Below are 112,701 nucleotides of genomic sequence, written 5' to 3'. Positions count from 1 at the left end.
CCAACAAACCCACTCATGCAGGAAGCGGATATTCAAAAGGTTGCGAAAATCGCAAAAGAACACGGTGCATTGGTCATTGTGGATAACACCTTTTATACGCCCGTCTTGCAAAAACCGATTACACTCGGAGCAGACATTGTCATTCATAGTGCAACCAAATATTTAGGCGGACATAACGATGTTCTTGCCGGACTTGTCGTCACAAATGGGGAGCAGCTATCGGAAGACATGTTCCAGCATCAAAACGCCATCGGAGCGGTTTTATCTCCATTTGACTCATGGCTTTTAATGAGAGGAATGAAAACATTGGCGCTGAGAATGCGCCAGCACGAAGCTAATGCGAAGGAATTAGCTGACTTTCTAAAGCAGCAGCCGGAAATTCAAGATGTGCTTTACCCAGGAAAGGGAGGCATGCTGTCATTCCGAGTAGCCAAAGAGGACTGGGTCAATCCATTTTTAAAGAAGCTGAAAACGATTTGTTTTGCTGAAAGCCTTGGCGGAGTCGAAAGCTTCATTACGTATCCTGCAACGCAAACCCATATGGACATCCCAGAAGAGATTCGTATTGCAAACGGTGTGTGTAACAAATTGCTACGTTTCTCAGTCGGGATTGAGCATGTGGAGGACCTAAAAGCAGACCTGAAACAGGCACTATCAAATGTGAAAGAGGAGGTACACACGAAATGACCACACATGATTGGACACTAGAAACACAACTCGTTCATAATGCGTTTAAAACAGACCGCTCAACAGGTGCAGTCAGTGTACCGATTCAACATGCATCGACGTTTCACCAAAGCAGCTTCGATGACTTTGGTCAATATGACTACTCCCGATCAGGCACCCCTACACGTCAGGCATTAGAGGATACCATTGCAGCGCTAGAAGGAGGAACGAGAGGGCTTGCCTTTGCGTCAGGTATGGCAGCCATTTCAACCGCTTTTCTTCTATTATCAAAAGGAGATCATGTTCTTGTCACAAGAGATGTGTACGGCGGGACTTTCCGAATGATCACCCAAGTTCTTTCAAGATTTGGGATTGAGCATACCTTTGTGGACATGACCAATTTGAATGAAGTGAAACAAGGCATTCAATCAAATACAAAAGTCATTTACATGGAAACACCGTCAAACCCTACACTCGGTATTACGGATATTGAAGGTGTCGTACAGATTGCGAAAGAACATGACTGTCTGACTTTCTTAGATAATACGTTTTTAACGCCTGCGCTTCAGCGTCCGCTGGACCTTGGTGTAGACGTTGTGCTGCACAGCGCAACGAAATTTTTAAGCGGCCACAGTGATGTACTCTCAGGCTTAGCCGTGGTGAAAGATGAGAAGCTAGGAGACGAACTTTATTCGCTGCAAAACTCCTTCGGGGCGGTACTTGGCGTACAGGATTGCTGGCTTGTGCTTAGAGGATTAAAGACCCTTCAAGTCAGATTAGAAAAAGCCAGTCAAACCGCATTAGAACTGGCTACATTCCTAAAAGAACATCCTGCGGTCAAAAAAGTATATTACCCAGGATTAGATGATCACCCAGGGGCAGACATTCAGCGGAAACAGGCGAGCGGTGCAGGTGCTGTTCTTTCATTTGAACTAGAAAACCAAGCGGCTGTCAAAGAATTGGTCGATGGCGTCACATTACCTGTATTCGCCGTCAGCCTCGGAGCAGTCGAATCCATTCTTTCCTATCCGGCTAAAATGTCCCATGCCGCTATGCCAAAAGAAGAAAGAGAAAAAAGAGGTATTTCGGATGGTTTACTTCGATTAAGTGTGGGCGTAGAAAACGGAGAAGATCTCAAAAGGGACTTCAAACAAGCACTAGATCAACTAAAGCCAGCTCTTGTGAACCAGTCATAAAAGTTAGTGAAAAGCCGGTGCGGATACCGGCTTTTCGCCTTTTTTGAACAAAACCATTGACGACTGATCATGATGGTTATATAATAGAGACTGTCAGTAACAGAAAGCCCAGAACTGATACATAACCCGATTCCGTAGCTCAGCTGGGAGAGCGCTACCTTGACAGGGTAGAGGTCGCTGGTTCGAGCCCAGTCGGAATCATATGAAAAGACGTTGATACAGAGCCATTCTTGAGATAATCGAGAATGGCTTTTGTATTTCTATAAACAAAAAGGTAACATTAACAAATTAAAAGCCACACTGTATTTTTCAGTGTGGTTAATTTAATATGTGATCAATTTGATCGGCTCTCTGTTGGAAAGAGGCTTCAAATGCTCTTGGTGTTGTCGTTAAGGGTAATACTACTTGACAAAAAATCGATCGTTTTAAGTATTTGAAGTGTCAGTGACTAGAATTTTACCAACAATTATTCAGTGAATATGAACGTTGATAAAATGGTTGCTAATGAAAAAGGGGGCTAATAATGAAACGGAAGAATTTTATAGAAATTAAAGCGAATGAAAGGTAAGGTCTAATAGGTGTATAGACTGTATTCTATATACCTGTTTTTTGTTTGTTTTTTCCAAGGTTTTGAGAGATAATTGAAATTGAAAGTTTTTGTTTTCATCGAGAGTTAATGAAGATATAGGAATTTTATAAAATCATTCTTTTAAGGAGAGTGAAAATTGAAAGAATATGTAAAAAATATTAGATTCGACAATGAGGGATTTTATTGTAAGCCTTATAACTCACCGGTTTATTACCATTCGTTGAAATTTATAAATTATGAGGTAACCAATCTTGAAGCAACTGATGTTTATGTAAAAAAAACTGACTTTATAAGACCTGAAAATAATTATGGGTGGAATGGATGTTTTGTTTTTTTAGAGATATATGACAAAAAGCTATTGTTAAAAGACGGTGCTCTTGCTATGAAGAGATTTGATAAAAAGAACATTGCTTATCTAAAAAATGAGGGTCAAACAATATGGGTTAGAAATAATGCTCATATTGGAAATTTTGCACATTATTATTGGGTGAAAATGAAAATTGACTTAGCTTTACAGAGAATAAAATTAGGTGAACGACATTTGGGGTACGTACCTGAATGGCTTTCAGAATGCTATATACTGGAGCATCAAGTAAGACAATTTGAATTTATAGATACTGAGAAGGAAACAAGCGAGATATAAGGTAAACCTGTGAGATAATGAGGGGGAGTCGTATGCCTGTGAAAATGATCACTTTATGGTACAAATACACTGATAAAGGGAACAAAGTTGCTGTTTTTAATCATATTGAAAATGGACATGTAGATGGAGAATTTCCAAAACCAAAAGATAAATCTTACACTAATCAAAAGGCATGGGAAAAGAGTGAGTGGAAGAAACAGTTTGCTTATATTGATCAGCAATATCAGGTTTGGAACACTCCGCCTGCATTTTGGACTGAATAAAAGAAGTATTTGAAGAAAGTAGGGGAGGGATTAATATGAAAGTATCTTTAAATGATGTTAGACCAGGAATGTGAGAAAAAGAACCCTATAATTTTGGGGTTCTTTTTCATTTTTAAAATTTTTTATATTTGTACATTAGGTGTGAGGCGTTGAGGCGAAATCATATAACTTTTTGTAGCCATACCCTCTTTAAAGAATTTTTCCACTTCTGGTGTTACCTGTGTAGTGATTCTATAGTTCGCGATTGCTTCTTTTCTCTTCTTTGGCTTGTTTTTTTGCTGTTCGCTCATATTCATCACCCTCATTATATTTAGATTCCATAAGTGCTTCTTTTATAATTATGTTTGCTAATTCTTGATAGAATTCTTCTTCTGTCAGTGTTCCATAAACTTGGGGGAATATTGCTATGGAGTAGGGTTTTCCTGGGAATGTTAATGTCTCTGTCATATTCTTCTTGGCATGTTCAAAAATTTTCTTCCAATTTCCTCTATTAGTTTTGGCCACAATATAACTCCTATAATTGAATTTATTAAATTAATAATAAGGAGAATGGAGGAGGGGGTCTATATTATATGTAAATGATGGTATTAAAAAAGACCTTCAAATGAAGGCCATTAATTGAATTTCTTTTTTAATCCATCCATCATATCTGCATCATAAAAAGATTGTAAAAGCTCGTCCACATTAATTTTTTTATCCTTCTTGCTTAGAAATTGATTGATAATCTCTTCATATTCTTCTCTAGTATTTCCTTCAATATCTGAAAGGTTTAATTCTTCACCAAAGTGTCTAATGAACGCTGTCCTTGTTATATCATATGCCTTTTTGTTTTCTTCTTCACAGGTGCAAAATGCTCCTGAGAGAGTAATGAGGAATTGAACGTCTTCATCGTCTAAACCATTGGCTTTTTGGAACTGAATGAATTGATTTTGTGACATATATATGTACCATCCTTTTATCTAAAGTATAAGTAAATCAGCAGTGAGAACGATGTATTCAACAACAAGTCCGATTGTATCAGCTACACCTGAGTCTATATGTTTTTTAAGCTCTGCAGAAACAACCTTTCGAGCCCTACCAGCTGCATTTTTTGGAGTATCAATAATTTTTTCTAATTCTTTAATGATCTTGTTTGCATTTTTGACAGTACCATTTACAGCTTCCTTTCCAAAACGTTGCTGTAAAACCCATTTTGCCCAGTCGTTATTCACTAAGCCTTTAATTACTTTGATTGCTACCTTAATAGCCGCACCCTTAGGGCCATTTGTAGTAGCAAGTGGATCATTGTTAGCATTCTCAATAGCTTTAAATGCTTGAAGCAAGGCTTCTTGTTTTTCTAATGGTACATCTCTTAAAGCAAGTTGTTTTTGTAGCTCAGTAGGATTGAAAGTTACTGCCAAATTTTCTTTCTGTTCAATCTTTTCTGCTGCATATGTAGCTGTTGTGGGAATGAAAACTGCTGCTGATATGAGAACTAGCAACATCTTAACAAAAAACTTTTTCATTGGAATACTTCCTTTCTAATCATTTTTCAATAGTGAGGATATCACAGAAAGGAAAAAATTTTACATAAATTAGAATAAATGGGCTTTAAATCACATGCTGTTTGTCTTTGTTTAATTAGATGTGTTACTAATTTCTTGCATCTTGAAAAGGGCATATTTACGCATGAAAAAACCATCTACACATCAATGTAAGTGGCTACTTGTCTATCTAATTTTTTATTTATTTGATTGAATTCATTCTTTACATCATCAATGAATTCAATAATATTGTATTCAATTTCTTTTTAGATGTAAGGTTAATAGATGAGTTACTATTTGTAACAATCATGAGCACATTAGGGCTATTCCTACTGCTCATGATCGTCATTTCTAGCTGATTAGAAAAGTGTTGGCGCACTATCTAATCTGATGGGTTGGTACGCGCCCATGATACCAGCCCATTCTAACTTAATTTAGTTTGTATTCAATAGGTCGTGCATTTTACGAGGCAAGTAAAGTTTACCTCACCTAACTAAATAGGATCAGTCTATACTCCTGGATCAAGGTGTTGTCTTTAGTGATGCCATTTTTAAGGATAAGACTGTCGTGGAATGTGCTAACACTTTAAACTTAAAAGGGTAGTGACTCAGCCGATGCGATAAATGAGGATAGGATACCACTGTGCTTCACTATTTGCACATGTATCTGAAAGGCGAAAGCTGCCATTAAGTGCTGTACGAAGGATGGGTGTATCGTTTCTGACGATGCAGGACAAGCCACAAGTATCAAAACTCAAACTTGAGGGTTGAGAAACTGTTCGGGACACTTGACACAGTAGTGCAGTATTACAAAGGGAGTAGTTTTAACCTACAGTGGGGATTTCATAAATACCTACCGTCATTTAAAATGACATCAGCTTATGTCAAAACGCATATTTGCGTTCAGTCGTTTAAAACTATGATATTCTTTCCATTCAATCTAAATCCCCTGTATAATTAAGGAAAATTAATAAGGAGGATTAAAAGTGAAGGTTCTTAGATTTGAATATGAGAATAATAGATTTGAATTACACACAATGTTTATAGACGATATTTCAAACATGAAAGATAATGATATTCAAAGAGATATGTTGTTTAAGAGTAAAAATATAGTTAAAGCTGCTTTGGGCTTTGAAGGATATTTGAAAGTAGAAAGCTTTTCGACTTATGAAGAAACCAACTCTGTATATTGCTCATATACGTTTTGAAAGGATAACAAGATAAGAAGCGATTAGAACGTGAGTTAGATGAAGCTAAGAATATGGATCACGATGAATTGATTGAAGATTAATTATTAACTCATGTTATCATAGAAGAAAATGGATTATGGGGGATTGTCAATAAATGCTCAAATCAAAATTAATTGTTTGGACTTTTATCATTGCGACTGGATTCTATATGCTCATAAGTATATGGAACATTGCTGTATTTCCAGATAAGACATGGACAGATTACGCAGGACAGATTTTGATTGTAGTTTTTGGAAGTATGGTGAATGGTTTAATCGCTGCATTCTTTATGTACGCAGCAGCTATGTTAGTGAAATATATTAATGGTGATAAAGCTTAAAACAGGTGTATAAAAAGGTAACATTTTTTTCGGTTTTTAAAAAATACTAAGGAACACCAGAGGATATTGGTGATACTCACAGTATGCCATATATCTACCTTGACAGGATAGAGGTCGCTGGTTTGAGCCCAGTCGGAATCATCGTTGAAACCCTTGCCTAGCAAGGGTTTTTTGATTGTCGGTAACAAATGTTTGTTCTGTTTCTTTTGATTGGGGGCGAATTGGGGACGAACTTTATCCACCAGATTGTTTCTCAGTATTTTTAGAATCAAAAAATTCCTTTTCCATACCAATCACACATTTTTTAATAGTATCAGCATATCCAGTTTAAGAGGTTACTTACAAAATATTTAGAACTTTTTAGTAAGAATCCTCAGAAATGTAATACGGTTTTAAATATTTTCATTTATAATTCTCTATTTGTCTATACTTTTCATATCGCTGTTGTATAAGCTCTTCCGAGGATAATCGTATCAATTTTTTAAGAGATGATTCGATTGCAGATTCAATCAATTTTGCCTGTGAGTTGATATCATTTTGTGCTCCACCCTTAATTTCAGGAATGATTTCATCAATAATTCCTAAATGCTTTAAATCTTTTGCTGAAATTTTCATATGTTTAGCAGCTTCTGGAGCATACTTAGCGTCCTTCCATAGGATAGATGCTGCTCCTTCTGGCGAAATGACCGAGTACCATGAATACTCTAACATATGGATATGGTTACCGACACTAATGCCAAGAGCTCCACCACTTGATGCCTCTCCAATTACAATACAAACAATTGGCACTTTAAGTGTAGCCATTTCCAATAGATTTCGAGCTATCGCTTCAGAAATTCCACGTTCTTCAGATCCTTTGCCTGGATAGGCGCCAATTGTATCAATAAATGTAATAATAGGGCGATTAAATTTATCAGCTTGTTTCATCAGTCTTAGCGCTTTTCTATATCCTTCTGGGTGTGACATTCCAAAATTTCTTTCTATATTTTCCTTTGTACTTCTCCCTCTTTGATGACCAATAACCGTAACGGGCATCCCTTTAAATGTTGCAATACCACCTATCATTGCTTGATCATCACCATATAATCGATCACCATGAAGTTCAAAAAAGTTTGTAAACAATAAAGGTATATAATCCAATGTCGTGGGCCGGTTACGTAGCCTTGCAATTTGAACTCGTTGAAAAGGTGTAAGATTAGAATAAATTTCATCTTGCATTTTATTTAAACGTTTTTCTAATTCTTGAATTTCTGATGATAAATCTACATTATGTTCTTTCATCATTTTCTTTAATTCATCAAATTTCTCTTTTAGTTCAATCAAAGGACGTTCAAAATCCAAACTCATTTTATCCTCCAAAGGGTATGATTTACCTCACTCTAATCAAAAGACTTAGAAATAGAATCAATAAATAATTCAAAACCATCCACAACTATTTTTTGTTCTGATTCTGATAAATTATTAAGGATACGTTGATAAAATGTAAGGGATTGTTCTCTTAAGCGATTAACAGTAATGTGACCTTTTTCTGTGAGGTGCAGAAAAAGTTCTCTTCTGTTTTTTTCATTTACTTCACGATAAATAAGTCCCTTTTTTACTAACTTATCTACCAATCTACTTACAGTTGAAGTCTCTAATCTAAGTTTATTGGATAGTTGCCAAACAGTTAATTTTTCTATCTCTAGTTCCTCTAACGCCATCATTTGAGAGGTTGGTAGAGGTTTTTCAAATGGTCCATTGGGCAAATTTTGAGATTCAAAAACCCCAGTTATTATAATCATTTTCTTAATATCTGATCTTAGTTTTAAGGCATCTTCTCTTTTCAAAAAAGGTCACCCTCCTAAAATTCATGTAGTATACATCAATTGTATTATACATGAATATGTTTTTTTCACAAGTTTAACGTCAGCCCATATGACAACATGGACAAGAGATTTCTTCTTGTTAAAATGGTTTAAGTGGATTGATCATAGTCGATCCACCTGATTGATAGATGCATCAGGATCTTACCCTAAGTAATTACTGTTTACTGTTCTTTCAACAAAATATGAAAAATGAAGAGAGGGGGAGAAAAATATGAAGTCATTTTTACTAATTGGACAATCAAATATGGCGGGGCGAGGCTTCAAGCGAAGTGCCACCAATTTATAATGAAAGAATCATGATGTTGCGAAATGGTAGATGGCAAATGATGACTGAACCCATCCATTTTGATAGACCGGTAGCTGGCGTAGGACTAGCGGCTTCTTTTGCGGAGGCTTGGTGTAAAGAGCATGAGAGAGAGAAGGTTGGTCTTATCCCATGTGCCGAAGGTGGCAGTTCCATTGATGAGTGGTCACGAGATGGGGCATTATTTCGTCATGCAATAAATGAAGCTACATTTGCAAGGGAAGATAGCGAATTGGCCGGAATATTATGGCATCAAGGAGAAAGTGACAGCCAAGATGGGAAATACAAAGAATACGATGAAAAAATACGAAGATTATTTCATGAACTGAGAACCGAATTATCTGTACCTAACATTCCGCTTGTGATAGGTGGTTTGGGCGATTTCTTAGGAAAGACAGCATTTGGCGCAGGATGTGTGGAACATCAACTGATCAATGAGATACTACAAAAATATGCAAATCATCATGAAAATTGTTATTATGTTACTGCGAAAAGCCTTATACCTAATCCGGACGGAATTCACATCAATGCGATGTCCCAAAGAATATTTGGTATAAGATACTATGAAGCATTTCGAAAAACAGAACATATACATGAACCATTACCAAATGAACATGAGCTAGTGAATGACTGTCATAATAGAATGAATACCTCAGCGGAGAATACATATATAGCACTAGAAAAATTCACGTTGGGCAAGATGACTTATGAAGAGTTGCTGGAGGCTTTAACGTAGGCAAAGCTCATAGTAGTCTTTGAATAAACAGAAACATGATATATCTTTTGAAAAGATGATTGTGGTGGTAAAAACAGATAAAGCTTCCTCCTGAATACAGTAAATCACATTCAGGAGGAGATAGAAAATGTTTAAACAAATAGTCGAAAGTTATCCATGAAAAGAGTACTTTCATCATTATATGACGGTAGCCTGATGCTCATATAGCTAGGTGATCGATCTAGACATCACGAAATTGTATGCAATATTAAAAGAAAAAAGGCTAAAAGTATATCCTGTGCAAATTTATTTGTTAGCAAGAGCTGTGCAAAAAATACCGGAATTTCGGATGGATCAAGTGAACGATGCACTTGGTTACTGGGAGATTCTCCATCCAAGTTATACGATTTTAAATAAAGAAACAAAGACGTTTTCAAGTATTTGGACGCCTTATGACGAAAACTTTGCTCGGTTTTATAAAAGCTGTGTAGCGGACATGGACACTTACAGCAAAAGTAACAACCTATTTCCGAAACCTCATATGCCAGAAAACATATTCAATATTTCAAGTCTGCCATGGATTGATTTTACTTCTTTTAACCTTAATGTATCTACAGATATAACTTATTTACTGCCAATATTTACGTTAGGTCAATTTAAGATGAAAGAAGGAAAAATCACCTTGCCAGTCGCCATTCAAGTCCATCATGCTGTTTGTGACGGCTATCATGCCGGCCAATATGTGGAATATTTGAGGTGGCTTATAGAACATTGTGAAGAGTGGTTAAGCGAGTCATTGTATAATTAATTTTCAAAAGGTGTAGTCATTTGATTTTTAGAAAAAGGCAGACTTTGCAGAGTCTGCTTTTTCTGTTGTGAGAAGAAATGTGTAAAATCGCGGTTACTCAATTGTTTTTTTTGCGGTTTCTTTTCGGTGCCTTGTAAACTCATACATGTGATAATAAATGTAATATAAGGGAAATTAGTGGAAGGGGAATAAGGGATGGAGAAAGTTCTTTCTTCACATGTTGGTGTGAAAATAAATGAATGGTATAAAATGATTCGGCAATTCAGTGTACCCGATGCAGAAATTTTGAAAGCGGAAGTTGAATGGGAAATAGATAGGATGGAAGAAGATCAGGATCTTCTTATCTATTATCAATTAATGTGTTTTCGACATCAACTTATGCTTGATTATATAAAACCTTCATTCGATCAATCAATTTCCGCGCTAGTCGATAAAATAGAGAATTCTAACCATCAACTGTCTGGAATGTTGCAATACTATAATGCCTTTTTTAGAGGCATGCATGAATTCAGTAAGAAAGAGTATGTACAAGCCATTCAATATTATAAGATTGCTGAGAGGCAGCTGGCACTTGTTGTAGATGAAATTGAACAAGCAGAATTCCATTTTAAAGTTGCTGAAGCATATTACATCATGAAACAAACCCATGTTTCTATGCACCATATTATAAAAGCCCTAGAGATTTATGATCGTTATGATCTTTATAAGGTGAGAAAAATTCAAAGTTTATTTGTGATCGCAGGAAATTATGATGATTTTAAACGATATGAGAAGTCGCTCCCCCACTTACATAAAGCACTAGATCTTGCTGAAGAAATAAATGATCAAAGATTAATCGCTAAAACTTATTTGAATCTTGGAAATACGTATGACAGGCAACAGGATTATATTAAAGCTGCTTCCTTCTATAAAAAAGGGTTGGATAAGATGACTGAAAACAATGAAGATATTAAACCAAGATTATTTTTTAGTTTAAGTTGGACTTTGTTTAAAAGTGATAAAACAAAAGAAGCACTTGAATATATTGCTAAAGGAATAAAAAGTGCAACAGCAGAAAATAATCTGTTTTATAAAACATTGCTCAATTCATTAAAGACAATTTATGTAGATGAAGGTATTGAAAATGTACGAAAAATGTTTAAAGGGTTAGAGGAAAAGAAGTTGTATCCTTATATTGAAGAGTTTGCTTTAAGCCTTGCAAATCTTTATGAAAAAAGGAATGATTCGGAGAGGGTAGCAGATTATTATAGAACTGCCATAAAAGCTCAAACCGAAATCCAAAAAGGGGAGTGTTTATATGAATATTAAAATGAAGATATTGATTAGCGCCACTTTATTGGTAGGTGCTGCTTTCCTAGGTTCTTTTAATTTCTCACAAGAATCAACTGATCGAAATACCACTGTATTTCCTCAAAAAACTGATCGAAACACGACGATGATCGATCCAAATTCAACATCTGAAAACTAATAGGCAAAATTAAAACAGACCCTGTATGGTCTGTTTTTTAAAATGAGGACGAACGGGGTTAGAACTTTTTATCCTCCAGGTAGTTTTTGAGTATTTTTAGAATTCTAATTATTATGGTGTTTTGCAGTGTTATGTTCTAATTTGTTTGTGGCATGAACTTAAATATCTTATGTTGTTTTAGCACTCTTTTCTAAGTAGCGTTAATGCTCTCATAAGTTTATATAAGGAGTGCGACCTTAAAAAGTAACTGAATCTGACTCTTCACGTTGGATTAAACTGGTTATTGGATGCAATTTTTATGAAAATCTAATTAAGAAAAAACGGGGGAGAATTTATGGACTTATTTTTGAAATTTTTTGCAGGACCATTGATTGCTGCTGCACTTACAACCTTCTTTGTTATGTTTAAGGAGAATAAGAGTGAAAAGAAAAAACACTTACAAAATATAACTTTTGAGCAACTTACTAAGGTATATAATAAATTGTTTATTCTTTATTACAAATATGATCATGTATTAGAGATAACAGAGGTTGAGGAAGTTTATGACGTTACTCCGGATGGGAAGGAACATACATATATTGTTCCTTCAATTGATAATTTTGATACTTGGGATAAAGTCATTAAAGAAGTGGAAGATATTGTTTATCCCAATATACACTTATTAATGAGAAAAGACGTACATTTATGGAACGAGTTTCTTGATTATAGCTTAAAAGAGCCCGAAAGAGATTATGAAATAATAGAACCGTATCTTAAGTTCAAAAAATTCTTCAAAGAAATCACCTTAAGTTACATTAAGTTGTACAATGTTTATCATATGGAAATCAAAAGTGTAAAAAGAGCAAGACATAAAGAATACAAAAAGAAGCTAAAAGACATAAAAAAGAACCTATTTTTATCTAAGAAACAAAAAAAATCCAAATTAAAAAAATTAAAAAATAAAGAAAAAGAAACACTAGAAAAAATAATTTAATTTAGTAAGAGAGGAAGTTTTTTGTGAAAGACATTCTGATCACGATTTTGACAAGTGGTTTTACAACCACAATTATTTTGGCATTATACAGGCACTTTTTAAATAGAAATATTGAGGCATTCAAGAATAATTTGTTATTTGACTCACAAAGGAAAGTTCATGACTTCCAACTATTTACTGAAAAGAAACATGAAACTTATCCTAAGTTATATGGCTTGTTTTACAAAGCTACAGATTCAATTTTCGCTGTTACAAATTGGTATCAACAATTTCCTAATTTTATGGAACACACAAAGACAGATTTAGAAAACTATCTAAGTAATCACGATCTATTAGAAAAAGATAAAGGTAGGATTTTTTACTTGTGGGAAACGGATAAAAGAGAAATGCAAAAAGAATTACATAATCTTATTCAGCACAAAAAGTTTTTTGAAGCAGATACTTTAAGATTAGAGGTTTACCAACTGTTTAGTGAAACATTATTATATCAATCGGAGATAGTGGCTGAACTCTGCGAGAAAATAGTTGGAGAACAAAGACAGTTGTTATTAGAACATGATTGGTACAAAGAAGTTGAACCAGCAGAGAAAAAAGAAATTAGAGAGAAAATAAAATTTCATAGAGAAATGCTTGAATCATTGAGAAAAGAATTGTTGGAGATAATGAAGAAAGAATTGACTGTTGGATACTATAAAAAATCGTGAAAGGAAATAGTCGTAACAAGCAAGGAGGAACCTTATCTGGCTCCTCTTTTTTATTTGGCTACTTCTTTAATTGGTAAGTGTTTTTCAAGCACCTCAAATGTGGCCTCAATACTTTTCAGTAATCCAATCATTGCTGCTTTAATTTCACTTGAAGTTGTGTACTTTCCCACACCAACAGTAACCATTCCATGTAATTTTCTTATTCCAGAATCTATACGGTAAGGAGGGTGATTGTGAGCAATATCATGCCTCATTTGCACACCAATTTGGAAATCATTGGAGTATTTTACTTTGTTTAAGTCTTTGTACAATGGACGGTTCACATTTTTTAATCTGTAAATTGCAGAATTAAAACTTACTAAGTCATCTTCTTTGATTTCAAAGTTATAAAGTTTGAACAACAAATGTCCAATCGTTTCATACAATGTGTAAGCCTTTAGAAAGAATGTGTCTACAAAGTATGTGAAATTGTAAAAGTTGCTGTAATGTTGTTCTTCAAAGTGAGGATAATATTGAACTGACTGACCGTTTTTCCCAGGAGACATATACCACTCATCATCTGGAATGCCTTTGTAATAGTAAAACATTGTGTAACCAAAATTTCGATTCACTGAGAGCAATCTATTCTCCAAAATAGCTTCCCAATGTTGTGTGTCCCAATTACCTATGTTCATAAAATGATCGTCTTTTTTTTGAAACATTCCCTTGGGGAGTTCAAATTCTTTCAACGGACTTTCTTTTGTACATTCATTTATATTTACTTCTGTAATTTCTTCAAATGGATTGATATTGATTTTTCTCTCCATCTTTTTCCCCGCTTCTTTTAAATTTATTAATTTAATGATAAGGGAACAAATTAATTTATTCCATGAGAAGTTACACAATCTCAAAATGTTTTTATCCCAAATATGAAGGAACCTTCGATAATGACAGGAGGATTTACGTAAAGCAATCTGAATTAAACTATCGGATACTCTGAGAAGTTAAAAGATAAAGCAGGATTAAAATATGGAAAAAGAATAATTTAATTAGACAGTGTGAATAGTGATATTAATGAAACCTTTTATAAAGCAAGTAATCAATGTGTCTTGCTTTCTTAATTTGAATTGTTCACTTCCAAATGTCTCATTTGGGATGCGTAATGAAATTTACTGTCCAATCCTTAATATTATGTTTTCATTCTCTCAAATGTGTTCCAGATTTATGAATATTCTCAAATGACAATTTAATTAACTCATCTAGTTGCTCAACATTCGTTCTCACTAGGAGATTATTGATCAAGTTTTTTAAGGCTCAAAATGATATTCAAAAAGGAGAATGTCTATATGATTATTAAAAGCTTACTATTCATAGTAAGCTTTGTATTATTGAGTGTATCAACTGTAGAAACGAGGGAGTTCATTGAAACAAAATCGATTCGAAATACTACAATGGAAGAACAACAAAAACTGACCGAAACACGACTTTAATTGACCGAAATGCAATATCACAAAACGTATAGATAAAAAGAAAACAGACCTTAAGGGGGTCTGTTTTTTCATTGCGAAGGATTTATAGTTGTCAATTTGTATTCATTATTAAAGTTCATGTACAGTGGTCAATGATATACTGATCTCATTAGAAACTAGGAGGTCCCCACTTTGAAACCATTTTGGGAGAAAGAAGAAGAGAGTCCTTTCACGTTAGAAAAGATAGATGAGGAAAAAATTATTGAGGCAGAGGGAAGACTTGGTGTCACTTTACCTGATACATATAAAAAGCTCATTTTAGAATGGAACGGTGGTTTTACAGTTCGTAATGCTTTTCCAACGGAACAGCCGAATTCATGGGCAGAGGATCATGTTCAATTTGACCATCTAAGAGGAATCGCCAAAGGTGATGGAATTATGACTAGCCCTCAGTTAAGTGATGAATTGGAGCTGCCTGAAGGACTTATTTTCATCAGCGGAGAAGAAGATACATGGATCGCAATGGATTATCGACAAACGAAAGAGCACCCTCCTATTCACTATTTTGATTTAGAGATGGGAGTCGATTTTAAGCTGGCGGATACTTTCGATGATTTTATTGAGCAGTTATATACAGCTGAAGATGCGATGATCGAGGTAGTAGAAATTGATGAGGAATGCTCGGATTTGTATATCAGTAAAGAAGAGCTTGAACAAATTTTTGAGAGACAAGACCTTCGTCAGCAGAATCTCTTTAAAATGGCACATTATCCGATGGAAGAAATTGAAGAGATTGAATGGTTTTTCGATCGTATGAAACAATGCATCAAACAGATAAAAGATCAACATGTTTTGTATGAAGCAGCGACAACGATTCACTCCATCCTTCTGTTAAACCCGGATATGCAAAGAAATGACCTTATCAATCAAGAGCTGAAAGAAATAGCGGAGTTTCTAGAAAATAGTGGTGAGCCTAATACCGCTTTTTTGGGAGAAGATATTCATCCAGGGAATAAACGATGGTGAAAGACGAAAAGCCCCTGAAAAGGGCTTCTTTTTGTCATCTTATTGAAAGTCATATTTAAATAAAGTATAGTAAATTTATATGATAAAGAGGAGGATGGTTAAAAATGATGCATGCAGGAAGATTACGCCAGAAAACTTTGAACAATCAGTAATTTCATATGTTCAAAGGCTCTGTTTTCATCAAACGGAGTAAACGGGGTAGTCTGCACATTTTTAATGATCTTCAGCGGGAAAGTATGCAATTTCACTAGAAAAGAGGCAGCTAATCGATCTGTCTTTTTTTTGTATGTTTTTTATGATGCAAAGAAAGGCATATGTCTAGCTTTGTTTACTCTGACCACATAAAGTAGCCTGTTTGTGGGTTTTGTGATGATATCCTTGATGCCTATTGATCATGACTAAATGAACAATTGGAGGAATGGATATGAATAGACTGGAATTAAAGCAGTTAGTCAAACATCACGGATTAGAGATTTTAGAGAGTACCATCAAAATAAATGAATCAGGTGTGGATTTCCGTGTCGCACACGTCGAAGATATACATGGTGATCAATGGATATTAAGAATGCATCGCAGACCTGAATCAATGAAACATACTTTACAAGAAAAAAAGACATTAGATCATATGAGTAAGCAGGTTCACTTTCAGGATCCTAATTGGTCTATCTTTACAGAAAATCTGATTGCTTATAAACAATTAGAGGGGGTACCGGCAGCTAGTATTGATGTGGAACAGCAATCTTATGTGTGGAGTTTTGACCAAACGAATGTACCGCAAGCTTATTATGAATCATTAGGAAGAGTTTTAGCGAATGTACATTCCTTAGATCAACAGCCTTTTAAAACGATCGGTGTGGAGATGATCAGTGCACATGAATTAAGAGGATCAATGAAACAGCGAATGGAACGTGTCAAATCGCAATACACCATTAACAGCCGTTTATGGGAGCGTTGGCAAGAATGGCTAGCTAAAGATTCTTTATGGCCGCCTTTTGTGGGAGTGAAGCATGGAGATTTGCATCCTGGCCACATTCTGATTGATGAAAATCAATGTGTTACCGGTGTGATTGATTGGTCTGAAGTGGGGATTGGTGATGTATCTGCCGACTTTTTGTCGCATCAACTTCTGTTTGGGAAAGAAGGATTAACGAAACTTATCCATGCGTATGAAAAAGCAGGCGGGAGAACTTGGTCAGGAATGGATGAACATATAATAGAACTTTTGACGACAAGTGCGATCACTGTGGCCGAGTACGCACAGAGATCAGGATTGAAAGATATGCATGAATCTGCCGCATACATGTTGGCAAACGAAAGCTAATCAATCAGAACGAATCCAAAAAAGCCCCCAAAAAGGGCTTTTTTTAATCTAATTCATGAAAAAATTGTTTGAGTTGATCAATGAAAACGGATTTGGATTTTCCCTTTTTATAGATAAACTCAATATTGATGTTGAAATTGATAGATGGATCGATAGAAATTTGTTTTAATGTTCCTTGTTTTACTTCATTTCTAACACAATGATGAGGAAGAAACGATAGTCCCATTCCTTGCAGTACCAAATTTTTTGCAGTTTCCATATGATCAACCTCAATGGAAATGTTCGGTGTAATGTTGTTTTTTTGAAATAATCGGTGAAGCATCAACCAATCAAATGACCCATAGTCAAAGAAAATAAACGGTTGTTCTTCTAGTTCATTCATATTGATGTTGCCTAGGCTGGCGAGCGGGTGATGAGTTGGGACGAACAGCCCGATTGGATCGCTGAAAATCGGGATTGATTCAATTTGAGGATGTGTTTCAGTCCTGACAATGCCAAAGTCTACTTGGTTGTTAATCACTTTTTGGACAACATCCTTTGAATGTCCTGTTACAATTTTCACTTTCAGGTTTTCGTATTTTTCTTTTAGGGCGGGCAATATGTTAGGCAATAGATTATTGGAAATAGAGGATGCGCATCCAATCGTCAATTCATAAGGGATCATCGTTTGTTTGAGACTATGCTTTGCTTCTTGATAAGAATGGAGAATCTTTTTGGCATGCGGGTAAAACTGTTCACCTTTTTCCGTCAGAGATAGTTTATTTCTCTGTCTATCAAATAATTTCAGGTCTAATTCTTTTTCTAACGATTGAATACGTGCCGAAACAGAAGGCTGGGTTAAATACAGTGCTTCTGCAGCTTTATTGATACTGCCTAGCTGGCATACATAAATAAACGCTTCTATATTCTCAATATTCATGTTATCCCCTTATATGACGTTCTTTAAATGTTTAGCTTTTCAAGCTCATACACTAATTTTACAGCTTCTTTCGCCAAAATGACAGTAGGGTCAATCACTTTCACAGCTTTGGTTGACCTTAGAACTAAAGGAATTTCTGTACAGCCGGCAATGATGGCTTCTGCTCCTTGATTGATTAAAATTTCTGCAGCTAACGCAAGTTCACTTTCGCCTTTACTCAATTTCCCTGCTTTCACGGCATAAATCCCATTCATCACGTTTTTCTGAAGATTTTCACTAGGAGTCATGACATCAATCTTGTGATGGGCACAAGCCTTTTGATAGAGCTGTGTTTTTAATGTGCCATCAGTACATAGTAAGCCCACAGACGTATAGTGATGTTTGTTCAGGTGCTTTGCGGTTTCTAATGGCATATTCATGATAGGGATATGAGTGGATTGTTGTACGTTTTCTAAAAAGAAGTGAGCGGTATTGCATGCAATCAGAATAAAGTCCGCTCCAGCGCGTTCTAATCTTTTAGCTGATGCAATCATATATTCTGTAGGATCTTCGCCTTTCCCAAATATGGCATTGGTTCTATCAGGGATTTGCGGATCATTATCAGCAATTACATGTAAATGATCCTGATCTTTAATAGCTGGTGTATGAGAAATGATTTTTTTCATCAGATCAATCGTCGCTAAAGGGCCCATACCACCCATAATCCCAATCGTTGTAGACATCAATATCACCACATTTCATTTTTTTCTATTATAAAAAAAGAAAGGATGGTGAGTGTTATAGAAAAGTTCTATTTGTATATAGAAGGTTGATCAAAAGCACCTTTTATTTTCTTCTTTATCTGTTTTGCAGTATGAGTTGCAATCTAATCAAAAAACATTAGAATAAAGAAAAATTGATAAAGGAGCTACCATATGAATTTCAATTTGGATGAAGCTTTAGATATGTTGAGTCGAACTCCTCGTACATTAGAAAGTCTTTTGTCAGGTTTATCGAAGGATTGGCTTCACAGTCGTGAAGGGGAGGGAACGTGGAATCCCGTTGAAGTCATTGAACATTTGATTGAAGCAGAGAAATTCAACTGGATTCCACGATTAAATGTCATTCTTGCTGATGGAGAGAATACCCCATTTCCTGCATTTGACCGCTACGCCCATTTGAATCAAACTGAAAGACAGATAGAACAAGCACTAGCAGAGTTTCATCATGTGCGGATGGAGAATGTGGCATACATTCAGCGTATGACACATTCAAGTCTTGATCTAGAGAAAAAGGGCGTCCATCCAGAATTCGGCGTCGTGCAAGTGAGCGAATTACTTTCTACGTGGGTTGTCCATGATTTCACCCATATCTCCCAAATTGTTCGGGTCATGGCGGAACGATATCGAACCGATGTAGGACCGTGGAGCGCCTATTTAGGGATTTTAAATAGGAAATAAATGATTAATGACGCTTCGCGGCCCACTCGGATTGAAGAATAGCATATTGATACTCATCGACCCAATGTCCTTTTGACATATAATTTTGTAGCAAATGTCCTTCGCGTCTCATGTCTAAACGTTCCAGCACTCGAATAGATTTTTCGTTTCGTACATCTGTAAAGGCAATGATTTTATGCTTGTTCAATGTAGTGAAAATATATTCGATCATTGAATTCAAGGCTTCATGAATATAGCCCTTTCCTTGAAATTCAGGCGCGAGTGTAAATCCAATTTCAACGATTCTAGGCTCGCTGCCGAGTGTATGAATGGCGCAATCTCCTATCAGCTGATTGGATTCAGATAAGGCAATCGCATATTGAAACCACGTCCCTGGTTGATTAGGTTGTTGCGTCATTTGGTGTTGTACAAATGATTCAGCGTCTTCGTGCGTGTAGTTTTCCCAGGATTGAAATGTGGCAATAGAGGGATTTGATCGGTATTGATAAAATGCTTCAATATCCTGCTGATCAAACTGGCGAATCACAACCCGGTTTGTTCTTGTAAATATGCTGTTTGCATTCTTCATGTGTTACCCTCACTTTTTAGTTTGTTCTTGATTTAAAAAAGTCTATTAGCCATTCAGATAGCTGTTTTTGCGCTTTGGTCACAAATCGATCGGCATAATACGTTAATTCAAGATGCCGAACAGGAGCAGGGGCAGAAATAGGGATAGAGACAATATTAGGCCATGCTGAATGTTGCTTTAACAGCCCTCTTGGCTGGATGGTGGCGCCGATCCCGGCTTCAACCAACTGCAATAGTGAAGTGGCAGACCCAACATCCATGACCGTGTCCAATTCAAAACCGTGTTCTTTACATACGTCATCGACCAAATCTCTTCCTAGATAGCCTTTTGGATACATGACCAGTGCATGCTTTGTCAGCTCTTTTAGCGTCACTTCACGCCTTTTTGCCAGTTCACTGTCTGAATGAACAAACAATTCGTAGGGCTCATCGCCAAGTGGTATTTGAATCAGTCGTTTATCCGCAGGCCCGCGCAGCCCAATTCCGATATCGACTTTATGTGAGAGCACCTCGTCACGAACAAAGATGGTCGAAAAAGCCTTTAGGTTGATCTCTGGATACAGCGTTTTAAATTCTACAAAAAGCGGAACAAGCTGAAAGTCAAGATCAGAGGGAAGGACGGCAAGCCGAACGGTACCCCGCTGTTCAGATAACAGTTCTTTCATGGCATTTTTTGCATCTCGTTCAGCCTGAAGCATTTTCATGCCATATTGATAAAGAAGCGTACCAGCTTCAGTTGCAACTACTTTTTTACCGATTCGGTCAAAGAGCGGCATCCCAACTTCAGCCTCAAGCAGCTGAATCTGTTGGCTTAATGTAGGCTGTGATATACCTAGTTGCTCTGCAGCCTTTGTGAAATGTAAATGATCGAATACAGCCATAAAATAGGTAATGTGACGAGTATCCATATGCCATCCTTTCATTAATGATAGTATTTTCCTATCATCATAATACGAATTATTGTATTGATCAATGAATGAAGCGGATTTATACTCATAGTAACCTCAACAAGATAAGAGAGGAAGAAGAGTATTGATAAAAAAAATATTTTATTTAGCTGCTTTATTTTTAGCTGCCTTAAACTTGCGCCCAATCATTACATCCGTGGCTTCTATGATGAGCATGATTCAATCAGACCTTGGCGTTAGTGCACTCACGGCAAGTCTTTTAACCACTTTGCCGGTCTTGTGCATGGGAGTGTTTGCCCCTGTAGCAACGAAACTAAGCCGCCGGTTTGGATTAGAGAGAACCCTTTTTTTCTCGATTTTTCTTATCACAATTGCGACTGGACTACGTGGTACAAGTCAAACGGTTACCATCCTTCTTACGACTGCTTTTGCAGGAGGAGTTGGAATTAGTTTTGCCGGACCATTGTTGTCTAGTTTTATTAAAAAGTATTTCCCGAAAAGTCCTGGGATTGTCAGTGTGTACTCTATATCAATGACAGTTGGAGCTGCACTTGCTTCGGGCTTGACCATTCCGATTTACCTTCGCAGTGAGCATAACCTTCCACTTGCGTTATCTTGCTGGGCGGTTTTAGGCGTTATTGCACTGATTTTATGGCTCGGTCTAGCTCGTCAAAACCAACAAGCGGATCTTGCACACGTGCCGCTGAGATTACCGCTGCGAAACAAAAAAGCCATTCAATTCACCTTGTTCTTTGGCTTTATGTCTAGCATGTTCTATTCGTTAACAGCGTGGATTTCACCCATTGCGCTTGATTTTGGGAATAGTCCGCAGTATGCCGCCATGCTGCTTACGATATTTACGCTCATTCAGATTCCGGTGGCATTACTCGTTCCAAACATCGTCAATCGTCTAGGAAAGCCGAAATTATTTCTGATCTTATGCAGTTTGTCAGAGCTGATTGGCCTCATATTCCTTCTATTGCCAATGCCGATCCTGCCAGCTGTTATTTTTCTAGGGATTGGAGCAGGTGGATTATTTCCTTTGGCGCTTATGTTGCCTATTATTGAAACGCGTACGCCAGAAGAAGCCGGTACATGGTCAGCGATGTCACAGATGGGCGGGTACATCATGGGAGGATTTGGTCCATTTTTAATCGGTTTGATTTTCGATATCAGCGGACATTTTCAAGCTGCTATTGTCGCAATGCTCGCCATCGTGATGCTGATGATTGGCGTGCAGTTATCTATGAAGTTAGGGAAATAACGTGATGAGGTATCCAATTAAAGATCAATATACCGCTGCTTTTATATCATGACTCAGTTGAAATCGCCATAGCCTATTCCTAAGTAGGCTATGGCGATTATTTTACTCAATTTTTAAAAGATGCACCTGAATGAATTATCGTGCCAGATTTTTTTCAACTTTACGAGTGGCCATTTCTGCAGCCTCCATGATCATTTCACCTAATGTTGGGTGAGGATGAATCGTCATGGCTAAATCTTCTACTGTAGCACCAATTTCAATAGAGAGAGAAAGTTCTGATATAAGAGTAGATGCCTCTGCACCTACGATCTGTGCTCCTAAAATAAGGCCAGATTCAGCATGGGCCACAATCTTCACAAATCCTTCTGGTTCTTTTAATGCCAGTGCTCGACCATTAATAGAGAACATTGTTTTTCCAGTAACAGTCGGAATGGATTGTTGCTTGCAATCCGTTTCGCTCAGTCCAACACTCGTCAATTCTGGGCTAGAAAACACAACAAGTGGGATCGCTTTATAATCGATCATCGAAGGTTTCCCGGCGATTGCCTCTGCTGCCACCTTCGCTTCATAGGAAGCTTTATGAGCCAGAGCAGGACCCTCGGTGATATCACCAATTGCATAAATGTGCGGAATGGAAGTTCTGCATTGTTCATCAATTTTAACTAGTCCGTTAGGGGTAATGGACAAACCGATAGAATGGAGACCTAATGTTCCATCTGTATTCGGTTTTCTTCCGACAGTAATCAGTGCATATTCCGCTTGCACCGTGTAACTTTCTTTCTGTTTCTCATAATGAAGATCAATTCCGCTCATATGCTGCTCGGCACCTATGACGTTTGCTCCTGTAATCACGGTGATGTTATCTTCTTTCAATTGTCGAACAACAGGTGAGACAAGTTCACTTTCAAAACCAGGCAATACTTGATTGCCGCCTTCTAGAATGGTGACTTTTGATCCAAACCTTGCAAACATCTGTCCGAGTTCAACACCAATATATCCACCCCCAACTACGACAAGGCTTTTAGGGATTTCGGGAAGGGATAGTGCTTCAGTGGAAGACAATATACGACCTCCGAAAGGGAGTGATTTAATTTCAATTGGACGAGAGCCGGTTGCTAATATAAGGTGTTTGAAGTTGATTCGTTTTTCACCTTTTTCGGCATGTTGAATCACCGCTGTATGCTGATCGAACAAGCTTGCATCGCCTTCCAAAATGGTAACTCCAGCTGACTTTAACAAAAATTGGACGCCTCCAGCTTGTTTTTCCACAACAGCTTTTTTGAACGCTTGAGCTTCATTGAAAGAACCGCTTTCTTGAAAACCACCCCATTGTGTGCGGAGTTTGAACCGCTCTGCTTCTGCTATTAGCGCTTTAGAAGGGATACAGCCTACATGGGTGCATACGCCACCTAACTGATCACGTTCTACAATCGCAGTCTTCATGCCGAGATGAGCTGAACGTAACGCCGCCACGTAGCCTCCCGGACCTGATCCAATCACCAATGTATCTACTGTTTCTAAATGAATCATTTCTTACACCTCCAATTTCAAAATATGATGATCATAATATATTATAGTCATCATATTCTGGCGAAGTCAATCCCATCTGAGTGAGGAAAGATGGATTTTAGTCAATTGACACAAGATAATATGATAATTATAATATTTTAATAAATACACTTAGATGAGTTAAAAGGAAGGAGAAAAGAGGATGCCTTATCCGAAAGGTCATAAGTCAAAAGTGAGAGAGCAGATCATCGCTAGTGCTGCACGAGCATTTCGAACAAATGGCGTCCGTAGTATCAGTTTGCCATACATTATGAAAGGGGCAGGTCTAACTCATGGAGGGTTTTACGCTCACTTTAAGAACAAGGATCAGTTGGTGATAGAGACTTTTCATTTTGCTATTACTGATACGATCAAGCTGCTGCAAAGTGTTGCAGACAAGAAAACAGACCAGCCTCGAATTCAGACGATCATTGACTTTTATTTAAGTTCCGTTCACCGTGATCAGACGGAGATCGGCTGTATATTGCCTGCACTGGCAGGGGAGATTGCTCAATTATCGCAAGAGGTACGTAAAACCTATACAGATGAATTGAAACGGTTTATGGCGTTTACAGCTGATACGGGAAACATAGATCTCTCTACCAGTTACGCACTAGTAAGCAGCATGATTGGTACAATTGCTCTTGCACGAGCTGTCAATGATTCGCAGTTCAGTGATCAATTGTTAATGGCAGGTAGAACACAGGCAAAACACATTTTAAATTCAAATTAAAAAACATAGGGGATGTTGCGATGTTGATTAGAGAAGCAAGCATAGAAGATTATCCACAATTAAGACAAATCTATTTAGAATCCCGACGTCAGAGCTTTCACTGGCTCAATACAGAAGAAATCAAACTGCAAGATTTTGATCAAGATACGCAGGAAGAGCAAATTTTCTTAACTGAGGAGAACAATAAAATCCTTGGATTCATCTCATTATATGTACCAGATCGTTTTATTCATCTCTTGTTTGTACATCCAGAAGCTGCTGGTCAAGGGGCTGGCGATCTGTTGCTGAAACATGCGATCAAAGTGCTCGGAACACCAGTCACCCTCAAATGTGTATCCGAAAATCACAAAGCTTTGTCTTTTTATCAAAAAAGAGGATGGAAGGCTGTTGTAGAGGAGGGGGAGCCTGGGGCGAAGTACTGGGTGCTTATTTATGAATAGAAATCATTTTATCTAATCATTCACACGGCCCTTTATAGTGCTTTTTTGCGGTTTATTTTCGGTGTCGAGTGATTCGTAAAATGATAATATATGTCATTATAGGGAAAATAGAGGGAGGGGCAAGAGCTGATGGAGAAAGTGCTTTCTTCTCACGTCGGTTTGAAAATCAATGAATGGTATTATCATATTCAACGATTTAATGTACCGGACGCCGAAGCATATAAAGAAGAAATCAAATCGATGATTGTGATCGGAGGAAGAAAATCAAGATGTATTATTGTATTTCTCACTCTTGGGGCTCAGACATAAATGAATGTTTGATTACTTGAATCCTTAAGAAAATAGGAAAGAGCGGGCGAACTTTAGGGAACTCGCACTGAAGATCAAAAGGGATCAAGAGAAATTAACAGGATTGCTCGAGTATTATTTCAATTTTTTCTATGGCATGTATGAATTTGAAAACTATAAATACCTAAATGCGATTATTTTCTATAATAGTTAAAAAGAATTGATTTTAGTATAATACAAAAGTAACCTTAATTAATAAAAAAGTGTTGACCAAGAATAATTTACCACTTATAATCATTATGAACCATAATTTGAGATATTAGGAGATGAAGAAAAAGATGAAAAAAATTCTAGCAGGAGTTTTAGCGCTCAGCTTAATAGTTGGTATTGGTGGAATAGCACAAGCAAAGAATTATAATTTTTCAAAAAAGTTGCCTAAACTTCAAAATTGGGGTGATATAGCATCAGGTGTAAAAAACACCAGTAAGAAAGCTAGTATTAACTTCTCTGTAATTGGAAGTGATTATAAGGTTAATGTAGGACATTGGAAAGGTGATACACAAGTTTCAGCAAAAGCATATGATCTTAAGAAAAATGATAGACGCTATTTCACTGTTGATAACAGTGCAGAAAAAAAGACTATTAAAGCAGGAGCACAAACGTCTAATTGGACAGTAGTTGGTGTGAATGTTTCAGGTTCATGGAATCCAGATTATAAATAATTTTTTAAAAAACAATACGACTTTAGTCGTATTGTTTTTCATAATTAAAAGGGAGAAAACTTATGTGTGAGATAAGAAAACTTATAAAAAGTAAATTGTTATATTTTGTATTATTGGTCTCGTTTTTAATCGCTTTAGCTAATGCAATTATGGGTTCCATACAATATCATACGGATTCCGCACTTTATAATAGATTATATAGTGAATTTCCAGACGCTATTGCAATGGTATCTGCCCATCAATATTGGATGGGCTTATCAGATTCATTTTTTTCTTCATTTTTTTATTTCATATTTCCTTTACTTATTGGAATACCAATTGTCGATTCCATCTTTAGAGAAAAGAGTTCAGGGAATGTAGAATATATCTTAGTAAAAGAAAGTAGATTAAGCTATTATAGCAGGAAATTTATATTTACATATTTTTCAGGAGTTATTTTATTTGCACTCCCCTTATTATTCGGGATTTTAATATCTAATTTGTTTAGCGGACAATGGGATTTTGCAGCATATACGGAAGTGTATAAGAAAATGATTAACGGTACGGCTTCTTTTGCTGATAATGTATTTGACGGACAAAAGAAAGAAATGTTCTCTGATTTACTAGCTAAATCTCCTTATCTATATATTTTTATATATTACTTAATAGCTTCACTATATGCAGGGATGTATGTTTGTTTTGGTTTAGCAATTTCTTTATTTTTAAAAAGTAGGTATCTTGTTATTCTTTCTCCTTTAATTCTCTATTTAGGATTTTGGCTTCTTTGTAGTTTAATAGGAAAAGTATCTATTGATCCATTTAATTTCTTAGATCCAAGACAACCAGTAAATAATCTATCATATTCTTCTTTTTATATTCATTTTATTGTTGGAATGTTGACAATAGTGATCATTTATATAATAGGAGTGAAAAAAAATTCTGACACAATTTAAGTATGTTTTTACAGATTTAAAAAAGGATCTAATAAAGTTATTAATTTTTATGAGTTTATTTCTTGTCATATTAAGTATATCTGTAACTCCAATATCCTCATACAGCATTGGAGAATTTTCTGATTTTGTGGAAATAATCACTTTTTTTAGATACGATTTTATATTTGGACCGTTTTTTCTTTTCTTACTGGCAATGTCTAAATCATATCAATTGAACGCTTGGATAATATTAAGAAGGTTTTCTTCTAGGAAAGAAATTGTTTCTTTTAAGATTACAACAGTTATTGTCTATTCGTTTTTATATACTCTGTTAATCAGTACATGGGCAATTATTATTACTAAGTTGGCTAGTTATATACACTTCAAAGGAATAACTTACACAGCTTTGTTAAATTATATTCCTTCAGTAGAAAGTGATAATATCTTTTGTGGGTTTTTCTTCTTCGTTATATTTTTTCTTATTACACAATTAATGGGATTGGTGTATGTTCTTTTTCAAGAGTTAATTAATAATAAGTCACTAGTTACACTGTTTTGTATTTTTTTAATGATAATAGATAGAACACTAACTGGCTTTGTTTCATTTTATCTGGTGTATGGTTATAAACAAATTCCTTTTCAATCTGTATTAGAGCTTTCAGTCCTCATATTTATATTTTTCTTATTAACAAAATGGGTGTCTATTTCATCGGACTTTGGGAGTCTTAATTAAATGAGAATACTAAAGCTTGAATATTTCAGACTGAAAAATACCATACTTAAAAGTTTAGTCATTGTACTAGTGTTACATGCTATAAATACAATGATTTTCATTAAAAACATTAAAGGTTTGGAAAGCTCTGAAGATTTCTTCACTTTGCTTTTTAGTTCTTCAAATGGAACTTTTATTAGTTGGATGTATTGGTTGTCATTTTCTGTAGGATATATTGTTTTTCTTCAAATTCTTTGGAAGACTCCTATATATATGTTTGAAATGCAAATGATTCTAAGGTTACGTCAGTGGAGAATTCTGTGGATAGCTAGATTTATTATTGGTATAATATTTACTTTTTATTATGTGATAACTGCACTCAGTATTGCTATAATTTTATTTAGCTTTCTTCATGTAAGCATTCAATTTAATTTGGGCTGGGTTTTTATTTTTATCTATATCACTATAAATCTATTCTTGCATGGAACAATATGGTTAGTATTGAAAAATCACTTAACTGTTGAAGTGGCTAACATTTGTGTGCTGGGTATGTTTTTTGCTGGTATTAAAATAGAAAATAAATATATCCCCCTATACTATGGTATGTATGAACATGTACAAGGACAATTGCTTTTTATTCTTCTTGAACTTATCATCATTGCATGTCTCATGACATATGTTGTATATCATTCTAACAAAACCGATTATTTATAAAAGGAGCTTTATCATGTCTATAATTGAATTGAATGCAGTTACGAAAGTAATTAGAAAGCAAACTGTATTGGAAGATATAAATTTGTCATTAGCAAAAGGAAAAATCATTGGCTTTGTTGGTCATAATGGATCTGGAAAAACGATGCTTTTTCGAGTGATAGCTGGTTTGGTGAAACCAAGTGCTGGTGAGGTAATAGTATCTAATCAAATTTTGCATAAACAAATTTCTTTTCCTAAAAGTATTAGCGTACTTTTAGAGAAACCTGCTTTTTTAGAGCAATACAGTGGTTTTGATAATCTCAAGTTTCTCGCTGATATACAAAAGAGAATAGATGATCAACAAATTAGACAGGTAATTGACAGTGTTGGGCTGAATCCTGATGATAAAAGAAGTGTTAAAACATATTCTTTAGGTATGAAACAAAAATTAGCAATTGCTCAAGCTATTATGGAAAAGCCAGACATTATCTTATTAGATGAACCAATGAACGGATTGGATGAAGATGCAGTGGAAAATGTTTATCATTTAATTAGAGCAGAAAATGAAAGAGGTGCCACTGTTTTATTAACATCACATCATAAACAAGATATTGAGAAATTATGCGATGTAGTATATAAAATGAATTCAGGAAAAATAGAAACTACAGATTAATTTTGAAAAAATAAGTAAGGGAATCACGTTTTATGTGGTTCTCTTTTTTGGTTAGTATTTATGAAGATTGAATGATTCTATACCATACAGAATAAACATTAAGGTATGGTATTCAGTGAATACAAGAGAATAGACATTTAAATGAGTTAAGGGGGTCATTCGATTGAAAAAACTTTGCCGGGAAGTCTGGATTGAAGTCAATCTTGATGCGATTAAAAGAAATATCGAAGCCATTCAAGCGCATATTCCAAAGAAGAGTAAGATCATGGCTGTCGTGAAGGCGAATGCTTATGGACACGGTTCAGTGGAGGTAGCGCGGCAGGCACTAGAAAGCGGTGCGACAGAACTTGCAGTTGCTAGCTTAGAAGAAGGGATTGTATTGCGAAGAGCAAAAATAGAAGCACCTATTCTTGTGCTTGGATTTACACCGCTCGATTGTGTGAAAAGGGCCGCAGCCTGGAGAATCGATCTCTCCGGCCTTCGAGAAGACTGGATTGCTCAAGCAAATGAGATCTTAGCGGAAGAAGAAAGCCAGCGCCAGCTTGGGATTCATGTCAATGTTGACACAGGGATGGGGCGATTAGGTGTACGGACAAAGGAAGAGCTGTTAGCGGTTGTGAAGGCGCTTGAAAAGAGTGAAAACCTGAGGTGGGATGGAATATTTACGCATTTCTCTACTGCGGATGAGCCTGATCCTGATTTTACGTTGCTGCAGCACAGCATCTTCATTGATTTTCTTCGGTTTTTGAAAGAAGAAGGGATCAAACTGCCGACCGTACATATGAACAATACAGCTGCTTCGATTGCGTTTCCTGAATTTAGTGCCGATATGATCCGGCTTGGTATCGGACTGTATGGATTGTATCCCTCGCAATACATTGAAAGCTTAGACGCTGTTCAGCTAGAGCCCGCTCTCAGTTTAAAAGCAAGAATTGCGTTCGTGAAGAAAATGGTGACAAAGCCAAGAACCGTCAGCTATGGGGCAACCTATGTAGCAAAGCCTGACGAAGTCATTGCGACCATACCGATTGGCTATGCAGATGGGTACTCACGTGCTTTATCCAATCGAGGGTTTATGCTTTTCCGCGGAGAAAGAATGCCGATTGCGGGCCGAGTCACAATGGATATGACCATGATCAGCTTAGGAGAGATGAAAGCAAAGCAAGGCGAGGAAGTCGTCATTTATGGCCGTCAAAAGGGCGGAGAAATTTCTGTTGATGAAATTGCTGAAATGCTCAATACGATTAACTATGAAGTCATTGCAACATTAAGCCGCCGTGTTCCAAGGTTTTATCGTCGAGGCGGGAAGATTATTAAAATATCGACGCCGGTGATGTATGTGTGAAGGTAAGGACGGCATGAAATTGCAAAAAGCCCCTTTATATGGCAAGGGGGCTTTTGAGTTTCATATCTTATTTCGGCTTAAGCTCGATACTCTTTATCTAAAATAAGAATTGGTTTAATCGTAGATCCATTTTTAGAATCTTCAAAGGCTTGTTCAATCTCTTCTAATTCGTAGAATTTTGCTAGTTTCTCAACTGGGAATTGTCCATTTTTAAAGAACTTGACTAGTTTAGGAATGAATAGTTGAGGAACGGCATCTCCTTCTATCACACCTTTTAACGTGAGCGCATTGAGCATGAGATCATTTGTCACATTAAACGTTAAATCGCGCTTTCCTACTGCTACTGTTGCACAAGTTCCTTTGACACGCAGGCAGTGAAGAGCAGCTAACGTGACTTCTGGTACTCCAGTTGTTTCAAATGAGTAATGTGCTCCTTTTCCTTCTGTGATTTCCTTAACTTTTTCAGCTGGATTCTCATGTTTACTGTTGATGACATGTGTTGCACCTAATTCTTTTGCTAGCTCAAGGCGGCTATCATGGATATCAACGGCAATAATCGGATCACAGCCTGCAATTTTTGCTGCCATTAACCCACTTAAACCAACAGCGCCTGTACCGAACACAACAAAGCTTGTACCTGGAGCTGGAGCAAGTGAATTTAAGACAGTACCGCTCCCAGTCATTAAGCCGCAGCCAAATGGTCCTAAATAACGTAAATCAGTTTCTTTGTCTACTTTCACCACATTTTTCTCATCAACCGTTGCATATGTACCAAATGACGATTGACCAAAAAATTGTGATACATCTTGATGCTCATGTGTATGGATAGGCGTTTCATTATGTTTATTACGACCAGAAAAATTTAGTGGAATCATGTTTTCACATCCACCAGCGTTCCCGTCAAGACAATTATGGCAATGACCGCAATAAGCGAAACCAAGTACAACGTGGTCTCCTTCTTGAACGGTTGTGACATTAGAACCTGCTTTCACGACTATGCCAGAGCCTTCATGTCCTAATAAAGCAGGACGTGGAACAGGGAGCGTGCCATCTAATACAGTGGCATCCGTATGACAAACGCCAGATGCAACGATTTTGACAAGCACTTCATCTGCTTTTGGATCATCTAGTAATAGTGTTTGTTTCTCGAAATCTTTTTCATTTGTTGTGACCATCGCTTGAATTTCCATATCATGTGCCCTCACTTTTTGTATAGTATGATATTCTGAAGAAAGATTAGATCAAATGTCACAAAAAATTCATTTCTTTATGACTAAGTTGATTGTAGGACGAAAGATTTTCCGTTTCAATCAGCAAAAAATCTTTTTTGTATAGGTTTTCAACACAAATGAATTTATGTATCTCTAATCAACATTTTTTAAAAAGTGTCTAAAGGAGGGGCCCATGATCAAAAAAGAGGATCGCCGTGTTGAGCGAACAAAAGAAACACTTCGTCAAACATTCAAAATACTAGTAAAAGAAAAAGGATATTCGCATGTAAAAGTGAAGGATATTGTGGAAAAGGCAAACTATAATCGGACGACGTTTTATGTACATTATGAAAGTAAAGATGAATTAGCAGCAGATGTTATTCACCGGGAAATGGTCGATTTCGAATATGAATTTTGTAAGCCGACTCGTGAAAATCCACTGTTGGATTTAACTCGCATGAAACCAGAAGGCACTGATGTATTTCAATATATCGTTGAAAATCGCGACTATTATGATTTATTAGTGATGGAAGACCGAATTCCCCACATACAAGAACAATTGCTGAAGAAAATACAATATATCTTCAAAAATAGAATGTCATTTGTGAGTGATCAGTATGAAGAAATCAACGACAGTTATTTTGTCCAGTATCGTTCATACGGGATCTTTGGTTTTATCATTGAATGGATCAGAAATGACTACAATGCATCTCCCTCAGAAATGGCACGCCGCATTATCAATTTATTATATATTCAGTCCTCACTTATGATTCAGTTGAAAGATGAAGAAGCGATTATGAAAAGGTGATGCTTAGGCCGCATCTCTAGCGCACAACATTTTGAATGTATATAAAGTTTTGTTTAAAACTTCTTTAAATTGTAAACTTTGTAAAAAACAGCACGATAAAAGGAGGGAACATAACGAGTTGGAGGAATAGAAAATGAAAAAAAGGTTTTTATTATTTATCACGGTACTCCTATTAATGAGTACTCTTAGTCCATTTAAAGCAAATGCAGAAAATTCAATTGGATGGACGAAACGAGCTGATTTACCAGAAGAACGTATTAATGCTGGTGTGGGAGTCGTTGATGGGAAGATTTATGTATTTGGTGGAGCAAGTGAAATAAATAAGTTGAATAACCAAACATTTATGTATGATCCAAAAAAAGATGTTTGGGAAGAGAAAGCCAGTATGCCAAGAAATAGAACAGGCGGTACTTACGCTACTGTAGGTAAAAAAATCTATCTAATAGGTGGAATTAATGAAGAGACAGAAGTAGCTTATAACACTATAGATATTTATGATGCAGAACTTGATCAGTGGGCTGAAGAGCCGATTCGAATTCCAAGAGAGCCGGTTTTTTCAGCTTATAGTAAAGGAACTTTACAAGCAGTTGCAGTGAAAGAGAAGATATATATTGTATCTTCAAAAAACTCATATAAAAATAATGTCTATGAATACAATACAACCTCTGGTGAATGGAAGAGCTTGGACTCCTCAGGCTTACCATCTCGAAATGGGAGAGCCATTTCTGCAATTGACGGAAAAATATATGTTGCAGGTGGCGAAAATTCGATAGGGCATAGTAGAGAAAAGTATTTGTTTCAGTATGATATTGCAACAGATACTTGGAAGAGACTTATTGATGTTCAGTTAACAACTTATACATATGAACCCTCCTATGAAACTTACAACGGCAAGTTCTTTATTATTGGTGGGCAATTATATGGTGATAGTTCGAAAAATATGGTAAACAAAGTTCAGATTTTCAATCCAAAAGATGGCCAATTTAAAAATTCAGCATATGATTTACCAGAAGGTAGAGTATCAGCTGTCGCAGCAATTGTTGATGACCAATTGTATGTCATTGGCGGACGTAACTATTCGGAATCTATGAGACATCTTTCTGTAAAAAGTGATTACAGATCCGTGATTTCTATTTCATTAAAAGACTTACAAGTGACTGAGGATGAAAAAAAACCGGATGATGGGATAGCAGAAGACCCAAAGGATCAAGATGGGACAAAGCCTGGTGATGGAACAACAGAAGAGCCGAAAGATCAGGACGGGACAAAGCCAGGTGATGATACAACCGAAGAACCGAAAGATCAGGACGGAACAAAGCCAGGTGATGGTACAACAGAAGAGCCAAAAGATCAGGACGGAACAAAACCTGGTGATGGATCAACCGAAGAACCGAAAGATCAGGATGGAACAAAGCCAGGGAAAGAATCAACAAAAGGTATACTTTCAATTACTATGATAAACGGACTGCAAAAGGATTATCTGCTCTCAATGAAAGAAATCAACAATTTTCTTAACTGGTACAAAGAAAGAAGCTTTGGAATTGGGATGAACTTCTATGAAATCAATGATGAGCATAATAAAGGGCCTTTTACAAGTAAGAAGGATTATGTGGTGTACCAAAATATCCTAATGTTTGATATCAAACAATACTGATATTCATATAATGGAAAAACTGCTGGTGAAAGATCAGTAGTTTTTGTTTTTGTGAAATTGTTAAAATTAGGACTAATGTCATTAAAAATGCGTTATTTTTTAAAAAATCTGTTAAACATCCTATAACCATATCCGATATTAAAATTGTCAGGGTTGATAAGCCCTAGAACGAAGGACTTTTTTCAGACAAGGACGTCTGTCAGGTCCCACATACATGGAGGTAATAGGAAATGAGAATTAACCACAATATCGCAGCACTTAACACATTAAACCGTTTATCTGCAAACAACGGTGCGAGCCAAAAGAACATGGAGAAACTTTCTTCTGGTCTTAAAATCAACCGTGCAGGAGATGACGCAGCAGGTCTAGCGATTTCTGAAAAAATGCGTGGACAAATCCGCGGATTAGAAATGGCTTCAAAAAACGCACAAGATGGTATCTCACTTATCCAAACAGCTGAAGGTGCATTGACTGAAACTCATTCAATCCTTCAACGTGTACGTGAGCTTGTTGTTCAAGCTGGAAACACGGGTACACAAGACGATACAGATCTTGGTGCAATTCAAGAAGAAATCAAGAACCTTGTCCAAGAAATTGGTAATGGTTCTGAGAAAAATGGTATCTCTGATCGTACTGAGTTCAACGGTAAAAAATTGTTGAATGGTGCTTTCGCTAATGGTACAGCTACTTTAACTTTCCAAATCGGTGCAAATAAAGCACAAAAATTAGATGTAAATATCGAAGCAATGTCTTCTGATAAAATTGGTGCTACTCAACCAGATGGAACTCTTGTAACTGGTCAAGCGGTCTCTAACATTGATGTTACACAATTCGCTGCTGCTACACCAACACTTACATTTGATCAGCAACTAGACATCGTAGATGGTGCAATCAAACAAGTTTCAAATCAACGTTCTAAACTAGGTGCGGTTCAAAACCGTCTAGAGCACACGATCAACAACCTTGGTGCTTCTGGTGAAAACTTAACAGCTGCTGAGTCTCGTATTCGCGACGTTGACATGGCGAAAGAAATGAGTGAGTTCACTAAGAACAACATTCTTTCTCAAGCTTCACAAGCAATGCTTGCACAAGCGAACCAACAGCCACAAAACGTACTTCAATTACTTCGTTAATGACAGGCCCCTTTATGGGGCTTTTTTGTTTTGTTCCTATTCAATTTAATACAGGTTATGTGCTCATCACTTGAACGAAGAGAATAATAGAAATCTATTTAAAACTAAATGGTGAATAAAGATATGTAAAATCGATCAATATATATTAAAAAATGTTAAACTTCCTATGAAATAATCCGATAAAAGAATTGTCAGGGTTGATAAGCCCTAGAATAAAGGACTTTTTTCAGACAAGGATGTCTGTCAGGTCCCACATACATGGAGGTAATAGGAAATGAGAATTAACCACAATATCGCAGCACTTAACACACTGAACCGTTTATCTGCAAACAACGGTGCGAGCCAAAAGAACATGGAGAAACTTTCTTCTGGTCTTAAAATCAACCGTGCAGGAGATGACGCAGCAGGTCTAGCAATCTCTGAAAAAATGCGTGGGCAAATCCGCGGATTAGAAATGGCTACTAAGAACGCACAAGACGGTATCTCTCTTATCCAAACGGCTGAGGGTGCATTGACTGAAACTCACTCAATCCTTCAACGTGTTCGTGAACTAGTGGTTCAAGCTGGAAACACGGGTACACAAGACGATACAGATCTTGGTGCAATTCAAGAGGAAATCAAGAACCTTGTCCAAGAAATTGGAAATGGTACTGATAAAAACGGTATCTCTGATCGTACAGAATTTAACGGAAAGAAATTACTTGACGGTACGTTCAGCGCAGCTGGTGCTACACCAAAATCATTAACTTTCCAAATTGGTGCAAATAAAGCACAAAAATTAGAAGTTAATATTGAAGCAATGTCTTCTACAGCACTTGGTGCGGTTGATCCCGGTACTGGTGCTCTTATTGCAGACCACGCAGTAGCTGACATCGATGTAACACAATTCGCTGATCCGACTGCTACTGGCGCACTTTCTTTTGATGATCAATTAGATATCGTTGATGGAGCGATCAAACAAGTATCTGACCAACGTTCTAAACTCGGTGCAGTTCAAAACCGTCTAGAGCACACAATCAACAACCTTGGTGCTTCTGGTGAAAACTTAACAGCTGCTGAGTCTCGTATCCGCGACGTTGACATGGCGAAAGAAATGAGTGAGTTCACAAAGAACAACATTCTTTCTCAAGCTTCACAAGCAATGCTTGCACAAGCAAACCAACAACCGCAAAACGTACTTCAATTACTACGTTAATGAAGAGCCCTATATGGGGCTTTTTTTGTTTCCTAACTTCATACAGTTCATAAAACTGAATATGTTAAAATGCGATAAAAAATATTAAAGAATGTTAAACTTCCTATAAAATAAACCGATAATACACTTGTCAGGGTATATAGACCCTAGAAAAAAGGACTTTTTTCAGACAAGGACGTCTGTCAGGTCCCGCATACATGGAGGTAATAGGAAATGAGAATTAACCACAATATCGCAGCACTTAACACATTAAACCGTTTGTCTGCAAACAACGGTGCAAGCCAAAAGAACATGGAGAAACTTTCTTCTGGTCTTAAAATTAACCGTGCAGGAGATGACGCAGCAGGTCTAGCAATCTCTGAAAAAATGCGTGGACAAATCCGCGGACTAGAAATGGCTTCTAAAAACGCACAAGACGGTATCTCTCTTATCCAAACAGCTGAAGGTGCATTGACTGAAACTCACTCAATCCTTCAACGTGTTCGTGAACTAGTGGTTCAAGCTGGAAACACGGGTACACAAGACGATACAGATCTTGGTGCAATTCAAGAGGAAATCAACAACCTTATCAAAGAAATCGGTGGCGGAACGGATGGAAATGGAATTTCTGATCGTACTGAATTCAACGGTAAAAAATTGTTGAATGGCGACTTTGAAACAGATACATTAACATTCCAAATTGGTGCAAACAAAGCTCAAAAATTAGATGTGAACATCAAAGCGATGTCTGCTGATAAAATTGGAACAGATCCAACTGACGCTACTAAAACAGTATCTGCTATTAAAGTAACTGATTTTGCAACAACTAGTTTCGATGATCAACTAGATATCGTTGACAATGCAATTAAACAAGTTTCAGATCAACGTTCTAAACTTGGTGCAGTTCAAAACCGTCTAGAGCACACAATCAACAACCTTGGTGCTTCTGGTGAAAACTTAACAGCTGCTGAGTCTCGTATCCGTGACGTTGACATGGCGAAAGAAATGAGTGAGTTCACAAAGAACAACATTCTTTCTCAAGCTTCTCAAGCAATGCTTGCACAAGCGAACCAACAGCCACAAAACGTACTTCAATTACTACGTTAATGAAAGGCCCCTTGATGGGGCTTTTTTTTTATGCTGTTTTTTCCTTCACATTTTCTCCAGTCTTATGATTCTTAAATCCCTCTGATAAATCATGAAAAATGACCTTTAAATTTGGCATACTCTAGCGAAACAATCATAATGAATAAGACTTTTTCCTTATTTATTCCTTTTTTGTTAAACATATTCCATTAAAGTTCGATAAATGGATTGTAAGGCTTACAAAAAAATTCTAATTTAGAACTTTTAGACATGGATGTCTAATTGGTTCAAACACATGGAGGTCATTTAATATGAGAATTAACCACAATATCGCAGCACTTAACACACTGAACCGTTTGTCTGCAAATAATGGAGCAGGGCAAAAGAACATGGAGAAGCTTTCTTCTGGTCTTCGTATCAACCGTGCAGGAGATGACGCAGCAGGTCTTGCGATTTCTGAAAAAATGCGTGGACAAATCCGGGGGTTAGAAATGGCGTCTAAAAACGCACAAGATGGTATTTCTCTTATTCAAACAGCTGAAGGTGCATTAACTGAAACACATGCGATTCTTCAACGTATGCGTGAGTTGACAGTTCAAGCGGGTAACGTAGGTACACAGCAGACTGAGGATTTAACGGCGATTCAAGATGAGATTAAAGCACTTGTTGAAGAGATTGATGGTATCTCAAGCCGCACAGCATTTAACGGAAAGAACCTTTTAAATGGAGATGTTACAGACGGATTCCAATTCCAAATTGGTGCGAACAAGGAACAACATATTATTGTTGAAATTGGTAAAATGGATGCAGAAACATTAACAGTTAAAGATATTGATGTAAGTGTTGATGGCTTCAATTTCGATACTGAAATTGAAAAAATCGATGCGGCAATCGGCGCTGTATCTAAACAACGTTCATCACTTGGGGCGGTCCAAAACCGTCTAGAGCACACAATCAACAACCTTGGTGCTTCTGCTGAAAACTTAACAGCTGCTGAGTCTCGTATTCGCGACGTTGACATGGCGAAAGAAATGAGTGAGTTCACTAAGAACAACATTCTTTCTCAAGCTTCACAAGCAATGCTTGCACAAGCGAACCAACAGCCACAAAACGTACTTCAATTATTACGTTAATTAAAAGCCCCCGTTGAGGGGCTTTTTTTATGTTGATTTTAGCAATTGATGTAATTGAAAGTCTGGAACGGCTTCATAGAAGAAAGCTCGATTTAATTCATCATTCTTTTGATCCCACCTATGCCACCAGTGGCCGACCTCACCAGTGGAGTCAGCTTGAATCATGTCTTGCAGCTGCTCTAGGTTGATGATTTTTCTCGGTTCTATTAAGAATGAATGCATACGATGATATGCCTCAAGGTATTTAGTTTGTTTTGTTTGAACGGCATATTGTACATAATAATTGAAAAATTCTTGTACAAATGTCAGATGCGGAATGGGGGTTCCTTTTAATTCGACGCCTTCCCAAGCCATATCCGCAATTGCACAAAGCCACCAGCCAAGCTCATTGGCGTGCTGCATTTGTTGTAAGGTATGCCGTTCAAAAGAAATAAGCCCATCTTCTTGTGCTTGTTTGAGCATACGCTCAAGTGTCTGTGCCTCAAGAGCTGCCTTTGTCATTCCCTGACCATGTATTGGATCTAATGTGCATAAGGCATCACCCATGACCAATAAGCCGCTTGGCCAATCTTCCATTTGTTCATAGTGGTTTCTGACACAAGCCGGAACTCTAAATCCTTTTGGTTCCGTATAGGGAATTAAATGAGTGATGGCTTCTGCTATCGAGGGATTGGTCAGCGTAGTGGTCTCTTCATCAAACTGATCAGCGTCCGTTGTTGGATAATGAGAGCCGCCAGCTGCTGAGAGAAGAACCGCTGCTAAATCATGATCTACTCGTTCAAACAGTCCTGTTGGAATTTTCTTATTTGGCTGTCCAACGATGACCATTGGTTCCAGATTCGGTGCCTCAGGTGGTATTTGGTAGTATCTTGTGCTATAGCCAAGAGACAAGATTAGCTCATCTGTCTGCGGCAAGGTTCGTCCTGCGCTTTTCAGCCATTTTGGCAATTTAGACATTCTTCCAGACGTATCAATGACTAAGTCCGCACTTATTTTGTTGATGATTCCAGGCTTTATCCTCCGATCTTTGACCTGTAATCCACTCACTTTAGTCGTTTCTTCTTCAAAAAGAAGAGCGATCGCTTCATGTTTTTCTAAAAATTGAACACGTTCCTCGCATAACATTCTTTGCATCAGCACCCACTCTAGCATGGCACGTCGTGTGACAGCTGTTTCTTCAGTATCGGTGAGTACTAACTCGCCATCTTTTGTCATAAATCGAGATGTCTGATGCCATGTGTTGTACCCGCCCAATTCGAGTAATTCTTTTGTATAACCAGGAAATAGACGTTCCACTATTTTTTTGCCTAGTGGCAGCATTCTATGTGGATGAAAAGCTTGAGGCGTGCCAAGACGATTCTCAGGAGCGTCTGGCAATTCGTCCTTTTCAATAATCAATACTTCAAGGTAAAAACTTGATAAAACCTTTGCAGCGAGCATTCCCGTTATTCCGCCTCCGATGACGATCGCCCGCTCATACTTCATGGGTTGTGTCACAACATGCGCCTCCAGTGAATATATAAAATGGTTACATGACCATTTCATCATATGTTGATTTTCTAAGTATAGCAAATTCTCGTTTTTTTGAATATAGAAAGGAATTGGCATACTTTTTACTCGTAAATATGAAAAAAACTTCAATCTTGATCATTATTTTTAAAAAATAATGATCAAATTTAAGAGGAATGACCGATAAATATATTAAGGGGGTAGAGAGAATGGATATACTACAGAGTATTGTAACCGCAGTACCTTATATGATGAAGATTTTAAAAGATGAAGTGACGATGGGGGTCATTGATCGAGAAAAATTCTTGCTGTATTTGCCATCAAAAGATGTGGATTTTCAAATACGGACAGGAGATCCTATTAAACCAGATGATCAGAATATGAAAAATGCGCTTAGAGGAGAAACATCAACTACATTCGTACCTGAATCGGTGTATGGGACGCCTTTAAATGCAATGGGATTGCCGATTTTCGATGAAAATCAACAAGTCATTGGTGCAATCGCTTTAGGTTTTCCGCTTAAAAATCAAATAGAGCTTGAGGCGTATATGGAGTCATTGAACGACATCATTCAAAGTATTCAAGAAAAAGTACATGTGGTGGCGGCTCATTCAGAAGAGCTCTCTGCGACAAGTGAGGAAATGACATTCCAAACACAGCAAACACTTGAAAGTTCGAAAAAAACTTCAGATATTACAAAAATGATCAAAGGTATCTCTAAGCAAACGAGTTTGCTAGGATTGAATGCTTCAATTGAAGCGGCCAGGGCAGGGAAAGAGGGAGCGGGTTTTAGTGTGGTAGCGAGCGAGGTTCAAAAGCTCTCAAGCGAAACCTCACGTGCAACGGAAAATATAGAAAGCTCATTGCAAGGGATTTCCTCTAATATACATACATTACTTGAGAGTATGGGCCATATGAAAGGGTCATCTTCAGAACAAGCTTTATTAGTGACGGAGTTTAGTGAAATTGTAGATAGGTTGACGACGGTTAGTAAAGAAATGAAAGAATTTATGCAAAAGGTGATGTCAACGTAAAAAACGAATCCAAAAAGGGTTCGTTTTTTTTGCTGGCACGTTATTTTCTATTTTTCTGATCAAAGCGATAATCGTATGTTTCACCTTTGACCACATTTAAAAACTCATGTCCAATTTGTACGAGCTGTGCATTTTCCCATTTGATCAGAGGATCTTTATCAGGGTACTTCCAGTAGATTGTTTTCTTATGATGGGTGAGTTTGTTTTCAATTTCGGCTCTGACCGCATTCTCTTTTAGCTTTCCTCCGCTATGTCGATACGTGTTAATGGTATAGGTTCCATCAGGTGATGATATCGAGCGGATGAATGTGCCGTGAGACACGCCTTGAAGAGAGAAGCATTTCCAGTAAATAATTCCGGCGAAGCTAAGACATAAGATGGCAAGGATGATGGTGGTTTTCTTTTTAAACATGAATTCCTCCAGGTGTAGATCGCAATATTCTAATATATGAGAGAGATTACAAAAAGATTCATATAGTCCAAAAGTTCTATTCATTTCAATTATCGGTCATTTTTTCTCAACATTCAACAGTTAGCCCGTAAAGATAAGGAAAATTTAAGGATGCATTCAGATCACACTGGTTATTCGAAAACACTTTACAAAAGAATTTGCGATCAGTAGACTTATGCTCATATAGAGAAATGGGGCAGATGGAATGAATCAAATCATAGATACGTATCAAAATTATGAAGAGCTTTCCGCTCATGAAAGAAAAGGGATCGACTATCAAATTCTTCATCAGCGGAAAGGGGATCAGCTTCTCGTCCTGTCACCTCATGCGGGAGGAATTGAATCTGGTGTGAGCGAGCTGGTCCATGAAGTAGCAACCGATTATTCTATGTATTTATTCGAGGGCCTTAAAGTGAAAGGCAATCATGTTCTTCATATTACGAGCACACGTTTTGATGAGCCGATTTGTCTTTCTCAAGTGCATACACATCATTATACGTTTGCACTCCACGGCTATGGAGAAACAGACATCCTACAAACTTTAGTTGGCGGTACTGACAGGGAAAAAGCTGCTGAAACAGTGAAGTGTCTCACACAAAATGGCTTCCATGCCTTACTTCTATCTGAATCGGATCAATTTGCTGGAACACATCCTCAAAATATTAATAATCAATGCCTCACAGGAAAAAGTGTTCAAATTGAAATTAGCCAAGCTCAGAGAAGAGCTTTCTTTCAAGACTTTAGGCGGAGCCGTAGACGTGATACACAAACCGAACAATTTTATCAATACACAAATGTACTGAAACAAGTGTTAAGCCTTTATGAATAAACTTCTGACGTCACGTGTGCTGACGCTTTTGTTTGATACGCAGCTTCATTTTCTGCGACCTTGCCGGCTCTCATTAAATAAGAAGTAAATTCTTTTTGAAATTGAATGCCGGCTCTTCGCTGTTCAAATAGAGCAAGCCGTTTTTCAGCAAAAGCCCGAGTGACATGAAATGTTTGAGCAATATGCAAAATGGCTTGCTGCCTAAGGTTTGGGAGCGTCATTTGCAGCAGCATAAAAGTCGGAACACAAAAGTGATACATGAATTGTTTTGCTTGAAACTCTTGCAGTTCTCGAAAGAGCTTGTGCATGTTAAAGTGGTTGCCTGTATGCTTTAGCACATGACAAAGCTCGTGGGCGAAATCCTGCCACTGTTCTTCTGACGATAAGGCTCTGTTTAAAATAATACTGTAAAGACCTTGATGTTTGATCATCATGCTGCCAGTATCCTCGTAGTGTACCCATACATGAAATTCAGCGGCGATCCTATGCATGTCTACATAGGCAGGACCGCTTATTTGCAGTTGAGTGTATAACCGTTTAATATCTTCTTCTAAATGGGTTAAAAAATAAGTCATGTCAAAACCTCCATACAAACGTATGTTCTATTTTTGCCGTAAAAGAAAAGTCCATATAGGACTAAATGGCTAATAAAGCTATCGCTTACTTTTTATATCGGCTTGTTTTTAACAATTTTAACATAAAATCAAAGAAAATTGGAAGTTTTTCCTGTTTTTATTCTGTTTTTTTATAAAGATAAAATGGCGATTGAATTCAAATTTTACCATAGTCTTATGACGAAAACAAACAAATTTGTCTTACGTTTGCCACCGATTGATGAGCAAGATCAAACATCAATTTAGCAAAAAGGAGTGCAAAACATGGTACAAATTTATCAAGATTTTATTCCAGTTGGAAACGGAAATCGGCCAGGATATGCTATGACGCCGCTTTATGTAACTGTGCATAACACAGCCAATACATCTAAGGGAGCTGACGCAAAAAGTCATGCGGCATATGTCAAACGCTCAACAACAGAGGTAAGCTGGCACTTCACAGTGGATGACAGAGAAATTTTTCAGCATCTCCCTTTAAATGAAAATGGGTGGCATGCTGGGGATGGACATGGAGATGGCAACCGAAAATCGATTGGCATTGAAATTTGTGAAAACGAAGATGGAAACTTTCAACAAGCTGTCAAACATGCCCAGTGGCTTATTCAAAAGCTTTTAAAAGAACATGGCATTCCATTAGCAAATGTGGTGACGCATCAGCATTGGTCAGGAAAAACATGTCCACGTCTGCTGCTAGCTACATGGGATGAATTTAAAAGAGGAATTGAGACTGCAGGTGATCCGGAAACGGTGATCACATATGTGGTGAAAAGCGGGGATACGCTAACGAGTATTGCCAAAGCCCATGGTGTCACAGTGAGTGATTTACAGACATGGAATCAGATTAGTGACCCGAACATGATTCGAGTTGGACAAGTTCTCAAGATTTATCATGCAGAAGAAAAGCTCAGTTATGAACTGCCGGATGGGGTGTTAAAGGTGACATCACCTCTGACAAAAGGGGAGCATGTACGTCTCGTCCAAAAAGCGCTTGCTGCTGTGTATTTTTATCCTGACAAAACAGCTGCAGATAAGGGCATTGATGGCGTTTATGGGGAAAAAACAGCCAATGCCGTCGCGCGATTTCAACTGATGAATGGTCTAACAAGTGATGGAGTATACGGTCCTAAAACAAAAGTGAAGTTGCTTCAACTATTAAATCAGTGAGTCTTTCTTTTTGGCCGCTTGAATGACGGCTTCACTTTTTTCATGTAATCGGCAGATATAAGGGGATGGCTTAAATTCAGCAAACTGAACATACCTCAATTGTTTAAGTTTCTTTTTCATATTGGCACCTCAATCGTTGCAGCAGTTGGTTTTATTGTATGCAAGTAGATGTGAAAACGGAAGTAGGACGCGGATGATGTTCCGCGTCCTTTAGTGTAATCAAGCTTTTTTATTTTTATACTCATCTAGGAGCTGTTCATTCTTTTTGAAAATACGCTCCGTATGGGGACTTACTTTGTAATCAGCCATACTAATATGGCGCTTTTTCTTTAAAATCTTAAATGGGTTTTTCTTGCGATTGTTATTATCCCCTTGAAGTGCGTGTTCCATCTTCATCACCTTCCTCTTCGTCAGGCAAGATTAGGTCATAAATCGTTGTAAGTGAAGTCATTAATAAATAGTCGAATTCAGTGACAATATCCTCAGAGGTCAGCTTAATCACAAAGTGTGCATCCGCTACTGAAAACGGGATGAGAACCAATTTGCCGTAATCATCGTAATACACTTCCTGCCTGTCAAGCTTTGCTTGAATGAGCGCTCTCTGATCAAGTGTCCGCAGCAGGTCATCTTTTTGCTCCTGCGTATCATAAGGACAAAGAACTGCTTGAATATTCATTTTTTCTGCAAAAGAATAGATCAGTCGTTCAATTCCCTCTATATAAGCTTCTATACTTCCATAATATACATGGATCGGTTCGTTTTTCAATAGGTATTGGTACGTTTTTAGTTTATTGAGGTAAGAATGAAGCAGGTCGTTATTTTGTTCTAGGAGTTGATGGGTGTCGGTTTCAAGTTCATGATTACCGAGTTTTTTAATATAGGAGCTGAGGAAAATAAAGGCATCAGTTAATGCGAAAAAAACAGCAATAATCAGGTAGTGCATCCAATCGGTGAAGATTGAAGCAGGGTCATATGTCCAGTACACAACAGCACCCGCTACATAAATCCAATACCACGTTTTACGAATCGCAAACATCTTTTCTTTTACTTTTTGTTCAAAGCGCCATACCGCAAATACATATACAGCAAGAGCACCTAGCAATAACCAAACAGTCAATTGAAAAAATAATAGCATGTTCTTCTCTCCCATAGACAGATGGATACTTATTTATTTCTATGGATATGATTGGAAACCCTGCTTCATGAAAAAATGGCTTGCAGAAAAAGAGCATTTAAGAATGCAAACAAATAAAAAAAGACCTGTTAGACAGGTCTTTGATATTAGAGAATCGCATTTAACACAAAGTATATAAGTGCCCCTAGAGTTCCCGAAATCGGTAATGTGATCACCCAAGTGACAAGCATACGTTTTGCCGTACCCCAGTTGACTCCTTTTACTCTATGTGCAGAACCTACACCTAGAATAGAAGATGAGATCACGTGAGTGGTACTAACCGGTAAGTGAATAAATGTTGCACCGAAGATAATAGCTGCACCCGTTAAGTCTGCAGATACTCCGTTTACTGGACGAATCTTCATGATTTTACCGCCGACTGTTTTAATAATCTTCCAGCCGCCAATAGACGTACCAAGTCCCATTGCAAGCGCACAAGAGAATTGTACCCAGAAAGGAATGTCGTCTGTTGTATGCAAATTACCTGCAATTAAAGCCATCGTAATAATTCCCATCGCTTTTTGCGCATCGTTTGTTCCGTGAGTATACGATTGCAGTGCAGCCGTTAAAATTTGAACACGTCGGAATTGTTTATTTGTTTTTGCGAGATTGTTGTTTCGGAATATAATTTTGATAATGGTATACACGATATATCCCAAAACAAAAGCCAGGATAGGTGAAAGCAATAGTGCTTGAATGATTTTAATGAATCCCGAATAGTTTAAAGCGCCAAAACCAGCAGAGGCAATAACAGCTCCTGCAATTGACCCGATCAGTGCGTGTGAAGAACTACTCGGAATCCCGTAATACCAAGTAAGCAAGTTCCAAGTAATCGCTGCAATTAAAGCAGCCAAAATGACGACAGATCCGTTTTGAAGTGTAAAAGGATCTGCGATGTCTTTTGTAATGGACTTTGCCACACCTGTAAATGTCATTGCTCCTAAGAAGTTCATAAACGCTGCCATAATAATAGCATGTCTAGGCTTTAACGCCTTTGTTGAAACAGAAGTAGCAATGGCATTTGCTGTATCGTGGAATCCGTTAATGAAATCAAAAGCAAGTGCACAAATGACAATAAGTATGGTAAGGATGAGTAATGTATCCATGTTTAACTAACCCCGTTACGCATTCTTCATAATGATTGTTTCTAGATTGTTGGCAACACTTTGACAGGAATCTGCGATTTCTTCAAGTGTTTCGTAAATTTCTTTGTATTGAATGACCTTAATTGGATCTGTTTCTTTTCCAAACAAGTTCTTTAGTGATTTGCGGTGAAGATTGTCACAATTATGCTCAATCTCTTTAATTTTGATTGCGTGCGGATGAATATCTTTTAAGCGATTATCAGCCAGTAATTCAATAGTCGTTAAAATTTCTTTCGCACATTCTCTGATGTAGTGGCTGAATTTGTCGATATGTTCGTCAGAGCTTGTAATTGAATAAATTTCTAAAGTTGCTGAAAAATGCTCAATGCCGTCTAAAACATCGTCGAGGCTATTCGTCAATTGAAGAATGTCTTCACGTTCAATCGGTGTAATAAAGGCTTTATTCAGCTCTTTAATCATGGTATGAACATGATTATCACCTTTTGTCTCATATTCCTTCAATGTGTCAGAAAATTCTTTCAGAGTGGTTTGATTTGTTACTTTATAGCTAACAAAATACTCAGCAGTTTCATCTAAATTTTTAGCAATTTCCGTTAACAAGACGGAAAACTTGTCTTTTTTCCTTTTTAACATGTAAAAACCCTCCATTGTATAAATGAGACAATGCACACATCAAATAATTATATATTCTTTTGTCGAAAAAAAACAGGTGTAGTCGAAAATTTCTTCACTTTTTCTATTTGATCTTATTCTGACCTAAAGATGTGATCTCAACTCACCTTTTTCAGAAAGGGGAAAAGAAAGCAAAAAAGCGGACCATTTTTGGCACCGCTTAAACGTTAAGAAGCTGAATAAACAAGCTTAAACCGCTCACAAACAAGAAGCATATCTTCCTTAAATGTTAATCCGTACGGCTTAAGGGCTTCTGTGAAAAATTCTTCATGTTCTTTGTACCAATAGTCATATGAAAGGTCGCCTTCACCTTCTGCTTTTGCAAATGATTCAGGAACCTCATTCATTGGCATGATATCTACTTGCGTGATCTCTATGATGGCTTTTGGTTCCTCCCTGCTGTCCAAAATGACCGCATATTGACCGGGTTTTGGAAGAGGCTCTTGTTCTTTTTCGTAAAAAAGGTATCCAGAACAAGTGGCTGTTTTTTTTCCTTGTTGTACAAGGTCAAGCAAGTGATCTGGATCTGCGCCAAATGCCCAAGCAGAAACAGAGGTGTGATCAGGAGTTTTTTCTGATTTTTCTTCCCAATAAGATTCCCAAAATAAAGTGCTTTTGTGGTTCATCCTTTTTCCCCCTTTGTTATGAGTTTATTATATCGTGAAGTTTCCTACTTGGAAATCGTATGTCTTTATTACTACAAACTGTGCATGTCATATGTTTTGAAAACATGCGTTTTGTTTGGCAGATATAGGATGATAGAATGAAAAATTTTGAAATTTTAGAATAATCTATTGTATTCTGGTCAAGAAGTCGGTAAGGTCAAAGTAAGAATATGGAAGGGGTGTTGTTCATGAAACGCATTTCTCTAACTGTTTTGTCCATATGTCTGTTTGTTTTCTCGTTTTTCCTGCCGGTCAGCCAAGTCACTGCAAACGAAACTCATGGGAATAAAGTAGCTGTTGGCAAAGATGGTATGGTGGCTACTGCACATCCGCTTGCATCGGAGATTGGTGCTGATGTATTGAAAAAAGGTGGGAACGCAGTGGATGCTGCTGTTGCCATTCAATACGCACTTAACGTAACAGAGCCAATGATGTCTGGAATTGGCGGTGGCGGATTTATGATGGTTTATGATGGGAAGACAAAGGAAACATCCATCATCAATAGCAGAGAGCGAGCACCACAGGGCGCAACACCTGACATGTTTTTAACAGATGATGGAAAAGTGATTCCATTTACTGAGCGATCTACACATGGAAATGCGGTAGGTGTTCCAGGGACTGTAAAAGGTCTTGAAGCTGCATTAGATAAGTGGGGTACTCGTTCTATGAAGGAATTGATTGAGCCCTCCATTCAACTTGCAGAAGATGGTTTTGAAATTGACTCTGTCTTGGCAAAAGCGATTGATGATCATCAAGGAAAATTGAAAAAAACGGCCGCAGCGCCAATTTTTCTTCCAAATGATCAGCCGCTCGAAGAAGGAGATCTGCTTGTCCAGCCAGGTCTTGCAAAAACATTTAAACTCATTGCGAAAAAAGGAAGCAAAGCGTTTTATGAAGGAAAAGTAGCAAAGGCACTTGCAAATACAGTTCAAGATTTTGGCGGGACGATGACTTCAAAAGATATCAAACGTTATGAAGTCAAGACTGACAAGCCAATCTGGGGAGACTATAAAGGATATCAGCTTGCAAGCATGCCTCCACCAAGCTCAGGCGGGGTGTTTATGCTACAAATTCTCAAAATACTTGACCATTTTAACCTGTCTCAGTATGACCCCAAATCATTCGAAAAATATCAGCTGCTTGCTGAAACAATGCACCTCTCCTATGCTGACAGAGCCGCATATGCCGGCGACCCCGAATTCGTAGATGTTCCACTAAAAGGACTACTAGACGATGATTACATTTCAGAAAGAGCCTCTCTCATTCAACTAGATCAAATGAATCGCAGCCCGAAAGAAGGAGATCCTTGGGCATATGAGGATGAAAAAAATCCATCCCCAATTGTTCCTCAGCCAGAAGATAAAACCATTGGTGAGACGACCCATTTTACTGTTGCAGATCAGTGGGGAAATGTTGTGTCATTTACAACAACCATTGAACAATTATTTGGTACAGGGATACTTGTTCCAGAGTATGGATTTTTCTTAAATAATGAACTGACTGATTTTGATGCAAGACCTGGCGGGGCAAATGAAGTCCAGCCCAATAAACGTCCGTTATCAAGCATGACTCCGACAATCATTTTTAAAGATGGAGAGCCTGTTATGACTGTTGGGTCTCCTGGCGGAACGACGATCATTGCTTCTGTCTCACAGACGATTCTCAATTTACTTGAATATGACATGGAGCTTCAGGATGCGGTAGAAGAGCCAAGAATCTACACAAACAGCTTAACTTCGTATCGTTATGAAGTAGGTGTCCCTCTAGATGTAAGAACAAAGTTAAATGATATGGGTCACCAGTTTGGCAGTTCACCTATTGATATAGGGAATGTGCAAGCTTTACTGATTGATCGAAAAGCAGGGACATTTACTGGAGTAGCTGATTCAACGAGAAATGGAACTGCTGTTGGTGTCAATCTAAAGGTAGCTGCAGATCAATAGCATTTCCCGGGAAAAGAAGCGCCTCATCAAGAAGGCGTTTCTTTTTTCATTAAAATAAAAACACAGTTGACACCTGTGAATAGTTTGAATAATATATAGACTAACATCAATCATACATAGCTGATCGGACAACCGAAGGCTCTTGGCATTGACGTACAGGACTTTTTTGTACTTCAATCGCTGAGGGCCTTTTTTGCGTATAGAACTGAAAACGGCAAGGTTGGTGTCACTATTCAATGTGAAAGGGAGCGGATAACGTGAAAAAATGGATATGGATTTCTATTGCGATCACACTTTTCATCATCACAAGTGCTGCATGCTCAAATGCGAATGAAGCCTCAAATCAAAAGGGAAAGGTTGAGCTGTTGAATGTGTCATACGATCCTACACGTGAATTGTATCAGGAATACAATCAAGCCTTCCAGACTTATTGGAAAGACAAAACCGGTGAAGATGTGACGATACAGCAGTCTCATGGAGGGTCGGGTAAGCAGGGGAGATCGATTATTGATGGACTCGAAGCAGACGTGGCTACACTTGCTCTTGGATACGACATTGATGCCATTGCAGATCGAGGGCTACTTTCAAAGGATTGGCAAAAAGAATTTCCAAATCAGTCCACACCTTATACGTCTACTATTGTGTTTCTTGTGAAGAAAGGGAACCCCAAAAATATTAAAGACTGGGATGACTTGCTTCAGCCAGGTGTATCTATCATCACACCAAATCCAAAAACGTCAGGCGGTGCAAGATGGAATTATTTAGCCGCATGGGCATATGCCGATAAAACCTTTCATGGGGATGAAGAAAAAACGAAGGATTTTGTGAAAAAGTTATATGAACATGTCGAGGTGCTCGATTCAGGTGCTCGCGGCGCCACAACAACTTTTGTCGAGCGCGGTCTTGGTGACGTGTTAATTGCTTGGGAAAATGAAGCCTATTTGACACTGCATGAATTAGGTAAAGACAAATTTGAGATTGTCAGTCCCTCCATTAGTATTCTAGCAGAGCCGCCCGTTGCCGTTGTCGACCAAAATGTGAAACGAAAAGGAACAGAGAAAGTGGCAAAGGCTTATTTAGATTATTTGTATTCTAAAAAAGGACAGGAAATTGCGGCGAAAAACTATTATCGACCAAGAAATCAAGAAGTGCTAAACAAATATAAAGATCAATTTAAAGAGATTGATATGGTGACCATTGATCAGGCATTTGGCGGATGGCGAAAGGCGCAGAAAAGATTTTTTGATGATGGCGGATTATTTGATCAAATATATAGCGGACAAAAATAGGGGGCGACGTGATGAAGAAAGGCTATGCTGCCGCCAATAAAAGAAAACGTGTATTGCCTGGATTCGGGCTGAGCCTCGGAGTGACACTTGTTTATGTCAGTGCGATTGTCGTGATTCCTTTATCTATGGTATTTATTTGGACGGCTTCATTAGGAGCAGAAGGAATTTGGAATGTCTTTAGTGATGCGCGGGTGCTAAAGTCGCTGCAGCTTACGGTTACGACTTCTTTTGCAGCTGCACTCATCAATGCAGGTTTCGGTGTACTGATCGCATGGGTTCTCACGCGGTACTCGTTTCCAGGAAAGAACATCCTGGATGCCCTCATCGATTTGCCGTTTGCTCTTCCAACGGCAGTGGCTGGCATCGCTTTGACGACTCTTTATTCTCCGAATGGGTGGATTGGGCAATTTTTGCATGTGAAGGTGGCATACACCCCGCTCGGGATTATTTTGGCACTGATTTTTATTGGCATTCCATTTGTCATAAGAACGGTTCAACCGGTCATTGAGGGGCTTGAGCAGGAAGTGGAAGAGGCCGCAGCCATACTTGGTGCTACAAGAAAACAGACCTTTTTTCATGTACTGCTGCCTGCCTTGTTTCCAGCGGTAATGACTGGATTTTCTCTGGCATTTGCAAGAGCACTCGGTGAATATGGCTCCGTTGTGTTTATAGCGGGAAATATTCCGTTTAAAACAGAGATTACACCACTGATGATCATGTCTAAGCTTGAGCAGTATGATTATCAAGGTGCCGCAGCCATTGCCTGTTTCATGCTGCTCTTATCATTTGTCATTTTGTTATTGATTCACGGATTGCAGTGGTTTGTCGAGCGGAAAAAACAAGTGGAAGTGAGGTGAGACGATTGGAAAGGGAGCTTCTTAAAGAGCACCGCATCAAGTACAGGAGTCCTGTGACGGAATCAAAAGCGGTGAAGCGTATGTTGATTAGTGTGGTGTATGCTTTTTTGATTTTGTTTTTACTCATGCCGTTGATTGCTGTGTTTTCAAAGGCTTTTGAGAAAGGATGGAGTTCTTATCTTCTTGCCATCTCACATCCAGACACGCTTGCGGCAATTAAATTGACTGTTTTCATTGTGATGATCACATTGCCGCTTCAAATGATTTTTGGGATCAGTGCTGCTTGGCTCATCACAAAATTTCATTTCCCGGGAAAACGTTTGTTAACAACTGTCATTGATCTTCCGTTTGCGGTGTCACCTGTCATTGCAGGACTTGTATTTGTACTTTTATTTGGTTCAAATGGACTTTTAGGACCGTGGCTATTAGCAAATGGATGGAAAGTGATTTACTCTGTACCGGGGATGATTCTTGCGACCATCTTTGTGACATTTCCTTTTGTTGCGAGAGAATTAATTCCGTTTATGCAAAATGAAGGCATTCATGAGGAAGAAGCATCGCTTACGCTTGGTGCCAGTGGGTGGAAGACCTTTTTCCTTGTGACACTTCCAAATATAAAATGGGCCCTTTTTTACGGCGCCATTTTAGCAGGGGCTAGGGCAATTGGTGAATTTGGTGCAGTGTCGGTTGTATCTGGTCATATACGCGGAATGACGAATACGATGCCGCTTCATATAGAAATTCTATACAACGAGTATCAATTCCAAGCGGCTTTTGCTGTGGCCTCTCTCATGGCGTTTGTAGCGGTCATTACATTAATCATCAAGCAGATCATTCAGCAGAGAGATCACAGGCTTGGCAAGCGTTCAAAATGAATGGAGGGATCAGCCTTGGGGATTACAGCGAAACAAATATCAAAGCAATTTGGGCAGACGAAGGTTTTGCAAAACGTGGATTTGACGATCGAAAATGGGGAATTGATTTCCTTACTTGGACCGTCTGGGTCAGGTAAGACGACTTTATTAAGAATTATTGCAGGGCTTGATGATGCGAATACAGGGCAGATCTTATTTGGAGAACAGGATTATACTTATATTCCAGTGCGAAAACGGCAAATTGGTTTTGTCTTTCAGCAATATGCGCTTTTTCAAAATATGACGGTATTTGATAATGTGGCTTTTGGATTGAAGATGAAACCTAGAGGAGAAAGGCTGCCTAAAAAAGACATTAAAGAGCGGGTGCATGAGCTGCTGAAAGTCGTTCAATTAACGCAGTATGCACACCGTTATCCAGAGCAGCTGTCAGGTGGACAAAAGCAGCGTGTAGCACTTGCGCGTGCTCTAGCCGTTAAACCGAAAGCTCTTCTCTTAGATGAGCCTTTTGGTGCACTAGATTCAAAGGTGAGAAAAGAATTAAGACATTGGCTGAAAAAAGTTCATCAAGAATTTCAAATGACGACCATCTTTGTGACGCATGATCAAGAAGAAGCGTTTGATATCGCTGATCGTGTTGTGGTGATGAATGAGGGCAGAATCGAAAAAATCGGCACAAAAAAAGAAATGACAGAGCAGACAGACAACCTTTTTGTAGCTGAATTTTTAGATATAGGAAGCCATATTTAACAAGAAGTTGATGTGATGTAATGAAAGAGATGCGGCAAAAAGCTGCATCTTTTTTTATAAAAATTTTCCTAGGAACATTGACTTATAATTTTGAATATTATAATATCTTTACAAAGGTAACAGTATTGAACATTTTATAAAACATCTATTTGTAAGCGCTTTACAAAAGGTTCTATTTTAAAATGTTCATTCTTTTTGTTACATGTGTTCATATTTATACCAAATGAAAGGGGTGGTTGTTTGAACAGTTTGTTTGAGTTAGATCAACAGCTGATTGAGCTGCAATACGAAGCATCTTCAAGTGAGGAGGTGACTGCCTATTTAGCAGAAAGGTTAGAAACTGGAGGATATATTAAATCGAGCTTTTTACCAGCAGTGCTTGAAAGAGAAAAAACATATCCGACCGGTCTTCCTCTTGCGACCTTTGGGGTGGCCATTCCCCATACAGATCCTGAACATGTAAACAAACCGGCGATCAGTGTAGCGACATTAAAGGAACCTGTTATTTTTCATAAGATGGGAAGCCCTCATGAGACAGTTCAAGCCAAAATTGTGTTCGTTCTTGCAATCTCTGAACCTAGTAAGCAGCTCGTGATGTTAGAGAAACTGATGACGCTTTTCAGAAAAGAAGAAGTAATGACAAGTTTATCTCAGATGACATCGTATGAAGAAGCCGTTGATGTACTTCAAAAAGAATTAAACCAATAGTTATTCACGACATAATGTAAGCGCTTTATCTAAAATCAGGAGGTGGATGTATGATCAAGCAAGCCGTCGATTTCATCTTAGACTTAGGGCCAACAATTATGCTCCCAATTATTATGACGTTATTCGGTATGATTTTAAGGCAAGGATTTAAAAAATCCTTCCGTGCAGGTATTACGATCGGAATTGGATTTGTCGGGGTCAATCTTGTCATTAATTTACTCGTAAGCGGTCTTGGACCAGCAGCCAAAGCCATGGTCAATTCTCTTGGATTAAAGCTTGATATTTTAGATGTCGGCTGGCCGATTGGAGCCGCTATTTCATTTGGTACACCTGTTGCCCCTTTAATGATTCCTCTTGTGCTCTTGTTAAATGTTATTTTGCTGTCTGTTAACTTTACGAAAACATTGAATGTGGATATTTGGAATTTCTGGCATTTGATTTTCGCTGCTTCTGTTACTTACTACGCTTATCATAATATGTTCTTAGCCCTTGCCGTTGGTTTAATCGTTTCTGCGATTACACTAAAACTCGCCGATTGGACGGCACCGACGATTGAACACCATTTCGGATTAAAAGGCGTATCGATGGCTCATGCTGAAACGGTCAACTTCGCTCCGCTGATGTATGCGTCAAACCGCGTGATTGATAAAATCCCTGGTTTAAACAAAATTCATGCGGATCCAGAAACTTTGAAAAAACGTTTTGGCATCTTTGGTGAACCGCTTGTGATGGGTCTTATACTTGGTATCATTATTGGTCTTCTTGGCGGCTATGATGCAAAAGGTGTCATGACCCTTGGAATTCAAATGGCTGCAGTGCTTGTGTTAATGCCAAGAATGGTTGCTTTATTAATGGAAGGACTTATTCCAATCTCTGAGGGTGCTCGTTCTTATATTCAAAAGCGTTTCCCTGGAAAAAATGTCTATATTGGTTTGGATACAGCGATTGTCATTGGTCATCCAGCGAATATGGCTGTAGCCCTTTTGATGGTGCCAATCACCATTTTGCTCGCTGTCGTCCTTCCTTACAATGGCATGCTGCCGTTTGCAGACTTATCGGTTCTGCCATTTACAGTCGTATGGGCAGTAGCAGCCGCTCGTGGGAATATTATTCGCGGCCTCATTAACAGTATTTTTACCTTAATGATTGTTTTCTTCATTGCAACGAACCTTGCACCACTCGCCACAACAATGGGGAAAGCAGTTGGTTTCGACTTCCCAGAAGGGGCAAATATGATCTCTGGTATCGATCTTGGTTCACACGTCATTCCTTGGATCATGGTGAGACTTCTTGATCCGAGCAACCCTTACTTCATTGCAGCGATTGTCTGTGCACTGGCATATGCGCTTCTTTGGTACTGGGTGCGAAATGATATTAAAAAGCAGTATGCAAAAGAAATGGGCTTAGATCAGAAAGATCAATAAATGAGCTGGAGGGATTCTCATGGCAAAAAAAATATTAGTATCTTGCGGAACGGCAGTTGCTACGTCAACGGTTGTGGCAAAAAAGGTAGAAGAGACATTAAAGGAAAAAGGATACGATGTCATCGTTGAACAGTGTAAGGCATCTGAGGTTCCGCAGAAAGCGGAGGGTGCTGATTTAATTGTGACGACAACGCCTGTTAGTGATACAAAAGGAACGCCTGTGATTCAAACGTTATCTTTTTTAACGGGATTTGGCATTGAAGAAGATATTGAAAAAATTATCGATCATATTAAGTGAACGATGATTGCGTGGAGGAGCTGCGAAAGCTCCTTCCATGTCATTTGAAAGGAGGAGCTCTCATGCAGCAGCATGCTTATAGCCGAACGTCTGCCATGTTTTCTATTTTCCTTCCGGCCTTGTTAATATGTGTGTTTTTTCTCTGGTCTCTTTATACGTTGATGTCGGCAGGACCTGAGCCATTAGCTGTGTTAGGTGTCTATACGCTGCCTATCCTTATGCTTTCTAGCATCACTGGCCTGAATCAGCCAACGAATATCATGATTAGTGAAGATGAGCTGAAAATAGGTGCTTTTGGCAGGTGGCACACATATGCCGTGTCCGATATTAAAGGAAAGTTGTTTTTAAAACCATATCCTCATATCGGGAAAGTATATGTCAGAGTGGGACCTGCGCGAATATTTGGCGGACGCTACTGGATTTCAAGTGAGATGAGTGAGTACAAGCAGCTCGTTCAATCCTTGCAGAGTCTTGCGACATGTGATGAAAAGGAGGATGCGGCTAAATGAAATCAGCTGTCTTTTATTCTTCAGAGGACATTCGTTACGAGGAGCGGAAGCGGCCAGCCATTGGTGATGATGAAGTATTATTAAAAATGCGTGCCTGCGGGTTATGCGGGACGGATATTTATAAAGCGACACATGAGACGGTACCTCCTGGCACAGTGCTAGGGCATGAAATCGCTGGTGACATTATCGAAACAGGCCGTCACGTCACACATGTTCAAACGGGAGACAGGGTGTATGTAGCGCATCATGTCCCTTGTTTTACTTGTGACTTTTGTCAAAGAGGATTTTATACAATGTGCCCGCAATTTGCAGCCACAAATGTAGAGCCGGGCGGTTTTTCGGAATATATTCGTGTTCCTGCTTTACATGTGAAGCATACAATGGGCAAACTCCCACATGACGTCTCATATGAACAAGGAGCGATGGTCGAACCGGTTGCCTGCTGTCTTCACGGCTTTGAAAGGGCGCCCGTTCATCCTGGAGATTCGGTGTTGATTCTTGGAGCGGGGCAAATTGGCTGCATTCAATTACAGCTTGCCAAATATTATTTGGCTGGAAAAGTGATGATCACAGACGTAAATGAGAACAGGCTCCTTCAAGCAAGAAATCTTGGGGCGGACGTCGCTTTTCATCCAGCATCTGAGCCAGTAGAAAACCGCGTCATGAAAGAAACAGATGGAAAGGGAGCGGACCTTGTCATTATTTCTGTGGGGAGCAGTGCGCTTTTAAAAGAAGCATTTCAAGCTGTTGCAAGAGGCGGAACGATTTTGGTCTTTGCTCACTTTCCAAAAGGGGATGTCTCCATTCCAGCAGAACGTTTTTTCCATGATGAAGTGAAAGTAGTCGGAGCTTATTCGTCGCATCCATACCATTATCGTGAAGCGCTAGAGCTCTTAAAAGCAAAGGTCGTTCATACAGAAAAAATGGTGACGCATCGATATCCATTAAGTCAGCTTCGTCAGGCGATAGAATGCGCTAGGCATCCAGAAGGTGAAAGCGTCAAAATCATGATGTATCCAGATGAATGAGAATGTACGAGATGGAGAGAAAGAGAAGGTCTTTGGAAAAGGGCTTTGCCTTTCTCTTTTTTTCTGAAAAAAGATGAAAACGCTTAAAAAATAAACGGAAATACTTGACTTCAATGAGAGTTAAACGTATGATAATTACAAATGTAACATATAAGAACAAATGTAAAGGGGAGAGAAGAAATGCAAAAACAAATCACTTTGCCTGAACAGATTAGTCATGAGAAATTAGCAGATTTATATAAACAAATGTGGTTAGTAAGATATTTTGATGAAAAGGTCGATCAATTCTTTGCTAAAGGATTAATCCATGGAACGACCCATTTATGTGTTGGACAGGAAGCATCGGCTGTTGGGTCTATTGCTGTGTTAAAGGATGAAGATAAGATTGTCAGTACACACCGCGGACATGGTCACTGTATTGCAAAAGGTGCAGAGGTCAATAAAATGATGGCTGAACTATTCGGACGTGAAACAGGTTACTGCAAAGGAAAAGGCGGTTCCATGCATATTGCCGACTTAGAAAAAGGAAACCTTGGGGCAAATGGAATTGTTGGCGGCGGTATTCCGCTTGCAACTGGTGCGGCGCTCACGTCCAAGATGAAAAAGGAAGGCTTTGTGGTCCTTTGTTTCTTCGGAGACGGCGCTACAAATGAAGGCAGCTTCCATGAAGCGCTGAATCTTGCTTCCATTTGGGATTTACCTGTTGTGTTTATTTGTGAAAACAACCAATACGGCATGTCTGGTCCTGTGAAAGAAATGATCAACATTGAAGACATCTCAACAAGAGCCAAAAGCTACGGAATGCCAGGGAAAACAGTTGATGGAAATGACATGGTTGAAATCATGAATACAGTAGATGAAGCGGTAAGCCGTGCAAGAGCTGGAGAAGGGCCATCACTCATTGAAATGAAAACGTATCGCTGGAAGGGTCACTCAAAGAGTGATGCGAAAAAATACCGTACACGTGAAGAAGAGACAGAATGGAGACAAAAAGACGGAATTAAACGCTTTAAGTCACTCTTAATGGAGCTAGATGTTCTGACAGAAGAACAGGCTGCTCGTTTACAAGAAGAAGCGAAGCAAGAGATCGAGGCATCTGTTGAATTTGCGAAAAATAGTAAAGAACCATCAATTGACACACTATTAGAGGATGTATACGCCTAATTAGGAGGGGAATCACGTGACAAACACGACAGTGAGAGAGATTTCATATTTAGAAGCCGTTCGAGAAGCAATGAGTCAGGAAATGAGAAAAAATCAAGATGTCTTCATTTTAGGTGAAGATATCGGCGTATACGGTGGCGCATTTGGTGTCACGCGCGGGATGATCGAGGAATTCGGTCCAGAACGCGTCCGCAATACGCCGATTTCAGAGGCTGCCATCGCAGGAGGCGCAGTCGGAGCGGCTTTGACAGGGATGCGTCCGATTTTAGAACTACAATTCTCTGACTTTATTACAATTGCAATGGATCAGCTTGTAAACCAAGCAGCGAAAACACGTTACATGTTTGGCGGAAAAGGGAAAGTGCCGCTTGTTGTCAGAACACCAGCAGGTTCCGGGACAGGTGCCGCAGCGCAGCACTCCCAAAGCTTAGAAGCGTGGATGGCTCATATTCCTGGACTAAAGGTGGTTCAGCCTTCAACAGCTTATGATGCAAAAGGACTTTTAAAAGCAGCAATGGATGATGACAACCCTGTCATTTTCTATGAACACAAGCTTTTATATAAAACAATTGGTGAAGTACCAGAAGAGCAGTACTCGATTCCTTTAGGGAAAGCGGATGTGAAGAGAAGCGGAAAGGACGTCACAATTGTCGCAACAGCCATTATGGTGCACAAAGCGCTCGAAGCAGCGAAGGAACTAGAAGCGGAAGGAATCGATGTCGAGATCATTGATCCGAGAACGCTCGTCCCATTAGATGAAGAAACCATTATTGAATCTGTGAAAAAAACAGGCAAATGTATCGTTGTGCATGAGGCAGTGAAACGAGGCGGCTACGGCGGAGAGATTGCGAGTATGATAGCGGAAAGTGAAGCCTTCGACTATTTAGATGCACCTATTAAACGACTTGGCGGTCTTGCCGTTCCAATACCGTACAACCCAACGCTGGAAAAAGCAGTCATTCCACAAGTGCCAGATATTATTGAAGCAGCAAAAGAGCTCGTGCGCTCTTAAGTAAAGGGGGAGAAGATCATGCCAAAAGAGATATTTATGCCGAAGCTAAGCAGTACGATGGAGATCGGTACCTTGCTTCAATGGTTTAAAGAAGAAGGAGATTCGGTTGAAATCGGTGAGCCTCTATTTGAGATTATGACAGACAAAATCAATATCGAGGTTGAAGCCTATGATGATGGCGTTTTTCTAAAGAAATATTACGAAGCAGATGATCAGATTCCAGTCAATGCTGTCATTGGATATATCGGAGAGGCAAATGAGCAGGTACCGAGCGAGCCGCCAGCGCAGTCAGATGAAGCATCTTCTGAAGACAGCGGAACGTCATCACCATCTGAACCATCTGTTTCGACTGAAGTTGAACCAACGGTGGGTGAGAAAGTACGCGCAACACCTGCAGCGAGAAAAACGGCAAAAGATCACCAAGTAGCCATTCACGAAGTATCTGGTACAGGACCAAAAGGCAGAATTCAAAAACGGGATGTCGAAGCGTCCCTTCATACGAACGAGGAAGGCCAGCGCATATCACCACTTGCAGGAAAAGTGGCTGCTCGTGAAGGGATCGACTTAGCGAATGTTGCTGGTTCTGGCGTCCACGGAAAAATCATGAAGAGTGACGTAAAAGCAGCAGGCGCACAAAAGGCAGAGGCTGCTCCAGTGAGAACACAAAAACTAGCCGGGATGAGAAAAGTGATCGCAGATCGCATGTCACAAAGTGCCTTTACAGCACCGCACGTCACATTAACAAGTGAAATTGATATGACAAAAGCAAAAGAAGTGCGCAAACAGCTGCTCCCAGCGATTGAAAAAGAGACAGGCTACAGATTGTCGTTTACAGAAATCATCATCCATGCGGTCAGCAGTGTCCTCACGCGCCATCCGCAAATCAATATGACGTTTGAACAAAATGAGCTCCATTTCCATGAGGATGTGCACATTGGTCTTGCGGTTGCTGTGAAAGACGGCTTAATGGTTCCGGTCATCTCTCATGCAAATCAAAAAGGGCTGAAACAGCTCACAAAAGAAGCAAAAGAAATTGGTCGAAATGCTCGCGATCAAAAGCTGCTACCAGACCAGTTGAAAGGGTCTACATTTACCATTAGTAACTTAGGGATGTATGCCATTGACACGTTTACCCCAATTATTAATCAGCCGGAAGTGGCGATTTTAGGTGTTGGACGCATTCAAGAAAAACCTGTAGTGATCGATGGAGAAATTCAGGTGCGGCCAATGATGGGCGTCAGTTTATCATTTGATCATCGAGTGGTAGATGGTGCACCAGCAGCAGCCTTTTTAACAGACCTTAAAAAAGTGCTTGAACAACCATTTGAATTGCTAATGTAGGAGATGAATCGGATGACAAAAACGTATGATCTGACAGTCATTGGCGGAGGGCCTGGCGGATATACTGCCGCCCTTCAAGCCGCTGAACGTGGACACAAGGTTGCATTGATTGAAGAGGATTTTCTAGGGGGGACTTGTTTAAATCGAGGCTGTATCCCTTCAAAGACACTGCTCAAACATGCAGAAGTCATTGAATCCATTGAGAAAGCAAAAAGCTGGGGAATCGAAACAGGTGAGATGGTTCTTTCTTTCGATAAAATGAGAAAACGTAAAGATGATGTCATCGAAAAACTCAGGGGCGGAATCGCCTTTTTATTAAAGCAAGGAAAGATTGATGTATATAACGGCAGAGGGACAGCTGTGACAAAAAATCGCATTGACATTGAAAAACAAGATGGGTCAGAAACGATTGAAACAAAAGAGCTGATCATTGCCACTGGCTCATCACCTGCTATTCCGCCTATTCCAGGGCTCAAAGAGATTCAATTTGACACAAGTGATACGATCTTTGACATCCCAGATATTCCTGCATCTGTCGTCATCATTGGTGGAGGTGTAATTGGTCTTGAGCTGGCCTGTATCTTCCAGAGTCTCCAATCAAAAGTCACCATTATAGAAGCCGCTCCGTCGATTATTCCGCAGGAAGATGAAGAAGCGTCGAAATTACTAGAAAAAGAATTGAAGAAAAAAGGCATCCATATCGCAAAGAAAACGACGGTGACAGAGGTAACAGAAAGCGAAGGAGTCAAAGCGATTCATGCGACAGACGATAAAGGAGAGACGCACATCTTTACGGCTGAAAGACTGTTAGTTTGTGTCGGAAGAAGACCAAATGTATCTGCTGTCAGTCAGCTCGATCTTCAGCTGGATGGCCCTTTTATTAAAGTAAACGACGAGATGAAGACAAGTGCTGAAGGTGTATATGCAATTGGCGATGTAGCCGGCGGCTATCAGCTCGCTCATGCGGCGATGGCAGAGGCAGCCGTTGCAGTTAGCAATATATGCGGCGAGCCTGAAAGAATGAATCACGACATCGTTCCTAGATGTATTTATACATTGCCAGAGGTAGCGAGTGTTGGGCTGACTGAGAAAGAGGCGAAAGCGAAAGGGCTGAACGTGCGGGCAGAGCGATTTGATTTAGCTGCAAGCGGAAAAGCGTTGGCAGCAGGTGTTCAAACAGGTTTTATTAAACTCGTGTACGATACCGTTTATGGTGAAGTCATTGGCGCTACAATGGTTGGTCCGCATGTAACGGAGATGATATCAGAGGCTTCCTCATTTATGTATTTAGAAGGAACAGCTGAAGAGATGGCCAAAATGATTCACCCGCATCCTACCATCTCAGAAGGCTTTTATGAAGCAGCTCTTGATATTGTGAGTAAGCTGAGAAAATAAATGCCAAACAAGGGATAGGGAGGAGATCCGTGTGCACGTCCAGCTTCATCAGAAAGTGGCACTTGTGACAGATAGCACAGATGGATTTGGAGAAGCCATCTGCCTGGCTTTGGCCCGGGCAGGTGCACATGTTTTCATACACGCTTTTCGTGATGAATCAAAAGCAAAGTCGATTAGCAAAGACATTGAAAAATTAGGCGGCCAATCAACTGTTGTCATCAATCCGCTTGAGACACCGCGTGATGCTACGCTTATGCTAAGACAAGTCATCGATACATGCGGCAAGCTTGATATTTTAGTCAATCAAGCCGAGCAAAAAGCAGATGGGGGGATTGATGACGTAAGTCCTGAGATATGGGTCGATGAAGTGGAAAGATCCGTAAATACAGTCTTTCTTTCCAGTCAAGCCGCTGTGTGGCATATGGTGGATCAGAAGCAGGGCTGCATTATTAATATTTCCTCATCAGGGAGCATAACAGGTGACGGTGGGATCTCACATGCTACATCAAATAGTATGTTGAATGCCATGACAAAAGGATTAGCGCGCGAATTTAAAGACAAAGGCATTCGGGTATTGGCTCTACTTCCGCCGCCTCTCCATTTGCTTCCTGACAAAGAGCAAATCAAGGAGACGGTGGCTCATATGACGGTTTTCTTAAGTACATCGTACGGTGCATTTACAGATGGAGCAGCGATTATGCTTGATGGGGGTGAGAGCGCTGGCTAATCAACAAAAACCAGTTCTCATCGTAGGTGGTGCCCAAGGGATCGGCAAAGAAATTGCTCAGCGTTTTTTAAAAGAAGGGCATCGTGTAGCTGTGTCAGATATAGATGAACAGGGACTTTCGCTTTTAAAACAACAGCATCCTCAGCTGCTGACGTTCCAAGCTGATGTTTCATCGTGGGAAAGTGTTCAGCAGATGACGTCAGCAGCTGAAAGGGAGCTGGGTGGCATTGGGCATCTTGTCTATTCAGCAGGAATGACGAAATCCCTTCCTTTTTTAGAAGTTGATTTTTCACTTTGGAAAAAAACACTGGCTGTGAATCTATATGGTCTTTTCTACTGTATCAAAGCATTAGCACCCTATCTATGTGAGCGGAAAGAAGGCAGCGTCGTCATTATTGGATCAGGATCTGCGATAACAGGCTCTGGCGGCGGCATCCAGTATTACGCGTCAAAAGCCGGGGCATTTGGTCTCATGCGTTCGCTTGTAAAGGAATTGGGTTCCCATCATGTCCGCATCAATGTCATTGCACCACGCGTCATTGAATCTCAGATGCTTGATACGCTCTATCCGACTGAGCTTGAGAAAAGTCAGCTTCGATCACTTATTCCTATCGGGAGATTAGGAAAACCAGAAGATATTGCTGGAGTCACTTTATTTCTCGCAAGTGACGAGGGAAGCTATTTGCACGGACAGATACTCTTATTAGATGGCGGGAGAACGTATCAGCCTAAATATAGCGAGGGAAAAAGAGCGGAGAGTTGATCGCTCTTTTTGTCATTTTCATAACAATTGTTCCAATTAGAAACGAATGTTTGGTATACTGGTAATCATAGTATATTAAAAGGATGATGTCACATGCTGAATTGGGAAGAAAGACGACAGCTCGTCAAGGTTGCTCATCTTTATTATACAGACGGGTGGACGCAGCAGGAGATTGCAAAAAAACTCAATGTCTCAAGACCAGTCATTTCAAAGCTCTTACAAAAAGCAAAAGATGTGGGAATCGTTGAAGTGTACATTAAAGACGAAAGTATTCATACAGTGGAACTTGAAAAACAGCTGGAAACGACCTTTCAATTAACGGATGCTGTCGTTGTTCCAAGTGTCGGGACAATGTCTGAGATGGTCAAACGGGCAGTCGGTCAAGCGGGCGCCTATTATCTTTCTAAAAACATGAAAGGCGCTGAGAAAATCGGTATTTCATGGGGGACCACACTTGCCGAGCTAGTGAAGGAATATCCATTTGAACGAAGAAACGATGTCAAAGTCATTCCTTTAGAGGGTGGAATGGGCAGGCAGGCGGTCGACATTCACGCGAATCAGCTGGCGTATGAGCTGGCAAAGAAAATGAATGGTACGTGCTCCTATTTATATGCACCTGCGATCTTAGAAACAGAAGAATTAAAAGAGCGGCTGATGGCGATGCAGGACATAGAAGCTGTGCTTGAAGAAGGCAGAAATGTTGATATTGCCCTCATCGGTATTGGGAATCCGCATAAAGGCTCTACATTAAAAACAGTCGGTTATTTAAAAGAAGAAGATTTGTCTGGTTTAAGGCAATCAGGAGCTGTTGGTGATATTGGTTTTCGTTTCTTTGACGGGGAAGGGAAACCAGTCCAAGATGAGCTGAACCAAAAGGTGATTGGATTATCGTTAGAACAATTAAAGAACGTGAAAAAAGTCATCGCAGTTGTGGAAGGAACCCATAAGGCTGAAAGTATTTTAGGGGCCTTAAACGGCGGCTTTATTCAGGTGCTCGTCACCGATGAATTGACTGCGGCAGCTATTTTAAAGGAAGCATCTGTCCAATAAACAGCTGACAGCCATCGTATTGTATAAAAAGAGCAACATCAAACGAGAAAGGAGCTGTGTATCTTGAAGAAAACCGAAATGGAAGCAAACCTACACTGTACTCGGTGCCAAGAAGAGACCCTCCACAGCATCGTTTATGTGAATGATCAGATGAAAAGCGTTGAGTGTACAGAGTGTCATCAGAAAATCAGTGTGCAAGTCGACATCATAAAGGAATTTTACAAAGAAGTATATGAAAAAATTGCGACAAAGCCGAAGCGGATGACGCAGGAGTATAAGGCGAATCTGAATGGATTTATTTCAAGACTCCCCATCCGGGTTTTAAGTAAGCCATACCGGCTGATGAGATATTTAAACGAATCTTATAAGGTCATTAAGCAATATAAAAAATAAAGCAGAGGCTATTTTAGCGCTCTGCTTTATTTTGTGTTTTTTTCATATAGTAATAAATCGGCAGTCCGGCAATGCCGATCAGCATGGAGATCAGGCAGCTTTGCCAATCGGTGATCATGGTGCTGATTAAGACAAAGAAAGAGCCGATAATCGCAATGATCGGTGTGAGCGGGTAAAGTGGTACGCTATAAGCGCGCTTCATTCCCTTGTTTTGTTTTCTTAGCTTAAAGACAGCGAAAAAGGCCATCACATAAAAGATGTAAATCATGAAAATTGAAACCTCTGACAGCTTCTCGGGATTACTGACGATCATAAACACAATGGCAATCAAAATCTGTACAAATACAGCGATCCAAGGTGTTTGAAAAGTAGGATGAATGCGTGAAATGGCTTTGGCAAATGGAATTTGTTTTCGTTCTGCCATCGCAAAAATGACACGCGGGAACGAAAGAACCTTTCCATTCAAACAGCCAAAGATACTAATGATGATTCCGATACTAATAATTTTACCGCCAATGGGACCAAAGAGCATTGTAGCAGCTGTGCTTGTTGCATTTTCACCTAGTTGAACGATTTGATCAGCTGGTAACACATGCAAAAGGGCGATGTTAATAAAGAGATAACATGCTGTGACAATTAAAATACCGCCTGCCATCGCGCGAGGAAGCAGTTTCTCTGGATTTTTCATTTCACCGCCAAGCGCTGCAAGCAAAATCCAGCCATCATAGGCGAATAATGTCGCCAAAATTGCTGCACCGAAGTTCATCTGAGCGATACTCTCATTGACGGCTGTGAAAATATGTTCATTTCCTTTCCATAAGCCAAACACAATAATTGCTGCAATTGGAACAAGCTTTCCAATCGTAGTCAGCCCTTGGACAAAACCGCCGTATTTCGTTCCCATGATGTTGATCACACATAAAAAAAGAACGGTGATAATGCCAATGGTTGTAGCCCATATAGATGAAAGAGAAAATAAATTAGCTAATAATGAACCAAAATAAAGACCAAGAGCACCAATAATCGCTGGCCCGTAAATAATAATTTGCACCCAGCCACATAAGTAGCCCCAAAATTCACCGTATACTTCTTCAAGATAGGCATATAAACCGCCAGTACGTGGGATTTGTGTACCAATTTCAGCGACTGTGAGTCCGCCTGCAAGGGTTAAGATCCCACCTAACAGCCATGCGAATAAGGCGATGCCTGAGCTTCCTGAATAAGAAAGGACGTTGCCAGGCTTCATAAAAACGCCAGATCCAATAATTGTTCCGATGACAAGAGATAGGGCAAAAAATAAGCCGATGTCTTGTTTTAACGCTGGTTGTTCTTTGTTCATTACACACGACCTCCTGCATCACTTTCATACGTTACTGTGACATGTATTTTGTTTATTGTAATACGATTTTAGGAAAACAAGAATTAAAAAAATTTTCTGATTTTCGTATTTGTATTTAAAAGTGTTCGTTTATTGGAGATATTAGGATGAATGTTATCTTAAAAGCGAACAATACAAGAATATTTTTGATGTAATGTTAATTTAATAGGCGAAAGCCGAACATCCAATAAAGATGCAGCCGAATGGTTGACTTTTCTTCTAAAATGACCTATTTTATTCATAAGGATATTATCTTGAATTCGAGATATTTTATAATAGGAGTGAACACAATGAAAATAAATGGGATTCACCACGTATCAGCACTAACAGCAAATGCTCAGAAAAACGTTGATTTCTACCGCCAAATCCTTGGCTTAAAACTGGTAAAAAAAACAGTTAATCAAGATGATCCATCGATGTATCATCTATTTTATGGAGATGAGGTCGCCTCACCTGGTACAGAGCTGACGTTTTTTGAAATACCGATGCTCGCCCGCCGGCTGGACGGAACAAATGCGATCTCACGCACAGGTCTGATTGTCACTTCAGAAGAGGCACTCACTTTTTGGGAAAAGCGCTTTGAAGAAAAAGGTGTAAAGAAAGAAACAGCTTCTTTAAGAGGTGGCAGACCTGCCTTGAAATTTACAGATCCAGAAGGACAGCAGCTGTTTTTGACTGTAGAACCAAGCGTGCAAGATGAAGAGAAGCCGCCAGTGCATGATGAGATTCCTGCTGATTTTGCGATCAGAGGTTTGGGGCCAGTAGAATTAACAGTCGCAGAAGCAGATAAAACGATCAGTGTGTTAACGAGTATTCTTGGTTTCACAGAAAAAGCACGTGAACAATCAAATGATGGGGAAATCGTGACGATTTTTGAATCAGGACAAGGCGGAGCTGGAACAGAGATTCATGTCATTGAAAAAGCAGAAGGACCTGTTGAGCGATCTGGCAGAGGGAGTGTTCATCACGTAGCCTTTCGTGTAGCGGACGCAGAAGAGCTTGAAAAATGGCATGATAAAATAGCCAAAGCCGGTTTCACCAACTCTGGTGTTGTAGAACGTTTTTATTTTAAAGCCTTATATTTTAGAGAGCCAAACGGCATTTTGTTTGAAATCTCAACAGATGGTCCGGGATTCACAGTGGATGAAAGCGTGGATGAACTTGGTGATCAATTAGCACTTCCACCATTTTTAGAGCACAAACGAGCAGAAATTGAACAAAGATTGGTCCCAATCAAGTGAACATGAAAAAAGCAGCTCATAAAAATTGAGCTGCTTTTTTCGTTAAGAGCTGACTTGCTTTGATTCAGATTGTGTTAATGTCACTTGTTTTGTTTCTTCTGTTCCATTACGAACGAGTGTGATGCTGATGGTATCTCCTACTTTTGCATTCGTGTAAAGCTCGTGGCGTAATTCACTGCCGGTTGTCACTTTTTTGCCATTGATGGCGGTGATGACATCCTCTGCCTTTAATCCAGCTTTGGCAGCAGGTGAGCCAGCAGCGATTTCTTTTACGTACACGCCTTTATCGAGCTGACTGCTTGTCAGTCCAAGCGTTTCCTTCTGATAAGCATCTGGTACTTGTTCGAGATCCAGCATGCTGATACCGATATAAGGTCGTTCGATTTTTCCTTTTGTGAGAAGCTGATCTGCAATTGGTTTGACATCATTGATTGGGAGCGCAAACCCGATACCTTCCACACCTGTTTCAGAAATTTTCATACTGGTGATCCCCACAACCTTTCCGTCTGTTGTTAAAAGCGGTCCACCGCTGTTACCTGGGTTAATGGCGGCATCTGTTTGAATGACATTAATACTGCTTTCGCCAGCTGATGTATCCATAGACACTGTTCGATCGACACCGCTGACAATTCCTTGTGTCACTGTTCTTGATAAATCTTCACCAAGCGGATTTCCGATTGCAATGACGGTTTCTCCCGCACGAAGGGATGAGGAGTCTCCAAGTTCAGCGACTTTTGTAACGCCGCTGCTGCTAATTTCCACGACAGCAAGATCAGTCAGCGGGTCAGAACCGACTACTTTTCCTTCCACCGTCTTGCCATTATGCAAGGAGACTGTTAATTTATTTGCTCCTTCAATCACATGGTTGTTTGTTAATACATAGGCTTTACTGCCGGATTTTTTGAAAATAACCCCTGATCCGGTACCGCTTTCTTGCTCTTGACTGCTGCTGTTTTGATTTTGCTGTGATCCATCAAAAGGTGTGTTCATATTACCAAAATCTGTGGTTGTTTGACTTTGTGTTTGATAGTTTGTAATGCCGACGATGGCTGGTGATACGTTTTCGACCATACTGGAAATACTGCTGGTCGAATTGGATGTTTGTGACGCTGTTGTTTTTGACGAATTTGTACTTGTATCATTTGTCGATACAGCGGCTGTTTTCGTTGACGAATCAGTTGAATGATTTTCTGAATGCTGAGCATATGGAGTCAGAACGTAAACACCTAACGCTAACGTACCGCCTACAACCCCGCTGACAAATGGCTTTAGCCAGCCACTTGGCTTCTTCTGCTGTTTTTTCGGCTGTTCAATTGTTTGTAATTCATAAGAAGTGTGTTTTTCATCTTTGTGTTGTGTCATTAAGATCACTCTCTTTCATCGATTTTTACATGTATGTGTTCAAGATGTTTGACTGTATGTGGTGGATACTGACTTTATCGTAAGAAAAAAGTGTGGGATAAAAATGAAAACATTGTGGGAAATTGTTAAAATAAGTAGTGAATCTAAGCAAAATAGAGGAGATTAAACTGTGGAGACTATTGGAATCATTGGATATGGAAGCATGGCAGATATGATGGTACAAAAATGGCTGGACAAAGGAGTACTTCATGCCAGTCAGTTTATGATCCATACAAGAAGTGAAACGGAGCGGCTGCAACAGCTGAAAGAGAAGAACCAGCATGTCAACATTTGCTCTTTAGATGACATCTCTGCATCATGTGATGTCGTGTTTGTTTGTGTACCACCGCTTGCTGTACTTGATGTCTTAGATCAGCTGAGCCCCGCAAAGACATCTCTTCATATCGTATCAGTGGCAGCGGCTGTCACGTTAGACAAATTAATGCAACATACGAATCAGCCGGTTTCTAGATACATTCCCACTTTGACATCAGCCGTAGGGACGGGTGTATCCCTTGTGGCGCATGGTGAAACCACTGGACAGGAGGCACAAGAACGACTCCACCGCCTGCTTTCAGCTTTTAGTATCGTCAGGGAAGTAGAAGAGGACCGGTTTGATGCGGCGAGTAATTTGACAAGCTCTTCTCCGGGCTTTATTGCAGCAATCTTTGAAGAAATGGCGAGAGCCGCTGTTCGGAATAGTGAGCTTTCTTTAGAAGAAGCCTATGAATTTTTAACATATGCGCTGCTCGGTACAGGACAAGTTCTTGTTGAACACGGACTGACATTTGCTGAAACGGTGAACAGGGTCGCAACAAAAGGCGGGATTACAGGAGAAGGCGCTGCAGTCATCCAGCAGCAGGCACCGCAAATGTTCGATGACTTGTTTACACAAACGATGAAAAAATATGCGCAGCTAAAATCGCAAATCGATGAAGCAGACAAACACCACTAAAGACATAGCTAGTGGTGTTTTTTCTGTAAAATAAATCCTTTCGCATCAATGCTTTTGACCTGTATTACCTGAGTCTAATTTCCTTATTTTCAGACATTGTATTGAAAAATCAATCAAGTTCTCATATAATTTTTTAGAAAATTTAGAAAAATATACACAAATTTTAAGTTTAATTAAAGGGGGATGGGGATGAAGCTCTATTTATCAGTCGATATGGAGGGAATTACTGGTCTAGCTGATCATACATTTGTTGATAGCCGCCAGCACAATTATGAGCGCGGGAGAAAAATCATGACAGGTGAAGTGAACGCCTGTGTAGAAGCTCTTCTTACACATGGGGCGACCGATATTTTAGTGAATGATAGCCATTCTAAAATGAATAATCTGTTGATTGAAGAATTGCATGAGGAAGCATCTCTCATATCAGGTGATGTAAAGCCTTATTCAATGGTTCAAGGATTAGATCAAACGTATGATGCCGCTGTTTTTTTAGGCTATCATGCAAGGGCATCAATGAAAGGTGTGATGTCTCACAGTATGATTTTTGGTGTCAGACATTTTTACATAAATGATCATCCGATTGGTGAAATGGGCTTTAATGCGTATGTCGCAGGCTATTATGGTGTTCCGGTCATTCTTGTATGCGGAGACGATCAAGCGGCACTTGAAGCAGAAAAGTTAATGCCTGGCGTGAAAACAGTGGCGGTGAAAGAAACCATTTCAAGATCTGCTGTGAAATGCTTAACACCAGCGAAAGTGAGCACCCTCATCTCTCAGCAAGTGGAAGCTGCCATGAAACAAATTCATCAAATGAAGCCGCTCACGCCTCCTGAGCAGCCAGTGCTGAAAATCGAGTTTGCCAATTATGGACAAGCTGAATGGGCGAATTTAATGCCGGGTACGGCCATCATTGAAGGGACAACAACGGTGACGTACCAAGCGGAGAATATATTAGAAGCCTACCAAGCGATGCTTGTCATGACAGAGCTTGCCGCACGTACAACATTTTGTTAAGCGAGGGGGAGACAGCAGATGGCCAGCTTTTTGCTCAAGCGTTTGATTGCGATGATTGCCACGATTTTAACGATTACGACGTTAACGTTTATTTTAATGAAGGTCATCCCAGGATCGCCCTTCAATGAAGAACGAAATACAAACGAAACTGTCCAGCGAAACCTCGAAAGCTACTATCACTTAGACGAACCACTCTATGTTCAATATATGATCTATTTAAAATCCATCGTTACTTTTGATTTTGGTCCTTCCATTAAAAAGCCTTCTGAAAGTGTCAATGATTTATTGGCGAGAGGTTTTCCAGTCTCATTAGAACTTGGTCTTATCTCTATTTTGATTGCTGTCATCTCCGGCATCTTGCTCGGAATCATGGCTGCCCTCCGGCATAATGGCTTGATTGATTATATCGCCATGACGATTGCTGTTTTCGGTATATCCATACCAAACTTTATCTTTGCTACCTTATTAATTCAGCAGCTTGCTGTGAATGTAAAACTCTTTCCTACAGCGATGTGGACAAGTCCAATGCATATGGTGCTTCCTACCATTGCACTGGCGGTAGGTCCAATGGCGATCATTGCCCGATTAACGAGATCGAGCATGATTGAAGTGCTGTCGCAGGACTATATTCGAACTGCAAAAGCAAAAGGACTTTCCCCTTATAAAATTGTGTTTAAACATGCCCTGCGGAATGCACTTTTACCTGTCGTCACGATCCTCGGCACACTTGTCGCAAGTATTTTAACAGGCAGTTTTGTGATTGAAAAAATCTTTGCGATCCCTGGAATGGGAAAATACTTTGTCGAGAGTATTAACAACCGTGACTATCCTGTCATCATGGGAACTACTGTTTTTTACAGCATCATCTTAATTACCCTTCTTTTCATTGTAGATGTGACATATCGTCTGCTTGATCCAAGGATCCAGCTGCATCAGAAAGGAGGAAAGGCATGAGCATACACCTTCAGCATGATCAAACGAATCAAGCGCATGAAGTGCCAGATGAATGGTTTGCTCCTAAAGAACAAAAGACATCTGAAGTCCATGCCATTAAAAGACCCTCACTTTCGTATTGGGCAGATACTTGGCGACGGTTAAAACAAAATAAACTCGCTATGTTTAGTTTATCGGTGCTGATTTTTCTTTTCCTCATGGCTGTATTAGGTCCACTTCTTGCGCCGAATAGTGTGACAGAACAGCGGCTTTCTATGCAAAACTTGCCACCGTCAGCTGCTCACTGGTTTGGAACAGATGAGCTTGGACGTGATGTGTTTACACGTACTTGGTACGGCGCACGCATTTCATTATTTGTGGGCGTGATGGCCGCTCTCATTGATTTTGCAATCGGTGTCATCTATGGCGGTATTGCAGGCTATAAAGGCGGGAAGTATGACCATGTCATGATGCGGATCGTCGAGGTGCTTTACGGTCTGCCGTATTTACTCGTCGTCATTTTATTGATGGTCCTGATGGGGCCTGGGCTTGTCACTATTATTGTGGCGCTCACTGTCACAGGCTGGATCGGGATGGCAAGAATCGTGAGAGGTCAAGTCCTTCAGCTGAAAAGCCAAGAATATGTCCTTGCCTCGAAAACCTTTGGCGCAAAAAGCTTGCGCATCATCCGCAGAAATTTACTGCCGAATACGATGGGACCGATTATTGTCCAGATGACGCTAACTGTACCGACAGCGATTTTTGCTGAAGCATTCTTAAGTTTTCTCGGTTTAGGGATTCAAGCCCCGTTTGCAAGCTGGGGTGTGATGGCCAATGACGCCTTGCCGACAGTGCTGTCAGATAATGGCCACTGGTGGCGTTTATTCTTTCCGGCATTTTTTATTTCGCTGACGATGTTTTGCTTTAATAATTTAGGTGATGGCTTGCAAGATGCGCTTGATCCGAAGATGAAGAGGTGATGGCGTGATGAAAAAAATGCTTCGGATTATCGATCTGCATGTTAGCTTTCGGACATATGGCGGTTCTGTTCAAGCGGTACGCGGGGTGAATGTGGATGTGTATGAAAAAGAAACCCTCGCCATTGTAGGAGAATCAGGCTGCGGAAAAAGTGTGACGTCTCAAAGTATCATGCGGCTTCTCCCTGCATACAGCGCACAAGTCGATCAAGGGGAAATTTGGTTTCGTGATCGCAACTTGCTGTCATTATCTGAAAAAGACATGCGCAGCATCCGTGGTGTCGATATCTCCATGATTTTTCAAGATCCTATGACGGCACTCAACCCGACGCTAACAATTGGGGATCAGCTGATGGAAGCTGCAAAAGTGCATCAGAAGCTGACAAAAAAAGAAGTGAAAGAAGAGGCGCTTCGTATGCTTGACTTGGTGGGGATACCGCAGCCGAAAGAGAGACTGAAGCAATATCCGCATCAATTCAGCGGTGGCATGAGGCAGCGGCTCATGATTGCAATGGCTCTTATTTGTGAGCCGAAGGTGCTGATTGCAGATGAACCGACAACTGCACTAGATGTCACCATACAGGCGCAGATTTTAGAACTATTTAAGGAGATTCAGAAAAAAACAGGCGTGACGATTATTTTAATCACACATGACCTAGGGGTCGTAGCACAAGTCGCTGATCGAGTGGCCGTCATGTACGGGGGGAAAATCGTTGAAGTTGGGACAAGGCGAGATATCTTTTACAGTCCGCAGCATCCCTATACAAAAGGGCTACTGCAATCCGTTCCAAGGCTGGATATGAAAGATGAACTCATTCCTATTGAAGGAAGCCCGCCTGATTTATTTGCCCCGCCAAAAGGATGTCCATATACCGATCGATGCCCGTCTGCGATGAAAGTGTGTGATCATATCATGCCGCATGAAACGCAGCGTTCACCTACACATGCAGTACATTGCTGGCTTCAAGATGAACGAGCGAAGCAAACGGTTTTATCTTCAACACAAAGGGGGAGTTTTTCATGAGAAAAACAGGTTGGATTCTCAGTATGTGCTTTATCGCAGTGATGCTGCTTGCAGGATGTACAGCCAATGAGCAAGCAGGCAAAGGATCTTCAAGCAAGGGCGAAGAGAAAGTTTTAACATTAAATAATGAAAACGAACCGACATCATTTGATCCGCCCATTGGTTTTAATAATGTGTCCTGGCAAGGGCTCAATAACTTAATGGAAGGATTAACGAGACTGAATGAAAAGCACGAACCATCTGCTGCCATGGCGGAAAAATGGGACATCTCAAAGGACGGAAAAACGTACACGTTCCATTTAAGGGATGGGATTAAGTGGTCAAATGGTGATCCAGTCAAAGCAAGTGACTTTGAATATGCGTGGAAGCGGCTGCTAGATCCAAAGACGGGCTCTTCTGCGGCATTCTTAGCTTATATGATTGAAGGGGGCGAAGCGTTTAACAGCGGAAAAGGGAAGAAAGAAGATGTAAAAGTCAAGGCTGTTAATGATCAAACGCTAGAGGTCAAGCTAGCATACCCGCAGAAATCTTTCTTAAATATGACCGCAAACCCTGCCTTTTTCCCGGTGAATGAGAAGGTAGCGGAGAAGGACCCGAACTGGGCCAAGGATGCGAAAACCTTTGTCGGTAATGGACCGTTTAAGCTGACAGAGTGGAAGCATGATGAAAGCTTTACAATGGAAAAAAGTGACACGTATTGGGACAAACAAACGGTCAAGCTAGATCAAGTGAAATGGCTCATGATTAGTGACCGAAACACAGATTACCAAATGTATCAATCAGGAGATTTAGATACGGCCTTCGTTCCGGCAGAACAAAGTGAAGACCTGTTAAAAAGCAAAGATGTGCAAATTGAAGATCAAGCAGGGCTGTTTTTTTATCGCCTAAATGTCAACATGGAGCCTTTTCAAAATAAGAACATTCGCAAAGCCTTTCAAATGGCGATCAATCCTCAGGATATTGTAGAGTACGTGACGAAAAATGAAGAGAAGCCAGCACGTGCCTTCGTTTCACCAGGAATTTTAGATTCAAAGGGTGAAGATTTCAGAGAAGCTGGCGGCGATCTTGTCAAACATGATACGAGTGAAGCTGTAAAACTATTAGAAAAAGGGTTGAAAGAAGAAAACTATTCAAAGCTGCCGCCCGTCACATTAACATATAGTACAAAGCCTGAAAATAAGAAAAAAGCAGAAGCCATTCAGCAGCAATTAAAAGAAGCGCTAGGGGTAGATGTGAAGCTTGCCAACATGGAAGCAAATGTGTTTGCAGAAGATCAAAAGGCACTCAAATTCCAATTCTCGCAAAGTTCATTTCTAGCTGACTATGCAGACCCAATCAATTTCTTAGAGAGCTTCCAAACAGGAAATGCGATGAACCGGACAGGTTGGTCAAACGATACGTATGATCAGCTGATCAAAAAGGCGAGTCAAGAAGCAGGTGAACAAAAGAGAAATCGTATGTTGCATGATGCCGAGGCACTTCTGATGGAAGAAGCACCGATCATTCCCATTCATTTTTATAACCAAGTCTATTTACAAAAAGAAGGCGTAAAGGGCATTGTCCGTCATCCTGTTGGTTACATTGATTTGAAATGGGCACAGGTAGATGGAGAGTAAATGAAAAAATGAGAGAACGGGACGCTTTGAAAAAAGCGTCTCAGCGTGTAGACAAACCCTCGCATTCGGTGTCAGTCCTGCGCTTCGGTGCTCACGAATGTCAAATTCGCTCCGCGCCGATGCTCGTCCTTCCTAGGGCTGCAAAGGTTTTCTATCACGCTGAAAAGAAGACAAAGGGTTAAAATAAAGTTCATTTTAACCCTTTGTCAACAATCTGGGACGCTTTGAAAAAAGCGTCTGTTCCTTTATTCGTTCATGTTATGAAGAAGATGCCCATAGATTGAAAGAAACGAAGAGAAAGAGGGGATTGGCATGAACCATCTGCCAGTGGCACTTCAAACAGGAGATACAGTGGGAATCATTGCACCAGCAAGCCCGCCTGATGAGCTGAAATTAGCAAGAGGTATTTCTTTTTTAGAAAGCTTAGGGCTAAAGGTGAAAAAGGGGAAGTATATCGACTCCCGGTATGGTTATTTAGCAGGTCATGATCATGAACGAGTGGAAGATATTCATCACATGTTTCAAGATCCAGACGTGAAGGCAGTGATTTGTGCTTGCGGAGGATACGGAACAGGAAGAATTGCAGAAGCCATTGATTATGACCTCATTCGCCGGAACCCAAAAATCTTTTGGGGATACAGTGATATTACGTTTTTACATACAGCGATTCAGCAGCAGACGGGTCTTGTGACCTTTCATGGTCCAATGCTCTCCTCTGATGTGGGACTTGAGGAGGTTCATCCGTATACAAAAGATACCTTTTTACAGCTATTCACTCCGAAAGCCTTTTCGTATACGAACCACCTGTCACCTCTTCATACTTTTTATCATGGCACGGCTTCAGGCGAAATCACCGGAGGAAATCTTGCCCTTATTGTCACGACACTTGGTACACCTTTTGAAATTGATACAAAGGGGAAGCTTTTATTGATAGAAGATATTGACGAAGAACCATATAAAATCGATCGAATGATGCAGCACTTAGCATCTGCAGGAAAATTACGTGATGCGGCTGGATTTATCATTGGTGATTTTCATCAATGTGAGCCGAAAAAGAAAGAGCAGTCGTTAACGCTCGATCAGTTATGGGAGACGTATATTGTCCCGCAACAGAAACCTGCACTTGGCGGCTTTCGGATCGGTCATTCATCTCCAAACTTCGCCGTTCCAATCGGCGTGCACGCAACATTAGATGCTACAGGGAAAAAACTTCATATTTCCCCAGGTGTTGCAGCGAAAGAGGCGATCAAATGAAAATCGTAGATGTTCGCACATGCAGAACGAATGTACCGCTAAAGAAGCCTTTCAAAACAGCATTAAGAACGGTGTATGACGCCGCATCTCTTATTGTAATCATCACCTATGATCAAGGTGATGTCAGCTATGGAGAGGCAGTGCCGACATCGGTCATTACAGGTGAAACACTGGAAAGCATCGACTATGCTATTTGCGCTGTGATGAGACCGCTCTTGATTGGGGCCTCATTGTCACAATATGAACAAATCTTTTCAGCGATCGACCGTGTACTTGTAGGAAACACGAGTGCAAAGGCTGCAATAGATATGTCGATTTACGATGGTTTAGCGAAGCAGGCTGGCCTGCCGCTTTATCAATATCTTGGTGGTTATCGTGATCAGCTGGAAACGGATTACACGGTTAGTGTCAACCGTCCGCTAGAAATGGCAGAGGATGCGAAGCAATATGCAGCTGAAGGCTTTCGTACCTTAAAGATCAAAGTGGGAAAAGATGATATAGAGACGGATATTCAGCGGATCAAACGGATTCGAGAAAAAGTCGGGCCGGATATTCAAATCAGGCTTGACGCCAACCAAGGCTGGACATGGAAGGAAGCGGTTGTGGCCATTCGAAAAATGGAGGCATTCGATATTGAACTAGTCGAGCAGCCAGTGCCTAAAGAAGACATCGAGGGTCTGCGCCGGGTGACGGAAGCAACAGACACATTGATTATGGCAGATGAAAGTATTTTTAGCCTCCATGATGCCATCAAGGTGTTAGAAACGAGAAGCTGTGATCTCATTAACTTAAAATTAATGAAAACAGGCGGTATCAAAAAAGCGCTGAAAATCAATAGTTTAGCAGAAGCATACGGCGTCAAGTGCATGGTTGGCAGTATGATCGAGTCAAAACTAGGGATTACCGCAGCCGCTCATCTTGCTGCAAGCCAGCCGAATATTACCCGTTATGATTTTGATGCGCCGCTTATGCTCAAAGAGGACTTAATAGACGGAGGAATTATCTATCAAGGAAAAGATATTCTCTTTCCGCCGCATCATGGATTAGGCATTCAAGGAGTGAAAGGGGTCTTATGATGTTATATGAATCAAAGGTTCCAGTCGCAAATATATGGACAGCACCGCAGTCGCCGAGAGAAATAGATCGACACGTTCTTCAAAGTTCCGTCCAGATCAAAGAATGGATTGATGAGCAAACATATGAACAGAAATTGGCCTTATGTGAAGAAAACCTTATTCAAACCCAAGTACTGCTTGGCGAACGAGTCATTGGGCTGGAGGAAACAGATGGCTGGATGAAAGTTGTCATCCCGCAGCAGGCAAGCCGGAAACACCCGCAAGGCTATCCAGGTTATATACCTGTAGAGCAATTAAATGAAGTATCAGAGAGTGAACCACCTGCTAGTCCCTTGATTGTTTGTCAGAAAAAAGCGGTTTTATATCAAAACGGAACACCGGATATGGAGGTTAGTTTTTTAACAGAACTAGCACCTGTTGAAGAAAGGAGCGATTCCTTTGATGTTCTGACTCCAGTAGGAAGAAGAGAAATCAAAAAAGAAGATGTGCGCCGCGCTTCATCACCTTCTTCTATGAGCGGTAAGGATGCCTTAGCCATAGGAAAACAATTTATTGGACTGTCATATTTGTGGGGCGGCATGAGCAGCTATGGCTACGACTGTTCGGGTTTTGTTTACAGTATGTACAAAGCGTGTGGATGTTTATTACCGAGAGACGCAAGTGACCAAGCAGTTCAAGGAACTCCAGTCGCATCAAATCATTTGGCGCCAGGTGATCTCATGTTTTTTGCCAATGACAATGGGAAGGGAGCAGTTCGTCACGTAGGGATGTATGCTGGAGATGGCATGATGCTTCACTCGCCTAAAACGGGCAGACAGATTGAACTTCTTACTCTTTCTGGTACGTCATATGAACGGGAATGGGCAGGCACAAGGCGGTATTTGAAAGCTGAGAGGGGGAGATGTGATGGGAAGTGAACCACTTTTGCAAGTCAACAACTTAAAAAAGCATTTTCATCTATCGAAAGGAAGAACGTTAAAAGCATTAGATGGTGTCACCTTTCAGCTGAAACAAGGCGAAACCTTTGGTCTTGTTGGTGAGTCAGGCTGCGGTAAATCTACACTTGGAAAAGTGCTCATGCGGCTTTATGACCCGACAGAAGGTGAAGCTTTGTATGAAGGGAAAAGTCTCCATCACTTATCGAACCGAGAATCATTTGATTTCAATAGACAAATTCAAATGGTGTTTCAAGATCCGTATTCTTCTTTAAATCCTAGGCTCTCTGTAAAAGATATTATGCTAGAACCGATGGAGATCCACCAATTGTATGGCAGTCAAAAGAAAAGGCTCGCACGCGTGAAGGAACTGCTTGAAGCGGTGGGGCTAAGTCATGATTTTGCTACACGCTATCCTCACGAATTCAGCGGAGGACAGAGGCAAAGAATAGGGATTGCTAGAGCACTCGCCTTATCGCCAAAGTTTATCGTGGCAGATGAGCCGATTTCTGCACTAGATGTATCCGTTCAAGCTCAGGTCGTGAATTTACTGAAAAAACTGCAAAAAGAAGAAGGATTGACGTTTTTATTTATTGCCCATGATTTATCAATGGTTAAATATATTAGCGATCGAATCGGTGTCATGTACTTAGGACATCTCGTGGAGATGACGAGCAGTGATGCTTTATATAAAACACCGCTTCATCCATATACACAAGCATTGCTGTCTGCTATCCCGATTCCAGATCCTGATGTGGAAGATAAACGCAAGCGGTTTATTTTAAAGGGAGAAATTCCAAGTCCAGTGAATCCGCCAAGCGGCTGCGTATTTCGGACAAGATGTCCTGCTGCAATGGATGTGTGTGCGGACAAAAAGCCAGTATTACAAGCAGTCGAAGAAGGTCATGAAGTGGCCTGTCATTTATATGATAGGAAATAGATTGTGGGAAGAAGGGTAAAAAGCCAGCGAGTAAAAACAAGCTGGCTTTTTGGTTTTTATGAACGCCTAATAGGTAATGTACAGCATCTAAAAGAGCCGCCTGATTTAATGATTTCTGAAAAATCCACTTCAATGACGGTGTAGCCGCGTGCTGTTAATGCAGCATTTGTTTCTTGGTTGATTGGTAAGCTGATGACTTTTTTCTGACCAATGGACAACACATTTGGTCCAAGTGTGAACTGCTCTTGCTCGCTTATTTCAATGAGATCATAATGCTTTTTGAGCATATGAAGATCCTTTTCCGTAAAAGCTTCAGGGTAAATCAATATCTCATGAGAAGAAAGAATATTCATCACACAATCAAGATGCAAAATGTGAGAAGGAAGATGAATAGGAATGATGTCGTGATTCGGCAGTTCTTTTTTGAGCTGCTGGATGGCGGCTAGATTTGTTCTTTTACTGATCCCCACAAATACACGGGTTTGGTCTATAAGCACATCGCCGCCTTCAATCGTTCCATCATCCAGCGTGATGGTTATCCATCCTTTTGTCTGTGCCCATTCTTTTAAGGAATGTTCTTCCCCTTGTCTGACAGGGGCTGCCATGTTTGAAACAAATAAAGTCTGTCCAATTGTAAATCCAATATCCCGAGTGAAGACTTGTTCAGGGAAACGTTCATTTGCAGGAAGAAGGACAGGCCGGACATGATGGTTTTTCAGCGTTTGGATGAATTGCTTATGCTGCGTGAGGGCTTTGATTTGAGAAATATTTTCTCTTGCAAAATGCTTTTGGGTTTCATTGATGATCTGTTTAATTTCCATATAAATTGGACTGCATAAGAGGACTTCTTGTAAATCATCGTATTCACTCATACATTGCGGCGGTTTGTACACTTTCTCTGATTTCATAGAATCCATCAAAGGGCCTCCTTGTTTATCGATAGTTATATTATTCCTCCTTCTAGTAAATGTTGAAACATTTCCGAAAGAAAATCTCTCATGAGAGACTAAAGCAAAAAGTTTAGACAAACCTAATAGAATAGTGTTTAATAAAAGTCGTTCCGCATCAACGAAAACAGCAAGAAGGAGCTATGACGATGAGTGAAGAAAATTTCAAATACTGCAAGGAATCAAAAGTTGTGAAAACCAGCAGGGTATTCCCCCTCGATACGAATAACCACCAAACGTTATTTGGCGGGAAATTAATGAGTTATATAGATGACATTGCTTCCATCTCGGCAGCAAGACACAGCCGTAGTGAAACAGTCACCGCATCAATGGATTCAGTTGATTTTTTAGAGCCGATTGGACAGAAAGAGTCCGTCTGCTTAGAATCTTATGTGACATGGGTCGGCACATCTTCTATGGAAGTATTCGTCAAAGTCATTAAGGAAAACTTGATGTCTGGAGAGCGCAGACTCGCAGCAACTTCATTTCTTACCTTTGTCTCGCTTGATGAAAACGGGAAGCCAAAACGAGTTCCACAAGTCATGCCGGAAACAGAGGAAGAAATCATGCTTCATCAAACAGCGAAGCAGCGGGCAGAGGAAAGAAAAAGCCGCCGAAAGCATAGTAAAGCTTTGGCTGACGCACTTGGGACGGATAAGCCTTGGGCGTAAAAATCACCCTTTAAGCGGTGATTTTTTTCTGAGTCGGTATCTTGCATGGCAAGATAGTGTGTGGTAAGATCAAACTATCTTGTCATGCAAGGTACTGAAAGTGGAGGATCGATGATGACACAATCAACACAAATGCTAAAAGGAATTCTAGAGGGATGCCTACTGTCGATTATTTCTGAAGGTGAAATTTATGGCTATGAAATGACAAAGAAGCTTGCGCACTATGGGTTTGATCAAATTAGTGAAGGCAGTATTTATCCGATCTTGCTGCGCATGCAAAAAGAACAGCTGGTCAGTACGTCCACAAAAGCATCGGCGAGCGGGCCGAAAAGGAAATACTATACGCTCACACAAAGAGGCGAAGAAGCGCTGACGGATTTTACCATGCGATGGCATGAGCTGTCAGGGAATGTAGAGCGATTATTACATAAAGGGAAGTGAGAAGATGGTAACAAAAGAAACGAGACACATCTTATTAGAACTGCAACTCTATCTCATATCAAAAGGGAAAAATCAGGACGAGATCGACGAGGTGATGGATGAATTAACGACACACGCTGTCGAAGCTGAGAAAGATGGGAAAACAGGGGAAGATGTGTTTGGAGGAGATCCACGGGGCTTTGCTGACGAGCTAGCAAAAGAGCTCTCTAGAAATCATAAAGACTGGGTTCCGTTTGTCAGTGCTTTTTTAATTGGATCTCTTTTTTACATGATGTTAGCAGATGCCATCAGTCAAAGTTTATCGTATTCTTGGTATGCACTCATTGGTTATCCGCTCATCATAGTGGCCAATGTGATCATGACCATTGTGATGTTTAGGGCTTCTGCCTTTCAAACAAGCAGGAGGGCATTCTTTTACTTTTGGATATTAGGTGTTTTTCAGATGACAGCCTTGATCACAGTGAAATTATTGGACCAAAAACTTGGTACTCCTTTACTTGTGCTGACCTCGAGCCAAAGATGGGGCGTCATTCTTCTGTTGCTGCTGTGTATTGTCTTATTAAATGCCATATTAAAGGCGAATATGGTGTCGCTCATTCCGGTGATCTTCTTTGGACCGCAACTCCTATTCGAATGGCTTGGATGGACATCACCTCTCATGCTTCTTTTCACAAGTCTGGTATCCATTGTGATTTTAGTCTTGCTCACAATCGCTTTTTTACGGAAAACAAACAAGAAAAATGAACATTTAATGTAAATAGAGCACATCACTTGCGATGTGCTTTTCTTTTTCTAAAAAAATGTAGATATGGGATCACATTTTTCTTTACAATGAGAAGAGGACAAAAATGAAAAGGGGTTCTGTGATTGGATATTGTATGGGGGTATGTACTCGTTTTTATATTGGCTGCTTTACCTTTCTTTGAAGTGGTTGGTGTCGTTCCGCTGGGGATTTTAAGTGGTCTGCATCCTGTGACAACGGCAGTTATTGGATTCGTCGGCAACTTTCTTACCGTCTTGCTACTCATAGTCTTCGTGGACCGATTTAAAGCGTGGTGGCTGAAGAGGAAAGAGGAGAAACATGATGAAAAAGGAGAGAAAAAACAGCTGAAAGCCAGAAAGGTTTGGGAACGGTATGGTCTCCCTGGTTTGGCACTTATCGGTCCTTTTATCATTGGCAGTCATTTAGCGGCTTTTATGTGTATGAGCTTCGGTACGAAAAGAAAACAAGTCACTGTGTGGATGACGGTCAGTTTAATCATGTGGACCGCATTAGCTGCTAGTTTAACGGGTGCGGGGTTCCATTACTTTGCCCCAGATTCAAATGGGTTGTTCGGAGATATTTTTAGCAAGTAAGCAAGGGGGATAAAAAATGGCATATCAAACACGGATCGTGCTTGAAACAGAGCGCCTCAGACTGAGAACAATGGATGAAGACGATGCGCCTTTTTTATATGAAAAGCTGTTCCAAGATGAAGAGGTCATGAAGTATTATCCTTCACTAAAGGATGAAGAGCAGACAAAAGAGTGGATTGCTTGGAATCAAAAGAATGACCGCACGTATCATACATCCCTGTGGATCATTGAAGAAAAAGAAACGAAAGAACCACTTGGACAAAGCGGAATTGTTCTCCAAAACGTCGAAGGACAAACAGAGCTTGAAATTGGTTATATGCTAAAGAGATCGGCATGGGGAAAAGGATATGCTGTTGAGGCTGCAAAAGGCTGTCTTGCGTATGGTTTTGACGAAATGAAGGTGAGGCGAATGGTCAGCTTAATTCGCCCTGACAATGAAGCGTCAGTCAAGGTCGCAATGAAAATGGGAATGAAAAAAGAAAAAACCATTTCAAAATGGGATCAAATGATTGATGTTTACAGTGTTACTCGTGACGGAAAAAGCGGCTCGCTTGAATCATAAGGAGAGCCGCTTTTTCTTTTGTTCTAACTGAAGTAAATATTTCTTTCGTTCGATTCCCCCGCCATATCCGCCAAGTTCACCGCTTGTTTGAATGACTCGGTGACAAGGAATGATGATGGCCAACTGATTGGCACCATTTGCATTTCCAACTGCCCGAACCAAATGGGGATCGCCAAGCATGATGGCAAGATCTCGATACGATCTCGTTTCGCCTGGTGGAATCTGTAAGAGAAGATCCCATACCCTTTTTTGAAAAGGGGTGCCATGTATAGCGAGTGGCACAGTAAACTGCGTGAGTTTCTTGTCAAAATATAAGGCCAATTCCTTTGCTAATTGCTGATGGACGTTTGTTTCTCCAACTAAAATACGGGCATGATGTTTTTTTCTGATGTTCTCAATTTCTCTTTCTAATCCTCGCCTGTCCATAAATTCAAGCAAATACACATGGGTTGCATCTGAAATGCTCATCATCCGCCCAATCGGAGTAGAAATAAAATTCGCATGCAAAATATTGACTTGCGCCTTTTTGGGTGGATTTCCCATGATTTTCGTAAAGGCATCATTGAAGGCACTGGAAGACTCGTAACCGAAGGTGACTTGCTGATCTATGACTTTTTTTCCGTTCAGAATCTCTTTAAACGCTAACCCCATTCGGCGTGATCTAGCATATTGAACAAAGGTCATTCCATAGATTTCTTTAAATTTTCTCCGAGCTGTTGCAGAGTGAATCCCTAATTGGCGAAAATCTTCTTCTTTCCACCGTTTCTCAGGACTCTCTTCAACTGCTGATACAAGTGTTTTGACTTCTTCTGGAATGCTGTTAGGATATGTTAAAGGTGTGCATCGCTTACACGGCCGATACCCTGCAAGCAGCGCCTCCTCTGCTGTAAAGAAAAACTCGCAGTTCTCATATTTTGGTTTTCTAGCAGTACATGTGGCATGGCAGAAGATGCCGGTTGTTTTAATACCAGCAAAAAACGTGCCGTCATATTGCGGATTCTTATCAACAAGTGCTTGATAAAATTCGTGTTTTTGTTCGTCGGTCATCATCATTTGATCCACCTCTTGTTTTATTATATCAGTGATGTGGTCGTTCCTCTTTCTAACATTTAGTATACTTCGCTTTCATCTACTTTCTTTCGAAAAATGAACAAGTATATTTGAAGGGGAAAAGCAAAGTGGTAGACCGGCATATCAGGGTGTGATACACTTTTTCATACAGAATCGGCTTTACGCTAGATTTGCTTATCATGAATTGGTTTTCTAGGGTTCCGTGCGGGCAGCGCAGTCTGGACCGAGAGAAAACACATAGGGTCCTCTAAGAATGGGCCGTATGGACACGGAGGGATAAAAGCCCGGGAGATTTGATCAAACGATCGATTTCCGGGCTTTTTTTATTGCTTGGAATCGGTAAGAAAGGAAGAGATCGAATGAAATGGGGAAATGTTTTGATTGCAGCCGTATTTGAAGTCGGCTGGGTAATGGGGTTGAAATATGCTGGCTCTATATTGGAATGGAGTGCAACCATCGTTTGTATTGTCGTCAGCTTTTATTTACTCCTGAAAGCCACGACGGTACTTCCAGTTGGCACACTTTACGCCGTTTTCACCGGACTTGGAACAGCAGGTACGGTCATAGTAGGGATGGTCATGGGTGAGCCGGTACAGCTAGTAAAATTACTTTTGATCATGGTCCTGTTAAGCGGTGTATTAGGACTCAAATTGACCACAGGTGAAAAGAAAGGGGAGGCTGAATCGTGAGCTGGCTTTTACTCATTGGGGCAGGCATCTTAGAAATGCTTTGTGTCACCATGATGAATCAATTCCAGAAAGATCGCCATGTCAAATGGATTTTCTTCATAGCAGCTGGATTTTCGCTATCCTTTTTGATGCTGTCTCTTGCGATGAATACAATTCCGATGGGAACGGCGTATGCGATTTGGACAGGAATCGGAGCAGCTGGAGGAGCGATTGTTGGGATGCTGTTTTATGGTGAGTCGAAAGACGCAAAACGTATATTCTTTATCGCACTGATTTTATCAGCAGCGGTCGGGTTAAAAATCATTGAATAAGAAAAGGCAGGCAATCATATGCCAGCCTTTTTGCTACATCGAATGATGATTGGAATCGTTTTCATTTTTGCGGTAAAGCTGACTCACAAGCAGAAAACATACACCAAATGTAAGTAAAGGAATGAGTCTTTCTCCGGTCATAAATAGATAAATGCCCGTGATGAGACATACGATGCCGAGCCAAAAGCTCACTTTACCAAACAAAGTCATGTTTTTCATCTCCATCACTCCTTTTGTGATAAAAGGTCTATTCATATTATATCACGCCAGGTGCAGAATTGAATGAATATTCAATAAAAAACACGACGCTTAATTGCTTTTTCTCTTTCCAGTCCAGTATAATATTTCATTAGAATGAAAAACGTAAATGAGGTCATAAGACATGAGAACATTGATTACAGAGAAACTTGAATTACACAGACAAAAGCATGAGCAAAAAGGAAGGCTTTTAGTCAGCTGCCCGGATCAGCCTGGTATTGTGTCAGCTGTTTCTACTTTTTTATTTGAACATGGAGCAAACATCATTGAATCTAGTCAATACACAACAGATCATGAGAGCGGCCGGTTCTTTTTAAGAATTGAATTTGATTGGAAAGACATTTCGGCCAACTTAGATCAACTGAAAAGCAGCTTTGAGCCAATTGCGCAATCATTTCACATGACGTGGAGCATGTCGCGTGCAAGTGATCTGAAAAAGCTGGCGATCTTTGTGTCCAAAGAGCTTCATTGTTTACATGAACTTTTATGGGAATGGCAAAGCGGTAATTTAATGGCTGAAATAGCGGTTGTCATCAGCAATCATGAAACGGCAAAAGATACAGTCGAAGCACTCGGCATTCCATTCCACTTCGTGAAAGCAAATAAAGACATTCGCCAAGATGCAGAAAAACAGCAACTTGCATTATTAGAAGAGTATGATATTGATGCGGTTGTGCTTGCGAGATACATGCAAATTTTAACGCCAGCCTTTATTGAACAGCATCCGAACAAAATCATCAATATTCATCATTCCTTCCTGCCAGCGTTTATCGGTGCAAACCCATACAAGCGGGCATATGAGCGAGGGGTTAAACTGATTGGTGCGACTTCTCATTATGTCACCAATGATTTAGACGAAGGGCCAATCATTGAACAGGATATTGAGCGGGTAGATCATAGAGATGATGCAGAGGCATTAAAAAATATTGGCCGCACGATTGAGCGCAGTGTGCTTGCCCGAGCTGTCAAATGGCATCTGGAAGATCGAATCATTGTCCATGAGAATAAAACGATTGTGTTTAATTGACCGCTTGACTTTTCTGAAGCAATTGGTGATAATATAAAAAAATTAACGAGCGTTGAGAAGGAATAGTAAGCAGGACCTGCTGTGTAAAGAGAGCAAATGACACGCTGAAACATTTGCCACAGACAGCTGCTGAACCTACCCTTTGAGCCTTAGAGGAAAAATCTAAGCGCATGCCTGGCGTTACAGGAGTTGAGTGGAATAAGCAAACGTATGCTTATTCAATGAAGGTGGTACCACGGAAAATCCCTTTTTCGTCCTTTACATAAGGAGAAAAAGGGATTTTTTATGTGGTGAAAGGTATAGCGGAGGGAATCAATGATGAAAAAGCAAAGGATCGTCATAAAAATTGGTAGCAGTTCATTAACAGAGCAAAAGGGAGCGATTGATGAACAAAAAATGCAGGATCATGTCAAAGCCATTGCAAAGCTAAAAGAGGCAGGACATGAAATCATTCTCATTTCGTCAGGTGCCGTTGCGGCGGGATTTGGCAGTTTAGGATATCCGTCAAGACCTGTGACCTTAAAAGGGAAGCAGGCTGCTGCTGCTGTTGGTCAAGGCTTGTTAATGCAGAAATATACAGAACTATTTTCACAGTTTCAGATGACGCCTGCACAAATGCTTTTAACACGTAATGACTTTTCAGATCGTACAAGATATCGAAATGCTTACGCAACGATGATGGAACTGCTCGAAAGAAAAATTTTACCGATCATTAATGAAAATGATTCTGTGTCCATCGAGGAGCTTACCTTTGGTGATAATGACATGTTATCAGCACTGGTCAGTGGCTTAATTCATGCAGACCAATTGATCATTTTAACAGATATCAACGGAATTTATGATGCCAATCCAAGTGAGAATCCTGATGCGAAGCGGTTTGATGTGCTGACTCACATCTCAGATGAATTGTTCTCATATGCGAAGAGTACGGGTTCAAAGGTTGGAACAGGCGGGATGAAATCTAAGCTTTCAGCTGCACAAACAGCTCTCTCCCTTGGCGTTAAAGTCTTCATTGGCACAGGTACAGGGGAAGACAAGCTTCTTCACATTCTCGCTGGTCAAGGGGACGGCACATATATTGGTGAACAAGACTTATCATCAGTCAATAACCGTCGCCAATGGATTCAATTCCACTCACCAGTCTCTGGAAAGATCATGATTGATGCGGGAGCAGAGGCGGCGATTTTGCATAATGGAAGGAGTCTTCTTCCAGCTGGTGTCATTGATGTAGCTGGTGAATTTTCTAAAGGAGAGGTCGTCGAAGTTGTTGGTCCAAATGGTTTAGTCGGTAAAGGACAAACATTGTATGATTCAGATGAGCTTCTTGGCATTAAAGGGATGCGAAGTCATGAGCTTTCTCATGAAAAACCTGAAGTCATTCACCGAGATCACTGGGTTCAGCACGTACAAAACTGAGGAGGGAAAACGATGAATGAAGTTCTAGAAAAAGCAAAAAAGGCAAGCGCAGCCAAAGATCAGCTGCTATTAAAAACAACTGAACAAAAGAATGCTGCATTAGACGCTATTGCAAAAGCATTAAAAGCATCTTCAGCGTATTTAATTGCCGAGAACCATAAGGATGTTCAGGCGGCTATAGACAAAGAGTTCACGCCATCTGTGATCGACAGAATTACATTAACAGAAGAGAGAATTGAAGCGATTGCAGACGCTACGCATCAACTCATTCAGCTCAAAGACCCAATTGGTGAAACATTAGAAACCATTCAAAAAGAAAACGGGCTTTTCATTGAAAAAGTACGTGTGCCTCTTGGAACGGTTGGGATGATTTACGAAGCAAGACCAAACGTGACAGTCGATGCGGCCACTCTTTGCTTGAAAACTGGAAATGCTGTGATTCTTCGAGGAAGTTCATCGGCCATTCATAGTAATAAAGCGATTGTGAAAGTCATTCATGAAGCGTTGCAACCAACGGATATTCCAGTAGACAGTGTACAATTGATTGAAGATACAGGCCGTGAGACGGCTAAAACCCTGTTCACTTTAAATGACTATCTAGATGTCCTGATTCCACGCGGAGGGAAACATTTAATTGATCTTGTTGTGAGAGAGTCTACTGTTCCAGTACTTGAGACGGGTGCAGGGAATTGTCATATTTACATTGATGAAACAGCCCAAAAAGAAATGGCTGAACAAATTGTTCTGAATGCGAAAACACAAAGACCATCTGTTTGTAATGCCATTGAGAGCATTGTCATTCATGAAACATGGGCAAAAGAACATGGCGCTTCGCTCTTTGAAGCACTTCAGACACATGGTGTAGAGATACGGGGCGATGAAGCAGTATGTGCAATTGCACCGAGTGCCACATTAGCGACGACCACTGATTTTGAAACGGAATTTTTAGCGCCGATTGTCAGTATTAAAACCGTCAAGACCATGGAAGAGGCGATACAGCATATTCAAATGTATAGCTCTAAGCATTCTGAAGCGATCATTACGGAAAACGACCAGCATGCGGCACTTTTCTTAACAGCCGTTGATGCTGCCGCTGTGTATCATAATGCATCTACCCGGTTTACAGATGGCTTTGAATTTGGCTACGGAGCGGAAATCGGCATTAGCACACAAAAATTGCATGCTAGAGGACCAATGGGTCTGCCAGCCCTAACCTCTGAAAAATTTGTCATTCGTGGGCAAGGACAAATAAGAGAATAACCGATTCAAAAAGAGAGTCTTATCGCACAAGGCTCTCTTTTTCCTTTCATTTTTGTATTTCTCCGGTCAAGTATGATAAAATATGGTAATGTTTTATATTTTGAGAAGATTGGAGAAGGCAACGTATGGCGAAAATCATTCCCTCTTCGGATATTGGAGTGAAAATCAACAAGTGGTATGAATTAATCCGCAGATTTGATTCAGAACAAGCAGAACAGTTAAAGCAGGAAATTCGCACCTCTCTTGATTCAATGGAAGAAGATCAGAATTTGCTTCTCTATTTTTCTTTAATGGAATTCAGGCATGAGGTCATGCTCGATTATTTAAAGCCATTAAAGGAAGGAAAGCTTCGCGCCAACTTTTCCGAGCTTTCGAAAGAAATAGATGAGCATCAAACGCATGTCACAGGCATGCTTGAATATTACTATCATTTCTTCAGAGGCATGTATGAGTTCGGCCGGAGAGAGTACATTGCTGCCATATCGTCCTATCAAAAGGCAGAGCACAAGCTTTCTTTTGTATCCGACGATATTGAACGTGCAGAATTTCATTTTAAAATGTCAGAAATATATTATCACATGAAACAAACACATATTTCGATGCACCATGCCAAACTAGCGCTGGATGTCTATATTCAGCACGAACTATATGCGCTTCGTACCATTCAGTGTGAATTTATTGTAGCCGGTAATTATGATGATATGAGAAGGCATGAAAAGGCATTGCCACATCTCGAAAGAGCACTTGCAAGATCAAGAGACTTTCAGAATGTGCGTTTTATTGCTTCTTCTTTGTTTAATATGGGCAACAGCTATTACAGAATGGGAGACTTGAACCGCGCACTCGACTTAATGAAAGAATCCATCTCATTATTTGATCAAAACCAATCTGATCATCTTCGTCGATCGATAGACCCTCTTTATACAGCCGCTCAGATCTTATACAAACAAGGTAAAAACAATGAAGCAATATATTACAGAGAAGAATGTATGAAACGAGCAGAAGCTCTGCAGGATGACATTCATATTCAGAAGACCATTTTTTTAGAAGCATTGTACTTACGACAAGATGCAGAGCATATTAAACGAATTTTCCATTTTTTAGAATCTTCCTATGCATATCCAGATATAGAAGAGCTGGCTTTAGACACCGCAAAGTATTATAATGAAATGGAGGATTATGAAAAATCTTCCATGTTCTATGGGGAAGCGGAACATGCTCGTATCTATATTCAGAGAGGGGATTGTTTATATGAATTTTAAAAAATGGGCAGTCGTCTGTACAAGCATCACGATCTTGGCATTATGGATCACATCACCTAATGCCGACCCCGATAACAGAAACCATACGCTAGAAAAACCGAATCCGCAGCATATCACGATCTAAAAAGCCCTTTTTAAAGGGCTTTTTTTATTGACCGCTTCAATCATCGTAGGTTGCACATTCATAAAAATAAAAAATGGAGGAAAGATGAAAGTGAGTGTTTTTCATTGACTCTTGAATTTAGATTGTGTACAATTCAATTGTAGAAAATATTAATAGAGCGAAAGAGGGTTATATTCATGTCAGAAGTTTTATTTACTGCAACGGTATCAGCTGTAGGAGGAAGAGAAGGTAAGGTTGTGTCAACAGATGGCGTACTAGAGCATGATGTAGCAATGCCAGGAACGCCAAGAGCGAAAAAGCTTGAGAAAGCAACGAATCCAGAGCAATTATTCGCAGCGGGCTATTCTGCATGTTTTGATTCAGCTCTTCAAATGGTCGCAAGACAAGAGCGTATCCGTTTTGAAAGTGAAGTAACGGCACATGTAAGCTTAATCAAAGACAGTTCAGACGGCGGTTTCAAACTAGGTGTCAAATTAGAAGTAAAAGGAACTGGAATTGAGCAATCTGCACTTGATGAACTTGTTCATAAAGCACACGGCGTTTGCCCATACTCAAAAGCAACGCAAGGAAACATTGAAGTAGAATTAGTAGCTGTCGCTCAATAATAGACATCAAAAAAAGGCTGAGGGAATATTCCCTCAGCCTTTTGATTGTGTTAATTTTTGCAAAAGCTCATGTAAAGAAGCGCGAAGTGTTTTCAGCTCTTCTTCTGATCTGCCTGTTCCAGACAGCATTTGAAATGGAATCGAAGTGGCCTTCTCTTGTAAAGCTTCTCCGTATTCTGTTAAACGAATTTGGACCGAACGCTCATCCTCTTTCGAACGTTCACGGATGATGAGTCCATTTTGTTCCATTCGTTTTAGCATAGGTGTGAGTGTACCGGAGTCTAAATATAAAAGCTCTCCCATTGTTTTCACATTTAATGTCCCATGCTCCCATAACAAAAGCAGTGCCAAATATTGCGGGTATGTGATATTTAACTCTTCTAATAATGGTTTATACTGCTTTGTCATTTCTCTTGAACTTGCATATAACAAGAAACAAAGCTGATTTTCCAGCTTCATATGTTCAAATTCATTTGTCATATCTGTCACCAACTATTTTTTGTCATACTTATCATTGTATAAGATTTTCTTCCTTTTTAAAATAAATACAGACTAAAAATGAAAAATTCTTCAATGTGCCATAAATGTTTGAGCAACGAATAGAACGTGAAAGGTATAAGTAGAAGAAGGAGGAGATCAAGATGAAACCATTATTTACTGCAAAAGTAAAAGCACAGCACGGAAGAGCAGGACACGTTCGTTCTGATGATGGTGTGCTTGACCACAACATTGTGATGCCAAACGCAAAGAAAGATGGAGAAACTGGTACGAATCCTGAACAATTATTTGCAGCGGGTTATGCGGCCTGCTTCGGAGGGGCGCTTGAACAAGTCGCCAAGAAGCAAGGTGTCGAAATTGAATCAGAAGTAGAAGGACATGTCAGTCTATTAAAAGATGAAAGTGATGGCGGTTTTAAACTTGGTGTGAAGCTGATTGTTTCCGCTAAAGGGCTTGACCATGACAAAGCGAAAGAGCTTGTTGAGGCTGCACATGAATTCTGTCCATATTCAAAAGCAACAAGAGGAAACATCGAAGTAGAGCTTGAAGTGGCGGAATCATGAAAAGAAAAAAGGGCTAAAATTTAGCCCTTTCTCACTGACACCTGCTCCACAGCAGGTGTCTTTTTTTAATATTCTTTCTTTTTGTCGTATGTGTCCCATGCTTCAAATGGAGCAAGGGTTTTTTGAAGGTTCAGCTGGTAAAATGGAATGTTTCTTGATTCGTATTCTTTATTGATTTCTTCATAAATAAAGGAGTCATCAAAACCAGAAGTCGCTGCATCCTTGTGTCCAGCAGCAAAATATACGGCCTTTGGTCTAGCCCAATAGATAGCACCAAGACACATTGGACAAGGCTCACAGCTTGTATACAAAATACAGTCTTCTAATTGATATGTATGTAGTGTTTGGCACGCCTTTCGAATAGCTGTCACTTCTGCATGTGCAGTTGGATCATTACTCGTTGTGACATTGTTGCTTCCCTCTGCAATAATCTGACCGTCTTTGACAATGACCGCTCCAAAAGGGCCGCCTGTGCCACTATTTACTCCTTCTACTGCAAGATCAATTGCGCGTTGTAAAAAAGCTTCGTGATTCATTGTCTTCCTCCCTTTGTTCGACTGACTTCTCTAGTATAAACGAATCATGATAGAAAAGGAATCATTGTAGGAGGAGATCGAACAGGACAATTTACACATAAAAAACCCCTGCCAAATGTTCAGCAGGGGAAGAGTGAGTCCATTATGCGTGCTGCGCTAGCTTTTTACGAGCGACTTCAGCAGCTGTCACCATGTTTTTCAAAGCAGCAATGGTTTCAGGTTCTTGTCTTGTTTTCAGTCCACAGTCAGGGTTGACCCAGAAGCGATCTGTCGGACAGACGTTCAGTGCATCATCAATGATTTTACTCATTTCTTCAACAGCTGGAACGCGCGGGCTGTGGATGTCATATACCCCAAGTCCAAGGCCTTTCAAATACGGGTGTTTTTCTAAATAATCGAGGAACCCGCCATGACTGCGTGAATGTTCAATCGTAATCACGTCTGCATCAAGGTCTTCAATCGTATCAACAATATCCTCGAAGTTGCTGTAGCACATATGTGTATGAATTTGCGTTTCATTTTGAACAGACGATGTCGATAGACGGAATGACTCTGCTGCCCAGTTTAAGTATGCTGCCCAATCACTCTCTTTTAAAGGAAGACCTTCTCTTAGCGCAGGTTCATCCACTTGAATCACTTGAATACCCGCTGCTTCTAACGCTTCTACCTCTTTGCGTAAAGCAAAAGCGATTTGGAAGGCAATGTCTTTACGAGAGATATCTGTTCTTGGGAAAGACCAGTTTAAGATCGTGACAGGCCCTGTCAGCATTCCTTTGACTTTTTTCTCCGTTAAGCTTTGAGCGTAAACCGTCTCTTTCACTGTCATTGGCTCTGTAAATTCTACATCTCCATAAATGATCGGCGGCTTCACGCAGCGTGATCCATAAGATTGAACCCAAGCGAATTTTGTAAAGGCAAATCCAGCGAGTTTTTCACCGAAGTATTCAACCATGTCTGTACGTTCAAATTCTCCATGAACGAGTACATCTAGGCCAATCTCTTCTTGAATATCAATCCATCTTTTTGTTTCTTTTTTAATAAATTCATCATACTCTGCATCTGTCCACTCATTTTTGCGCCATTTTTGACGAGCACTGCGCACCTCAGCTGACTGAGGGAAGCTTCCGATTGTTGTGGTTGGAAGAAGCGGCAGTTCAAGAGATTCATTTTGAATGCGTAGTCGTTCTTCAAAAGCAACTGGACGTTTAAAATCTTTTGATGAAAGGCTGTTGCGCTCTGCTGTCAGGTCCGCATTCGTTCCTTTCGCGAATTCTTTTAACGTCAGAAGTGCTTCATTTGCTGCATGGATGTCTGCATCAATGGCAGCTGCTCCTTTTGATAAGCCTTCTTTTAATAGCGTTAATTCAGCCAGCTTTTCAGTGGCATAAGAAAGTCCGTTTAATAGTTTTTCTTCAAGCTGTTCGCTCGGATGTTTTGCAACTGGTACATGTAGCAGGCTGCTTGAAGGCTGTAGCCATACTTCTTTCGGCTGCACGTCAGCAATCACTTCAGAAATAAACGATAATCTTTCTCCTAGATCTGATCTCCAAATATTTCTGCCGTCGATGATACCGGCTGCTAAAATTTTATCTTTTGGGAAGCCGTGTTTTTTCAATTGTTCAAGGTTTCGTCCTTGATCATGGACAAAATCAAGACCGATGGCTTCAACAGGATACGTGACAAGCTCTTCATAGGCATCTACTGAGTCAAAGTATGTTTGAAGGAGAACGTTTAAGGCAGGTACAGCTTCTTTAATCGTTTGATAGATGGCTTTTACTGCTTTCACGTCTTCACTTGAAGCTGTGACTAAAGCAGGCTCATCAATTTGAACCCATTTTACACCGGCTTCTTCAAGCTCTTTTAACAACTGAGTATAAAGCGGCACTAGGCGTTGCTGAATCTCTTTCACTTCATTGGCTTCATAGCCTTTAGAAAGAGAAACAAATGTATAAAGACCAAGAACGACAGGTTTTGTTTCAACACCAAACGCTTTTTTCACCTTTTCGTATGCTTCAAGTGGTTTGTTATGTGTGAGTTTGAATTCTGTGCTTTTTTCGTATTCTGGAACGATGTAGTGATAGTTTGTATTAAACCATTTTGTCATTTCACTTGAGACAGCATCTTTTGTTCCTCTTGCCATCGCAAAGTATGTATCTAGCGGGTCTTTCAAGCTGCGGAAGCGCTCTGGAATCCAATTGAACATAACGGCAGTATCCAGCACGTGATCATAGAAGGTAAAGTCTCCAGAAGGAACAACGTCAATTTGTTGATCAATTTGAGTTTTAATAGCGGCTAAAAATTGTTCATCGAGTGTGCTTAAGAGGGTTTCTCGGTCAGTTTGACCTTTCCAATAAGACTCAAGTGCTTTTTTCCATTCTCTGTTTAAACCAATTCGCGGGAAACCTAGATTACTTGTTTTAACAATTGTCAATTCCAATTCCTCCTCTAAATATAAAAAGACACTCACACTCATGGTCAAGATTGATGAGGGCAAATGTCTGGTTTAAAAAGACAAAATGTGTGTGCGAAAGAAGGCGTAAGTATCAATGACGAACGCTTTTCCGACATCTCCTATCAACCGTAGGGGGTTTGATGTGATAGAGCGGCTGGTATCCTGGCTCGCGAATCTGCAAGCTTTTCATCCTTCCCATCCTCACGACAGTGGATTATTAACGAAAAGCTCTCCTCACTTACAGTGGCGGGACCGCGCCGGATTTTCACCGGTCTTCCCAATTAAAATTCGATGTGTGATCGAATTACCGACTCTCAAACTATGAATTTATTGTGTTCGATTATATAACGTTCACTTCATTTCGTCAAAGTAAATTTTGAATAATTTTAATTAAAAAAATCCTGAGAAAATTCTATCTTTTCTCAGGACCTAACATGTACCTATAGAGACAAAAGTTCTGCTTCCAATGTTTTCTCAAGAAGCACATCTGGTGCAGTTAAATATAAAAACCCGTTTCCTACAAGGGTTTTCGATTGTTTTAGCGGAAGGGTTCTCCGTACGAGCTGAGCATATACCTCAGGTTCTGTCAGCTTACGCTGGAACGCTTCTTCTTCGGCATTTTTAATAATGGCGAGTGCACCGCTCACATGAGGGGCAGCCATGGAAGTGCCTGTTAGTCTTCCGTATTTATGGTTAGGGAGAGTGGATAAAATGTCTTCACCTGGAGCGACGAGGTCGATTTCTTTATTCGCATTGGAGAATTCAGAGGATTCTCTTGCAAGAGAGACAGAGCCGACGGCAATGACCTCGTTGTATGCAGCTGGGTAGGAGAACTCTTCAGTACGCTCGTCTCCGTCACCTTCATTTCCTGCTGCGCAGACAACAAGCACACCACTGCTTACCGCATGTTGGATGGCTTTTTGCAGTTCTGGTTCATTGCTTGGCCCACCGAGAGACATGGAAATGATATCAACCTTCTGCTCAACCGCATAGTTAATGCCATTGATAATCCATTCGTATTTCCCACTGCCATTTTTCCCTCCAAGAACTTTCACGATCAACAGCTTGGCTTCAGGCGCAACACCTAAAATGCCACCATTTTGATCTGTTGCTGCAATCGTTCCTGATACATGGGTACCATGCCCGTTGTAGTCTTTTACATTCTCAGCATCTCCATTGTCATCATCGGTAAAGTTTTTTCCTCCGATAATCTGATCTTTTAAATCGGGATGCTCCGTGTCGCAACCTGTATCAAGGACAGCAATGGTTATGCCTTTTCCTTTGAAGCCACTTGACCAAAGTTCGGGTGCTTTAATCTCCTGAATACTTTCCGGCGTCTCTTTCGCTTCCATCACATTGGCTTTTACTTCATACGGAATTAAGCGAATTTCACCTTTCATAAGAAAGCCCTCCTTATTTTGTTTTCAAAGTAGATTCAGGTTGCGTAATGTTATTGTATAAAACAAATGTTTGATCGGAAAGGGTCAATTGTAATAATTTTTCAAATAATCAAATAATTATTTATTGTGCAGTTCTCCTCATATCTTGCCGAAAGAAGTCACCTTTTGAAGAAAACTCTTAGTATCATATGAAAAAGAATGAAATGCTGCATAGTGAGCTTGCACCTGTACAGATAAAAATGGGTGAAAAGAACTAAAAAAGGCAGATCGAAAAAACAATCATATAAAGAGATAGAGGATGACAGAAAAGAAAAAGGTACATGCCATGTGCAGATCATTGTTTTTTCATTATAATGATCGAAAGAATATAGAATGTAAAAAGTATTTGACATTTTTTAAGCGGATGATATGATTGAAATGTAAAAAGTATTTGACATTTTGATTGGGAGGGGACTAACCGTTGGATGTTGTCAAAGTTGTGTATTCAGTCATCTTATTAGTGGTTGGACTGTTCATTTTTATCGCGCCTATGATTCTAAAGGGTGATGAAAGAAAGAGATTTATCTACTCAAAAGCGCAATCGTATGCATTTATGGTGGTCATTGGTATGCTTTTATTAGAAGTCGCACAGGCCATATTTTTAACGACCCAAGGGAACAATTCTGATAAGGGGTTTGGGATTTCTCCCATCATGTTCCTAACTGTGATTTCGGTCATTTATTTAGTTACATTACTCATATACAGAAAAAAATATGGTGATTAAATTGCAAAATCATATAAGAGAACTAAGGAAATCCATTAAATTATCCCAACAAGAACTTGCTAAACGGTGTAAGGTCTCGAGACAAACCATCAATGCCATTGAAAACGATAAGTACGACCCTACTTTACAATTAGCCTTTGACATCGCCTCTGTTTTGAATACGACTGTAGATGAGCTTTTTGTCAGTCAACCTAAAAAGAAGTAAGGGACCAGCCTCAGAAAAGAGGCTTTTTTTGTTGATTTGTGTAATGTGAAAGGATCAGCTGAAAATAAAAATCAACCATATTACATAACAATTCCTCATTCATGAAAAATAAGATATGAAGATTGTGACTGTTCCAATGGAGAAAGGCAACATATAATAATGGAAAGACAAGCTTGCCTTTTAGATAGGAGAGATAGAGATGAACAAAGGGAAGATACTCGTGGTCGAAGATGAAAAGAAAATTGCAAGAGTGCTGTCATTAGAACTTGAATATGAAGGATATGAGGTCACAGTCCAAGATACAGGGATGAAAGGGCTCCAGGCGCTCGAGGAGGAGAGTTTTGATTTAGTGCTTCTAGATGTCATGCTTCCAGAATTAAGCGGACTTGAAGTGCTTAGAAGGGTTCGAAAGACAAATACGGCAACACCGATCATTTTGATTACCGCAAGAGGAAGTGTTCCCGATAAGGTCAGCGGTCTTGATCTTGGGGCAAACGATTATATTACAAAACCCTTTGACATAGAAGAATTATTAGCGCGAATTCGTGCACAGCTGAGGTTCAATCACAATGCGCAAGAGGAAAAGGACATTGAGCTAAGTATTGCAGATTTAACGGTGAATGAGAAAACAAGAGAAATTCAAAGAGGCGGTCAGACGCTTGAGCTGACACCGAGAGAATATGACCTGCTTGTTCATTTATTGAAACATCAGCAGCAAGTACTCACAAGAGATCAGCTTTTAACAGCTGTCTGGGGTTTTGATTATTTTGGTGACACGAACGTGGTTGATGTCTATATTCGCTATTTAAGGAAAAAAATCGATTACCCGTTTGAAAAACAATTGATTCACACAGTGAGAGGTGTGGGTTATGTGATGAAAGGATAAAGCATGAGATTAAAAAATAAGATCCAGCTTTATACATCGTTGTCCTTGTTTTTAATGGTGCTACTGTTTCATACAGCGATTTATTTTATTTTTTCAATGACCTTGACGCAAAAAGATATGTCCAGACTGTCGGAAGTAGCTGAAAATATTGCGATTGCACTAAAGAAGTCAGAAGAAGAGGGCCTTCCATCTTCAGAGCTTCTGAAAGCGTATCTGCCTCAAAATGGTATGATCCGTGTCGTCACAGAGAAAGGTGAATCAAAGCTGACCGTCACGAAGGAATCTACGTTCAGCTCACTTCCTTTTACATACGAATCTGGTCAGACAGCAGAAATTCAAGAATACAATAAGCAGATGATTGCGTTTGCGGCTATCCCTGTCATTTGGACAAATGGGGACATTGTGTCGCTGCAAGTATATGAAGAAATTGAAAATACAGAAGAGAACTTGGCGTTATTAAAAATGATTTTAATCACTACTGGCGTTTTGTTTATTGTGCTTTCTTATTTTGCAGGCCACATTTTAACGAAACAAATTGTCCGCCCAATTAGTCGAATGACCAATACGATGAAAGCAAGTATGAGAGAAAAGGCATTTAAACGAATTGAATTAACAGGCGATTCAAAGGATGAACTGTATCAAATGGGTCAAACCTTTAATGAAATGGCGGAAATTCTCGAGAAACATTATGAGAAAGAGCAGCAATTTTTACACGATGCTTCTCATGAATTGAAAACACCCATTACCGTCATCATGAGCTACAGCAATTTACTAAAACGCTGGGGGCAAAGCCGGCCAGAGGTCGTAGAAGAATCCTCTCAAGCCATTCATGATGAGGCAAAAAAAATGAAAAGGCTGACAGATCAACTACTCACACTGGCGAAAAATGGGCAGCCGCTTTACTTGGACATGAAGCCGGTTGATCTTGGTCAATTGTGTAGCCAAGTCGGCCATACACTTGAAGTGGCAACCAATCGAACCATCCTTACTCATATACAAACAGATCAGCCTGTGATTGCTGAAGGGGACGAAGAGAAGATCAAACAGCTTTTGACCATCTTGATTGATAATGCGGTTAAATATAGTGCAGAGCCAGTTGATGTGAACTGCGGACGAGCAGGAGAGAAACCGTTTATTTCGGTTGTTGACAAAGGAATTGGCATAAAAGAAGAGGATCTGCCGAAAATCTTTGACCGCTTTTTCCGTGTGGATGAAGCGAGAAACAGTGAGACGGGCGGGACTGGACTTGGTCTGTCAATTGCGAAGCAAATTGCTGAAGAGCATGGGGCTGAGCTAAAGGTAGACAGCCGTATCGGTGAAGGAACCGTGATGACCATTCTTTTTCAGAAATAAGTAGGTCTTTTCTCATCAATTTCTCATTTCCTCCTTATAAAATAGGAAATAGGAAGGAGGCGCTGCATGTCTAAAAAAATGAAAATGCTGCTTACGCTCGCAGGATGTCTTTTCATTCTTGTGGCCTTTGCAATGCTCATGATTCAAACCATTGACCAAAAAATATTAAGCGAAGCAGACATTAAAAAGATCATCGCAAAAGACTACAATGGAAACATCACAAATATTGATCTGATCAATCATAAACAAGACTATACATTGACGCTTGAAAATTCAAATGGCATCTATCAAATCATTGCATCTTCCTCAAGCGGTCAAATGAAAGAGATGAAACAGTTAAAGAGCTATCAAAAACCAAATGAGAAAAATGCCGAACTTCAAGCAGAAGAAGCGGCAGTGAAAAAAGTGAAGGGTACTGTGATTCAAAAGAAAGAAAAATCGGATCGCTTTATCTTTACGATTCAATCAAAAAAAGAACTGTATCAAGTGGATGTTGAGAAAGATACGTTCAAGGTGATTGAAGCAGAAAAGAAAAAGCCAACCTCTAAAGAAAAGAAGCTGACAAAAATAACGGTAGAAGAAGCCATTCAGATTGCCGTAAAAGAAGTGGGCGGCACAGTGGATGATGCAGATCTTGAAACTTTTAGCGGAATGCTCGTGTTTGAGGTAGAGCTCGATTTGCCGGATGGGAGAGAGGCAGAGGTATTAGTGAATGCCTATACAGGAGATATTGAAGGCATTACGTACGAAAACTAATCATTTTCTCATGATTTTCTCATCTTCCTTTCCTTCCTTTATCATCTTGTTTTTTTAAGATAAAGGAGAAATCAAACAGAGGAGGAATGAAATATGATAAAAAAAGTACTAGTCGCTACAGCATTCACAGGAGCCCTTGTCGCAGGTGGTTTCACCCTTCAAGCGCAAAATACAAATCAAACGGCAAATGCCGAACAAGTGGTGCAAAAGAAATCTTCATTTGTCTCAAAGAAACAGGCTGAAAAAGCAGCATTAAAAGTTGTGAAAGGCTATGTAGATGATGTAGATCTTGAGCGTAAAAAAGGAAAATGGGTATATGAGGTCGAGATTAAAAAAGGCGGCTTTGAATATAAAGTATATGTCGATGCCAAAACAGGCAAAGCGCTCAATGATCCAGTCAAAGAAAAGAAACAAAATGTAAAAATCACCAAAAAACAGGCTGAACAAATTGCCCTTGCAAAAGTAAAAGGAACAGTCACAGATTCAGAATTAGATAAAGAAAATGGTGTGTACTTGTATGAAATTGAAATTACGACACCAAGCGGCGAAGAAGTTGATTTTGAGATTTCCGCTAAAACAGGCAAAATCCTCAAGCAAGAATGGGACGATTAAGCCATAAATGAACCTTTGAGCGTGATAGAAAACCTTTGCAGCCCTAGGAAGGACGAGTACTGGCGCGGAGCGAATTTGACATTCGTGAGCACCAGCACGCACATGCTGAACCTTACACTTTTATGTGTAAGGTTTTTTCATTGGGACAAACTACTTGAAAGGAGGCGAGAGAATATGATGAAGAAAAAAGAAGAAGAACAGACGATGGATCGTGCGGAATATGTTCCCCATCCTGATGGAGAAGGATATGCTTTGTTTTTGCATGATTCCTTTCATCTCCTCTCCCAAGAGGATATGAATCAGCCGGAAGAAGAATAAAAGACATGAAAGGGCGATGGTCAACTTGTCGATCGCTCTTTTTTTGAAAAGAAAGCGAATACATCAGGAAACTTGGCATCTTGCTTATTGACATCATTGCGCTTTTTCTGTAATCTCAGTGTGTCAACAATATGAGACTTCGTTAGGTGAGGCTCCTGTATGGAGATACGCTGCTGCCCAAAAATGTCCAAAGACGCCAATGGGTCAACAGGAATCATCGACATAAGGTGATTTTTAATGCAGCTGGATGAATCCTATGCCATACAGTGCTAAAGCTCTACGATTGAAGGAGCAAGTGTTTATTTGTCATGCTTACAAAGCGCCTTCATTCGGTTGAAGGTGCTTTTTTATGAGAAAAGGAGGTGTGGGGATGGATCATCCCGATTCGAGACACATAGAGAGTATGTCAAAAGATCAGATTGACACATCAGATAGAGGAGATCCTGACCCCCGCACAATCTAAGGGATTCGGGTATCTCCTGATTTTGGGGAGGTAACAGCGATGATACAGAACATTACGTACGATGAACTCATTTTACGCATCATTATTTTACTAAGAGATGGAAAACGTAAAGAATTTAAAAACATTATGGAAGAACTGCAGCCTTATGATATGGCCTACTTATTCAAGGAGCTTCCAGAAAAACACCGCGGCCGCTTTCTCAGCTTTTTAACAGTCGATGACGTGACGGAAATGATGGGTGAACTGGAGCGGGAATATCAAGAGATTGTTCTTGAAAAAGTAGGGAAAGACAAAGCCACCTTCGTCACAAACAAAATGGATAACGATGATCTTGCCAACTTGTTTGATGAGATGGAGGATGAGCTGAAGGATCAGCTTTTATCTAACATGGAAGCAGAGGAATCCAAGGCCGTCCAGCTTCTCATGAATTACCCTGCTGAGACAGCAGGCCGGATCATGACCAATCGGTACGTTTGGATTCCGCAGCATTATACGGTTCAAGATGCCGTGGTGAAACTGAAAAGCTTTGCTGAAATTGCCGAATCGATCAACTACTTATATGTCATAAATGATCAAAAACAGCTTGTAGGGGTACTCTCATACAGGGATCTTATTTTAGGTGAACCGGATGAAAAAGTGCAGGATCTTATGTTTACAAGAGTCATTGCCGTTGGTGCCTTTCAAGACCAGGAAGAAATCGCAAAGCTCATTGAGCGATATGATTTCCTTGCCATCCCTGTTGTAGAAGAGAACAATGTCTTAGTCGGAATTGTGACAGTCGATGATATCATTGATGTTGTGATTCAAGAGGCAGGAGAAGACTATGAAAAGTTTGCTGCCTCTGGTAAAGATATCACGTTCGACACACCGGCATTTGTGGCGGCATACCGCCGTCTTCCATGGCTCATTTTGCTCTTATTCATTGGGCTGATTTCAGGCAGTATCTTAAATTATTTTGAAGATACCCTGCAGCAAGTCGTTGCTTTAGCATTCTTCATGCCGATGATTGCAGGTATGACAGGGAATACAGGGACACAGTCTCTAGCGGTTGTTATTAGAGGATTGTCAAAAGAAGAATTAACGAAAAAAACCATTATGCGCTTGATTTTCAGAGAGCTGAGAACAAGTATTTATATTGGGATTGTTTGTTCAATCATTATTACGGTCGTTGCCATGGTATGGCAGGGCAATATGATTTTAGGTTTTGTTGTTGGTTCCTCGCTTCTTGCAACACTGATTATTGGGACAATGGCAGGTACGGTCGTGCCGATTATTTTACACAGATTAAACGTCGACCCAGCCATTGCATCTGGACCACTGATCACAACATTGAATGATATTTTATCCTTACTCATCTATTTTGGAATTGCAACAGCATTTCTTCATACACTGATGTAGTCAAAAGACTGTAAAATGTAACGTTTTACAGTCTTTTTTGAATAAAGATTGCATATAGCGCTTCCATCCTTTACATTTTAAGGAGAAGGTGGGAGAGAAAAATGAAGAAGTTTTTATTCATTTTCATGTGCATTGTTTTGCTAAGTGCATGTTCAAGAGAAGACGAGGGAAAAGATAGAAGACTGGTAGCATCAGAGCATATGCTTGAAGCGATAACTGAAGGAAATAAACGAAAAATGGACAACGTCTATGTCGAAGGCGCAGTCCCAAGCCCAAGTGACATTCTTAAATCGAAAAAGGAATGGGGAATTGAGACGCTTTCTTATGAAGATTTTCAATTGGAAGAAGCCAGCATCCACGTCTTTCATGCAAATTATAAAGATGCAAACACTGGAGAAAAAAAGGCGCTTGCCTTTCGGGTGAAAGAAGATCCTGAAAAAGGCGGCGTACGGATTGACTTTGTAGGGGTTGTTGAAGGAACTGACGCTTCATCTAAATAAAAAGAATCGTTCATATGCTTGGCATAAGTTGAGATAATGTAAAAGGATAGAAGAGCTGAAAGAATGTCGCTCTATCTATCCTCTTTTTTTATCACACATGTTCTTAATAATGAAAACAATGATCTGTCTCAGATCACATATTCGTAATGCCTATTAACTCCATAAATTGTGACAGGGCACTGGTCATGTACGAATCACGTCGCCTGATCAACACAGTGGGCACGATTCGATGTGGTTCTGGTAATGGATGACAGGTGAATTTGCCTTCTCCCCGAGATTCAACCATAGATTTTGGTAATATAGTCACTCCCAGCCCGCTTTCAACACATTTAAGGACGCCCTCTAACGTACCATATTCCATGACCTTCATAGGAGGATAGCCGTTGTTCTCTAGCCACTTTTGCCATCGTCCTAAATAAATACAATGGGCGAATGACGAGAGCAACGGCTCATGTAAAATAGATTCTACCTGGAATTGCTCCGTGGAGTAGCTTGTAATGAGAACGAGGGATTCTTCCAATACAGGATACTCGATGATTTCTGGATGAAGAATTGGCCCATCTACCAAGGCCCCGTCTACTTTGTAGTTGAGGATAGCGCTAACTTGGTCGACTGTAGGTGCCATATACAAGCTCAATTCTACTTGTGGAAATTTTTTGTGATATTCTGTGAAAATGCTGGGCAATCTTGTAGATGCGGTGGACTCTATAGATCCAATGTGTAAAGATCCTCGCGGAGTAGAGGAAAGCTTTACTGCTTCTATCACTTCTTCGTAATCATATAGCAATTTATTTACATAGGGCAGTAGTTCACGTCCTGCAGGCGTTAAAGATATTTTCTTATGATATCGATAGAGAAGAGGTACACCTAACTCTTGTTCAAGACGTTGGATTCTTGCGGTGACATTGGACTGCACATAATTTAATTTTTGAGCAGCTTTTGTGATGCTTTGTTCAATGGCAACGGCTTTAAATACTTCCAAAGATTTAATATCCAAACTAACTCTCCTTTTTTGCATCATAAATTGTGATGATCTATATGCTATTTTTTGATTTTACGTGATCCAATGGAGTGTGTAAACTAAATGATAGAAGAGGTTGATGCTCATTGCGTCCCTTTTATCTGATTGAGAGGAGAAAATGAGATTTTCTTAGCTGTGGCAATTAAACGTTTCCATTTAATAAGGAGGGGAATCGATTGATTTCAAAGGTAAATATCGAAGAAAAATTTTCGCAAATAAATGATTATTGGAATCCTAGAATAGGTGGAGAGTTGAATGACTCATACATGAAAATGGTGAAAATTAAGGGTGAATTCATTTGGCATCACCATGATGATGAGGATGAAATGTTCTTTGTGTGGAAAGGCAATCTAGTCATCCGTTTTAGGGATAGGGAAATAACGCTTCATGAAGGAGAATTTCTTGTGATTCCAAAAGGAGTTGAACATCAGCCAATTGCTGAAGAAGAAGTTCACTTGCTCTTAATAGAACCCAAAACGACGCTAAACACGGGGAATGTGCTCAATGAACGAACTGTTTCGATTCCTGAACAAATTTGAAAAACTAAATCGTTAAAGATCAAGTATCTTAGGTGATAAATAGTTGAATGGTTGTTTTAGCTAATAACGAGGCTGCAATTGCTGCCTCGTTTTGTTGCTTCAATGATTCAGATGAGCTGTAACGCATTTGCTTTCACTACCTGAAATAAACTCTTCAGCAAGAATCGGTTTGTGCTTTCATCGTTTCATATTCAGGACGATCAGATACTAAGTATATTTTGCTGAGTAAGCGATTGTTATTTAGTTCATCGATTCTTGTACCGGAAGTGCGCGTTAATTTGACCTTCCAGCATCTTTTTCTTATATTGTCCGCTTTTTAATGCCTGTTCTTTTTTCTTCATGTCTTTCAAAATCTCCGCTGTCTGCACACCATCTTCCCGTTTATTGGCGATATCCATTAAACGTTCTACATCAGAAAAAGAATATTTTCGTGTGCCTCTTGTTGAGCGCTGGGGGTAGATGAGTTTCCGTTCCTCATAATATCGGATTTGCCTGACGGAAAGCCCTGTTAATTCACTGACAATCCCGATTGAAATGACTTTTTTATCTTTATAAGATACATCTTCCTGCGTCATATCCTCACCCCTGCAAGTCTTTTCTTCATATTATATCGAACAGTCAGTAAAAAAACCTAACGTTTGTTAGATAATATAACACAAAAATGAAAAAAGTGAAAAACAATGGAAGGAAAATTAACATATAACGTGCAAATCATGTCACGTGAACATATGATAATAAAAAGAAAAAATGAGGAGGAGGCGCACTTGATGGAGAAAACACAGATCATCCGTATGGCAAAAGAAATCATCGCATTAGATGTGAAGAGGGATGAACTGCTGGAGCAGTTCATGCAGGCTGCGGGTCAGAATGCACATGCTCTTCTTAGAGCCGTACAAAATGATTTGTATAAAAAGTCCTCATAAGCACCCGATCCATATCCATTGATAGGAGGGGAGATGTCGTGCGGCTAAAAGAAGCTTTAGCGAAAGAAAGACATTATTATACGAAGCAGCTTTGCTCACTTGGGGTATATAGCCCTGATATGACCAAGAACATGACAATTAGTGACTTAAAAAAAGAGTATCATTTCTTTTTCAACAAAACAGACCGCTATCTTTAACATCCCTATCATGTGCACTGTCACATGAAGGGTTCTTTTTTTGCGTGTTTAATATTATAGCAATATTGAATTTTGTAGAAATTTGACGAATCAAATGTAAGAAAATATAGAGCCTTTACAGATTATGTTAAAATTTGTCGTAACTTGATGGTTTGCTGGAAAAGCTTTTTTTCGAGATGATTGTGAAAAATAAGAAGGATTTTAAAAGTTTATATCGAAATCTTATACATAACACGAATGGAGTCACTTATGTGGTTGAAAGGGTTTTCAAAAACGTACTTCTATTTTTTACGAAAGGCTCCAACTGCACCGCAAGAAAGCCTTGAAGTTAAAAAAATATTATAAGAGGTAGATATGTGATGAGACTATCGTTTAATGAAGAAGAAGTAGAACGTTCAATGACGCTTTACAAAGTTTTTGCAAGAGCATTTAAAAGCGTTTCCGAACACAGTATTAGAGACAGCAAGGAGCATGGATTCAATCCAACTGAATTTGCCGTTCTCGAATTACTGTATACGAGAGGTGCTCAAAAACTTCAGCAAATCGGCTCAAGACTCCTGCTTGTCAGCGGGAATGTGACGTACGTAATTGACAAGTTAGAACGAAATGGTTTCATTGAAAGAGAACAGGACCCAAAGGATAAACGGTCAGTTTATGCCCATTTAACGGATAAAGGGCGCAGTTATCTAGATAAAATTTATCCAATCCATTCTCTTCGAATTGCGCGGGCGTTTTCTGGTCTTTCGCGTGAAGAACAGGAGCAATTAATTAGTCTGCTGAAAAAAGCAGGTATTCACAGTCAGCATTTGTTATTTAGATAAAACGAAAAGGTGCCATGGTTGGCACCTTTTAGATTGTTGACAAAGGGCTAAAATGAACTTGATTTTAGCCCTTTGTCTTCTTTTCAGCCCAGCGTGATAGAAAACCTTTGCAGTCTAGGAAGGACGAGTACTGGCGCGGAGCGAATTTGACATTCGTGAGCACCAGCACGCAGGACTGACAAAGAATGCGAGGGTTTGTCTACACGCTGAAAGGTGCCATGGTTGGCACCTTTTTTATGTATCCAGCTGATGAGCAGGATAGGCGATAAATTTTTCAATATCACTAGCTGGAAGTGGCTTGGCATAATAAAAGCCTTGTAGATCGTCACAGCCCTGCGTAGATAAAAGTTGTGCTTGTGCAAAAGTTTCAACACCTTCAGCAATGACTTCTAGAGATAGCTGGTGCCCCATTGCAATAATAGCCCCTGTGATTTGCTCAGACTTTGAATCACTCAAAATATCCTCGATAAATGATTTATCAATTTTCAGACGGTGAATCGGCAAATCCTTCAAATAGCTTAAAGAGCTATGGCCTGTACCAAAATCATCAATACTAATACGGACGCCAAGTTGTTTTAGAGATGTCAGTACTTGTTTTGACTGCTTGATGTTATCCATTGTCATGCTTTCTGTCACTTCAAGCTCAAGAAGTGATGGTTGAAGGTCGTATTTTTTTAGCGTTAGTTTGATCAAATCAATTAAGTCTTCAGAGTTAAACTGCTTAGCAGATAAATTGACCGCTACAGGGATTTTCAATTGCTTGTCATACCACAATTTTGCCTGCTGACATGCCGTGTCAATGACCCACCTTCCAATATCGATAATCAGGCCGGATTCTTCAGCAAGTTCAATGAAAGCCTCGGGTGATTTTAGAGAACCGTCTGGTGCTTTCATTCTTAAAAGGGCTTCAACACCTGTCATTTGTCTTGTTTTGGCGCTGATTTGCGGCTGATAATGAAGCACAAACTGCTTTCTTTGAATGGCATCTCGTAGCTCCAGTTCGCGATTGAGTCTGTCCTCACTCAATCTCTCCATAGATTCAGTAAAGAATTCATAGCGGCTTTGTTTATGTTTCTTTGATAAATACATGGCCATATCTGCTTTTCTCATCAATTCCATGCCATTCTTTCCGTTTTGCGGAGAGATGGCGATTCCAATACTAATGGATGTAATGAGCTGATGGTTTTGAATGAAAAAAGGTCGTTCAAATTGGCGAATGATGTTTTTCGAAAGCTGTTCAATTTTATGTGTACCATGCTCCAGGTGAGGGAAGATCATTAAAAATTCATCACCGCCAATTCTTGCAATAAAACCATTGTCAGGCAAACATTTGGTTAGTCTGTTTGCGGCGGCTTTCAACAGCAGATCGCCTATGTTATGACCAAGGGCATCATTAATAATTTTAAACCGATTTAAATCAAGAAAAAGAACTGCCGTTGACGTTTTTGTCTCTTCTTGAGCGGATAAAACATCATTTAAATGATTAATTCCGTGACGACGGTTCGGAAGTTCAGTTAATGCATCATAATGTGCCATCACATGAATTTCTTTTTCAGCAATCTTCTGCTGGGTTAAATCCTTTAAAACGAGATAAATGCTGTCAAGTGTATGGTTGACGTGTACGGGTATGTATGTAACATGATAATAATAAAAACGATCTGCTGCTTTCAGTTCTGCTTCACGCGTAATTGCTTTTTTAGATTGATCAATAAAGTCTTCCCACATCTCAGTCGGCATGACATATTGACTCACATCATCACCAATCCAGGAATTGCACATTTTCAAAATGTGTTTGCCTGGATCATTCGCAGATATCACTTTTCGATCAACAGATAACACGATAATCCCATCTATATTATGTTTGATCAGTGATTGGAACCGCTGTTCATTTTCTTTTAGCTGATCGGATTGTGACATAATCCGGTGATCAATATAGGCGCCGAAAATCATAAGTGATTGGACGATAAGCGTCATCAGGCCGATGAAAATGGACAGGCTAAATGGTGACATTTCAAGAGAACCACCCGCAGCGACCTGACCATCTGAATGAAAAAACATCGTCGAAGACGCCATGCCTGTGTAATGCATGCCCGCAACAGCACCGCCCATCATCAGTGCACCCGCTATTTTTAACAGCTGATCTCCCCGCCTTTTCTCAGAGCGATGGAGCCGGAAAAAAAGGTGTAATGAAAAGAATGAAGCGAGCGCACCAATAAAAAACGAAAGAAAAAAGAGAACAGGGTCATAGCTGATGGTGACATTCGCCATTGATTCCAATCCGAGGTAGTGCATGCTGCAAATAGCTGAGCCCATCGTGATCGAACTAATCAAAAGTCGTCTTGTAGAAAGTTGTTGCTGAATACATATTGAAAATGCAATGAAAGAACCGATAAAAGAGGCCAAAATCGATAAAATGAGTAAGGGTGTTTCATATGTGATACCAGAGCGTAGGTGAAACGCCATCATGCCAATAAAATGCATTGACCATATTCCCATCCCCATGATCATCGCACCAATGATCAACCATACTCTTTTCTTTGCGCCGCTCGACTGGATCACCCGGCTGGCTAATTGAAGAGCTGAGTAGGAGGCGACAGCGGCGACAGCGACTGACAGAAAGACAAGCCATCCGTTGTAGCTTCCTGTTAAATGTGTCATGTAAGAAAACCTCCTGTATCTAAAAACAGACATATACTTAATATATCGGATCAAGTGGCGCCTGTGTTCACTTTTCCTTTACTTAAAAAGGGCATTCAGCATTTTTTTTGAACATTTTTTATAGTAAAATCAAATTTAATGTAAAAAAACGAAGAAAAGTGAATCATTTTTGGTTTTTTATTCGTTTAATAGGTGGCACGGTACGATTTGCAAGCATAGCCTGTCAAACTGATTATGTGTGAAAGGGATTGATAAACATCGAAGATTTTATTATTTCATTAGCTGATGCCTTTAAGAATTTGTCGTACTTCGGCATCTTTCTTGCATTATGCATTGAATTTGTTCCTGCTGAAGTGGTGTTGCCTCTTGCAGGTTACTGGGTTTCAAAAGGGGACATGGCCTTCATCGGTGTTGTGGCTGCCGGTTCTATTGGTGGTGTGGCAGGCCCCTTGACCTTGTACTGGTTAGGACGTTATGGAGGGAGACCCTTTTTAAATAAATATGGGAAATATTTCTTTGTGAAACCTGAGTCACTTGATAAATCGGATGCCTTTTTTGAAAAACATGGCGGATTTGTTGCGTTTAGTGGCCGGTTTATTCCAGGGGTCAGAACCCTTATTTCCATTCCGTGCGGGATTGCGAAGATGAATGTGTGGGTTTTTTGCCTGTATACGTTTTTGGCGATTACGCCAATTACATTTGTATATGTGTATCTAGGATTTGTCCTTGGGGAGAACTGGCAAGAGGTTGGAACCATTTTAGAACCATATGTATTGCCGATTGGAATTGGTATGCTCTTATTGTTTGTTCTCTACGTGTGGCTGAAACGAAGAAAAAGAAAAACAGAAACACCAACGGCTTAATCAGTGGGTGAAGATGAAAAGTCACCTGTTGACAATACGGGGTCTGTTGATTATGATATAAGTAATCTAAATATTCTTAATCCCACCAAAGGGGAGTAGCGTCCGGTTTTTACCGGAAACAAAGTCGTCATTACATGGAACCTCATTCCATCGGCTTTGTTGGCATGATTTACATATCACATGTCTAGCAAGACCTTTGCCATTACAGGCAAAGGTCTTTTTTGCATTCATAAGCCTTTGTCTGTTGTGGGACAATAGATAAAAAATAAGGAGGAATGATGATGGATGCAGCAATTATTTTAGAGTACGGGTGGGTTCTTCTCGTATTGATTGGATTAGAAGGGATTTTAGCAGCTGATAATGCGCTGGTTATGGCTGTGATGGTCAAACACCTTCCTGAAAAACAAAGAAAAAAGGCATTATTTTACGGACTTGCGGGAGCATTTGTCATGCGATTTGGTTCTCTTTTTCTTATTTCGTTTTTAGTAGATGTGTGGCAAGTTCAAGCCATTGGCGCAATATATCTTCTATATATTTCGATTCACCATATTTTAAAATCGCACGTATTTAAGAAAAAGGAAGCAGACACAAACATGAAACAAAGCGGCTTTTGGGCAACCGTCGTAAAAGTTGAGTTTGCTGACATTGCATTTGCAGTAGATTCTATTTTAGCAGCCGTTGCATTAGCTGTGACTCTGCCAGTAACAAACCTTCCACAAATTGGTGGGCTTGATGGCGGTCAATTTATTGTCATTCTATTAGGCGGTATCATTGGTCTAGTGATCATGAGGTTTGCGGCGACTGTATTTGTGAAACTGCTTAAAACGAGACCAAGCCTAGAAACAGCAGCATTTGTCATTGTTGGATGGGTTGGCGTGAAGCTGACGCTCTATACACTTTCTCATCCAGCTATTGGGGTCGTGTCCTCTCATTTCATTCATTCAACATTATGGAAAATCATTTTCTGGACGGTCCTTCTCGCGATTGCAGCATTTGGCTGGTTTTTATCAAGTCCATCAAGAAAAGGCAGCCAGCAAAACGAGGAAAAAC

Annotated in this window: 122 protein-coding genes, 1 tRNA gene, 2 pseudogenes, 4 riboswitches and 1 other annotated feature (2 of these 130 cut by a window edge); of the genes and pseudogenes, 92 read left to right on the top strand and 33 right to left on the bottom strand. The window is 39.9% G+C overall.

Annotated features, from left to right (window positions below; all coding sequences use genetic code 11):
• From ACSBQP_RS06925 to ACSBQP_RS06905, 5 genes are all read left to right on the top strand, one after another.
• A protein-coding gene (locus tag ACSBQP_RS06925) for a methionine biosynthesis PLP-dependent protein (protein WP_435028280.1) crosses the window boundary here: on the top strand, window positions 1-687 show its 3' portion. It extends 432 nt beyond the left edge of the window; only the last 687 of its 1,119 coding nucleotides appear in the window; its start codon lies beyond the left edge, outside the window; its stop codon occupies window positions 685-687.
• Window positions 684-1,862 (top strand): cystathionine beta-lyase, encoded by a 1,179-nt coding sequence (metC, locus tag ACSBQP_RS06920; RefSeq protein WP_007498948.1) that lies wholly within the window; start codon window positions 684-686, stop codon window positions 1,860-1,862. The genes ACSBQP_RS06925 and metC overlap by 4 nt, the downstream gene beginning before the upstream one ends.
• 128 nt (window positions 1,863-1,990) lie before the next feature.
• A tRNA-Val gene (locus ACSBQP_RS06915) sits at window positions 1,991-2,063 on the top strand.
• 524 nt (window positions 2,064-2,587) lie between these two features.
• Window positions 2,588-3,094: a hypothetical protein gene (locus ACSBQP_RS06910; protein ID WP_435028279.1), complete on the top strand. Its 507-nt coding sequence runs from the start codon at window positions 2,588-2,590 to the stop codon at window positions 3,092-3,094.
• Between the two features lie 32 nt (window positions 3,095-3,126).
• A complete protein-coding gene (locus tag ACSBQP_RS06905; RefSeq protein WP_024720143.1) occupies window positions 3,127-3,357 on the top strand; it encodes a hypothetical protein in 231 nt (76 codons plus the stop codon).
• Window positions 3,358-3,588: 231 nt separating this feature from the next.
• Here the strand turns inward: ACSBQP_RS06905 and ACSBQP_RS06900 are convergent, their stop codons facing one another.
• The 3 genes from ACSBQP_RS06900 to ACSBQP_RS06890 all read right to left on the bottom strand — a co-directional run bounded on the left by ACSBQP_RS06900 (window position 3,589) and on the right by ACSBQP_RS06890 (window position 4,862).
• Window positions 3,589-3,861, bottom strand: a complete 273-nt coding sequence (locus ACSBQP_RS06900; RefSeq protein WP_411237980.1) for a hypothetical protein — start codon at window positions 3,859-3,861, stop codon at window positions 3,589-3,591.
• Window positions 3,862-3,971: 110 nt separating this feature from the next.
• A complete protein-coding gene (locus tag ACSBQP_RS06895) occupies window positions 3,972-4,295 on the bottom strand; it encodes a hypothetical protein (protein ID WP_024720145.1) in 324 nt (107 codons plus the stop codon).
• 21 nt (window positions 4,296-4,316) lie between these two features.
• A complete protein-coding gene (locus ACSBQP_RS06890; protein WP_435028278.1) occupies window positions 4,317-4,862 on the bottom strand; it encodes a hypothetical protein in 546 nt (181 codons plus the stop codon).
• Between the two features lie 1,003 nt (window positions 4,863-5,865).
• Here ACSBQP_RS06890 and ACSBQP_RS06885 point away from each other — a divergent pair.
• Window positions 5,866-6,087 carry a hypothetical protein gene (locus ACSBQP_RS06885; RefSeq protein ID WP_056704928.1) on the top strand — a complete coding sequence of 74 codons (222 nt, stop codon included), beginning with the start codon at window positions 5,866-5,868 and terminating at the stop codon, window positions 6,085-6,087.
• Window positions 6,088-6,223: 136 nt separating this feature from the next.
• Window positions 6,224-6,448 (top strand): hypothetical protein, encoded by a 225-nt coding sequence (locus tag ACSBQP_RS06880; protein ID WP_047945565.1) that lies wholly within the window; start codon window positions 6,224-6,226, stop codon window positions 6,446-6,448.
• A gap of 402 nt (window positions 6,449-6,850) precedes the next feature.
• Here the strand turns inward: ACSBQP_RS06880 and ACSBQP_RS06875 are convergent, their stop codons facing one another.
• Together ACSBQP_RS06875 and ACSBQP_RS06870 are read right to left on the bottom strand one after the other, a co-directional pair.
• Window positions 6,851-7,795 carry an acetyl-CoA carboxylase carboxyltransferase subunit alpha gene (locus ACSBQP_RS06875; RefSeq protein WP_435028277.1) on the bottom strand — a complete coding sequence of 315 codons (945 nt, stop codon included), beginning with the start codon at window positions 7,793-7,795 and terminating at the stop codon, window positions 6,851-6,853.
• Window positions 7,796-7,827: 32 nt separating this feature from the next.
• A complete protein-coding gene (locus tag ACSBQP_RS06870) occupies window positions 7,828-8,274 on the bottom strand; it encodes a MarR family winged helix-turn-helix transcriptional regulator (RefSeq protein WP_182489105.1) in 447 nt (148 codons plus the stop codon).
• Between the two features lie 250 nt (window positions 8,275-8,524).
• On the opposite strand from ACSBQP_RS06870, the pseudogene ACSBQP_RS06865 reads away from it, so the two are divergent.
• The 6 genes and pseudogenes from ACSBQP_RS06865 (at window position 8,525) to ACSBQP_RS06840 (ending at window position 13,285) form a co-directional block, all read left to right on the top strand.
• A pseudogene (locus tag ACSBQP_RS06865) lies at window positions 8,525-9,353 on the top strand (sialate O-acetylesterase).
• A gap of 181 nt (window positions 9,354-9,534) precedes the next feature.
• Window positions 9,535-10,140 (top strand): annotated as a pseudogene (locus tag ACSBQP_RS06860) (CatA-like O-acetyltransferase).
• A gap of 195 nt (window positions 10,141-10,335) precedes the next feature.
• On the top strand, window positions 10,336-11,448 hold the full coding sequence (locus tag ACSBQP_RS06855) for a Rap family tetratricopeptide repeat protein (RefSeq protein WP_060780974.1): 1,113 nt from the start codon (window positions 10,336-10,338) through the stop codon (window positions 11,446-11,448).
• Window positions 11,438-11,608, top strand: a complete 171-nt coding sequence (locus tag ACSBQP_RS06850) for a RapH phosphatase inhibitor (protein ID WP_136944438.1) — start codon at window positions 11,438-11,440, stop codon at window positions 11,606-11,608. Before ACSBQP_RS06855 ends, ACSBQP_RS06850 begins: the two co-directional genes overlap by 11 nt.
• A 334-nt stretch (window positions 11,609-11,942) precedes the next feature.
• The gene (locus ACSBQP_RS06845; protein ID WP_058213856.1) at window positions 11,943-12,581 is read left to right on the top strand and encodes a hypothetical protein; all 639 of its coding nucleotides are present in this window, start codon (window positions 11,943-11,945) and stop codon (window positions 12,579-12,581) included.
• 23 nt (window positions 12,582-12,604) lie between these two features.
• Window positions 12,605-13,285 (top strand): hypothetical protein, encoded by a 681-nt coding sequence (locus tag ACSBQP_RS06840; RefSeq protein WP_058213855.1) that lies wholly within the window; start codon window positions 12,605-12,607, stop codon window positions 13,283-13,285.
• Window positions 13,286-13,335: 50 nt separating this feature from the next.
• On the opposite strand, the gene ACSBQP_RS06835 is transcribed toward ACSBQP_RS06840, so the two are convergent.
• The gene (locus ACSBQP_RS06835) at window positions 13,336-14,091 is read right to left on the bottom strand and encodes a Cthe_2314 family HEPN domain-containing protein (protein WP_058213854.1); all 756 of its coding nucleotides are present in this window, start codon (window positions 14,089-14,091) and stop codon (window positions 13,336-13,338) included.
• 834 nt (window positions 14,092-14,925) lie between these two features.
• On the opposite strand from ACSBQP_RS06835, the gene ACSBQP_RS06830 reads away from it, so the two are divergent.
• Window positions 14,926-15,759, top strand: coding sequence for an SMI1/KNR4 family protein (locus tag ACSBQP_RS06830; protein WP_435028276.1), 834 nt, complete (start codon window positions 14,926-14,928; stop codon window positions 15,757-15,759).
• A gap of 424 nt (window positions 15,760-16,183) precedes the next feature.
• Window positions 16,184-17,080 carry a macrolide 2'-phosphotransferase gene (locus ACSBQP_RS06825; protein ID WP_435028275.1) on the top strand — a complete coding sequence of 299 codons (897 nt, stop codon included), beginning with the start codon at window positions 16,184-16,186 and terminating at the stop codon, window positions 17,078-17,080.
• Window positions 17,081-17,123: 43 nt separating this feature from the next.
• Here the strand turns inward: ACSBQP_RS06825 and ACSBQP_RS06820 are convergent, their stop codons facing one another.
• Window positions 17,124-17,999 carry a LysR family transcriptional regulator gene (locus tag ACSBQP_RS06820; RefSeq protein ID WP_079919374.1) on the bottom strand — a complete coding sequence of 292 codons (876 nt, stop codon included), beginning with the start codon at window positions 17,997-17,999 and terminating at the stop codon, window positions 17,124-17,126.
• Window positions 18,000-18,022: 23 nt separating this feature from the next.
• Complete coding sequence (locus tag ACSBQP_RS06815) at window positions 18,023-18,721, bottom strand: aspartate/glutamate racemase family protein (RefSeq protein WP_035700385.1); 699 nt, start codon at window positions 18,719-18,721, stop codon at window positions 18,023-18,025.
• Between the two features lie 192 nt (window positions 18,722-18,913).
• Between ACSBQP_RS06815 and ACSBQP_RS06810 the strand changes: the two genes are divergently transcribed.
• Window positions 18,914-19,438: a DinB family protein gene (locus ACSBQP_RS06810; protein ID WP_144684625.1), complete on the top strand. Its 525-nt coding sequence runs from the start codon at window positions 18,914-18,916 to the stop codon at window positions 19,436-19,438.
• A gap of 4 nt (window positions 19,439-19,442) precedes the next feature.
• On the opposite strand, the gene ACSBQP_RS06805 is transcribed toward ACSBQP_RS06810, so the two are convergent.
• Window positions 19,443-20,006, bottom strand: a complete 564-nt coding sequence (locus tag ACSBQP_RS06805; protein ID WP_035700391.1) for a GNAT family N-acetyltransferase — start codon at window positions 20,004-20,006, stop codon at window positions 19,443-19,445.
• Window positions 20,007-20,022: 16 nt separating this feature from the next.
• Window positions 20,023-20,928, bottom strand: a complete 906-nt coding sequence (locus tag ACSBQP_RS06800) for a LysR family transcriptional regulator (protein ID WP_019743043.1) — start codon at window positions 20,926-20,928, stop codon at window positions 20,023-20,025.
• Between the two features lie 112 nt (window positions 20,929-21,040).
• On the opposite strand from ACSBQP_RS06800, the gene ACSBQP_RS06795 reads away from it, so the two are divergent.
• Complete coding sequence (locus tag ACSBQP_RS06795; RefSeq protein WP_435028315.1) at window positions 21,041-22,177, top strand: MFS transporter; 1,137 nt, start codon at window positions 21,041-21,043, stop codon at window positions 22,175-22,177.
• Between the two features lie 135 nt (window positions 22,178-22,312).
• On the opposite strand, the gene lpdA (ACSBQP_RS06790) is transcribed toward ACSBQP_RS06795, so the two are convergent.
• A complete protein-coding gene (lpdA, locus tag ACSBQP_RS06790; RefSeq protein ID WP_046527477.1) occupies window positions 22,313-23,707 on the bottom strand; it encodes a dihydrolipoyl dehydrogenase in 1,395 nt (464 codons plus the stop codon).
• Between the two features lie 181 nt (window positions 23,708-23,888).
• Here lpdA (ACSBQP_RS06790) and ACSBQP_RS06785 point away from each other — a divergent pair, with 181 nt between their 5' ends.
• From ACSBQP_RS06785 to alr, 8 genes are all read left to right on the top strand, one after another.
• Window positions 23,889-24,458 carry a TetR/AcrR family transcriptional regulator gene (locus ACSBQP_RS06785; RefSeq protein ID WP_035392352.1) on the top strand — a complete coding sequence of 190 codons (570 nt, stop codon included), beginning with the start codon at window positions 23,889-23,891 and terminating at the stop codon, window positions 24,456-24,458.
• A 20-nt stretch (window positions 24,459-24,478) separates the two neighbouring features.
• The gene (locus ACSBQP_RS06780; RefSeq protein ID WP_057079658.1) at window positions 24,479-24,898 is read left to right on the top strand and encodes a GNAT family N-acetyltransferase; all 420 of its coding nucleotides are present in this window, start codon (window positions 24,479-24,481) and stop codon (window positions 24,896-24,898) included.
• Between the two features lie 129 nt (window positions 24,899-25,027).
• Entirely contained in the window at window positions 25,028-25,207 is a 180-nt protein-coding gene (locus ACSBQP_RS06775) for a hypothetical protein (RefSeq protein ID WP_243825154.1), read from the top strand.
• A gap of 317 nt (window positions 25,208-25,524) precedes the next feature.
• Window positions 25,525-25,908 carry a hypothetical protein gene (locus tag ACSBQP_RS06770; protein ID WP_216099300.1) on the top strand — a complete coding sequence of 128 codons (384 nt, stop codon included), beginning with the start codon at window positions 25,525-25,527 and terminating at the stop codon, window positions 25,906-25,908.
• Window positions 25,909-25,970: 62 nt separating this feature from the next.
• Window positions 25,971-26,840 carry an ABC transporter permease gene (locus ACSBQP_RS06765; RefSeq protein ID WP_243825155.1) on the top strand — a complete coding sequence of 290 codons (870 nt, stop codon included), beginning with the start codon at window positions 25,971-25,973 and terminating at the stop codon, window positions 26,838-26,840.
• A gap of 712 nt (window positions 26,841-27,552) precedes the next feature.
• Window positions 27,553-28,245 carry a hypothetical protein gene (locus ACSBQP_RS06760; RefSeq protein WP_216099298.1) on the top strand — a complete coding sequence of 231 codons (693 nt, stop codon included), beginning with the start codon at window positions 27,553-27,555 and terminating at the stop codon, window positions 28,243-28,245.
• Window positions 28,246-28,258: 13 nt separating this feature from the next.
• On the top strand, window positions 28,259-28,897 hold the full coding sequence (locus tag ACSBQP_RS06755; RefSeq protein ID WP_216099297.1) for an ABC transporter ATP-binding protein: 639 nt from the start codon (window positions 28,259-28,261) through the stop codon (window positions 28,895-28,897).
• A gap of 163 nt (window positions 28,898-29,060) precedes the next feature.
• Window positions 29,061-30,242 carry an alanine racemase gene (gene alr, locus ACSBQP_RS06750; RefSeq protein ID WP_216099296.1) on the top strand — a complete coding sequence of 394 codons (1,182 nt, stop codon included), beginning with the start codon at window positions 29,061-29,063 and terminating at the stop codon, window positions 30,240-30,242.
• A gap of 77 nt (window positions 30,243-30,319) precedes the next feature.
• On the opposite strand, the gene ACSBQP_RS06745 is transcribed toward alr, so the two are convergent.
• A complete protein-coding gene (locus tag ACSBQP_RS06745) occupies window positions 30,320-31,432 on the bottom strand; it encodes an NAD(P)-dependent alcohol dehydrogenase (RefSeq protein ID WP_206116146.1) in 1,113 nt (370 codons plus the stop codon).
• Between the two features lie 214 nt (window positions 31,433-31,646).
• Between ACSBQP_RS06745 and ACSBQP_RS06740 the strand changes: the two genes are divergently transcribed.
• The 6 genes from ACSBQP_RS06740 (at window position 31,647) to hag (ACSBQP_RS06715) (ending at window position 38,441) form a co-directional block, all read left to right on the top strand.
• Window positions 31,647-32,261 (top strand): TetR/AcrR family transcriptional regulator, encoded by a 615-nt coding sequence (locus tag ACSBQP_RS06740; RefSeq protein WP_025207191.1) that lies wholly within the window; start codon window positions 31,647-31,649, stop codon window positions 32,259-32,261.
• A 133-nt stretch (window positions 32,262-32,394) separates the two neighbouring features.
• Window positions 32,395-33,915: a Kelch repeat-containing protein gene (locus ACSBQP_RS06735; protein WP_435028274.1), complete on the top strand. Its 1,521-nt coding sequence runs from the start codon at window positions 32,395-32,397 to the stop codon at window positions 33,913-33,915.
• A gap of 230 nt (window positions 33,916-34,145) precedes the next feature.
• A complete protein-coding gene (hag, locus tag ACSBQP_RS06730; RefSeq protein ID WP_017367065.1) occupies window positions 34,146-35,048 on the top strand; it encodes a flagellin Hag in 903 nt (300 codons plus the stop codon).
• 274 nt (window positions 35,049-35,322) lie between these two features.
• The gene (gene hag / locus ACSBQP_RS06725; RefSeq protein ID WP_144610177.1) at window positions 35,323-36,243 is read left to right on the top strand and encodes a flagellin Hag; all 921 of its coding nucleotides are present in this window, start codon (window positions 35,323-35,325) and stop codon (window positions 36,241-36,243) included.
• A 213-nt stretch (window positions 36,244-36,456) separates the two neighbouring features.
• Entirely contained in the window at window positions 36,457-37,329 is an 873-nt protein-coding gene (gene hag / locus ACSBQP_RS06720; protein WP_008346308.1) for a flagellin Hag, read from the top strand.
• 290 nt (window positions 37,330-37,619) lie between these two features.
• A complete protein-coding gene (gene hag, locus ACSBQP_RS06715) occupies window positions 37,620-38,441 on the top strand; it encodes a flagellin Hag (RefSeq protein WP_008346306.1) in 822 nt (273 codons plus the stop codon).
• 27 nt (window positions 38,442-38,468) lie between these two features.
• Here hag (ACSBQP_RS06715) and ACSBQP_RS06710 read toward each other — a convergent pair whose 3' ends face one another.
• The gene (locus ACSBQP_RS06710) at window positions 38,469-39,938 is read right to left on the bottom strand and encodes an NAD(P)/FAD-dependent oxidoreductase (protein ID WP_156060667.1); all 1,470 of its coding nucleotides are present in this window, start codon (window positions 39,936-39,938) and stop codon (window positions 38,469-38,471) included.
• Window positions 39,939-40,159: 221 nt separating this feature from the next.
• Between ACSBQP_RS06710 and ACSBQP_RS06705 the strand changes: the two genes are divergently transcribed.
• Window positions 40,160-40,984, top strand: coding sequence for a methyl-accepting chemotaxis protein (locus ACSBQP_RS06705; RefSeq protein ID WP_272755245.1), 825 nt, complete (start codon window positions 40,160-40,162; stop codon window positions 40,982-40,984).
• Between the two features lie 40 nt (window positions 40,985-41,024).
• Here the strand turns inward: ACSBQP_RS06705 and ACSBQP_RS06700 are convergent, their stop codons facing one another.
• Complete coding sequence (locus ACSBQP_RS06700; protein ID WP_017359605.1) at window positions 41,025-41,396, bottom strand: DUF5412 domain-containing protein; 372 nt, start codon at window positions 41,394-41,396, stop codon at window positions 41,025-41,027.
• 244 nt (window positions 41,397-41,640) lie between these two features.
• On the opposite strand from ACSBQP_RS06700, the gene ACSBQP_RS06695 reads away from it, so the two are divergent.
• A complete protein-coding gene (locus ACSBQP_RS06695) occupies window positions 41,641-42,264 on the top strand; it encodes a poly-gamma-glutamate hydrolase family protein (protein WP_081114903.1) in 624 nt (207 codons plus the stop codon).
• Here the strand turns inward: ACSBQP_RS06695 and ACSBQP_RS06690 are convergent.
• Window positions 42,255-42,839: an ImmA/IrrE family metallo-endopeptidase gene (locus ACSBQP_RS06690; protein WP_008346294.1), complete on the bottom strand. Its 585-nt coding sequence runs from the start codon at window positions 42,837-42,839 to the stop codon at window positions 42,255-42,257. The two genes, ACSBQP_RS06695 and ACSBQP_RS06690, sit on opposite strands and share 10 nt — an antisense overlap.
• Window positions 42,840-43,142: 303 nt before the next feature.
• On the opposite strand from ACSBQP_RS06690, the gene ACSBQP_RS06685 reads away from it, so the two are divergent.
• On the top strand, window positions 43,143-44,042 hold the full coding sequence (locus ACSBQP_RS06685; protein WP_035700416.1) for an N-acetylmuramoyl-L-alanine amidase: 900 nt from the start codon (window positions 43,143-43,145) through the stop codon (window positions 44,040-44,042).
• Here ACSBQP_RS06685 and ACSBQP_RS06680 read toward each other — a convergent pair.
• The 6 genes from ACSBQP_RS06680 to ACSBQP_RS06655 form a co-directional block, all read right to left on the bottom strand.
• A complete protein-coding gene (locus ACSBQP_RS06680; protein ID WP_255201815.1) occupies window positions 44,031-44,162 on the bottom strand; it encodes a hypothetical protein in 132 nt (43 codons plus the stop codon). The two genes, ACSBQP_RS06685 and ACSBQP_RS06680, sit on opposite strands and share 12 nt — an antisense overlap.
• A 99-nt stretch (window positions 44,163-44,261) precedes the next feature.
• The gene (locus ACSBQP_RS06675; protein WP_008346289.1) at window positions 44,262-44,438 is read right to left on the bottom strand and encodes a type II toxin-antitoxin system SpoIISB family antitoxin; all 177 of its coding nucleotides are present in this window, start codon (window positions 44,436-44,438) and stop codon (window positions 44,262-44,264) included.
• The gene (locus tag ACSBQP_RS06670) at window positions 44,407-45,177 is read right to left on the bottom strand and encodes a type II toxin-antitoxin system SpoIISA family toxin (protein WP_048001649.1); all 771 of its coding nucleotides are present in this window, start codon (window positions 45,175-45,177) and stop codon (window positions 44,407-44,409) included. The genes ACSBQP_RS06675 and ACSBQP_RS06670 overlap by 32 nt, the downstream gene beginning before the upstream one ends.
• Window positions 45,178-45,323: 146 nt before the next feature.
• Complete coding sequence (locus ACSBQP_RS06665) at window positions 45,324-46,322, bottom strand: inorganic phosphate transporter (protein WP_017359158.1); 999 nt, start codon at window positions 46,320-46,322, stop codon at window positions 45,324-45,326.
• Between the two features lie 15 nt (window positions 46,323-46,337).
• Window positions 46,338-46,955 carry a DUF47 domain-containing protein gene (locus ACSBQP_RS06660; RefSeq protein WP_017359157.1) on the bottom strand — a complete coding sequence of 206 codons (618 nt, stop codon included), beginning with the start codon at window positions 46,953-46,955 and terminating at the stop codon, window positions 46,338-46,340.
• 206 nt (window positions 46,956-47,161) lie between these two features.
• The gene (locus tag ACSBQP_RS06655) at window positions 47,162-47,620 is read right to left on the bottom strand and encodes an ASCH domain-containing protein (protein WP_144610174.1); all 459 of its coding nucleotides are present in this window, start codon (window positions 47,618-47,620) and stop codon (window positions 47,162-47,164) included.
• Between the two features lie 227 nt (window positions 47,621-47,847).
• Between ACSBQP_RS06655 and ggt the strand changes: the two genes are divergently transcribed.
• The 18 genes from ggt (at window position 47,848) to ACSBQP_RS06565 (ending at window position 65,182) form a co-directional block, all read left to right on the top strand.
• Window positions 47,848-49,602, top strand: coding sequence for a gamma-glutamyltransferase (gene ggt, locus ACSBQP_RS06650; RefSeq protein WP_144610173.1), 1,755 nt, complete (start codon window positions 47,848-47,850; stop codon window positions 49,600-49,602).
• 257 nt (window positions 49,603-49,859) lie between these two features.
• On the top strand, window positions 49,860-50,891 hold the full coding sequence (locus ACSBQP_RS06645) for a sulfate ABC transporter substrate-binding protein (protein WP_144610172.1): 1,032 nt from the start codon (window positions 49,860-49,862) through the stop codon (window positions 50,889-50,891).
• An 11-nt stretch (window positions 50,892-50,902) separates the two neighbouring features.
• Window positions 50,903-51,748: a sulfate ABC transporter permease subunit CysT gene (gene cysT / locus ACSBQP_RS06640; RefSeq protein ID WP_019743464.1), complete on the top strand. Its 846-nt coding sequence runs from the start codon at window positions 50,903-50,905 to the stop codon at window positions 51,746-51,748.
• 5 nt (window positions 51,749-51,753) lie between these two features.
• Complete coding sequence (gene cysW, locus ACSBQP_RS06635; RefSeq protein ID WP_052320227.1) at window positions 51,754-52,623, top strand: sulfate ABC transporter permease subunit CysW; 870 nt, start codon at window positions 51,754-51,756, stop codon at window positions 52,621-52,623.
• 15 nt (window positions 52,624-52,638) lie between these two features.
• Window positions 52,639-53,370 (top strand): sulfate/molybdate ABC transporter ATP-binding protein, encoded by a 732-nt coding sequence (locus tag ACSBQP_RS06630; RefSeq protein ID WP_186365190.1) that lies wholly within the window; start codon window positions 52,639-52,641, stop codon window positions 53,368-53,370.
• 240 nt (window positions 53,371-53,610) lie between these two features.
• On the top strand, window positions 53,611-54,078 hold the full coding sequence (locus ACSBQP_RS06625) for a PTS sugar transporter subunit IIA (protein WP_017359150.1): 468 nt from the start codon (window positions 53,611-53,613) through the stop codon (window positions 54,076-54,078).
• Between the two features lie 50 nt (window positions 54,079-54,128).
• Entirely contained in the window at window positions 54,129-55,502 is a 1,374-nt protein-coding gene (locus ACSBQP_RS06620) for a PTS galactitol transporter subunit IIC (protein WP_007498866.1), read from the top strand.
• Between the two features lie 19 nt (window positions 55,503-55,521).
• Complete coding sequence (locus tag ACSBQP_RS06615) at window positions 55,522-55,800, top strand: PTS sugar transporter subunit IIB (protein ID WP_008346262.1); 279 nt, start codon at window positions 55,522-55,524, stop codon at window positions 55,798-55,800.
• 62 nt (window positions 55,801-55,862) lie between these two features.
• Entirely contained in the window at window positions 55,863-56,309 is a 447-nt protein-coding gene (locus ACSBQP_RS06610) for a hypothetical protein (RefSeq protein ID WP_008346260.1), read from the top strand.
• Window positions 56,306-57,337, top strand: coding sequence for an alcohol dehydrogenase catalytic domain-containing protein (locus ACSBQP_RS06605; protein ID WP_017367078.1), 1,032 nt, complete (start codon window positions 56,306-56,308; stop codon window positions 57,335-57,337). The genes ACSBQP_RS06610 and ACSBQP_RS06605 overlap by 4 nt, the downstream gene beginning before the upstream one ends.
• 180 nt (window positions 57,338-57,517) lie before the next feature.
• On the top strand, window positions 57,518-58,501 hold the full coding sequence (gene pdhA / locus ACSBQP_RS06600; protein ID WP_041092295.1) for a pyruvate dehydrogenase (acetyl-transferring) E1 component subunit alpha: 984 nt from the start codon (window positions 57,518-57,520) through the stop codon (window positions 58,499-58,501).
• 31 nt (window positions 58,502-58,532) lie between these two features.
• Window positions 58,533-59,513, top strand: a complete 981-nt coding sequence (locus ACSBQP_RS06595) for an alpha-ketoacid dehydrogenase subunit beta (protein ID WP_026050078.1) — start codon at window positions 58,533-58,535, stop codon at window positions 59,511-59,513.
• An 18-nt stretch (window positions 59,514-59,531) separates the two neighbouring features.
• Window positions 59,532-60,854 carry a dihydrolipoamide acetyltransferase family protein gene (locus tag ACSBQP_RS06590; RefSeq protein ID WP_041092297.1) on the top strand — a complete coding sequence of 441 codons (1,323 nt, stop codon included), beginning with the start codon at window positions 59,532-59,534 and terminating at the stop codon, window positions 60,852-60,854.
• Between the two features lie 12 nt (window positions 60,855-60,866).
• The gene (gene lpdA / locus ACSBQP_RS06585) at window positions 60,867-62,249 is read left to right on the top strand and encodes a dihydrolipoyl dehydrogenase (protein ID WP_008346251.1); all 1,383 of its coding nucleotides are present in this window, start codon (window positions 60,867-60,869) and stop codon (window positions 62,247-62,249) included.
• Between the two features lie 31 nt (window positions 62,250-62,280).
• Window positions 62,281-62,976 (top strand): SDR family NAD(P)-dependent oxidoreductase, encoded by a 696-nt coding sequence (locus tag ACSBQP_RS06580; protein WP_052320225.1) that lies wholly within the window; start codon window positions 62,281-62,283, stop codon window positions 62,974-62,976.
• Window positions 62,954-63,739, top strand: coding sequence for an SDR family NAD(P)-dependent oxidoreductase (locus ACSBQP_RS06575; protein ID WP_008346247.1), 786 nt, complete (start codon window positions 62,954-62,956; stop codon window positions 63,737-63,739). Before ACSBQP_RS06580 ends, ACSBQP_RS06575 begins: the two co-directional genes overlap by 23 nt.
• A 93-nt stretch (window positions 63,740-63,832) precedes the next feature.
• Window positions 63,833-64,789 carry a sugar-binding transcriptional regulator gene (locus ACSBQP_RS06570; protein WP_017359143.1) on the top strand — a complete coding sequence of 319 codons (957 nt, stop codon included), beginning with the start codon at window positions 63,833-63,835 and terminating at the stop codon, window positions 64,787-64,789.
• Between the two features lie 63 nt (window positions 64,790-64,852).
• Window positions 64,853-65,182 (top strand): hypothetical protein, encoded by a 330-nt coding sequence (locus ACSBQP_RS06565; protein WP_017359142.1) that lies wholly within the window; start codon window positions 64,853-64,855, stop codon window positions 65,180-65,182.
• Between the two features lie 13 nt (window positions 65,183-65,195).
• Here the strand turns inward: ACSBQP_RS06565 and ACSBQP_RS06560 are convergent, their stop codons facing one another.
• Window positions 65,196-66,521 (bottom strand): APC family permease, encoded by a 1,326-nt coding sequence (locus ACSBQP_RS06560; RefSeq protein ID WP_019743458.1) that lies wholly within the window; start codon window positions 66,519-66,521, stop codon window positions 65,196-65,198.
• Window positions 66,522-66,850: 329 nt separating this feature from the next.
• Between ACSBQP_RS06560 and ACSBQP_RS06555 the strand changes: the two genes are divergently transcribed.
• Window positions 66,851-67,801 (top strand): ring-cleaving dioxygenase, encoded by a 951-nt coding sequence (locus tag ACSBQP_RS06555; protein WP_435028273.1) that lies wholly within the window; start codon window positions 66,851-66,853, stop codon window positions 67,799-67,801.
• Window positions 67,802-67,843: 42 nt separating this feature from the next.
• On the opposite strand, the gene ACSBQP_RS06550 is transcribed toward ACSBQP_RS06555, so the two are convergent.
• Window positions 67,844-69,163: a S1C family serine protease gene (locus ACSBQP_RS06550; protein ID WP_056704871.1), complete on the bottom strand. Its 1,320-nt coding sequence runs from the start codon at window positions 69,161-69,163 to the stop codon at window positions 67,844-67,846.
• A gap of 169 nt (window positions 69,164-69,332) precedes the next feature.
• On the opposite strand from ACSBQP_RS06550, the gene proG reads away from it, so the two are divergent.
• The 10 genes from proG (at window position 69,333) to ACSBQP_RS06500 (ending at window position 79,926) form a co-directional block, all read left to right on the top strand.
• On the top strand, window positions 69,333-70,157 hold the full coding sequence (gene proG / locus ACSBQP_RS06545) for a pyrroline-5-carboxylate reductase ProG (protein WP_017359139.1): 825 nt from the start codon (window positions 69,333-69,335) through the stop codon (window positions 70,155-70,157).
• 189 nt (window positions 70,158-70,346) lie between these two features.
• On the top strand, window positions 70,347-71,171 hold the full coding sequence (locus ACSBQP_RS06540; protein ID WP_008346235.1) for a M55 family metallopeptidase: 825 nt from the start codon (window positions 70,347-70,349) through the stop codon (window positions 71,169-71,171).
• 18 nt (window positions 71,172-71,189) lie between these two features.
• A complete protein-coding gene (locus tag ACSBQP_RS06535) occupies window positions 71,190-72,125 on the top strand; it encodes an ABC transporter permease (protein WP_008346233.1) in 936 nt (311 codons plus the stop codon).
• Complete coding sequence (locus ACSBQP_RS06530; protein ID WP_017359137.1) at window positions 72,122-73,084, top strand: ABC transporter permease; 963 nt, start codon at window positions 72,122-72,124, stop codon at window positions 73,082-73,084. The genes ACSBQP_RS06535 and ACSBQP_RS06530 overlap by 4 nt, the downstream gene beginning before the upstream one ends.
• A 7-nt stretch (window positions 73,085-73,091) precedes the next feature.
• Window positions 73,092-74,105, top strand: a complete 1,014-nt coding sequence (locus ACSBQP_RS06525; protein WP_007498841.1) for an ABC transporter ATP-binding protein — start codon at window positions 73,092-73,094, stop codon at window positions 74,103-74,105.
• Window positions 74,102-75,721 (top strand): peptide ABC transporter substrate-binding protein, encoded by a 1,620-nt coding sequence (locus ACSBQP_RS06520; RefSeq protein WP_025207217.1) that lies wholly within the window; start codon window positions 74,102-74,104, stop codon window positions 75,719-75,721. The genes ACSBQP_RS06525 and ACSBQP_RS06520 overlap by 4 nt, the downstream gene beginning before the upstream one ends.
• Window positions 75,722-76,033: 312 nt before the next feature.
• On the top strand, window positions 76,034-76,975 hold the full coding sequence (locus ACSBQP_RS06515; protein ID WP_435028272.1) for a S66 peptidase family protein: 942 nt from the start codon (window positions 76,034-76,036) through the stop codon (window positions 76,973-76,975).
• Window positions 76,972-78,051, top strand: a complete 1,080-nt coding sequence (locus tag ACSBQP_RS06510) for a dipeptide epimerase (protein WP_435028271.1) — start codon at window positions 76,972-76,974, stop codon at window positions 78,049-78,051. Before ACSBQP_RS06515 ends, ACSBQP_RS06510 begins: the two co-directional genes overlap by 4 nt.
• Window positions 78,051-78,968: an NlpC/P60 family protein gene (locus tag ACSBQP_RS06505; protein ID WP_435028270.1), complete on the top strand. Its 918-nt coding sequence runs from the start codon at window positions 78,051-78,053 to the stop codon at window positions 78,966-78,968. Before ACSBQP_RS06510 ends, ACSBQP_RS06505 begins: the two co-directional genes overlap by 1 nt.
• Complete coding sequence (locus ACSBQP_RS06500; protein ID WP_017367088.1) at window positions 78,958-79,926, top strand: ABC transporter ATP-binding protein; 969 nt, start codon at window positions 78,958-78,960, stop codon at window positions 79,924-79,926. The genes ACSBQP_RS06505 and ACSBQP_RS06500 overlap by 11 nt, the downstream gene beginning before the upstream one ends.
• A 56-nt stretch (window positions 79,927-79,982) precedes the next feature.
• Here ACSBQP_RS06500 and ACSBQP_RS06495 read toward each other — a convergent pair whose 3' ends face one another.
• On the bottom strand, window positions 79,983-80,843 hold the full coding sequence (locus ACSBQP_RS06495) for a dimethylarginine dimethylaminohydrolase family protein (RefSeq protein ID WP_435028269.1): 861 nt from the start codon (window positions 80,841-80,843) through the stop codon (window positions 79,983-79,985).
• A 179-nt stretch (window positions 80,844-81,022) separates the two neighbouring features.
• Between ACSBQP_RS06495 and ACSBQP_RS06490 the strand changes: the two genes are divergently transcribed.
• From ACSBQP_RS06490 to ACSBQP_RS06470, 5 genes are all read left to right on the top strand, one after another.
• Window positions 81,023-81,544 (top strand): acyl-CoA thioesterase, encoded by a 522-nt coding sequence (locus ACSBQP_RS06490; protein WP_008346212.1) that lies wholly within the window; start codon window positions 81,023-81,025, stop codon window positions 81,542-81,544.
• A gap of 114 nt (window positions 81,545-81,658) precedes the next feature.
• Entirely contained in the window at window positions 81,659-81,985 is a 327-nt protein-coding gene (locus ACSBQP_RS06485; protein ID WP_113747297.1) for a PadR family transcriptional regulator, read from the top strand.
• A gap of 4 nt (window positions 81,986-81,989) precedes the next feature.
• Window positions 81,990-82,742: an HAAS domain-containing protein gene (locus tag ACSBQP_RS06480; RefSeq protein ID WP_017359130.1), complete on the top strand. Its 753-nt coding sequence runs from the start codon at window positions 81,990-81,992 to the stop codon at window positions 82,740-82,742.
• Between the two features lie 110 nt (window positions 82,743-82,852).
• Window positions 82,853-83,341 carry a small multi-drug export protein gene (locus ACSBQP_RS06475; RefSeq protein ID WP_007498817.1) on the top strand — a complete coding sequence of 163 codons (489 nt, stop codon included), beginning with the start codon at window positions 82,853-82,855 and terminating at the stop codon, window positions 83,339-83,341.
• A 16-nt stretch (window positions 83,342-83,357) separates the two neighbouring features.
• The gene (locus ACSBQP_RS06470) at window positions 83,358-83,903 is read left to right on the top strand and encodes a GNAT family N-acetyltransferase (RefSeq protein ID WP_035392303.1); all 546 of its coding nucleotides are present in this window, start codon (window positions 83,358-83,360) and stop codon (window positions 83,901-83,903) included.
• On the opposite strand, the gene ACSBQP_RS06465 is transcribed toward ACSBQP_RS06470, so the two are convergent.
• Window positions 83,898-84,956, bottom strand: a complete 1,059-nt coding sequence (locus tag ACSBQP_RS06465) for a bifunctional transcriptional activator/DNA repair enzyme AdaA (RefSeq protein WP_435028268.1) — start codon at window positions 84,954-84,956, stop codon at window positions 83,898-83,900. The genes ACSBQP_RS06470 and ACSBQP_RS06465 overlap by 6 nt on opposite strands.
• Before the next feature lie 199 nt (window positions 84,957-85,155).
• Window positions 85,156-85,267, top strand: a riboswitch (guanidine-I (ykkC/yxkD leader).
• 66 nt (window positions 85,268-85,333) lie between these two features.
• On the opposite strand from ACSBQP_RS06465, the gene ACSBQP_RS06460 reads away from it, so the two are divergent.
• Together ACSBQP_RS06460 and ACSBQP_RS06455 are read left to right on the top strand one after the other, a co-directional pair.
• Window positions 85,334-85,663, top strand: coding sequence for a DMT family transporter (locus ACSBQP_RS06460; RefSeq protein ID WP_024719620.1), 330 nt, complete (start codon window positions 85,334-85,336; stop codon window positions 85,661-85,663).
• Window positions 85,660-85,974: a DMT family transporter gene (locus tag ACSBQP_RS06455; protein WP_017367096.1), complete on the top strand. Its 315-nt coding sequence runs from the start codon at window positions 85,660-85,662 to the stop codon at window positions 85,972-85,974. The genes ACSBQP_RS06460 and ACSBQP_RS06455 overlap by 4 nt, the downstream gene beginning before the upstream one ends.
• 33 nt (window positions 85,975-86,007) lie before the next feature.
• On the opposite strand, the gene ACSBQP_RS06450 is transcribed toward ACSBQP_RS06455, so the two are convergent.
• A complete protein-coding gene (locus ACSBQP_RS06450) occupies window positions 86,008-86,193 on the bottom strand; it encodes a hypothetical protein (RefSeq protein ID WP_017359125.1) in 186 nt (61 codons plus the stop codon).
• Window positions 86,194-86,356: 163 nt separating this feature from the next.
• Between ACSBQP_RS06450 and purU the strand changes: the two genes are divergently transcribed.
• The 6 genes from purU (at window position 86,357) to ACSBQP_RS06420 (ending at window position 91,926) form a co-directional block, all read left to right on the top strand.
• On the top strand, window positions 86,357-87,259 hold the full coding sequence (gene purU / locus ACSBQP_RS06445) for a formyltetrahydrofolate deformylase (RefSeq protein WP_007498809.1): 903 nt from the start codon (window positions 86,357-86,359) through the stop codon (window positions 87,257-87,259).
• A gap of 43 nt (window positions 87,260-87,302) precedes the next feature.
• Window positions 87,303-87,521: a binding site (T-box leader), on the top strand.
• Window positions 87,522-87,577: 56 nt separating this feature from the next.
• Window positions 87,578-88,675, top strand: a complete 1,098-nt coding sequence (gene proB / locus ACSBQP_RS06440) for a glutamate 5-kinase (protein ID WP_035392650.1) — start codon at window positions 87,578-87,580, stop codon at window positions 88,673-88,675.
• Window positions 88,676-88,687: 12 nt separating this feature from the next.
• A complete protein-coding gene (locus tag ACSBQP_RS06435; protein ID WP_035392298.1) occupies window positions 88,688-89,935 on the top strand; it encodes a glutamate-5-semialdehyde dehydrogenase in 1,248 nt (415 codons plus the stop codon).
• A gap of 125 nt (window positions 89,936-90,060) precedes the next feature.
• Window positions 90,061-91,197, top strand: coding sequence for a tetratricopeptide repeat protein (locus ACSBQP_RS06430; protein WP_435028267.1), 1,137 nt, complete (start codon window positions 90,061-90,063; stop codon window positions 91,195-91,197).
• Window positions 91,187-91,321, top strand: coding sequence for a hypothetical protein (locus ACSBQP_RS06425; RefSeq protein ID WP_008346190.1), 135 nt, complete (start codon window positions 91,187-91,189; stop codon window positions 91,319-91,321). Before ACSBQP_RS06430 ends, ACSBQP_RS06425 begins: the two co-directional genes overlap by 11 nt.
• Window positions 91,322-91,497: 176 nt before the next feature.
• Window positions 91,498-91,926, top strand: a complete 429-nt coding sequence (locus ACSBQP_RS06420; RefSeq protein WP_007498801.1) for an organic hydroperoxide resistance protein — start codon at window positions 91,498-91,500, stop codon at window positions 91,924-91,926.
• A gap of 33 nt (window positions 91,927-91,959) precedes the next feature.
• Here ACSBQP_RS06420 and ACSBQP_RS06415 read toward each other — a convergent pair whose 3' ends face one another.
• On the bottom strand, window positions 91,960-92,406 hold the full coding sequence (locus ACSBQP_RS06415; RefSeq protein ID WP_008346188.1) for a MarR family winged helix-turn-helix transcriptional regulator: 447 nt from the start codon (window positions 92,404-92,406) through the stop codon (window positions 91,960-91,962).
• 161 nt (window positions 92,407-92,567) lie between these two features.
• Between ACSBQP_RS06415 and ACSBQP_RS06410 the strand changes: the two genes are divergently transcribed.
• Window positions 92,568-92,987 (top strand): organic hydroperoxide resistance protein, encoded by a 420-nt coding sequence (locus ACSBQP_RS06410; RefSeq protein ID WP_008346186.1) that lies wholly within the window; start codon window positions 92,568-92,570, stop codon window positions 92,985-92,987.
• Between the two features lie 65 nt (window positions 92,988-93,052).
• Here the strand turns inward: ACSBQP_RS06410 and ACSBQP_RS06405 are convergent, their stop codons facing one another.
• The 3 genes from ACSBQP_RS06405 to ACSBQP_RS06395 all read right to left on the bottom strand — a co-directional run bounded on the left by ACSBQP_RS06405 (window position 93,053) and on the right by ACSBQP_RS06395 (window position 97,375).
• A complete protein-coding gene (locus tag ACSBQP_RS06405; protein ID WP_435028266.1) occupies window positions 93,053-93,523 on the bottom strand; it encodes a nucleoside deaminase in 471 nt (156 codons plus the stop codon).
• 142 nt (window positions 93,524-93,665) lie between these two features.
• A complete protein-coding gene (metE, locus tag ACSBQP_RS06400; RefSeq protein WP_224559806.1) occupies window positions 93,666-95,954 on the bottom strand; it encodes a 5-methyltetrahydropteroyltriglutamate--homocysteine S-methyltransferase in 2,289 nt (762 codons plus the stop codon).
• A gap of 156 nt (window positions 95,955-96,110) precedes the next feature.
• A riboswitch (cobalamin riboswitch) is annotated at window positions 96,111-96,303 on the bottom strand.
• Window positions 96,304-96,415: 112 nt separating this feature from the next.
• Window positions 96,416-97,375: a S8 family peptidase gene (locus tag ACSBQP_RS06395; protein ID WP_007498796.1), complete on the bottom strand. Its 960-nt coding sequence runs from the start codon at window positions 97,373-97,375 to the stop codon at window positions 96,416-96,418.
• A 460-nt stretch (window positions 97,376-97,835) separates the two neighbouring features.
• On the opposite strand from ACSBQP_RS06395, the gene ACSBQP_RS06390 reads away from it, so the two are divergent.
• The 9 genes from ACSBQP_RS06390 to ACSBQP_RS06350 all read left to right on the top strand — a co-directional run bounded on the left by ACSBQP_RS06390 (window position 97,836) and on the right by ACSBQP_RS06350 (window position 104,629).
• Window positions 97,836-98,138: a hypothetical protein gene (locus ACSBQP_RS06390; protein ID WP_216099290.1), complete on the top strand. Its 303-nt coding sequence runs from the start codon at window positions 97,836-97,838 to the stop codon at window positions 98,136-98,138.
• Window positions 98,128-98,343, top strand: a complete 216-nt coding sequence (locus ACSBQP_RS06385) for a helix-turn-helix transcriptional regulator (RefSeq protein WP_254505804.1) — start codon at window positions 98,128-98,130, stop codon at window positions 98,341-98,343. The genes ACSBQP_RS06390 and ACSBQP_RS06385 overlap by 11 nt, the downstream gene beginning before the upstream one ends.
• Before the next feature lie 199 nt (window positions 98,344-98,542).
• Entirely contained in the window at window positions 98,543-99,229 is a 687-nt protein-coding gene (locus tag ACSBQP_RS06380) for a response regulator transcription factor (RefSeq protein WP_007498794.1), read from the top strand.
• 3 nt (window positions 99,230-99,232) lie between these two features.
• On the top strand, window positions 99,233-100,582 hold the full coding sequence (locus ACSBQP_RS06375; RefSeq protein ID WP_065460249.1) for a sensor histidine kinase: 1,350 nt from the start codon (window positions 99,233-99,235) through the stop codon (window positions 100,580-100,582).
• Window positions 100,583-100,648: 66 nt separating this feature from the next.
• Window positions 100,649-101,338, top strand: coding sequence for a PepSY domain-containing protein (locus ACSBQP_RS06370; RefSeq protein ID WP_241511869.1), 690 nt, complete (start codon window positions 100,649-100,651; stop codon window positions 101,336-101,338).
• Window positions 101,339-101,431: 93 nt separating this feature from the next.
• Window positions 101,432-101,950 carry a PepSY domain-containing protein gene (locus ACSBQP_RS06365; RefSeq protein ID WP_008346169.1) on the top strand — a complete coding sequence of 173 codons (519 nt, stop codon included), beginning with the start codon at window positions 101,432-101,434 and terminating at the stop codon, window positions 101,948-101,950.
• A gap of 174 nt (window positions 101,951-102,124) precedes the next feature.
• Complete coding sequence (locus tag ACSBQP_RS06360; protein WP_008346168.1) at window positions 102,125-102,268, top strand: hypothetical protein; 144 nt, start codon at window positions 102,125-102,127, stop codon at window positions 102,266-102,268.
• A 131-nt stretch (window positions 102,269-102,399) separates the two neighbouring features.
• Window positions 102,400-102,563: riboswitch (M-box (ykoK) riboswitch) on the top strand.
• Between the two features lie 207 nt (window positions 102,564-102,770).
• Window positions 102,771-104,129, top strand: coding sequence for a magnesium transporter (mgtE, locus tag ACSBQP_RS06355; protein WP_007498785.1), 1,359 nt, complete (start codon window positions 102,771-102,773; stop codon window positions 104,127-104,129).
• A gap of 101 nt (window positions 104,130-104,230) precedes the next feature.
• On the top strand, window positions 104,231-104,629 hold the full coding sequence (locus ACSBQP_RS06350; protein WP_007498783.1) for a hypothetical protein: 399 nt from the start codon (window positions 104,231-104,233) through the stop codon (window positions 104,627-104,629).
• Window positions 104,630-104,762: 133 nt separating this feature from the next.
• On the opposite strand, the gene ACSBQP_RS06345 is transcribed toward ACSBQP_RS06350, so the two are convergent.
• Window positions 104,763-105,626, bottom strand: coding sequence for a LysR family transcriptional regulator (locus ACSBQP_RS06345; RefSeq protein WP_435028265.1), 864 nt, complete (start codon window positions 105,624-105,626; stop codon window positions 104,763-104,765).
• A 200-nt stretch (window positions 105,627-105,826) separates the two neighbouring features.
• Here ACSBQP_RS06345 and ACSBQP_RS06340 point away from each other — a divergent pair, with 200 nt between their 5' ends.
• The gene (locus ACSBQP_RS06340) at window positions 105,827-106,189 is read left to right on the top strand and encodes a cupin domain-containing protein (protein WP_098680936.1); all 363 of its coding nucleotides are present in this window, start codon (window positions 105,827-105,829) and stop codon (window positions 106,187-106,189) included.
• 245 nt (window positions 106,190-106,434) lie between these two features.
• On the opposite strand, the gene ACSBQP_RS06335 is transcribed toward ACSBQP_RS06340, so the two are convergent.
• Complete coding sequence (locus tag ACSBQP_RS06335; protein ID WP_007498778.1) at window positions 106,435-106,764, bottom strand: MerR family transcriptional regulator; 330 nt, start codon at window positions 106,762-106,764, stop codon at window positions 106,435-106,437.
• 192 nt (window positions 106,765-106,956) lie between these two features.
• Between ACSBQP_RS06335 and ACSBQP_RS06330 the strand changes: the two genes are divergently transcribed.
• The 3 genes from ACSBQP_RS06330 to ACSBQP_RS06320 all read left to right on the top strand — a co-directional run bounded on the left by ACSBQP_RS06330 (window position 106,957) and on the right by ACSBQP_RS06320 (window position 108,130).
• Window positions 106,957-107,112, top strand: coding sequence for a hypothetical protein (locus ACSBQP_RS06330; RefSeq protein WP_008346151.1), 156 nt, complete (start codon window positions 106,957-106,959; stop codon window positions 107,110-107,112).
• Window positions 107,113-107,150: 38 nt separating this feature from the next.
• Window positions 107,151-107,309 carry a hypothetical protein gene (locus ACSBQP_RS06325; protein WP_035700511.1) on the top strand — a complete coding sequence of 53 codons (159 nt, stop codon included), beginning with the start codon at window positions 107,151-107,153 and terminating at the stop codon, window positions 107,307-107,309.
• Window positions 107,310-107,665: 356 nt separating this feature from the next.
• Complete coding sequence (locus ACSBQP_RS06320; RefSeq protein WP_088004396.1) at window positions 107,666-108,130, top strand: MarR family winged helix-turn-helix transcriptional regulator; 465 nt, start codon at window positions 107,666-107,668, stop codon at window positions 108,128-108,130.
• Between the two features lie 234 nt (window positions 108,131-108,364).
• On the opposite strand, the gene ACSBQP_RS06315 is transcribed toward ACSBQP_RS06320, so the two are convergent.
• On the bottom strand, window positions 108,365-110,788 hold the full coding sequence (locus ACSBQP_RS06315) for a bifunctional diguanylate cyclase/phosphodiesterase (protein ID WP_035700516.1): 2,424 nt from the start codon (window positions 110,786-110,788) through the stop codon (window positions 108,365-108,367).
• A 248-nt stretch (window positions 110,789-111,036) separates the two neighbouring features.
• Here ACSBQP_RS06315 and ACSBQP_RS06310 point away from each other — a divergent pair, with 248 nt between their 5' ends.
• Entirely contained in the window at window positions 111,037-111,651 is a 615-nt protein-coding gene (locus ACSBQP_RS06310; RefSeq protein WP_007498772.1) for a DedA family protein, read from the top strand.
• A 78-nt stretch (window positions 111,652-111,729) separates the two neighbouring features.
• Window positions 111,730-111,900, top strand: a riboswitch (yybP-ykoY riboswitch).
• A 32-nt stretch (window positions 111,901-111,932) separates the two neighbouring features.
• A protein-coding gene (locus tag ACSBQP_RS06305; protein WP_035392277.1) for a TerC family protein crosses the window boundary here: on the top strand, window positions 111,933-112,701 show its 5' portion. The gene runs 23 nt beyond the window's last position; the window shows 769 of its 792 coding nt (coding positions 1-769); it begins with the start codon at window positions 111,933-111,935; its stop codon lies beyond the right edge, outside the window.

This window comes from Bacillus sp. G402 (assembly GCF_051172515.1).
Classification (GTDB): Bacteria; Bacillota; Bacilli; order Bacillales; family Bacillaceae; genus Bacillus; species Bacillus altitudinis.
Note: the sequence above shows the minus strand (reverse complement) of the source record. Positions and strands in the feature narration are given on the sequence as shown.

What these genes read in the sequence shown, in the direction of transcription:
- metC (WP_007498948.1), top strand. Translation starts at nt 684, where the DNA reads ATGACCACACATGATTGGACACTAGAAACACAACTCGTTCATAATGCG.
- ACSBQP_RS06905 (WP_024720143.1), top strand. Translation starts at nt 3,127, where the DNA reads ATGCCTGTGAAAATGATCACTTTATGGTACAAATACACTGATAAAGGG.
- ACSBQP_RS06895 (WP_024720145.1), bottom strand. Translation starts at nt 4,295, where the DNA reads ATGTCACAAAATCAATTCATTCAGTTCCAAAAAGCCAATGGTTTAGAC.
- ACSBQP_RS06890 (WP_435028278.1), bottom strand. Translation starts at nt 4,862, where the DNA reads ATGAAAAAGTTTTTTGTTAAGATGTTGCTAGTTCTCATATCAGCAGCA.
- ACSBQP_RS06880 (WP_047945565.1), top strand. Translation starts at nt 6,224, where the DNA reads ATGCTCAAATCAAAATTAATTGTTTGGACTTTTATCATTGCGACTGGA.
- ACSBQP_RS06875 (WP_435028277.1), bottom strand. Translation starts at nt 7,795, where the DNA reads ATGAGTTTGGATTTTGAACGTCCTTTGATTGAACTAAAAGAGAAATTT.
- ACSBQP_RS06855 (WP_060780974.1), top strand. Translation starts at nt 10,336, where the DNA reads ATGGAGAAAGTTCTTTCTTCACATGTTGGTGTGAAAATAAATGAATGG.
- ACSBQP_RS06850 (WP_136944438.1), top strand. Translation starts at nt 11,438, where the DNA reads ATGAATATTAAAATGAAGATATTGATTAGCGCCACTTTATTGGTAGGT.
- ACSBQP_RS06845 (WP_058213856.1), top strand. Translation starts at nt 11,943, where the DNA reads ATGGACTTATTTTTGAAATTTTTTGCAGGACCATTGATTGCTGCTGCA.
- ACSBQP_RS06835 (WP_058213854.1), bottom strand. Translation starts at nt 14,091, where the DNA reads ATGGAGAGAAAAATCAATATCAATCCATTTGAAGAAATTACAGAAGTA.
- ACSBQP_RS06825 (WP_435028275.1), top strand. Translation starts at nt 16,184, where the DNA reads ATGAATAGACTGGAATTAAAGCAGTTAGTCAAACATCACGGATTAGAG.
- ACSBQP_RS06820 (WP_079919374.1), bottom strand. Translation starts at nt 17,999, where the DNA reads ATGAATATTGAGAATATAGAAGCGTTTATTTATGTATGCCAGCTAGGC.
- ACSBQP_RS06815 (WP_035700385.1), bottom strand. Translation starts at nt 18,721, where the DNA reads ATGTCTACAACGATTGGGATTATGGGTGGTATGGGCCCTTTAGCGACG.
- ACSBQP_RS06810 (WP_144684625.1), top strand. Translation starts at nt 18,914, where the DNA reads ATGAATTTCAATTTGGATGAAGCTTTAGATATGTTGAGTCGAACTCCT.
- ACSBQP_RS06805 (WP_035700391.1), bottom strand. Translation starts at nt 20,006, where the DNA reads ATGAAGAATGCAAACAGCATATTTACAAGAACAAACCGGGTTGTGATT.
- ACSBQP_RS06800 (WP_019743043.1), bottom strand. Translation starts at nt 20,928, where the DNA reads ATGAAAGGATGGCATATGGATACTCGTCACATTACCTATTTTATGGCT.
- lpdA (WP_046527477.1), bottom strand. Translation starts at nt 23,707, where the DNA reads ATGATTCATTTAGAAACAGTAGATACATTGGTGATTGGATCAGGTCCG.
- ACSBQP_RS06785 (WP_035392352.1), top strand. Translation starts at nt 23,889, where the DNA reads ATGCCTTATCCGAAAGGTCATAAGTCAAAAGTGAGAGAGCAGATCATC.
- ACSBQP_RS06780 (WP_057079658.1), top strand. Translation starts at nt 24,479, where the DNA reads ATGTTGATTAGAGAAGCAAGCATAGAAGATTATCCACAATTAAGACAA.
- ACSBQP_RS06775 (WP_243825154.1), top strand. Translation starts at nt 25,028, where the DNA reads ATGGAGAAAGTGCTTTCTTCTCACGTCGGTTTGAAAATCAATGAATGG.
- ACSBQP_RS06770 (WP_216099300.1), top strand. Translation starts at nt 25,525, where the DNA reads ATGAAAAAAATTCTAGCAGGAGTTTTAGCGCTCAGCTTAATAGTTGGT.
- ACSBQP_RS06765 (WP_243825155.1), top strand. Translation starts at nt 25,971, where the DNA reads ATGTGTGAGATAAGAAAACTTATAAAAAGTAAATTGTTATATTTTGTA.
- ACSBQP_RS06760 (WP_216099298.1), top strand. Translation starts at nt 27,553, where the DNA reads ATGAGAATACTAAAGCTTGAATATTTCAGACTGAAAAATACCATACTT.
- ACSBQP_RS06755 (WP_216099297.1), top strand. Translation starts at nt 28,259, where the DNA reads ATGTCTATAATTGAATTGAATGCAGTTACGAAAGTAATTAGAAAGCAA.
- ACSBQP_RS06745 (WP_206116146.1), bottom strand. Translation starts at nt 31,432, where the DNA reads ATGGAAATTCAAGCGATGGTCACAACAAATGAAAAAGATTTCGAGAAA.
- ACSBQP_RS06740 (WP_025207191.1), top strand. Translation starts at nt 31,647, where the DNA reads ATGATCAAAAAAGAGGATCGCCGTGTTGAGCGAACAAAAGAAACACTT.
- ACSBQP_RS06735 (WP_435028274.1), top strand. Translation starts at nt 32,395, where the DNA reads ATGAAAAAAAGGTTTTTATTATTTATCACGGTACTCCTATTAATGAGT.
- hag (WP_017367065.1), top strand. Translation starts at nt 34,146, where the DNA reads ATGAGAATTAACCACAATATCGCAGCACTTAACACATTAAACCGTTTA.
- hag (WP_144610177.1), top strand. Translation starts at nt 35,323, where the DNA reads ATGAGAATTAACCACAATATCGCAGCACTTAACACACTGAACCGTTTA.
- hag (WP_008346308.1), top strand. Translation starts at nt 36,457, where the DNA reads ATGAGAATTAACCACAATATCGCAGCACTTAACACATTAAACCGTTTG.
- hag (WP_008346306.1), top strand. Translation starts at nt 37,620, where the DNA reads ATGAGAATTAACCACAATATCGCAGCACTTAACACACTGAACCGTTTG.
- ACSBQP_RS06705 (WP_272755245.1), top strand. Translation starts at nt 40,160, where the DNA reads ATGGATATACTACAGAGTATTGTAACCGCAGTACCTTATATGATGAAG.
- ACSBQP_RS06700 (WP_017359605.1), bottom strand. Translation starts at nt 41,396, where the DNA reads ATGTTTAAAAAGAAAACCACCATCATCCTTGCCATCTTATGTCTTAGC.
- ACSBQP_RS06695 (WP_081114903.1), top strand. Translation starts at nt 41,641, where the DNA reads ATGAATCAAATCATAGATACGTATCAAAATTATGAAGAGCTTTCCGCT.
- ACSBQP_RS06690 (WP_008346294.1), bottom strand. Translation starts at nt 42,839, where the DNA reads ATGACTTATTTTTTAACCCATTTAGAAGAAGATATTAAACGGTTATAC.
- ACSBQP_RS06685 (WP_035700416.1), top strand. Translation starts at nt 43,143, where the DNA reads ATGGTACAAATTTATCAAGATTTTATTCCAGTTGGAAACGGAAATCGG.
- ACSBQP_RS06680 (WP_255201815.1), bottom strand. Translation starts at nt 44,162, where the DNA reads ATGAAAAAGAAACTTAAACAATTGAGGTATGTTCAGTTTGCTGAATTT.
- ACSBQP_RS06675 (WP_008346289.1), bottom strand. Translation starts at nt 44,438, where the DNA reads ATGAAGATGGAACACGCACTTCAAGGGGATAATAACAATCGCAAGAAA.
- ACSBQP_RS06670 (WP_048001649.1), bottom strand. Translation starts at nt 45,177, where the DNA reads ATGCTATTATTTTTTCAATTGACTGTTTGGTTATTGCTAGGTGCTCTT.
- ACSBQP_RS06665 (WP_017359158.1), bottom strand. Translation starts at nt 46,322, where the DNA reads ATGGATACATTACTCATCCTTACCATACTTATTGTCATTTGTGCACTT.
- ACSBQP_RS06660 (WP_017359157.1), bottom strand. Translation starts at nt 46,955, where the DNA reads ATGTTAAAAAGGAAAAAAGACAAGTTTTCCGTCTTGTTAACGGAAATT.
- ACSBQP_RS06655 (WP_144610174.1), bottom strand. Translation starts at nt 47,620, where the DNA reads ATGAACCACAAAAGCACTTTATTTTGGGAATCTTATTGGGAAGAAAAA.
- ggt (WP_144610173.1), top strand. Translation starts at nt 47,848, where the DNA reads ATGAAACGCATTTCTCTAACTGTTTTGTCCATATGTCTGTTTGTTTTC.
- cysT (WP_019743464.1), top strand. Translation starts at nt 50,903, where the DNA reads ATGAAGAAAGGCTATGCTGCCGCCAATAAAAGAAAACGTGTATTGCCT.
- ACSBQP_RS06620 (WP_007498866.1), top strand. Translation starts at nt 54,129, where the DNA reads ATGATCAAGCAAGCCGTCGATTTCATCTTAGACTTAGGGCCAACAATT.
- ACSBQP_RS06615 (WP_008346262.1), top strand. Translation starts at nt 55,522, where the DNA reads ATGGCAAAAAAAATATTAGTATCTTGCGGAACGGCAGTTGCTACGTCA.
- ACSBQP_RS06610 (WP_008346260.1), top strand. Translation starts at nt 55,863, where the DNA reads ATGCAGCAGCATGCTTATAGCCGAACGTCTGCCATGTTTTCTATTTTC.
- ACSBQP_RS06605 (WP_017367078.1), top strand. Translation starts at nt 56,306, where the DNA reads ATGAAATCAGCTGTCTTTTATTCTTCAGAGGACATTCGTTACGAGGAG.
- pdhA (WP_041092295.1), top strand. Translation starts at nt 57,518, where the DNA reads ATGCAAAAACAAATCACTTTGCCTGAACAGATTAGTCATGAGAAATTA.
- ACSBQP_RS06590 (WP_041092297.1), top strand. Translation starts at nt 59,532, where the DNA reads ATGCCAAAAGAGATATTTATGCCGAAGCTAAGCAGTACGATGGAGATC.
- lpdA (WP_008346251.1), top strand. Translation starts at nt 60,867, where the DNA reads ATGACAAAAACGTATGATCTGACAGTCATTGGCGGAGGGCCTGGCGGA.
- ACSBQP_RS06575 (WP_008346247.1), top strand. Translation starts at nt 62,954, where the DNA reads ATGGGGGTGAGAGCGCTGGCTAATCAACAAAAACCAGTTCTCATCGTA.
- ACSBQP_RS06570 (WP_017359143.1), top strand. Translation starts at nt 63,833, where the DNA reads ATGCTGAATTGGGAAGAAAGACGACAGCTCGTCAAGGTTGCTCATCTT.
- ACSBQP_RS06560 (WP_019743458.1), bottom strand. Translation starts at nt 66,521, where the DNA reads ATGAACAAAGAACAACCAGCGTTAAAACAAGACATCGGCTTATTTTTT.
- ACSBQP_RS06555 (WP_435028273.1), top strand. Translation starts at nt 66,851, where the DNA reads ATGAAAATAAATGGGATTCACCACGTATCAGCACTAACAGCAAATGCT.
- ACSBQP_RS06550 (WP_056704871.1), bottom strand. Translation starts at nt 69,163, where the DNA reads ATGACACAACACAAAGATGAAAAACACACTTCTTATGAATTACAAACA.
- ACSBQP_RS06540 (WP_008346235.1), top strand. Translation starts at nt 70,347, where the DNA reads ATGAAGCTCTATTTATCAGTCGATATGGAGGGAATTACTGGTCTAGCT.
- ACSBQP_RS06535 (WP_008346233.1), top strand. Translation starts at nt 71,190, where the DNA reads ATGGCCAGCTTTTTGCTCAAGCGTTTGATTGCGATGATTGCCACGATT.
- ACSBQP_RS06530 (WP_017359137.1), top strand. Translation starts at nt 72,122, where the DNA reads ATGAGCATACACCTTCAGCATGATCAAACGAATCAAGCGCATGAAGTG.
- ACSBQP_RS06525 (WP_007498841.1), top strand. Translation starts at nt 73,092, where the DNA reads ATGAAAAAAATGCTTCGGATTATCGATCTGCATGTTAGCTTTCGGACA.
- ACSBQP_RS06520 (WP_025207217.1), top strand. Translation starts at nt 74,102, where the DNA reads ATGAGAAAAACAGGTTGGATTCTCAGTATGTGCTTTATCGCAGTGATG.
- ACSBQP_RS06515 (WP_435028272.1), top strand. Translation starts at nt 76,034, where the DNA reads ATGAACCATCTGCCAGTGGCACTTCAAACAGGAGATACAGTGGGAATC.
- ACSBQP_RS06510 (WP_435028271.1), top strand. Translation starts at nt 76,972, where the DNA reads ATGAAAATCGTAGATGTTCGCACATGCAGAACGAATGTACCGCTAAAG.
- ACSBQP_RS06505 (WP_435028270.1), top strand. Translation starts at nt 78,051, where the DNA reads ATGTTATATGAATCAAAGGTTCCAGTCGCAAATATATGGACAGCACCG.
- ACSBQP_RS06500 (WP_017367088.1), top strand. Translation starts at nt 78,958, where the DNA reads ATGGGAAGTGAACCACTTTTGCAAGTCAACAACTTAAAAAAGCATTTT.
- ACSBQP_RS06495 (WP_435028269.1), bottom strand. Translation starts at nt 80,843, where the DNA reads ATGGATTCTATGAAATCAGAGAAAGTGTACAAACCGCCGCAATGTATG.
- ACSBQP_RS06490 (WP_008346212.1), top strand. Translation starts at nt 81,023, where the DNA reads ATGAGTGAAGAAAATTTCAAATACTGCAAGGAATCAAAAGTTGTGAAA.
- ACSBQP_RS06485 (WP_113747297.1), top strand. Translation starts at nt 81,659, where the DNA reads ATGACACAATCAACACAAATGCTAAAAGGAATTCTAGAGGGATGCCTA.
- ACSBQP_RS06480 (WP_017359130.1), top strand. Translation starts at nt 81,990, where the DNA reads ATGGTAACAAAAGAAACGAGACACATCTTATTAGAACTGCAACTCTAT.
- ACSBQP_RS06470 (WP_035392303.1), top strand. Translation starts at nt 83,358, where the DNA reads ATGGCATATCAAACACGGATCGTGCTTGAAACAGAGCGCCTCAGACTG.
- ACSBQP_RS06465 (WP_435028268.1), bottom strand. Translation starts at nt 84,956, where the DNA reads ATGATGATGACCGACGAACAAAAACACGAATTTTATCAAGCACTTGTT.
- ACSBQP_RS06460 (WP_024719620.1), top strand. Translation starts at nt 85,334, where the DNA reads ATGAAATGGGGAAATGTTTTGATTGCAGCCGTATTTGAAGTCGGCTGG.
- ACSBQP_RS06450 (WP_017359125.1), bottom strand. Translation starts at nt 86,193, where the DNA reads ATGAAAAACATGACTTTGTTTGGTAAAGTGAGCTTTTGGCTCGGCATC.
- purU (WP_007498809.1), top strand. Translation starts at nt 86,357, where the DNA reads ATGAGAACATTGATTACAGAGAAACTTGAATTACACAGACAAAAGCAT.
- proB (WP_035392650.1), top strand. Translation starts at nt 87,578, where the DNA reads ATGAAAAAGCAAAGGATCGTCATAAAAATTGGTAGCAGTTCATTAACA.
- ACSBQP_RS06435 (WP_035392298.1), top strand. Translation starts at nt 88,688, where the DNA reads ATGAATGAAGTTCTAGAAAAAGCAAAAAAGGCAAGCGCAGCCAAAGAT.
- ACSBQP_RS06430 (WP_435028267.1), top strand. Translation starts at nt 90,061, where the DNA reads ATGGCGAAAATCATTCCCTCTTCGGATATTGGAGTGAAAATCAACAAG.
- ACSBQP_RS06425 (WP_008346190.1), top strand. Translation starts at nt 91,187, where the DNA reads ATGAATTTTAAAAAATGGGCAGTCGTCTGTACAAGCATCACGATCTTG.
- ACSBQP_RS06420 (WP_007498801.1), top strand. Translation starts at nt 91,498, where the DNA reads ATGTCAGAAGTTTTATTTACTGCAACGGTATCAGCTGTAGGAGGAAGA.
- ACSBQP_RS06415 (WP_008346188.1), bottom strand. Translation starts at nt 92,406, where the DNA reads ATGACAAATGAATTTGAACATATGAAGCTGGAAAATCAGCTTTGTTTC.
- ACSBQP_RS06410 (WP_008346186.1), top strand. Translation starts at nt 92,568, where the DNA reads ATGAAACCATTATTTACTGCAAAAGTAAAAGCACAGCACGGAAGAGCA.
- ACSBQP_RS06405 (WP_435028266.1), bottom strand. Translation starts at nt 93,523, where the DNA reads ATGAATCACGAAGCTTTTTTACAACGCGCAATTGATCTTGCAGTAGAA.
- ACSBQP_RS06395 (WP_007498796.1), bottom strand. Translation starts at nt 97,375, where the DNA reads ATGAAAGGTGAAATTCGCTTAATTCCGTATGAAGTAAAAGCCAATGTG.
- ACSBQP_RS06385 (WP_254505804.1), top strand. Translation starts at nt 98,128, where the DNA reads ATGGTGATTAAATTGCAAAATCATATAAGAGAACTAAGGAAATCCATT.
- ACSBQP_RS06380 (WP_007498794.1), top strand. Translation starts at nt 98,543, where the DNA reads ATGAACAAAGGGAAGATACTCGTGGTCGAAGATGAAAAGAAAATTGCA.
- ACSBQP_RS06375 (WP_065460249.1), top strand. Translation starts at nt 99,233, where the DNA reads ATGAGATTAAAAAATAAGATCCAGCTTTATACATCGTTGTCCTTGTTT.
- ACSBQP_RS06370 (WP_241511869.1), top strand. Translation starts at nt 100,649, where the DNA reads ATGTCTAAAAAAATGAAAATGCTGCTTACGCTCGCAGGATGTCTTTTC.
- ACSBQP_RS06365 (WP_008346169.1), top strand. Translation starts at nt 101,432, where the DNA reads ATGATAAAAAAAGTACTAGTCGCTACAGCATTCACAGGAGCCCTTGTC.
- ACSBQP_RS06360 (WP_008346168.1), top strand. Translation starts at nt 102,125, where the DNA reads ATGATGAAGAAAAAAGAAGAAGAACAGACGATGGATCGTGCGGAATAT.
- mgtE (WP_007498785.1), top strand. Translation starts at nt 102,771, where the DNA reads ATGATACAGAACATTACGTACGATGAACTCATTTTACGCATCATTATT.
- ACSBQP_RS06350 (WP_007498783.1), top strand. Translation starts at nt 104,231, where the DNA reads ATGAAGAAGTTTTTATTCATTTTCATGTGCATTGTTTTGCTAAGTGCA.
- ACSBQP_RS06335 (WP_007498778.1), bottom strand. Translation starts at nt 106,764, where the DNA reads ATGACGCAGGAAGATGTATCTTATAAAGATAAAAAAGTCATTTCAATC.
- ACSBQP_RS06330 (WP_008346151.1), top strand. Translation starts at nt 106,957, where the DNA reads ATGGAGAAAACACAGATCATCCGTATGGCAAAAGAAATCATCGCATTA.
- ACSBQP_RS06315 (WP_035700516.1), bottom strand. Translation starts at nt 110,788, where the DNA reads ATGACACATTTAACAGGAAGCTACAACGGATGGCTTGTCTTTCTGTCA.